The sequence below is a fragment of the Mesorhizobium sp. CA5 genome (assembly GCF_020165105.1).
Lineage (GTDB): Bacteria > Pseudomonadota > Alphaproteobacteria > Rhizobiales > Rhizobiaceae > Mesorhizobium.
Window position 1 is genome coordinate 1 of record NZ_JAIUHJ010000017.1, and the last position, 114,187, is coordinate 114,187.

Consider the following 114,187-nt stretch of genomic DNA (forward strand, 5'->3'; position numbering starts at 1 on the left):
AGTAGGCAGTAGGCAGTAGGCAGTAGGCAGTAGGCAGTAGGCAGTAGGCAGTAGGCAGTAGGCAGTAGGCAGTAGGTGTCTCGTCGCTATTGCCTACTGCCTAATCCCTAATGCCTCTTTCCCGGTTTCTGCCAGCCCGTGCCGAGCAGCCCGATCTCACGAAGCTCTCTGTCCATCGTCTTCGCGACGTCCCGACGTCCGGCGCCGATGTCGCGCAACTGGCTGTCGGAGAGGTCTTCGATCGGATCGTGGGACAGCCGGGCGGCGACGCGGGCCTGGCGCAGCCAATCGCGTGCCGAACGCAGCCAAAGGGCGAAGCCGGAAGGGGATTCCAGGGTGGTGCAGGGCTTCAGGGCGATCTCAGACATGGCTCTATCCGTGTTCTCCGGATATCAAATCCGGTTTTATGGTGTTTCGATGAAGCCATGATGCCGGATTGAAAAACAAACTGGAAACGAGTAGTTCTTTTCCGATCATCAAGTTTTATTTGGAGATCGCATGTCCAAGCTGCTGCCGGGAACGCGTGCGCTGCGGACGTTCGAAGCGGCGGCCAGGCACCTCAACTTCACCCGCGCGGCCGACGAGCTCGGCCTGACGCCGGCAGCGGTCAGCCACCAGATCAAGGAAATAGAGGATCAGCTCGACCTGGTGCTGTTCACGCGCACCAGCCGCACCATCCGGCTGACGGAGGCAGGCAATGTGCTGCTGGAGGCCTCGGTCGACGCGCTCGACCTGCTGAACCGCGCCGTCAGCCGCGCCCGCAAGATGACCCGCGGCACGGCGCTGCTGAAGGTGACGCTCGACGCGCAGTTCGCGACGAAATGGCTGATGCGCCGCGTCGACGACTTCCGCAAGCAAAAGCCGGGCATCGAGCTGCGCTTCGACATCACCTACGATGTCCGGGATTTCGACCTCGACGACGTCGATGTCGGCATCCGCTTCGGCGCCGGCAAATATCCGGGGCTCTGCGCGCATCGGCTGTTCGAGAACATCATCATCCCGGTGTGCAGCCCGGCGCTGCTGGCGTCAGGTCCGCCGCTGAAGGAGCCGCGTGACCTGTTCAACCACACGCTCGCGCATATCGAATGGTCGCGGCAGGGCGTGACCTGGCCGAATTGGAGCATGTGGATGCACGCGGCCGGCGTCGACGATTTCGACGACAGCCGCACGCTGGTCTTCGGGTCGTCGACCGATGCCACCCAGGCGGCGCTCGACGGCAACGCGGTGGCGCTCGCCGACTTCGCCATGGTCGCCAACGATCTTTCGCAAGGACGTCTGGTGCGGCCCTTCGAGCTCGGCATCAGGGTCGCGCCGGAATTCGCCTATTTCCTGGTCTATCCGGAGGCGGCGAAGGACGACGCGCGCGTCGTCGCCTTTCGCGAATGGCTTACCGAGGAGGCGGCGAAGACGCCGACGTGACGGCCTAAATACTTGTTTCCGCGCAATTCCGGACGGAAGGCTACGGCGAAGTCGCCGAGCTTAAACGCTCACACTTTTCCCGGTATTGCTTTAGCCGGCCGGGGCGGCCGGCGCGCCGAACCAGCCGATGATGGCGCCGATGATCAGCATCACGCCCAGCCAGTGGCCGGCATCGATCAGCGTCAGGGCCCAGCCGAAGCCTTCATAGCGGTGGTTGACGGTGAGCGTGGTGGCGATGAATCCGAGCCAAAGCACGAAGCCGAACAGCAACCCGGCGATCGGGCTCGGCTCGCCGCCGGTTATCGCGCCCACCACCAGCGTCAGCACGAGCGCCATGATCAGCTCGGCGATGAAGCTGACGACGAAGGGAAGGGCCGAGCGCTGCATGGTGGCCGGATCGAGCTTGGCGGCCTTCAGCCAAGGCTTGCTCAAGCCCATGTACCAGGCGGCGCCGAACAGCCACGCGACGATTGCGGCGGCGATCGCCGCCAGCCAGTTCACAACCGAAAAATCCATGCTTTTCCCCTCCAAGTTGAAGGGCGATGGAACGCTTGTTCGGTCGTTCCGTCAAGCAAGGCGCCAGACGGTCGTGCGCTTGACCTCGGCATCCTCCAGCACGCGCGTCACCGGAACCTGGTAGACGGCAAGCGATCCCAGCCCTGTCTTGGGGAGGTAGGCGCGGCCGGGATCGCCGACGAGGATTTCGGCGCCGCGCTCCCTCAGAGATCCGAACCAGGGCAGCAGCCGGTCGGAGAAAGCCTTGTCGTAGAAGACGTCACCGGCGAGCACGACGTCCCAGCCGTCGTCGGTGCCGACGCAATCCGTGCCGCGGAATTGCGCTTCAACGCCGTTGGCGTCGAGGTTGATGGCGATTGCCGTCTCGCAGAACGGGTCGATGTCGGCGGCGATCACTTGGCTAGCGCCGGCCTTCATCGCTGCGATCGCGACGAGGCCGGAACCGGAGGCGAAATCGAGCACCCGTTTGCCGCGCACGGTGCCCGGATTGTCGAGTACATAGCGGGCGAGGCCCTGGCCGCCGGCCCAGGCGAAGGCCCAGAAGGGCGGCGGCAGGCCGATCTCGGCCAGCTCTTCCTCGGTGCGCAGCCATAGATCATGCGCCTCGTCGGCGAGGTGCAGCAGCACTTCCGGCACATGCGGCGGCGCCATCAGCGCCGTGCTGTCGAGGATGAACTTTCTCGCGGTTCTCGGCGTGAGCTTGGTCACGGGGCCGGATTGAGCTCGGCCATGCGGCAGACCTCTTTCCATTCGGCCGGCGTTACCGGCTGCACGGAAAGCCGGCCGAGCCGGACCAGCGCCATCTCGGCGAGCTTCGGGTTGGCCTTGACCTCTTCAAGCGTCACCGGCTTCGGCACGTCCTTATAGGCGCGGATGTCGACGCATTCCCAGCGCGGATCGTCGGTCGTGGTGTCGGGATGGGCCAGCGCGCAGACCTCGGCGATGCCGACGATGTCGAGGCCCTCATTGGAATGGTAGAAGAAACCGAGATCGCCGATCTGCATCGCCTTCATGTTGTTGCGGGCGGCGTAGTTGCGCACGCCGTCCCATTGCGTGCCGGCCTTGCCTTTGGCCTTCAACGCCTCGAAGGAAAAGACCGAGGGTTCGGACTTGAACAGCCAGTAGTTCATATCGTTTGTCCCATCGCTTTGTCGCACCGCCACGCATGGCGTTCCCGTCTATGCTTACTCTCTCGCCGTCGCTGCGGCGAGAGCAGCCAATCATGCGCCGGCGGGCTTCTGGAAGACCCAGTTCCACGGACGGATCTGGACGCTTTCGAACAGGCCGGCCTTAGCGTAGGGATCGGCCGCGGCCAAAGCTTGGGCAGCAGCCATGTCCGGCGCTTCGATCATCACCAGGCTGCCGTCCGGCTTGCCGTCGGCGTCGAGGAAGGGACCTGCAAAGGCAAGCTTGCCCTCGGCGATCAGGCCTTCCAGGAACGCAGCATGCGCCGGCCGCGTGTCGACGCGCAGCTGCAGGCTGCCGGGCTTGTCCTTGCAAATCAACGCAAACAGCATTTTCAGCTCCGATGGTCAGATGTCGGTTTCGGTTTTGAGCGGCCTCGTCATCAGCGCGGTCACGGCCTGGCCGATGGTCACCTTGCCGTCGAGGATGGCGGCGACGGCCGAAATGATCGGCGCCTCGATGCCGCGCCCGGCGGCGATGCGGGCGGCAATCCCCGCCGTGGGCACGCCTTCGGCCAGCGGCAGGCCGGCAAGCGGCTTGCCCTGGCCGAGCGCCAGGCCATAGGCGAAATTGCGCGACTGGGCGGAAGAGCAGGTGAGCAAGAGGTCGCCGAGGCCGGAAAGCCCCATCAGCGTTTCCGGCCGGGCGTCGAAAGCGGCGCCGATGCGGCGCAATTCGACGAAGCCGCGCGTCACCATGGCGGCCTGGGCGCTGGCGCCGAGGCCTGCGCCGGTGACAGCACCGGCAGCGATGGCAAAGACGTTCTTCAGCGCGCCGCCGATCTCGACGCCAATCAGGTCGTCGCTCGAATAGCAGCGAAGGTTCTCCGCCGAAAAGCGCGCGGCAAGCTCGGCCGCCAATTCCGCATCGCGGGCGGCAACCACCACAGCGGTCGGCAGGCCGCGCGCGACGTCGCTGGCGAAGCTCGGGCCGGAAAGCGCCGCGACCGGATTGCCCGGCAGGCTTTCCTCGACGATCGCCGAGAGCAGCGCGCCGGTATCGCGCTCGATGCCCTTGGCGCAGAGCACCAGCGGCGCTCCCTGGGGCACATCGTTGCGGGCATTGGCCAGGACGGCGCGCAGCGACTGCGCCGGCGTCACGGCGAGCACGCAGTCGGCGCCGTCAAGCGCCGCGGCAATGTCGCTGGTGGCCGTGATGCCGGGCTCGATCCTGATGCCGGGCAGGTAGCGCGGGTTCTCGCCGCGGGCGATGGCGGCGACGGTCTCAGTGTCGCGCGCATAGAGCCGGACATCATGGCCGGCGCGCAACATGGCCAGCGCCAGCGCCGTGCCCCAGGCGCCGCCGCCCAGCACCGCAATACGCCAGCCGCTGGTGCTTTTCTTGGTCATGCCTTGGCACCACGCCGGCCCGAGCCGACCAGAGGCGCGGAAACACTGTCGAGTGGCCAGCGCGAGCGCGGCACGAAATCGGCGGCGTTTTCGTCGGCGATGCCGGCGCGCAGCCGCTCTATGCCGGCCCAGGCGATCATCGCCGCATTGTCGGTGCAAAGCTTCTGCGGCGGCGCGACGAATGCGAAGCCGGCCTCGAAACACAGCGCTTCGAGCGTCGCCTTGATCGTGCGGTTGGCGGCGACGCCGCCGGCAACGACCAGCGCCGGCTTTGCATGGTCCGGCAATTCCTGGCGGAAGCCGGCAAGGGCGCGGCCGACACGATCGCCCAGCGCGTCGGCCACCGCGGCCTGGAAAGAGGCGCAGATGTCGGCGACGTCCTGGTCGCTCAGCGGCGCGATCGCCGTCGCCGCCTGGCGCACCGCCGTCTTCAGGCCGGAGAAGGAGAAATCGGGCTGCGCCGAGCCCTTCATCGGGCGTGGGAAGGCAAAGCGGCCTGCATCGCCGCTGACGGCCGCCTTCTCGACATTCGGGCCGCCGGGATAGGGCAGGCCAAGCATCTTGGCGGTCTTGTCGAAGGCCTCGCCCAGCGCATCGTCTATGGTGGTCGCCCAGCGCTGGTAATCGCCGACGCCGCGCACCGCGACGATCTGGGTGTGGCCGCCGGAAACGAGCAGGAGAAGGTAAGGAAAATCGAGACCGTCGGTCAGCCGTGCCGTCAGTGCGTGGCCCTCGAGGTGGTTGATGGCGATCAGCGGCTTGTTGGCGGCGGCGGCCATTGCCTTGGCCGTCATCAGGCCGACGATCAATCCGCCGACCAGGCCCGGCCCTGCTGTCGCGGCGATCGCGTCGATCTCATCGAGCGACACCGCCGAATCGGCGAGCGCCGCCTCGACGATGCCGTCCAGCGCCTCGACATGGGCGCGCGCGGCGATCTCCGGCACGACGCCGCCGAAGGCCGCGTGCTCCTCGATCTGGCTGAGCACGATGTTGGACAGGATTTCGGGCGCGGCGACGCCGTCCAGCGCCACAACGCTGGCCGCCGTCTCGTCGCAGCTCGTCTCAATGCCCAGAACGCGGATCAATTGGTCGCTGGCCTCTATGATTGTATCACCGGCCAATCCCAATTAGGAAAAGGCCCGGCAGACCTCAAGCTGCCCCGGGGGTTATCACGGACCGCGCGCCATGCAAACTTTGAAAATCGGAACACGCGGCAGCCCGCTGGCATTGGCCCAGGCGCATGAGACGCGGGCGCGGCTGATGCAGGCGCATGGCCTGCCCGAAGAGGCGTTCGAAGTGGTGCCGATCTCGACCAGTGGTGACCGCATCCAGGACCGGCCGCTGTCGGAGGCCGGCGGCAAGGGGCTGTTCACCAAGGAAATCGAGGATGCGCTGCTCGACGGCCGCATCGACATCGCCGTGCATTCGTCGAAGGACATGCCGACGGTACTCCCCAATGGTTTGGAGCTTGTCACTTTCCTGCCGCGCGAGGACGCGCGCGACGCCTTCATCGGCAAGAACGTGAAGCGGATCGCGGACCTGCCGCATGGCGCCGCGGTCGGATCGTCATCGCTGCGCCGTCAAGCGCTGATCCGCCGCATGCGGCCGGATCTCGACGTGGTGATCTTCCGCGGCAATGTGCAGACCAGGCTGCGCAAGCTGGACGAAGGCGTCGCCGAGGGCACCATCCTCGCCTATGCCGGATTGAAGCGCCTCGGACTTGAGCATGTCGTCACCGACCTGATGCCGCTGGAAGCTTTTCCGCCGGCGCCGGGGCAAGGCGCGATCGGCATCGAAACCCGCATCGGCGACCGCGACGTCGAAAAGATGCTGGCGGCGATCCATCACGTGCCGACCGGCCAGGCGCTCATCTGCGAGCGCGCCTTCCTCGCCGCGCTCGACGGCTCCTGCCGCACGCCGATCGCCGGCCATGCGACGGTGTCGGGCGAGAAACTCTCCTTCGCCGGGCTGATCATCTCGCCCGACGGCACGGAATCGCATGAGGTCCGGCTGGAAGGCGAGGCTGCCGACGCGGCGGAGATCGGCCTGGACGCGGCGCGCACGGTTCGCGCCAAGGCTGGTGCGACGTTCTTCGACGGCTGGGCCTGACATGGTCCGCGTCCTGGTGACGAGGCCGGAGCCTGGCGCGTTGCGCACGGCACGGCGCCTCGAAGCCCTGGGATTCCAACCTGTCTTGCTGCCGCTGACCGAGACGAGCGCATTGCCGGTCGAGGCGAGCATCGGCACCGATGGCGCCGCGGTCGTCGTCACCAGCGCCAATGCGGTGCGGCATGCGCCGAAGGCGCTGATCGCGGCACTTGCGCGCCTACCTTGCCACGCAGTTGGCAAACGGACGGCGGAAGCCTGCCGCGCGGCGGGATTCCTCGCCGTCACGGAAGGTCCGGGCAACGCCGAGGCGCTGGCCGATGCCATCGCCGGCGGCCTTGCCGGCAGGGCAATCGTCTATCTGTGCGGCCGCGTCCGCTTGCCTGCGTTCGAGCAGCGGTTGGCGGCGGCGGGCGTGCATGTCCAGGCGATCGAGACCTACGACACGACAAGTTTCGACTATGGCAATGCCGATGTAGTCGCCCGCCTGTCGGGCCGGCCGACCGACGCGGCGCTGCTTTATTCGGCCAAGGCCAGCGCCGCGCTGGCCAGCCTGATTGCGCGGCCGGCCTTGCGGCATCTCTTTGAAAGAACGGAATTCCTGGCGCTCTCGGCCCGTGTCGCCGAGCCGCTGGACGGGGTTGCCGGTGACAGGGTCCGCATCGCGTCCAAGCCCGAGGAAGAGCAGCTGCTGGCGCTTTTGTCGCTGCCCGGCTGAGCCGCGTCATCACACCGCCCCTTTTCACCGCTTGGTGATGTGCTAGAGCATCCCCTGGACCCTTTGAACCATCCTCAAGCCAGTTCGCGGAGCCCAAAGCATGGTCAAGACGCCGAAGATGCGACATTCGAAGACCCGGCGCGAGCCGGTGACCATCGAACTCGAGCCCGGCGCCGTCTCGCGAATCACTGACGAGGATGCCAAGGCCGAGGCCAGTGCCGCGCAGACCGACGAGGCGAAGGCAGAAGAGGCCGCCGCTGCTTCGCAGCCGGAGCCGCCGGAAGAGCCGATCCATGCCGAGCAGGCCGATATCGAGCCGTGGGAGCATAGCGACGCCGCGCAGGCTGCAGCCGATAAATCAGAGGCCGGCAAGGGCGAGCCGGAGGCGCCGTATCCCGGCGCGTCCGATGCGCCGAAGAGCCAGCCCAAGGGCTTCGATTACAATTTCGAGGACGCATCCGCGCCTGGCGCCGGCGCCTCGGCATCGAAGGCCAGCGAGACACGAAGTGAGACATGGGGCGAGGATGGCGTGCCGCAGTCCCCGCGCAGAACCGGCGTCAACGCCATCGCTGCGGGCGTCGTCGGCGGCGTGATCGCGCTTGCCGGCGCCGGCCTGCTGCAAGCGGTCGGCCTGGTCGGCTCGTCAGGACCGGGCGGGGAGTCGCTCGATAGCGTCAACGGCGAGATCGCTTCGCTGAAAAGCGAAATCGCGGTGCTGAAGGAAAGCGGCGGCACCGGGGCGTCGGCCAAGGTCGACGGCCTGTCCTCGGCGCTCGATCAGGTCAAGGCCGATGTGGCGGCGCTGAAATCGTCGGCCGGCCAGGGCGGCGACGGTGCCGCGCTCAAGGCGCTCGGCGACAAGGTCGGCCAGATTGAGACAACCGTCGCCGAGCTGCAGAAGAAGGGCAATGCGGCACCCGCCGATCTCGGTCCGCTCAACGAGAAGATCGCCGGGCTCGACGCGCTGGTGAAATCGGCGGGCGATGCGGCCAAGGCCGAGGACGGCAGGGTGGCGGCACTGGAGCAGTCCGTCTCGCAGCTTTCCGGCAAGGTCGAGGCGCAAGCCTCGCAACCCAAGATCGCGCTGGCGATCGCCGCCTCGGCGCTGAAGTCGGCGCTCGATCGTGGCGCGCCGTTCGCGACCGAGCTCGACACGTTCGCGGCGATCGCGCCGGACGCGCCCGAGCTCGCGGCGCTGCGCTCCTATGCCGAAAAGGGCGTGCCGACCCGCGCCACCATCGCTGCGGAGGCCGATGCCGCCGCCAACGCCATGGTCGATGCGGCAAAGCCGGTCGACCAGAATGCCGGCTTCTTCCAGAGCCTGGTGTCGAGCGCTGAATCGCTGGTCAAGGTGCGGCCGGTCGGCGCGGTCGAAGGCAAGGGCGTGCCGGAAACCGTCGCGCGCATGGAAGTGGCGGTCAACCAGGGCGATTACGCCAAGGCGCTCAGCGAATATGACACGCTGCCGGACGCGGCAAAGGCGGCCGGCGCCGATTTTGCCGGCAAACTGAAGGCACGGCTGGAGGTCGAAAAGCAGCTCGAAGCGCTGATTGCCGGCGCGACGAAGGCTTAAGGAGACAAGATGATCCGCATCCTCGTCTTCCTCGCCGTCGTCTTCGCGCTCGGGCTCGGCTTTGCCTGGCTGGCCGACCGTCCGGGCGAGATGATCGTCACCTTCAACGGCTACCAGTACCAGGTCACGCTGATGGTGGCGGCGGTGGCGATCGTCGCCGTGGTCGCCGCGGTGATGATCGGCTGGTGGCTGATCAAGTCGCTGTGGAACAGCCCCTACACGATCTCGCGCTATTTCCGCGTGCGCCGCCGCGACCGCGGCTATCAGGCGCTGTCGACGGGCATGATCGCCGCCGGCGCCGGCGATGGCGCGCTGGCGCGCAAGAAGACCAAGGAGGCGGCGAAGCTGATCAGCTCCGACCGGGAGCCGCTGATCAACCTGCTCGACGCGCAGGCCTCGCTGCTCGAAGGCGACCATGAGGGCGCGCGCGAGAAATTCGAGCGTATGCTGGACGATCCCGAGATGCGGCTGCTCGGCCTGCGCGGGCTCTATCTGGAGGCCGAGCGCCTCGGCGACCGCAATGCCGCGCGCCACTATGCCGGCCGCGCCGCGGCGGTGGCGCCGCAGCTTGCCTGGGCGGCGGAATCAACGCTGGAGGAACTCACCGAACGCGGTGACTGGGATGGCGCGCTGAAGCTGGTCGAGGCGCAGAAATCGACCAGGCAGATCGAACGCGACGCCGCCAACCGCCGCCGCGCCGTGCTGCTCACCGGCAAGGCGCAGGCACTGGTCGACAGCGATCCGAACGCGGCCCGCACCGCGGCCCTTGAAGCCAACAAGCTGGCGCCGGATTTCGCGCCGGCCGCGGTGATCGCCGCCGATCTGGTTATCCGGCAAAACGACGTGCGCAAGGGCTCCAAGATCCTGGAGGCCGCCTGGAAGGCCGAGCCGCATCCCGACATCGCCGAGCTCTATACCCATGCCAGGCCGGGAGACGCCGTGCTCGATCGTCTGAACCGCGCGAAGAAGCTGCAGGAATTGAAGAGGAATCATCCCGAGTCGTCGATGGCCGTGGCGCGCGCAGCGCTCAATGCTCAGGATTTCGCCACGGCGCGGCGCGAGGCGGAGGCCGCGATCCGCATGGATCGTCGCGAGGGCGCCTATCTTCTGCTCGCCGATATCGAGGAGGCCGAGACCGGCGACCAGGGCAAGGTGCGGCAACTGCTCTCCAAGGCGGTGCGCGCGCCGCGCGATCCGGCCTGGGTGGCGGACGGCGTCATTTCCGAGCGCTGGGCGCCGGTGTCGCCGGTCACCGGCAAGCTCGACGCCTTCACATGGCGCGCGCCGATGGAACGTCTTGGCCAGCTGATCGACAGCGACGCGGATGTCGAGGTGCCGGCGATCACGGCTGCGCCGCCTGTCCAGCCTGTCGCCGAGAAGGCGATCGACATCGTCGCCGATGCTCCGGCCGAGAAGCCGGCGCCGGTGCCGTCGAACGGCGGCGAGAAGGACGCGTCCGTTGCGGAAGCCGTCAGCGAGGCCGAAATCGGCGAGCCCGGTTCGGAGCTGCCGCCTCTGCCGGATGACCCTGGCGTCGCGCCGGAAGAAGAAGCGGAAAAATCGCAGCGCCGCTTTCGTTTGTTCTGAGGCTGTGTTCTGGGACCGAGTTGGTGGGCAGGGAAAAAACATCGATGTTCGAGCGCGTATTGTCCTTTCTGAGGGATCTGCCGGCTGGACGCGAGGCCAAGCCGAGCGCCGACGATCCGCGCGTCGCGGCTTCGGCGCTGCTCTATCATGTGATGAACGCCGACGGCGTGCGCCAGGACGTCGAGTGGGAACGGTTCAAGCAGATCCTGGCCGAGACCTATTCGGTGAGCGGCGAGGAGCTCGATGCGCTGGCGGCGGCCGGCGAGCGCGCCGACAACGAGGCGATCGACCTCTACGCCTTCACCAGCGTCTTGAAGCGCCACCTCGACCCCGAGGCGCGCAAGGCGTTCATCGGCCTGATGTGGGAAATCGTCTATGCCGACGGCGAGCTTGACGAGCTCGAGGACAATACCGTCTGGCGGGTTGCCGAGCTGATTGGCGTCGAGCGTCGCGACCGCATCGAGGCGCGCCGCAAGGCGGCAGCAGAGGTGCCCGGCGCGCGGGGCGAATCGAGCGACGAATAGCAGGATCCTTCGCCTTCCATGCCACCCAGATCGAGGCCGAGACCAAAAATCCTGATCGTGCTGCATCAGGAGACTTCGAGCCCCGGCCGCGTCGGCCACATGCTCCTGGAAGAAGGCTTCGACCTCGACATCCGCCGGCCGCCATTGGGTGACGAATTGCCCTGCACGCTGGACGGTCACGCCGGCGCGGTCATCTTCGGCGGGCCGATGAGCGCCAATGACGAGGACGAGTTCGTCCGCCGCGAAACCGACTGGCTGGAAACCCCGCTCAAGGAGAACCGACCGTTCCTCGGCATCTGCCTCGGGGCGCAGATGCTCGCCAACCATCTCGGCGGCAAGGTCGAGGGCCACGGCGAAGGCCTGGTCGAGATCGGCTGGTATCCGCTGAAGGCGACCGAGGCCGGCAAGAAGCTGCTGCACTGGCCGGAGATGGTCTACCAGTTCCATCGCGAAGGCTTTTCGCTGCCGAAGGGAGCGACGCTGCTGGCAACCGCGGAAACCTATCCCAACCAGGCGTTCCGCTATGGCGAGAATGCCTGGGGCATCCAGTTCCATGGCGAGCTGACAAGGATGATGATGCAGCGCTGGGTGGTGCGCGGCGCGCATCGCTTCGAGTTGCCCGGCGCCCAGCCCGGCCGCGACCATCTCGGCGGCCGGCTGATCTGGGACATGCACCTCAAGCGCTGGCTGGGCGAGTTTTTGAGGCTGATTTTTGGGCGGCCGGCTGTGGGGTAGGGCGAAAGGCCATTGCTCTGAATGGTTGGGTTTGACCGAGAATGGCTTACGCCCGCCGGGGCATGGAAAAGGCCGCTTTGCGCCTCCACTGGCGACATTGGGGCGAGCCGCTCAGCACCCAAAAACCAGACGTCCGATGTTCCGCGACGAGCGAGTATCGAACCGGAGCGTTTCAAGACATGATTATTGGCACGCAAGCATTCGTCTTGATCGTACAGCTCCGAGTTCAGCGGCACGGTGGCGATGATCGACATTCGTGCTTAGGCGGAATGGCTCGCCAAGTAATGACCGGCAGTTTCGTTGCGGAAATGTTCTCGCCTCGCTATATACCAATGACATCGGCGAACTCCGCGCAAGCGACGTGATTCGACCGGGTTTACCGCTCGTGAGGGTCGAATGGAGCATGTGTTTGTAGCCGATACGAATCTCTTCTTCGAGTGCAAGCGCCTGGAAGAGATTCCCTGGTTCGACCTCGCGGTGGACCCGATTGTGATCGCATTAACCAAGCCCGTTTTGGCGGAGATCGACAAGCACAAGAAGGGTGGCGGCAGAACGCGCAAGCGGGCGATCGAGATTTCGGGGCGCATACGTGGAATGCTTGCGACCCTTCCGCCGGAAGTCGTTATCCAGGAAGCTGGGCCGCGTGTCGTGCTGCGGCTCATGCCTATCATCCAGCCCGCCCCAGAGCTCGCCAGCTCACTTGACTACAGCATCAACGACGACCGGATTGTCGGGACTGTCGCCACCCTTTCGAAGGATGAGACATTCGCCTCCGTCTCATTGCTGACAGATGACAGTGTCGCGGCATCCACTGCGCAGGGCATCGGCGTCTCCTTCTTTCTGATCCCGGAGAGTTGGAAGCGACCGCCGGAAGAGACTACCGAAGCGAAGCGGATCAAGGAACTGGAAAAGGACATCTCGATCTACAGGGCGCAGGAGCCCGTCATTAGCATTGTGAACGCCTCAGGCGAGGCAACAGCGGCCAATGTGGTCCGCCGGGTCGCTTTGGCACTTAAGCCGTCCGAAATTGACCAGCTGATCGGCAAGCTGAAAGCGCGTCATCCGGCAAGGGAGAATTTTGATGCTCCGGAAGCCGAGATTCAGGCCGATGGAACCGAAATTTCCTACGAAGCGCCGGACGCTGAAGCGATCGGCAAATACTCGTCCGAAGCCTACCCGAAGTGGATCGACGCGTGTCGCTCAACCTTTGAGTCACTGCACAAGGACCGCACGGAGCCCGAGCCCGAGATAGCGCTAACATTTGGCGTTGCTAACGGCGGCACTCGACCTGCGTCAAAGATGCGCGTGTCGTTTGAGGCTATCGGCAACATCGATTTGAGTCATAACGCACATGATCCGGACGATGACGAGGATCAGAATGACGACGACCGCCAATCCGCGCTCCCCCCGATTCCCAAGCTGCCCGCACCGCCTGTTGCGCCAGCGGTCCGACGCATCGTGAAGCGGCCGCTTACTGCGTCTAAAGGGGTTGATATCGCTACACTGATGGCCGGCAGTGGTCTCAGGATCTCCGAACTGGAGAAGGCGTCGCGCGGAGTGATGAGCGGTCTTGGTCCCCAATTGGCGGCAATGCGCAGCGCGCAATCGATGTTCGACAATCTCCACGGCAAAGGAGCGCTCGCAGATCTCGCACGTGGCATAGGGCCTATGTCGGACATGATGAGAATGGCAGAGGAGCATGACCGCGTGCGCAGGTCGCTTATTCAACCCACTGGTCTTGCTAGCCCAACCTACATCGATATCCCTACTATCCGGATGCCGCCGATGCCAGAGAAGCATAATCCTGAGGGGTTTTACTACGATCGGTGGCCGAAAAGGAAACCGACCAAGCGTGGCGCTCTGACCTGCGATCTCTTCCGTCATCAGCGCGGCGAGGAATTCTTCGAGGTCGACGTGCTGTTTCCCGACGATGGGGACGTCAGCGGCGCAGTGCGGTGTACCGTCGAGGCCGAGAACCTGACCAAGCCGACGGAGCTTCTGATACCCGTCAGCCGCAAGGTCGAAGCCTACAGTCTCATGGCGATCGCAGATGAGATGGTCGAACGCTGTGGCCGTTAGATCGACCCCTTAGATGTGGCGCTCGATTTCATCGAGCGCCACATCTTCTGATCGTGGATCATACAGCTGCGTGGTGCGCGTATCGGCATGGTTTGCCATGTCACGCGCTTTCTCGAAGATCTCGCCATTCTTACTGGGCTTGCGATCCGTCCCTCTATGAACGGCAGCTACCTTACAGCGGCCCCTGAAAGCCGTCGGTCCGTTCACGGCCCCGGAACTGCCGGCACAAATCCTTCACATCTGGAGGTCCATAAGATTCCCGTTGGTATTGGTTTGGGTGGAAGCGAAATGGCGGCTTGCAAGCTGCACCCAGCCCAATTAGGCATTCTGCAACTTCGTTCGAGCAAAAAAGTGGCAGTCATGGACGGTTTGGGGATCACCGATCGCTGGGCTCGCGGGATCTGTGACCAGAACGATTGTTATCGACTCCGGAGAAGAACTTGAACGTCTGCCCTGATTGCTTTTCCGCAAGCGGATTGAAGAGGCGGATCCAGGAGGAGAGGCGATCTTTTCCTAACGGAGTCTCTTGCGATTTCCACTCTACGAAAAAGGGAATTCCGATTGCGGCAGTTGCCGCCATAGTTGACCCAGTATTTAGAGAGAATTTCGTGGGCGGACCGTACGACGCCTATTACGATAGATATATCGAAACTACGGGAACTGACCTTGAAGACACGCTACTCGACTTAACAGGTGCCGACGACACAAGAGTTATTGATGGTTTAATCGCCGAACTCATCGAGGCAGACAGTTATTGGCCGCCCGACGGTGAAGAAGCATTTTACGACAGTGAATATCGGTACTCGAGAGAGCAGACTGGGCTAAGCGAGCACAACCAGCTTTGGTCGGCATTTAAGACCAGTCTGATGCACCAACGCCGGTTCTTCAATACTGAAGCAGAGGACCTGCTACGGCGGATCTTTGAGGATGTGCACCAGCAGCGAGACATGAATAGTTCAGGGCCGGTCTACATGATAGTCCCTGACGGGCAAGGGTCTAGCTTCGTCCGCGCGAGGGTTGCCAACGAGCCTGCCAAGCGCGAGGAGATTAAGGCGGACCTCCCTGGGAAACTGGGGCCGCCGCCAGAGCGAATGCGAAAGCCAGGCCGCCTGAACCCGTCGGGTATTTCGGCGTTCTACGGTGCCTATGATGCCGACACCTGCATAGCAGAGCTTAGACCCAGTGTCGGCGAACTTGTAGCCGTTGCCGAATTCCGCATCACTGAGCCTATCTGCGTGTTGGACACCACGTTGTTTGGTGCCAGGCCGAAAGCATATGACCCATTTGCGGCCAAGGCCCGGAAACGAGCTGCGCAGTGGTTGTTTATGACGGGCTTCATGAACGAGATTGCTCGTCCGATCCTCCCGGACGATGTCCACTTGGACTACGTACCAACGCAAGCAGTAGCGGAGTATCTTTCGAACCGCGAATTCGAGTTCGCTCGTGGCAAGCGCACGATCGATGCGATAATTTATGGATCTGCGCAACATCCCGGTGGGCGGAACATCGCACTTCTTGGCTTGGCGTCTGTGGTAGGTTCGATAGTCGAACCGGCGAATGAGCCGCCACCATCGGGCGATTCTGACCTATGGTCGGATTGGCTTCCGCCGGAGCCTCCGCCAAGGACGCGGATCGTGCCTATTCCCGAGAGCTTTCGCGTGCATCGCGTAGACGGGGTGACTTTCAGCGCTCCGGCTCCCGAGCCTGTTAACGGCCAAGAGGAAGATGCGGACTAACTTTCGCCAATGAGGTTATCATGACTGTCTCGACTGCGATGCGCCACCAGAGGAGATGATGTCGCTCACCTGTCTGCATCGAGGACGTTTTAGGAGTAGATCAGACCGAAATAGGGCGGAAGCTGACGAGGCAAACTTTGCTTTAATGAGACAGGACGCGGAATGGCAGCTTTCCAGCGACGGCTCCCATAACCGGACCGTCCGCAACCGGCCCATCTCGGCCCTTGCCGATCCCCGGGGCCGTTGATCCTGCCGCTTATGACCGCCGCCCGATCGGTGGCGGCTGTTCAGGGGCGACCTGGCCGCAGCGCCGGGACCATAGCCCTGCAATGCCGCCGACCACCGCCGCGCGGTACCGATCAGCGGGCAGTCTCGGCGGTCTCGGCGGAGCCGGGAATCAGTGCTAAGCCGCCGCCCGATCAATTAAAGGAAGACACCTGTGAGCGAACTGACCTTGGCCGAGGCGACCGAAAATATCTATGCCTCACTCCGAGCGGACAATGCCGACCTCGATGCGCATATCGCGGCACTCAAGGCAGCGCTGGCGCGGGAGGGAAAGAAACAGGCGGTGTTCGATCCGGCCAAGCTGGTGCAGAACAACCGCGCGGGCCGCAAGCTGATGCAGGCCTATTTTCGGCAGCGCGGCGTGAGCGTGAGCTTTTCGGAGTAGAAACAGCTTCCGACCCTACCTCGCGGTCGACGGCGCAGCGTGATTGGCCCGAACGTCGGATCCAGCGGCTTGGATTCAGAACCCAGTCAATTCCGGCTGTTGAGATGCCGCACCTGCCGCAGTGCTGGGAACAGATAGGCCCACAAGCCAGCGACGGCGATGGCGCCGATGCCGCCGATCACCACGGCGGGAACCGTGCCGATCAGCGCCGCCATGGTGCCGGCGCGGAATTCGCCAACCTCGTTGGAGGCGCCGACGAAGACCTGGTTGACGGCGTTGACGCGGCCGCGCACCTCGTCCGGCGTCCAGAGCTGGATCAGCGTCTCGCGGATATAGACGCTGAACATGTCGGTGGCGCCGAGCAGGGCAAGTGCCGCGATCGACAGCCAGGTAATGGTCGAGACGCCGAACAGCACGGTGAAGGCGCCGAACAGGGCGACGAAGCCCAGCATGATCTTGCCGGCGTGGTTGCGGATCGGGTGGCCGGCAAGCCAGACGGCGACGCAGATGGCGCCGATGCCAGGCGCCGAGCGCAGCAGGCCAAGGCCCCAGGGGCCGAGCTCGAGGATATCGCGCGCATAGACCGGCAGCAGCGCCGAGGCGCCCGACAGGAGCACGGCGAACAGGTCGAGCGAGATCGCGCCGAGCACGATCTTTTCGCCCCAGATGTAGCCGAAGCCGGCAAACAGCGTCTGCATCGTCGGCTTGTCGGTGGCCGTCTGCTGGGCGGGCTTTGGGATGGTGAAGATCAGCAGCCCGGCGGCGAGCATGAGGACCGCGGCGGTAGCGTAGGCGACTTCCGCCGACACGCCGTAGAGCAGGCCGCCGGCGACCGGGCCGACGATGGTCGCCGTCTGCCAGGCCGACGAATTCCAGGCTATCGCGTTGGCGAAATCTTCCTGCGGCACGAGATTGGCGAACAACGAGGACGAAGCCGGACCGTAGAAAGCGCGGGCAATGCCGAACATGACCAGCACGAGGAAGATCGGCAGCGGGCTGGTCAGGCCGCGCAGCGTCAGAAGCAGCAGGGCCAAGGCGCAGCCGGCCTCGACCAGGGTCGCCAGCGTCATGATCAGCCGGCGGCCGAAGCGGTCGGCGACGACGCCGGTGACCAGGACCAGGAGCAGCGAAGGCAGGAACTGGACGATGCCGACAATGCCGAGGTCGAACGGATTGCGGGTCAGGTCATAGACCTGCCAGCCGACGGCGACCGAGACGATCATGGTGGCGAAGGTGGTGAGGAAGCGCGCCGTCCAGTAGCTGAGGAACGGGCGGTGCCGGAACGCGGCGTAGCGCTGGTCTGGTGACGTTGCTTCGACGGTCATGATTCGAGGGCCCCGTTGCGACAAAGGCCGGCGGGGCACTTCCACGGTGGGCGCTGGTCCGGCCGCAACCCTTTAGCCCAGTTCGTCTTGCCATGCGCGTAAAAAATCCGCGCTGGATCTAAGAAAATCGAAATTCCCTGCTCTGGTGAGGGGCGTTCAGCCTCTCAATGCGGCCGAGATGGCCTCGAGCCCGCCACGCAAATCCGCTTCCGTCGGCCAGCCGAAACCGAGGCGGAAGAAGCGTCTCGGCATCTCGAACCAGTGGCCGGGGCCGACATAGGTGCCATGCTCCTCCAACAGGCTGGTGTAGAAGCGGTCGAGGTCGAAGCCGGCATCGACGTTGAGCCGCGGAAAGCCGACGACGCCGCCTTGCGGCCGCACCCAGTCGACCAGCTTCTCGCCGTCGATCCAGTCCTGCACGATGTCGCGGCGCCTGGCCATTTCGGGGAGCAGCGAGGCGAGGAAGGCATCGCGGCGTTCGAGCGTGGCGCGGGCGATCGCCTCGTCGATGACGCTGCCGCAGATGCCGATCTGCTCCTTGGCGGCGAGGAACGTTTCCTGCAGTTGCGGATCGCGGGTCACCAGCCAGCCGATGCGGATGCCGGGAATGCCGAAGGCCTTGGACAGCGAGCAGACGCTGATGGCGGCGGGGCTGAGCGAGGCCGCCGACGGCAACCGGGCGCGATAGGAGAGGTCGCGATAAGTCTCGTCGACCAGCAGGCGGCATTTGCGGCTCTCGGCAAGCGCGACCAGCGTGTCGAGGTCGGCGCGTGTCATCATCGTGCCGGTCGGGTTGTGCGGGCAGGTGACGCTGATCAGCCTGGTGTTCGGCCGCAGCTCTGCGCCGACGCGCTCGATATCGACAGCAAAGCCCTGGTCGAAATCGAGATCAACATAGGAGATGGCGCAGCCGATCGCCTTCGGCGTCTCGATGTTGGTGGCGTAGTTCGGCCGCACGACCACGAGATGATCGCCGGCCGACAGAAGCGCGGTGGCGATGATGAACAGCGCGCCGGCCGCGCCGGCGGTCACCAGCACATCGCCGGGAGAAAGGCCCTTGTCCTGCGCGGCGATCAGCGCCCGCAATTCCTTGTCGCCGCGATGCTCGCCATAGAACAAGGTGAGGTCCGGCAGCGCGAGGCCGATGTCGGAGAGTTTCTGGTCCGCGATCGAGCTTTCGGAGAGATTGTAGCGGATGCGGCCGTAGCCATATTCCTCCGGCGCTTCCTTCTCGATCACCATCCTGGCGTAGTTCATGGCCATCTCCCCCAGTGGAGCATCTTGCCGTCTCGCGGACACGGCAAACCGCTCCATTTCTCTGTTTTTACGCAATTCCGGACGGAAGGTTACGGCGAAGGCGCCGAGCCTAACCGCTTTGCACTTTTCCTGGAATTGCTCTGGTGGCGATATCCAAGCCATAAAAGCAGGAAGCCTGCCAAGGCTGATTCCTCGGCAGGCTTCCCTAAACCATTGGTGCAGGGGCGTTATTTCAGGCCGGGGCTTTGGCCTTCCTGGCCCTTGCAGGCTTCGCCGGCTCCGGTTCCGCCTTGCGGCCGAGGCCGATCGACTTGGCGAGCTGCGAGCGCGAGGCCGCGTAGTTGGGCGCGACCATCGGGTAATCCACCGGCAGGCCCCATTTGGTGCGGTAGGCTTCCGGCGTCAGGCCGAAATGCACGCCGATATGCCGCTTCAGCGATTTGAACTTCTTCCCGTCCTCGAGGCAGATGATGTAGTCCTGTGTCACCGAGCGCCTGGGATTGACGGCGGGGACCGGCGGCGGCGCCGCGGGCTCCGCCGGCTGGCTGATCCCGCCGATCGAAGAGGCGACGCTGGCGATCAGTCCGCCCAGGTCGGAAGCAGGCAGGCGGTTTTTGGCGACATAGGCCGATACGATATGAGCGGTGAGCTCGAGCAGGTCGATTTCCCTGGCTGTGCTGGTGTCCTCGTCCACGTAGTCCCTCCATTTCTGCCGCAAGGTCGCGAAAACGATCCGGTTTTCGCGGTGTAATGTCGAAGCGCTGCGAGCGTTGTTTGCGAATTCGGGAAGCCGCAGGGGCCGCAGGCCGGCGAATTCCTAGTCGGCAAATCTGCGCGGCGCAACATTTTGTCGCGTCAATACACGCTGTTTTGAACAATTATACTGAAATGTAACTATATCAGACGACCAGCGCCTTGTCGCGCCACAGACGAAATCCACCCTCGAAAGCGCGAGTGTTGTCGCCGCGCCGGGACTTTTCCGGCAATTGATCGAGCTTGTCGACATTGCCGCCGCCGATCACGACATAGTCCGGCTGCAAGGCGGCGCGAAGCCTGTCGACAACGTCGAAAACGTATTTGCGCCACTTCTTCTTCCCGTGCTTCATCAAGCCGCGTTCGCCGACGTAATCTTCGAAAGTCGCTCCCTTCTTGTAGGGCAGGTGGGCGAGCTCCATGGGCTGGCCGACATTCTTGATGATCATGGCGGCGCCCAGGCCCGTGCCGAGGCCGAGGAACAGCATGCGGCCGCCGTCATAGCTGCCGATGGCCTGCATCAGCGCGTCGTTGACGAGTTTCACCGGCTTGCCGAAAGCGGCGGTGAAATCATAGCCGTTCCAGCCCTTGCCGAGATTGAAGGGATCGAGCGAGGGCTTGTTGTCGCGCACGGGGCCGGGATAACCCATCGAGATGACGTCGTAGTCCAGACCCTCGGCCAGTTTCTTGACCGACGAGACGACCTGGTCCGGGGTCAGGCTCGGTCCGGACGCGGCGCGGCGCATCTCGCCGCCTGCGCTGGTGAGGATCTTCACATGCGAGCCGCCGACATCGACCGTGAGCACGATCGGATCACCGGTTGCCGCGGCTTTCTTTGCTGCCTTCGCCATCCCGTCCTCCCCGAAAGTTATTTGCTCGGATTGATCCAGCCATCGGGTGGGCCGAAGCCGTTCATGGCATCGACTGGCCCCCAGGTCCCGGGCGTATAGATCGCCGGCGCCGCGGTGTCGCCGAGCACCGGACCGACGATGCGCCAGGCAAGCTCGGCCGCGTCCTGGCGCGTGAAGAGCTGGCCATTGCCGTTCATGGCGTCGCCGATCAGCCGCTCATAGGGCGGCATGTCGCCCTTGGTGTCGTCGAGCGCGGTCAGCTCCACCTGCTCGCCGATCATGTCGTCGCCGGCGACCTTGCGCTGGGCGCCGATCGAGATCGCCACCTGCGGGTCGATGCGGAAGCGCACATAATTGGCGTCGCCCGGCTTGATCGGATCGAAGACGTCGAGCGGCGGCCGCTTCATACGCACGATCACCTCGGTGGCGTGCACCGGCATGTTCTTGCCGGCGCGGATGAAGAAAGGCACGTCCCGCCAGCGCCAGGTGTCGACGAAGAAGCGCACCGCGGCGAAGGTCTCGACCGGCGAGTTGGGCCTGACGCCCGGCTCGGCCAGATAGCCGTCGAATTGGCCGCGCACGACATCGTCCTTGGTCAGCGTGCGGATCGCGCGCAGCACCTGCACCTTCTCGTCGATCAGGTCGTCGGCCGAGCGGCCGACCGGCGGCTCCATGGCCAAAAGCAACAGGATGTTGAGCAGGTGGTTTTCGATCACGTCGCGGATGCAGCCGACATCGTCATAGAATTTGCCGCGGCCCTCGACGCCGAAATCCTCGGCCATGGTGATCTGCACGCTCTCGACGAAATTGCGGTTCCAGATCGGCTCGAGGAAGGAGTTGGCGAAGCGGAAATAGAGCAGGTTCTGGATCGCTTCCTTGCCGAGATAATGGTCAATGCGGAAGATCGACTGCTCGTCGAACACCAGATGCAGCACCCGATTCAGCCAGCGCGCCGACTGCAGGTCGTGGCCGAACGGCTTTTCCACCATCAGCCGCGCGCCGCGCGCGGTGCCGGACTGCTCCAGCCCTTGCACGACCGTCTCGAACATTGCCGGGGGAACGGCCATGTAATGCAGCGGCCGCTGCGCGGAACCCAGCGCCGTCTTCAGCTTCTCGAAGGTCGCGCCGTCGCGGTAGTCGCCGCTGACATAGCGCAGCAGCGAGGCGAGCTTGGAAAAGACCTTGTCGTCGACACGGCCAAGCGCGGTGACGATGCCGTCGCGCGCACGGTCCACCAATTTGGGGAGCTCCCAAGGCTCGAAGGCGACGCCGATCACCGGCTCGCTCAGCGTGCCTTTGGCGACCATCTGGTAGAGCGCCGGGAAAATCTTTTTGTGCGCAAGATCGCCGGTCGCTCCGAAAAGCACCAGCGTGTCTGACCTCTCCTGGCTCATGCAGTCTCTCCCTTCACGCGCCGGTCTTCGGCTTCTCGACATGGCCGCCGAAGGCATAGCGCATGGCGGACAGAAGCTTGTCGGCGAATTGCGATTCGCCCTGGGAAGAGAAGCGGTCGAACAGCGCCGAGGACAGCACCGGCGCCGGGACGCCGGTGTCGATCGCTGCCTTCAGCGTCCAGCGGCCTTCGCCGGAATCGGAGACGCGGCCGCCGAACTGGGCGAGCGCCGGATCGTTCTTCAGCGCGCCGGCGGTGAGATCGAGCAGCCAGGAGCCGATGACGCTGCCGTGCCGCCAGACCTCGGCGACCTGCGGCAGGTCGATGTCGAACTGGTAGTATTGCGGGTTTTCGAGCGGGCTGGTCTCGGCGTCGGCTGTGCGCTGCCTTTTGCCGGCGTTGGCCGACTTCAGGATGTTCATGCCCTCGGCATAGGCTGCCATCACGCCATATTCGATGCCGTTATGCACCATCTTGACGAAGTGGCCGGCGCCGCTCGGCCCGCAGTGAAGATAACCGAAGGGCGCCGTGCCGGCATCCTTGGACGGGTTGGCGCCCGCATCGGCGCCAGGCGCCAGTGTGGCGAAGACCGAATCGAGATGCTTCACCGCATCATCGGGGCCGCCGATCATGAGGCAGTAGCCGCGCTCCAGCCCCCACACGCCGCCGCTGGTGCCGACATCGACGAAGTTGATGCCCTTAACCGCAAGCTTCGCCGCCTGGTCGACGGCATCGTGATAATAGGAATTGCCGCCGTCGATGATGATGTCGCCCGGCTCCATCAGCGCCGCCACCTGGTCGACGATCCTGCCGGTGATCGCGGCCGGCAGCATCAGCCAGGCGCAGCGCGGCTTGGCGAGCTTGGCGACGAACTCCTCCAGCGAGGCGGCACCGACCGCGCCGTCCTTGACCATGCCGGCGACGCTTGCCGAATTGATGTCGTAGACGACGCATTCATGGCCGTCGCGCATCAGGCGCCGCACCATGTTGGCGCCCATCCTGCCCAGTCCCATCATACCGATCTGCATGGTTTCATCCCGATTGCTTGAGGAAAGGAGAGTCCAACGGCCCTGCCGGATCACGATTGAGCATCAATGCCGACGCTGAAGTCGACATTCTCCCAACGCATCGCCCCGGGCCAGAAAAAAGTGAAGAGGATGGTGGTTCCCGGCTGCAGGCGGTTAACGGGCAAATCCACCAGGTGAACGCCGAACGCATTCTCGGTTGTCTTGCTGTCCTGCACGGTCAGCCATTTGTCGCTGCTCCAATGGACGACGCCAGGCGCCGACAATTCGACGCGCAGCGCCTTGCCGGCCGGAATGGAGCGGATCTTGTGGTTGAAGCGCCAGATCCTAAGCGGCGAGACCGTCTGGCCCTTGATATAACGTTCGACGCCCTGGGGCGGCAGGTCGAAGACGGCGCCGTCGCGCAGCGAGCGCAACAGCTTGATGTGCTCGGCATGTGCCCAGACCAGCGGCATGGCGCTGCCGGACGGTTTGCCCAGCCGCAATTCGCGGTCCGGCATGTCGGGGCGATCCCAGACCTGCTCCGGCAGGAGGCCGCCCACGCCGGCCGAACGTTCGAAAGTCTCAAGCAGTTGCGCCGCCCTATCCCCGCGGCCGGCGGCCAGCTCGTAATGGGCGCGCTCGCCGGCGAGCAGCGGCCACGGCCGCCCCTGGCCGGTGCCGTCGAAAGGCGAGCCGTCCTCGTGCTCGCCATAGCCGTCGCCGGTATAGCGGTACCAGAGCGGCCCCTGCGGCAACTCCCAGCGCAGCTCGGCGTCGATCGCCTTGACGGTGTTGACGATGCGCGGGTCGTCCGCGGCCCTCAGGCCGAAGCGGACCAGCGCCAGCGCATCCGGGCTGATGATCGCCTCGGCGGGCTTGTCGGTGTCGCCCGGCGGCCGGTTCTTAATCGGCACGAAGCCGTCCTTCGGAGACGCGGCGCCGCCATTGTCGGGCGGCGCGATGCGGACATAATATCCGTCGGTTCCCGCCCTGGCGCCTGCCTGCGTACCGGTCACATAGGTCCAGCGCTCGACCTGGTCGTTCCAGCAATCGGCGGTCTCGCGCAGATAGTTTGCCGGCTCATTCTTGCCGCAAGCGTCGAGCATATCGGCCGCTGCAAGCAGGCCCGCTATTTCCACGGCCAGCGTGAACGGGCTGTAGCCGGCGTCCTCTTCCCAGCGGTCCTGGCCGGTGACCGGGCCGTTGCGCGCGACATAGGCGGCGGCGTTCTCGACCATGCCCATGAAGTCGGCGAGCTTCGCCTTCGGCAGATGGCCGGCGCGGCGCAAGGCATCGGCGAGCAGCAGCGGAAAGGCGCATTCATCCATCTGGATGCCGGGCCAGTAGGCGGTGCCGTCGGACCAGCAATTTTGCGGCCAGTGGCCGTCCGGTTGCTGGATCGAGCGCAGATAGGCGAGGATCTGCAGCGCCTGCCTGCCGTCGCCGGCCGCCAGGAAACCGCCCGCGGTCTCGACCAGGTCGCGCGGCCAGACGAGGTGATAGCCGCCGAGATCGTCGTCGCCTTTGTTGAAACCCCAGGGGATCGACAGGCTGGCGACGGCGGCGCCCGGTCTTGCGATCGACAGATGCGTCGCCAGCACCGCGCTGCTGGCGCGGTAGGTGTTCAGGCCGGAGGCGCCGCGGCGGTCGAGTTTTTCCAACCCTGCCTGGAATGTCCGCCAGTTCTCGACATAGATCTTCGCGGCCGGCTCGAAGCCCTGTTGCAGACTTGCAAGCGCAAGGTCGGCGGCTTCCTCCGGCGAAGCGCCGAAGCCGAGCGCCAGCAAGGCAACCGTCCTGCCGGCCGAAAAGCCGATCTCGCCGGTGAGCGCGACATTGCCGTTTTCGGCTGCATGACAGGAGGTATCGAGCGCGCCGTTATCGTGCAGTTGCTGCCAGCCGTCGGAAAAGCCGACATAGCCGGCCGAGCAGGCGCCCCAGGGCAAAGAGGAGGCGAGCGCGAGCGACACGCCGCGCCCTGTGGCGAAGAGAAGACGCTGCCCCTTATGCTCGCCGATCCAGGCCGTATTGCCCATGCCGGCGTTGACGAGGTGCGGCGCAAGCAGCGCGTAGACGCGACAGTCGTTAGCTTTAGGCGCGGTGAAACTTGTCTCCTGCAGCAGGACCGGTCGTTTCGAGTCCGTAACGATGCGTTTTTCGATGCGGTAGGCGCCATCGGAAGCGGTGTTGCTGAACCTGTAGCCGGGCACCCCGTCCTCGAAAGGGTCGACAGTGTGGGCCGCATCGCGCTTCTCTTCGGAAAAATAACCGCCGGGGCCGGTGACGATCAGCCCCAGGTCGCGCGTGCAGGCGCTGTCGAGGTGCGGATAATAGATTTCATTCAGGATGCCGTGGCTGGTGGTGAACCAGAGCGGGCTTTTTGCCGAAAGCGCGGTTCCGACGCCACTCTTGGCACTTGACGTCCAGCGCGCCGGAATTCCGGGCGCGCCTTTAGCAACGGTCGGCGTCACTGCCATGCACTGGCCTCCTGCCGCGTTCCTAGACCAGGAGTCGCCGTCTTTTCAATCGTCGCACCGCAAGTTGATCGAGCAGTGCCAATGCTTTGGAGTTGACAGCTTGCGGTTCCTCTGAATTTGTCTGACAATAGATAAAAAACAGAGATTTCGTGTTAACAGCAGCAACCTCGGGAGGAACCGACATGAAGAAACTGCTCGTATTGAGTGCATTTGCGGCGATGCTCGCCTCGGGCACCGCGTTTGCCGACACCAGCGGCAAGAAGATCGCCTTCTCCAACAATTATGCCGGCAATTCGTGGCGCCAGGCGATGCTCGACAGCTATGCGATCGTCACCAAGAAGGCGGTCGAGGACAAGGTGGTCGCGGCAGCGGATGTCTTCACCACCGCCGACAAGGAAGTGCCGACTCAGGCCGCCCAGGTGCAGAACCTGATCCTGCAGGGCTATGACGCCATCGTCATCAACGCTGCCTCGCCCGATGCGCTGAACGGCGCCATCAAGCAGGCCTGCGATGCCGGTATCGTCGTCGTCTCCTTCGACGGCATCGTGACCGAGCCTTGCGCCTACCGCGTCGTTGTCGACTTCAAGGACATGGGCAAGCAGGAAGTCGAGCAGATGGCCAAATTCCAGCCCAAGGGCGGCAATCTGCTGGAAATCCGCGGTCTCGCCGGAACCTCGATCGACGATGCCATCCATGCCGGCATCCTCGAAGGCGTCGCCGCCCATCCCGAGTTCAAGATCGTCGGTTCGGTAACGGGCGACTGGGACCAGACGACGGCGCAGAAGGCGGTGGCGACCATCCTGCCGTCGTTGCCGGATGTCGTCGGCATCGTCGACCAGGGCGGCGACGGCTATGGCGCCGCGCAGGCCTTCGCCGCGGCCGGCAAGCCACGCCCGACCATCATCATGGGCAACCGGCAGGACGAGCTGAAGTGGTGGAAGGAGCAGAAGGAGAAGGACGGCTACAAGACCTGGTCGGCCTCGATCGCGCCCGGCGTGTCGACGCTGGCCTTCTGGGTGGCGCAGCAGGTCCTCGATGGCCGCAAGGACATCCCGCATGACCTCCTGGTGCCCTATCTCGCCTTCACCCAGGACGATTTCGAGGCCGCGCTGCCGAAGATCAAGGAAGGCGGCGTCGCCACGCACGAATACACGCAGGAAGAAGCTATCGCGGCGATCAAGGCCAACATCAAGCAATAGCGGTGGGCACATTGCGGTCCGCATCGCCAACCGGATAAAGTTGAGGATGCTTCAGGCTATTGCGGATATCGTCAGGCTCAACGGCGCCGAAAAGCATTTCGGCGCCGTTCGGGCGCTTAACGGCGTCGACTTCCATGTCGGCGCCGGCGAATGCGTCGGGCTGGTCGGGCATAACGGTGCCGGCAAGTCGACGCTCATGCACATGGTGGCCGGCACGCTGCGGCCGGATGGCGGGCAGATCGCCGTGCGCGGCAATCAGGAAGCGAGCTATTCGGTGGCGCGCGCGCTGGAGCTCGGCATACGCTGCGTCTTCCAGGAGCTGTCGCTCTGCCCCAATCTCAGCGTCGCCGAGAATACCCGCATCAATCACCCCGCGCTCACCGGTTTCGGCTGGCGGCGCCGGGCCGCCGACCTCATCCGCGCCAAGCTGGACGAGATCTTCCCGGACCACGGCATTTCGGCGGACGACATTGCCGGCGACCTCTCGATCGGGCGGCGCCAGATGGTCGAGGTGGCGCGCGCCTTCACGCTGACCCGCGAGCCGCTGCATCTGGTCATCCTCGACGAGCCGACCTCTTCGCTCGACGCGCATACGGCGGGCCAGCTGCTTTCATTCGTGCGCCGCTTCGTGGCGGCCGGAGGCAGCTGCATCCTGATCTCGCATGTGCTGGGCGAGGTGCTGCAGAACGCCGACCGCATCGTGGTGATGCGCGACGGCAAGGTGGTCGCGGCCGATGCCGCGAGCGCGTTCGACCGCGACAGGCTGGTCGCGGCCATGGGCGGCGCCGAGGGACATCACAAAGCCGCCGCCGAGGTCCGCAAGACCGAGCCAGGAGCGCTCAGGGTGCGGGCACGCCCGGCCAGGCAGCAGGACGGCAAGGAGCTTGTCGCGCGCGCAGGCGAGATCATCGGCCTTGCGGGACTTGCCGGCCACGGCCAGACGGATCTTCTGCTGGCGATCTTCTCGGCCGCCTCGCGCGCCAGGACCGGCATCGAGGTCACCGCACCGGTGGCGCTGGTCGCCGGCGACCGCCAGTCGGACGGCATCTTTTCGCAATGGTCGATCGCGCAGAATATCGGCATCCGCTCGCTGGCGCGGCTGCGCAACGGGCTGCTGATCTCGCCGCAGCGCGAGGCCGAGCTTGCCGAATTCTGGAAAAAGAAGATCGGCATCCGAACGCCGGACATGAACAACAACATCTATTCGCTGTCGGGCGGCAACCAGCAGAAGGCGCTGTTTGCCCGCGCGCTCGGCTCCGACGCAGAGATCGTGCTGATGGACGACCCGATGCGCGGCGTCGACATCGGCACCAAGCTGGAAGTCTACGACCTCGTGCGCGAGGAGGCCGCCAAGGGCCGCACCTTCCTCTGGTACACGACCGAGACCGAGGAGCTCGACAATTGCGACCATGTCTACGTTTTCAAGAACGGCCGGATCGTCGCCAATCTTGGGCGTGACGAGCTGACGGAGGAAAAGATCATCCAGTCCTCATTCGGCGATGCGGCCTGAGATGACGGCGATAGCCCCCGGAACCGTTCCGAAAGCCTCGCCGCGCGGCAGCGCCGCCCGGGCGCGCATGCTGCGCGGCCTTTTGCCGGCTTTGTCGCTGGCGCTGGTGCTGATTGCGATTGCCTGGCTCAACCCGCGCGCCATCAGCTATTTCGGCTTCAACCTGATGCTCAACCTGGCGATCCCGATCGCGCTGGCGACGATCGCACAGATGTTCGTCATCGCCGGCAACGAGCTCGACCTGTCGATAGGGACGTTCGTCGGCTTCGTCGGCTGCGTCACCGCGACATGGCTGCGGGACGCGCCGCTCCTCGGCATTCTCGTGCTCATGGGCTCGATCGGCGTCTATGCATTGCTCGGCGCGCTGATCCACCTGCGCAATTTGCCTTCGATCGTGGTGACGCTCGGCATGAGCTTCGTCTGGCAGGGGCTTGCGATACTGATCCTGCCCAAGCCCGGCGGCAGGGCGCCGGACTGGCTGCTGTCGATCCTGTCGTTCAAGCCGCCCTACATTCCGTTCCCGATCCTTGCCGCGCTGCTGATCGCCGCGGTCGTGCATTTCGGCCTGATGCGCACGTCCTACGGCGTCATCCTGCGCGGCTCAGGCGGCAATGCCGCGGCGCTGAGGCGCGCCGGCTGGTCACTGCTCAAAACCAAGATCGTGCTGTTCGCGCTGACCGGCCTGTTCGGCGTTCTGTCCGGCATGGCGTTGATCGGCATCACCACCTCGGCCGACGCCAATATAGGCAATGGCTATACGCTGCTTTCGATCGCCGGCGTCATTCTCGGCGGCGGCGAGTTCGTCGGCGGCAGGGTGTCGCCGATCGGCGCCGTCCTCGGCGCGCTGACGCTGGCCTTGGCCGCCTCGCCGCTCTTGACCTTCATGCACATCCCGCCCGACTGGCAGGTGGCCGCCAACGGAGCGATCCTGATCATCGTGCTGGCAGCGCGGGTGCTGATCAGCCGCAGGGAGCGGTGAGCGATGACCTCGGTGCGGACGATGCTTGAAAAACCCTGGATCTGGTCGTTCGTCGGCGCTCTGGTCGTCTGGCTGGCGACGATTGCCTTCACCGGCGGCTACGGCGCCGGCGGCATGGTCACGGCGGCGCTGTCGCTTGCCGTCTTCACCGTCATCGTCGGCGTCGGCCAGATGTTCGTCATCACGCTGGGGCCGGGCAATGTCGACCTGTCGCTGCCGGCCAATATCGGGCTGGCCAGCGCGGTCGCCATGAAGGTGATGGGCGGCAGCGACGCCATGATCGTCGTCGGGCTGCTGGCGGCACTTGCCTGCGGTGCTGCGATCGGCGCGATCAACTATCTGCTGATCTGGGCGCTGCGCATCCCGCCGATCATCGCGACGCTGTCGGCGAGCTTCATCATCCAGTCGGTCGACATCAGCTACGGCCGCGGCCTGCAGATCAAGCCGCCGCCGGGCTTTGCCGACTTCACCAACTGGCAGGTGCTGGGCATTCCGGTGCTGGCGATGCTGACGGTCGTCTTCACCATCGGCGCCGCGCTGGCGCTGCAGCGCATGATCTACGGCCGCTCGGTGCTGGCGATCGGCCAGAACATCCGCGCCGCATGGCTCGCCGGCGTCCATGTCGGCCGCATCCGCTTCCTCACCTACACGCTGTGCGGCGCGCTGGGCGGCATCGACGGGGCGCTGCTTGCCGGCTATTTCCGCGGCGCCAATGTCGATATCGGCAACGAATACCTGCTCGCCTCGATCGCGGTCGTGGTCATCGGCGGCACCTCGGTCGCCGGCGGCAAGGCCAATGTGCCGGGCGTCTGGGGCGCCGGCCTGTTCCTGGTGCTCCTGCTCACCATGCTCAACACGTTCGGCGTCAGCGCCGGCGTGCGGCTGGTGCTGACCGGGCTGATCATTGTCGGAGTGATCACGGCAGCCGGCGGCGAGAAGGCCGTTCGGTAGCCTTTATTTGGCTGTCTTGGCGCGCGCGATCGCGTCGACGATCATCTTCTTGGCGTATTTGGAATCGTGCCAGCCCTCGATCTTGACCCATTTGCCGGGCTCGAGATCCTTGTAGTGCTCGAAGAAGTGCTGCACCTGCTGGCGCGTGATCTCGGGCAGATGCGTGTATTCGGTGACGTTCTCGTAGCGCAGTGTCAGCTTGGGCGAGGGAACGGCGATCACCTTCTCGTCCTGGCCGGCATTGTCTTCCATGATCAAGACGCCGATCGGCCGTACATTGATGACGCAGCCCGGCACCAGCGCCCGGGTGTTGCAGACCAGAACGTCGATCGGGTCGCCGTCGCCCGACAGCGTGTGCGGCACGAAGCCGTAATTGCCGGGATAGCGCATCGAGGTGTGCAGGAAGCGGTCGACGAACAGGGTGCCGGCCTCCTTGTCCATCTCGTATTTGATCGGCTCGCCGCCGATCGGCACCTCGATGATGACGTTGACGTCCTCAGGCGGGTTCTTTCCGGTGGGCACGGCTTCGATACGCATGGCTAAATCCCTCTCTCGATTGCAAGACCGATAGCGGGCGAAACGTCATGGTGCAATGCGGCGAATGGCACTGAACGCCAATGGAAGCGCACAGTTTGTGATGGCGTGTAACCTAGGCGACGTCAGTCATTCCAGACGAAAGCCACTTTCTTGAGCGCCTTCTGCTCGAAGACCTCGACGCCTTCGGCGATATCGCGGCCGCCATTGCCGGCGTAGAAGGCCAAGGCGTTGTGATTGTCCTCCAGCGCCCAGACCACCAGGCCGCGCAGGCCGTGGTCGGCGAGCCGGGCCTTGGCCGCCTTGAACAGCCGGCTGCCGAGCCCGATGCCCTGATATTCCGGACGAAGATAGAGCTCGTAGATCTCGCCCTGCTGGCGGAGTTCGCGGGCGCGGTTCTTGCCGATCGTGGCATAGCCGGCGACCGTTCCGCCGATCTCGACGACCAGCACGGTGGCGGCGCGGCGAATCGCGTTGGCCCACCAATCGACGCCGCGACGGTTGATCATCGAGGTCAGCGTGCGATGCGGGATGATGCCCGAATAGGCGCCGCGCCAGGCCTGCTGGTGCACCTCGGCGATGGCGCTCGCGTCGCGCGGTTCTGCCTTCCGGATGTCGATCGTCAGCGTGTTCATGGTTGGTTAACCATAAACCCGCCTCGGGCAATTGCAAAGAGTCCGCCAACACGCCTCCTCGCTTTCGCACAGGCGAAAGGTGGGTGCGCCGACGAGGCGTCAAGAGCCGGATGATTCAGGTCGAATCGACCTGAAATCTGAATCCGTCTCTAAATCCAAGAGATAGAGCATGATGTCGCCCGAAAACCGCTTCACACTTTTCGGCATCATGCTCTAGTCAGATTTCGACGAGATGATCATCGAGCTCGTTGGTGTCGCCTTCGGTGACCGGGAAATGCTCGGCGAGCACCGCGCCGACCGTGCCGATAGCCTTGACGAAGCCGTCGGCCAGCCGGTCGTCACCGGCATGTCTGGTCAGATCGCCCACCACGCCGTCCCAGACATGCTGGCCGACCTTGGCGTCGATACCGGAATCGGCGACGACCTCGGCATAGCGCTCGGCAACGGAGACGAAGATGAGCACGCCGGTGCGCGCGCTCGTGCGGTGGACGTTGCGGGCCAGGAACTGCTTCATCGCATTGGCGTGCGCCGCCTGATAGCGCAGCCTTCTCGGCACGAAATGAATGCGCAAGGTGGGCAGGAACCAGAGCAAAACGAGCGCCGAGGTCAGCGCCAGCGCTTGCGCCAGCACGAAATGCGGCAGCCGTATGGACAGCCACCATGCCTCCAGCCCATAGGCGACGGCAAGGCTGGCGACGAACACGCCGATCGTCGTCGTGAACGCGGCCGGAAAGAAGTAGCCGTCGCTGGCCCGAGCGACGACGCAGTAGATCTCGCCGTCGGTCTTCAACTCGGCGGCGCGGATCGCCTCGGCGATGCGGTCATGGTCCTCGGCGGTGATCGGTCGCGTTGCCATGATGCCTCACCAGCTTCCCGAAGAGCCGCCGCCGCCGGACGAGCCGCCGCCGCCGGAAAACCCGCCACCGCCGCCGCCCGAGGACCAGCCACCGCCGCCCGACGACCAGCCTCCGCCCCCGGACGACCAGCCGCCCGAGGAAGAGCGCCGGTTCTGATCGAAAGTCATCCCCAGCCAGCGATAGCGGCCCGGTCCGATCTTCTGGCCGAAGATCGGCGGCAGCACCGTCATCGCGATGCCGCCAAAGAAGATCAGCGCCCAGATGGTGATGAAGATGGCGAAGAACAGGTCGTCTGAATTGAACGGCGCCTGCTCGTTGCGCTTGCCGCGCGCCTCGAGTTCCTCGGGATTGCCCTCCAGCACCATGATCATGTCGTCGACGGCCTTGGTGATGCCGCCGGAGAAATCTCCGGCGCGGAAGGCCGGCACCATGTCGTTCTCGATGATCAGCTTGGTGTGCAGGTCGGTCAGCGTGCCTTCCAGCCCGTAGCCGACCTCGATGCGCATCTTGCGGTCGTTAGGCGCGACCAAGAGCAGCACGCCGTTGTTTTCCTTGGCCTGGCCGAGTTTCCAGAAACGGAACAGCCGGTTGGCGTAAGGCTCGATCTCCTCGCCGCCGAGGCTGGGTATGGTGGCGACGACGATCTGGTCGGAGCCTTTTGTCTCGAAGTCGGCGAGTTTTTGCGTGAGGGACGCGCGCGTGCCGGCATCGATGATGCCGGCATTGTCGACGACGCGGCCGGTGAGAGCCGGCAGGTCGGCGGCGAGAGCGGCGAGGGGGAGGAGGAGGAAGAAGATGCTGGCAAGAAACCCGACGAGGGAGAGGTAAGCGCGAGGCACCCCCCTCTGGCCTGCCGGCCATCTCCCCCGCAAGGGGGGAGATTGGATGTCACCGCGGCCTTCGCCAATCGCTTGCGTCGCAGAAGATGCGCCGTCGGCGAAACTGCCGATCTCCCCCCTTGCGGGGGAGATGTCCGGCAGGACAGAGGGGGGCGCGAAGGAACGCAAAGCTGACAGGCTCGATTAAATCGCCGGCTCACCCGCCCTGCTTGGTGCTCGTGCCGAAATCGACCTTCGGCACCTGCATCTTGTCTTCCTCGACGGTGAAGTTCGCGAACGGCTCGTTGCCGCGGAACCAGAAGGTCGCCCAAAGCACGGACGGGAAGGTCCTCAGCGTCAGATTATAGTCCCTGACCGCCTGGATGTAATCGCGCCGCGCCACGGCGATGCGGTTCTCGGTGCCTTCGAGCTGCGCCTGCAGCGCGAGAAAATTCTGGTTCGCCTTGAGGTCGGGATAGGCTTCCGACACCGCGATCAGCCGCGACAGTGCGCTGGTCAGCCCGGCCTGGGCATCCTGGAACTTCTTCAGCGCCTCGGGATCCTTCAGCGTGTCGGGCGTCACCGTGATCTGCGTTGCCTTGGCGCGCGCCTGGACGACCGCGTCGAGCGTATCCTTTTCATGCGAGGCATAGCCCTTCACCGTCTCGACCAGATTCGGGATCAGGTCGGAACGACGCTGATACTGGTTGAGCACCTCGCTCCAGGCCGCATGGGCGTTCTCTTCCGCCGTCGGGATGGTGTTGTAGCCGCAGCCGGCAAGCAGCGGCAGCACGAAAGCCATCATCAGGAAGGCGGCAAGGCTGCGGAAGGGGGAGGCTAGTGAGAGGCGCTCGGCAATCATGATTGGTCCCTCGACAGAAGTTGCGCGCGAAGCATTACCACAATCCACGCGTAAGAAAATGTCCGGCCGATGACGCCTGCTCCGGCTCGGGCGAGAGCCACTGTGAATAGTCGAGCGAACAGGATTTCATCTTCTTGTCTGACGCAATTCCGGCCGGAAGGCTGCGGCGAAGTAAGCCGAGCCTAAACGCTTCGCACTTTTCCTGGAATTGCTCTAAGGTCCGGGCAGGAAAGGGCAATTGCCATGGCCGAGCGCCAGGATGACGAGACCGAATCGCGCCGCATCCTCGAACGCGTGGCGCGCGAGACAGCGCCGGGCGGCGCGTCGTTCATCGTCCGCACGGCGAAGGACGCGCGTGACCGCGTGACCGCCGCCGACACCGACCGCACCGATCCCATCGAATATTGGGGAACCCGCATTGGCCGAACGCTCGGCTTCCTCATTGCCATTGGGCTATTGGCCTGGCTGGTGTATGCCGCAACGCGTGGCGGCTAGGAACAGATTTCCATGAGTGCAGAAAAAATCGACGCGCCGCGCGCGGTCATCGTCATCTCCAGCCATGTCGCCCGCGGCTCGGTCGGCAACCGCGCCGCCGTCTTCGCGCTGGAGACGCTGGGCTTCCCGGTCTGGGCGGTGCCGACCGTCATCCTGCCCTGGCATCCGGGCCACAGCCGGGCCACGCGCATCGTTCCGCCGCTCGATCAGTTCAAGGCGCTGATGGCCGATCTCGAGCGCGCGCCCTGGTTGGGCGAGGTGCGGGCCGTGCTGTCGGGCTATCTCGGCGAGGCCGGCCAGGCCGACGCAGTCGCCTCGCTGGTCGCCGCCGTCAAGGAAAAGACGCCGAACGCGCTTTACATCTGCGATCCGGTGATGGGCGATTCGGGCGGGCTCTATGTGCCCGAGCCGACGGCGGCCGCCATGCGCGACAAATTGATGCCGATCGCGGATATCGCCACGCCCAACCGCTATGAGCTGGAATGGATGGCGGGCGCGCCGCTGCCCGACATCAAGGCGGTGACGGCGGCGGCGCTTCACGCCGGCCCTTCGACCATGCTGGTGACCTCGGCGCCCGCGATGATGGCGGGCGGCACCGGCAATTTTCTGCTCGACGGCAGCCAGGCGCTGCTTGCCGAGCACCGCGTGATCGAGAAGCCGCCAAACGGGCTGGGCGACCTGACTGCGGCCGTCTATCTGGCGCGCGTTCTCTCCGGTCAGCCGCCGGTCAAGGCGCTGCAATCGACCACCGCCGCCGTCTACGAGATTCTGGCTCGCACGGCGAAACGCGGTGGCGACGAGCTGCAGCTCGAAACCGACGCGCAGAGCCTGTCGCACCCCATGGCCATGGTGCAGTTGCGCCATCTCCTGCATCCGGGGCGGGACAAGCGGGCGTGAAGCTCGCAGGCGTCGACGGCTGCAAGGCCGGCTGGATCGTCGTCCACTGCGAAGCGGACGCCGCGCCGTCGGTCTCGGTCTTCCCGAGCTTCCAAGCGCTGCTCGACGCGCTGCCGGATGCCACGATCGCCGTCGACATGCCGATCGGCCTGCCGGATTTTTCGCGCAAGGGAGGCCGCGGGCCGGAAGCGCTGGTGCGGCCGCTGCTCGGGGCGCGGCAATCCAGCGTGTTCGCCATCCCTTCGCGGGCGGCACTCTATGCCGATACCAGCGACTTCACCACGATCGAGACCTGGTATGCAGCGCATCGAAGGGCAAGCGCGGTGGCGATGGAGACCTCCGACCCGCCGCGCGGCGTTTCCATCCAGGCTTTCGGTATCTTTTCGAAGATCCGCGAGATCGATCAGCTGTTGATCTCGCGGCCCGATTTGCGTGGCCGCATCTTCGAATCGCATCCGGAAGTGGCGTTCTGCCGGCTGAACGGCGGCACGGCGATGGCCTTGCCGAAGAAGATCAAGGGAGCGGTCAACCCGGCCGGCATGGAGGAGCGCAAGGCACTGCTTTGCCGGCACGGCTACGAAAAAGCCTTTCTCGACCAGGCGCCGCCACGCGGCGCGGCGAGCGATGACTTCCTAGACGCGGCGGCGATGATGCTGATTGCCGGGCGTATCGCCGGCGGCGAGGCGCGGCCTTCGCCTGATCCGCCTTTGACCGATCGTTTCGGGATTTCCGTTGCCATCTGGGTGTGATGAAGCCATGAATGCCGCATCGCGATTGCGACGGGCTCATCCGCAATTCGGCATTGCTCGCGACCGACTTTTGCCGCTAGAGGCTTTCCCAGACTTCAGGCAGACATCGCTCGAACACCGACATTCGTGCCGCATCCAACCCGGAAAGGGCCCAGACGCCGCCCATGCCTCACCTCCCTGAGCACCTCCTCGCCGGCTATCGCAACTTCATGGCCGGCCGCTATCCCTCGGAAAGCGACCGCTATCGCTCTCTGGCGCGCGAAGGCCAGGCGCCGGAAACGATGATCGTCGCCTGCTGCGATTCCCGCTCAGCCCCGGAGGCGATCTTCGACGCCGGGCCGGGCGAGCTCTTCGTGCTGCGCAATGTCGCCAATCTGGTGCCGCCCTATGAGCCGGACGGCGAATATCACTCGACATCGGCCGCGCTCGAATTCGCCGTGCAGAGCCTGAAGGTGAGGAACATCGTGGTGATGGGCCACGGCCGCTGCGGCGGCATCCGTGCCGCGCTCGACACCAATTCCTCGCCCCTGTCGCCCGGCGACTTCATCGGCAAATGGATGAGCCTGATCGCGCCGGCCGCCGAGACCGTGGCCTCCAGTACGATGATGACGGCGACCGAGCGTCAGACGGCGCTGGAGCGTATTTCCATCCGCTATTCGATCGCCAATCTCAGGACTTTTCCCTGCGTCTCGATCCTCGAAGGCAAGGGCAAGCTCTCGCTCTACGGCGCATGGTTCGACATCTCGACCGGGGAGCTGTGGGTGATGAACAAGGAAACCGGCGATTTCGAGCGGCCGGAGCTGTAAGGGAGGGACGATGCACCGGACCTGGCGGAGGTTCCTTCTCGCGGCGACGCTGCTCATGTCCACGGTCGCCCGCGCCAGCGCCGATGACGGCGCCATCACCGATCGCTGGTATTCGGCGCTGCTGGCCGCCGACAGGACCGAATTGTCCGAATTGCTTGCCGACGACGTGCGCATGAAGCTGGACGACATCGGCGTCGTGCAGACCAAGCAGGATTTCATCGCCTCGATCGACGAATGGCAGGGCGCGGTGGCGGGCGCCGCGATCCGTCATCGCATCGAAAAGAGCGAGAATGGCGAGACCACGGTGCTCGCCTGCTACGACTTCCCCAGCAATGACACGCTGATGCGTGAGACTTTTACCATCGCTGGCGGGCGGATCGTCGTCAGCACCCAAACGGCGGTGGCGCAGGACTGCAGCGCCTACTAGTGTTTGCGTTGGTAGGCGGCATTCTTGGAGATTGGCTGACGCGCTTGTCAGGTCGTCATTCTAGGGCGGAGCAAGGAGCGAAGCGACGCGCGCAGACCCTAGAATCCATTCCGTGACTTCCGAGCGTTGCCACGGTGCAGAATTCTGCTCCGCTGTGTTCCTCGGCCAAGGTCACGGAATGGATCCTCGGGTCTGCGCTCCGCTTCGCGTCGCTCCGCCCGTGGATGACGAGGTTCGGTTTGCGATGGACCAGCGCATTTCACCGTTCCACGGAAAACGGCGAACCGCCTTTCCCTTGAATGCTCGTAGGGCGAATCGTGGAGCGACCCTTGTTGCACGCTGCGCGGCATCGCTCTACATCCGGGGCAGCCCGCCTCCAAATCAGCTCACCGGAATGCTCATGTCATCTTCCAAAACCGTCGACCTCGCCGCTCATCCGCTGACCGTCTGGCAAGGGCCGCTAGGCCTGCCGGATTTCTCGCGCATCGGCGACAATGATTTCGGGCCGGTCTTCGACGCGGCGCTGGCGGCGCATCAGGCCGAGATCGACGCGATCGCCGGCAACAGCGAGATGCCGACCGTCGAGAACACGCTTGCCGCGCTCGAGCTTGCCGGCGAGGCGCTCGACCGTGTCTCGTCGATCTTCTGGTGCCGTGCCGGCGCTCATACCAACGACACGATCCAGGCGATGGAGCGCGAGGTTTCGCCAAAGATGTCGCGGCATTTCTCGGCGATCTCGATGAACGAAAAACTATTTGCCCGCATCAACGATCTCTACCAACGGCGCGACAGCCTCAAGCTTGATGCCGAGACGCTGCGTGTCCTGGAAAAGACCTGGAAGGGCTTTGTCCGCTCGGGCGCCAAGCTCGATGCCGACGGCAAGAAGCGGCTCGCGGCAATCAACGAGGAACTCTCCTCGCTCGACACCAAATTCGGCCAGAACGTGCTCGCCGACGAGCGCGACTGGGCGCTGTTCCTCGACGAGGCCGACCTTGCCGGCCTGCCGGACTTTTTGAAGAGCGCGATGGCGGAAGCGGCCGAGATGCGCGGCCAGAAGGGCCGCTATGCGGTGACGCTGTCGCGCTCGATCTACGAGCCGTTCTCGACCTTCTCGGAGCGCCGCGACCTGCGTGAGATCGCGTTCAAAGCCTTCATCATGCGCGGCCAGAATGGCGGCGCCTCCGACAACACCGATGTGGTGCGCGACATGCTGAAGCTGCGCGCCGAGAAAGCGAAGCTGCTGGGCTACGATTCTTTCGCGGCGCTGAAGCTCGACGACACGATGGCGAAGACGCCGAGGGCCGTGCACGAGCTGCTCGATCCGGTGTGGGAGAAAGCGCTGGAAAAAGCGGCCGCCGACCAGAAGGAGCTGGAGCGGCTGGCGGCGGAAGCCGGCAGCAACGAGAAATTCGCGGCCTGGGACTGGCGCTTCTACCAGGAGAAGCTGCGTGCCGAGAAATTCGCCTTTGATGAGGCGGAGCTGAAGCCTTACCTGCAGCTCGAACGTGTCATCGAAGCCTGCTTCGATGTCGCGACACGCCTGTTCAGCATTACCTTCGAAGAGAAGAAGGGCATAACAGCCTGGCATCCCGATGCGCGTGTTTTCGTGGTGAAGAATGCCGACGGCAGCGAACGCGGCCTGTTCCTCGCCGATTATTTCGCGCGGCCCTCAAAACGCTCCGGCGCCTGGATGAGCGCGCTGCGGTCGGGCTATAAGCTTGGCCCGGGCGCCAAGCCGGTGATCTACAACATCATGAATTTCGCCAAGCCGCCGGCCGGCGAGGCGGCGCTTCTGTCGGTCGACGAGGCGAAGACGTTGTTCCACGAGTTCGGCCATGCGCTGCACGGCATGCTGACCGACGTCACTTGGCCGTCGGTCTCGGGCACGTCGGTCAGCCGCGACTTCGTCGAACTGCCCTCGCAGCTCTATGAGCACTGGCTGACCGTGCCGGCGGTGCTGGAAAAGCATGCGCTGCACGTCAAGACCGGCAAGCCGATGCCGAAGGGCCTGCTCGACAAGATGCTCGCTGCCCGCACCTTCGGCGCCGGTTTCGCCACGGTTGAGTTCACCGCTTCCGCGCTGATCGACATGGCCTATCATGCGCGACCTGACGCGCCCGCCGAGCCGCTTCGATACGAGGCTGAAACGCTGGAAAAGCTGCATATGCCCGACACGATCGCGATGCGCCACCGCACCCCGCATTTCGGCCATGTCTTCGCCGGCGACGGATATTCAGCCGGCTATTATTCCTATATGTGGTCGGAAGTGCTCGACGCCGACGCCTTCTCGGCTTTCGAGGAGACGGGCGATGCCTTCAATCCGGAACTCGCCGAGCGGCTGCGGAAGAACATCTATGCCGCGGGTGGGTCGAAGGATCCGGAGGAGCTTTATACGACCTTCCGCGGGAAGATGCCGTCGCCTGAGGCGATGATGGTGAAGCGGGGATTGGTGTGACGCATCTTTCCCTTCTCCCCCTGTGGGAGAAGGTGGATCGGCGCGCAGCGCCTAGACGGATGAGGGGTGCTCCAGGGAACGCCGGCGCCTCACTCCGCTGGAACACCCCTCATCCGGCCGCTTCGCGGCCACCTTCTCCCACAAGGGGAGAAGGGGAAGCGCGCCACGGATCCGCCACTCTCGGCCAGATCGGCCGCGTCAGTTTCTTGTAATCCGTCACCGCCGGATTGCTCGGATAAGAACTCGGCGCAGCCACATAGATGATCTCGGCAGCGATCGGCGCGAAGCCGGCGTAGAAATGGTTCGTCGACTTGATCAGGAGGACATCCTTCGACAGCGGATCGATGCCGATGTTGGAAAAGATATCGGGCTCGAAGGTTTGGGTGCGGTTGGTGTTCAAGATGACGTCGACCTCGGTACCTTCGATGCGAACCACCGCCGACGGCCCCAGCGTCACCCGGCTTGGTCCGAAACTCTGCCAACCTTCGTTGGTTGTCTTCAACACCCTGACGCGCGCGTCGATCGGCTCGCCGGCCTGAGGGCCGGCCTTGCCGCCGAAGCGCAGGTCGATGACCGCGCCTTCGCCGGCCGCATGGCAAAAGGTCACGGCGATCGGGTCCCAGATCGTCGCTACGCCGACCTTGCCCACGCCGCGCGAAAGCAGCTCGCGCAGCACAATGGTACCGTCGCCCGGCACGCCGCCGCCGGGATTGTCCCAGATATCGGCGATCACGACCGGCTTGTCCTTGCGCTCCGCGCGCACGTTCAGCGCCCGATCGATGCCGGCCGAGGCGGAAAGCATGGTCATCGCCGTCTGTTCGCGTAGCGCATAGAGCTCGCGGCCCAACGTCTCGGCGAGCTTGTCGCCTTTGGCCTTGTTGTCGTCGGTGATGACCAGGATGCGCGTGCCCATCTCCGGCACGTCGGCGGCCATGAAGCCGTGGATGATCGAGACCGACAGCACGCCGTCCTTGCCATGCAGCCCCTTGATCCTGTCGACGAATGAACGCATCGGCTCGCGGCTGGTCGGCAGCACCTGGATCATGCGGCAGTCGAAGGTCGAAATCACCGGCTTGATCTCGCCGCGCGCCGCGGCAAGGCCGAGCTCGACCACATGCTCGCCGCGTTCGTAGAAATCGGTGTGCGGGAATTCGAGGAAATAGGCCATGATATCGCAGGCCGCCACGCGCTTCGGCGTCAAATGGCTGTGCGGATCGAACTCCGAGGCAATCACCACTTTCGGCCCGACGATGGCGCGCACGCGCTCCAAGAGATCGCCTTCGCAATCGTCATAGCCTTGCGCCACCATGGCGCCATGCAATCCCAGGATCACCGCATCGACCGGCAAGGCGGCCTTGAGCTGATTGAGGATCTCGTCGCGCAGCGCTTCATAGGTCTGCCGTTGCACCAAGCCGCCGGGCTCCGCCCAGGTGGCAGTGCCTTCGATGACGGTCAGCCCTTCCTTCGCGGCGCGCTTGCGCAGCGCCACGATCGGCGAGGAGCAGAGCGTCGGCGTCTCCGGATGTTTTCCGGGGCCGGCATAGAAGGCCATCTCGAAGGAAGCCCGGTCGGTCGGCACCGGCGAGAAGGTGTTGGTTTCCGTCGCCAGCGAGGCGGTGAAGATGCGCATGAACGCTCCGTGATGACCTTTTGTTTTTCGCAATTCCGGAGGGAAAACCGCTGCGCACTTTTCCTGGAATTGCGGGGATAGCTATTTGACCGCGCCGAGCGCCAATCCGCGGACGAGATAGCGCTGCAGCCAGATGAAGAGGATCGCCACCGGCAGTGTCGCCAGCAACGTGGCGGCCATGACATGGTGCCATTCGATCGTATAGCGGCCGGCGACCAGCGAGAAAACCTGGATCGGCAGCGTGTAGCTTTCCTGGCTGCGCAGCATGGTGAGCGCCACGACGAACTCGTTCCAGGCATTGATGAAGGTGAAGATCGCCGTCACCGCGATCGCCGGCAGGCAAAGCGGCAGGAATACCTTGCGCAGCGTCAACCAACGGCCGGCGCCTTCCATCCAGGCCGCCTCCTCGAGGTCGCGCGGGATGGTGTCGAAATAGCTCTGCAGCATCCAGACCGTGAAGGCGACGTTGAAGGCCATGTAGATGAAGCCGAGCGCGGTGGTGCTCTCCACCAGCCCCCAGGCTGCCATCAGCCGGAACAGGCCGAGCACCAGCACGATCGGCGATATCATCTGCGAGATCAAAAGGAACTGGCGAAAGGCGCCATAGCCGCCGAAGCGGAAGCGCGACATGGCGTAGGCCGCCGGTACCGAGATCAGGATCGCGCCGATGGTCGCCAGCGCCGAGACATAGAGCGAGTTGAGCAGCGCCTGGCCGAATCCGGTCGCCACCCACATGTCGGCGAAATTCGACCAGCGGAATTCGCTCGGCCACCAGGTGGGCGTCAGCACCTCGGTACGCGGCTTGACGGCGGTGAGAAACATCACGGCGAAGGGGAAGATCGTCACCGCGACCAACGGTGCGAGCAGCAGCCAGGCGGTGATGGTGCGTTTCAACTTGCCGTTCATGCGCGCTGCTCCCGCATCGCGAGGCGGACATAGATCATGGTGAAGACGAGCAGGATCGCGAACATCACCAGCGACACGGCGGAAGCCTCGCCCAGCTTGCCGATGCGGAAGGCGAGCTTGTAGAGATGGGTCACCAATATGTCGGTCGAGTTTGCCGGCCCCCCTTGTGTCATCACCCAGATGATCGGGAAGGAGTTGAAGACATAGATGGTGTTGAGCACGATCGCGATGTTGATGAACGGCTTCAGGAGCGGAAAGGTGATCTCGCGGAACTGCTGCAAGGGCGTGGCGCCCTCGAGTGCCGCCGCCTCATAGAGATCGTCGGGTATCGAGGACAGGCCGCCGAGGAAGATCGTAGTGGTGAAGGGCACCGTCACCAATATGCCGATCAGCACCTGCATCGGGAAGGCGGTTTCGGCGCTGGCCAGCCACTGGATGTTCTGGCTGATCAGGCCGAGCTTCATCAGCGCCGAATTCAGCATTCCGCTCTCGCCGTTGAGCGCCCAGCGCCAGACCACCGCGGTCATGGTCAGCGATACCGCCCAGGGCAGCATGATGATGACGCGGGCGAGGCCGCGGCCGTAGAAGTCGGTGTTGAGGATGATCGCCACCGGGATCGACAAAAGCAGCGCGCCGCCGACGACCAGCACCGTCCACAGCGCGGTGCGCCAGAGCGCAGCGACAAAATCGGGATCGGCGGCGAGCGCCGCGAAATTGGCGAGACCGCTGAACTCGCGCAACTGACCGAAGCGGTTGACGTCATGCGTCGAGATCTGGATCAGGTCCCAGACCGGCCAGAAGATCACCACTGCCGCCAGGAACAGGCTGGGCAGCGTCAGGAGATAGGGCAGGAAACGATTTTGCATCGGCTGGTTTGTATCGCGTTGCGAGGCTTCGAGGAGGGTGCCAATTCTCATCTGTCTTGCCAGGCGCTCAGTTTCGAATTCCTTCCAGGCGCCGCCCCTCACCTGTCTGCCTGTCCTCCGCGGCAGTTGCGGAAGAGCCCCTTCCTCTCCCCCGTCGATCGGGGGAGAGGTGTCGAGCGAAGCTCGACGGAGTGGGGGTCGACCCTTGGCGCAAGGCAGGCGATGCTTGCGCGGAGTGCCCTTCGTAAGTCCGTTGGCGGCGGTGGCCAGGTGGTTCCCCCACTCCGTCTCGGCTTCGCCGAGCCACCTCTCCCCCCTCCGGAGGGAGAGGAAATAGATGTGGCGCGCTCCGACGGGTGGAGCGCGCCACGGGCGCAGGGAGATACGCCCTATTTCTTCGTCAGGACGGCGTTGGCCTTGTCGGCGGCCTCCTTCAAGGCCGCTTCCGGCGTGGCGCTGCCGAGATAGATCTTCTGCATGGCGTCCGACGTGATCTGGGCGATCTCTTCCCATCCGGGGATGACCGGCGCGAAGCGGGCGTCGGGCAGAAGCGCGGTGAAGGCGGCGAGGTCGGCATTGTTGACGTAATAGTCCATCTTCGCCTCTTCCTTATTCACCGGCAGGAAGCCTTCGCCTTGCGTGAACTTGGCGCGCTGCTCCTTGGTGAACAGGAAGTCGAGCAGCTTCCAGGCCTCGTCCTTGTTCTTGGAGTTCTTGAACATGATGATGGAGTCGGTGACGCCATAGGTGCCGCGCGCGCCGGTCGGGCCGGCGGGGATCGCCGCGACGCCGTATTTCAGCTTCGGCGCCTCTTCCTTGATCTGGTTGGAGAGGAAAGGCGCGGTGATCATCATGCCGACCTTGCCCTGCTTGAACAGGTTCTGCACGTCCTCGCGGTTGTTGGAGGTCACACCTGGCTCGGTCAGGCCCTCGTCGATCATTGACTTGTAGAGCTTGGCGGCCTCGAGCGCGCCGGGCGTGCTCAAACCGGAGGTGCCGTCCTTGTTGAGGATTTCGGTGCCGAAGGACCACATCGCGTAGTAGTAATAGACGTCGGTCTCGATCTCCTTGCCCTGCAGGCCGTAGCCGAAGGCGCCTTGCGCCTTGATCTTGCGCGCGTCCTCCTGCAGCTCGCTCCAGGTGGCTGGTGGCTTGGCGATGCCTGCCTTCTCGAACAGCTCCTTGTTGTAATACATGGCGCGGGCGGAAGCCGCGATCGGCAGGCCGTAGGTGTGGCCGTCCATGATCGAGGGCTGCAGGAAGGTGTCGATGAAGCGGTCCTTGAACTCGGGCTTGATGTAGCCGTCGAGCGGCTCGGCGACATCCTGCTGCACGAAGTCGATCAGCCAGCGCGTGCCGATGATCGAAAGATCGGCGTTGGTGCCGGCGGTGATGTCGGTGGTGAGTTTCTGCAAAAGCACGTCCCACGGCACCACTTCATACTTGATGGTGATGCCGGGATTGGCCGCCTCGAACTCCTTCTTCACCTCTTCGAAATAGGGGCCGGTCTTGGCGCTGTATTCGGCGACGGTGACGCGCACCTCGCCGGCATCGGCAGGTGCCGCCAAAGCCAGCATGCTCATTCCGGCCAACAGGCCGACAGTCCATTTCGCAAGGCTCATCTGATCTCTCCCATTGATGCGCATTCGCGCCCGGCCTTAGAGGCACAGGATTTATGTTACTTTCCTACATTATCGAGGGTTATGCCCAATGCAAGCAGTTTATCATGTTGCTAAATTACATTTTGTTGGATAGCGTTCCGTCGCTGTCTGGCACGGCGGAGGAGCGCGCATCGTGGTATCAAAGGCCGATTTCGAGGGCAGAACCGTTGTCGTCACCGGCGCGGGCGGCGGCCTCGGTTCGGCGATCGTCGAGCTCATGGCCGAGCGCGGCGCGCGCGTCGTCGGCTGCGACCAGTCGGTGGAAGCGCTGGCCAGCCCGCATATCGCGTCGCGCCATGCCTTCAACCTGCTCGACCGGGCCTCTATCGAAGCGGCGATCCCGGCGCTGCTCGACAAGGACGGCGTTCCCGACATCCTGATCAACAATGCCGGCTGGACGCGCGCCGAAACGTTGAAGGCGCTGACGGCGGACAAGATCGAAGAGGAGCTCGACCTCAATCTGACCGGCGTGATGACCTTCGCCGATCCGCTGATCAAGGCGATGTCCAAGCGCGGCGCGGGCAGTGTCGTCTTCATCTCCTCGGTGAACGCCATCGCGCATTTCGGCAATCCGGCCTATGCGGCGGCCAAGGCCGGCATCAACGCCTACGCCAAGTCGATCGCCGTCGAGCTTGGCCGCAACGGCGTGCGCGCCAATGTCGTCTGTCCGGGCTCGATCCGCACCGCCGCCTGGGACCACCGCCTCGCCAAGGATCCCGAGATCCTCGGCCGGCTCAAGCGGCTCTATCCGCTTGGCCGCATCGTCAACGCTTCCGAAGTAGCGGAAGCCGTGGCTTTCCTTGCCTCGGACCGCGCTTCCGGCATAACAGGTGCCGTAGTGCCCGTGGATGCCGGGCTGACAGCCGGCTACCTGCCTTTCATCGACGACATATTGGGAACGTGACCATGACCGACGTCCAGTTCCGCAACCTGTCGAAATCCTTCGGCCAGCACAAAATCCTCGAAGATATCAATCTCGACATCCGGACCGGTGAGTTCGTCGTGCTGGTTGGCCCCTCCGGCTGCGGCAAGTCGACCTTGCTGCGCATGTTGGCCGGGCTGGAGACGATCACCTCTGGCGATCTCGTCATCGGCGGCATGCGCGCCAACGAGCTGCCGCCGCAGAAACGCAACATCGCCATGGTGTTCCAGTCCTACGCGCTGTTCCCGCATCTGAAGGCCTCGGAGAATATCGGCTTCGGCCCGAAAATCCGCGGCGAGACGCGCGCCGCGATCGAGGACAAGGTCAAGAAGGCGTCGGACGTGCTCAACCTCTTTTCCTATCTCGACCGTTATCCACGGCAATTGTCGGGCGGCCAGCGCCAGCGCGTCGCCATGGGCCGCGCCATCGTGCGCGAGCCTTCGGTGTTCCTGTTCGACGAGCCGCTTTCAAATCTCGACGCGCAGCTGCGCGTGCAGATGCGCACCGAGATCAAGGCGCTGCACCAGCGGCTGAAATCGACCATCGTCTACGTTACCCACGACCAGATCGAGGCCATGACCATGGCCGACCGCATCGTGGTCATGGATCGCGGCCGCATCCAGCAGGTCGGGCAGCCGCTGGAGCTCTATGACCGGCCTGCCAACAAATTCGTCGCCGCCTTCATCGGCTCGCCTTCGATGAGCTTCGTCTCCGGCGCGCTGAAGACCGCCGGAGCCAAGTCCTGGTTCGAGACGACGGGCGGCGGCCGTCTGGCGCTTCCGGGCAAGGCCGCGTCCGGCAGGGACACGGTCGAGGCCGGCATCCGGCCCGAGCACTTCCTCGTCGGCGCCGGCGACAATACGATCGCCATCAAGGTCGATGTCGTCGAGCCGACCGGTTCGGAAACGCATGTCTATGGCTCGGTCGGCGACGACACGGTGCGCGCGGTGTTCCGCGACCGGCTGCAGGTGAAGCCCGGCGACCGGCTGCCGGTGAGCGTCGACCCGCGCAACATCCACCTCTTCGACAAGGCGACCGGCCTGCCGCTCTGAGATGATGACATGAAGACCCCGGCCGACATCATCACCCGCCTGCAATTGATATCGCAGGACGGCACCAAGTCGGACCGCCGGTTGGCGGGCTTGGTGCTTTCCGATCTTGATTTCGCCTCGAAGGCCGCGATCTCGGAGATCGCCGCGCGCGTCGGCGTCAGCGAGCCGACCGTCACCCGCTTCTGCCGCAATCTAGGCTGCGAGGGTCTGCGCGATTTCAAGTTCTACCTGGCGCAAGCGATCGCCATCGGCGGCCAGTATCTGTCGCCGGAGCCGCTCAGCCGCGACGCGCGCGAGCAGCGCATCGCCTCGGCGATCACCGAGGCGGCGATCGCCGCCATCCAGCGCGCCAGCGAGAACCTCGACATGACGACGGTGATGGACGTCGCCGCCCGCGTCGCTGGTTCCGGCAATGTGCTGTGCATCGGCTCAGGCGGCATCTCCTCGATGATGGCGACCGAGATGCAGAACCGGCTGTTCCGGCTGGGCCTCTCGGCGCTCGCCCAGACCGACGGCCAGCTGCAGCGCATGTATGCCGCCGTCGCGACGCCCGAGACGACGCTGCTTGCCTTCTCCGTCTCGGGCTATGCGCGCTCGGTGATCGAGGCGGTCGAGGTCGCACAGCAATATGGCGCGGCGACCGTTGCCATCACCGCGCCGGATTCGGCCCTGGCCAAGGTCGCCGACACGGTCATCCTTCTGCAGTCCGTCGAGGACGGCAACATCTACAAGCCGACCTCGTCGCGCTACGCGCTGCTTGCCATCCTCGACATGATCGCCACCACGGTGGCGGAAGCGCGCGGGCCGAAAGTGCTGGAGAATCTGCGCCGCATAAAGCAGAGCGTGAACACGCTGAAGGTCGACGATCCGAAGCTGCCGCTGGGGGATTGAGCAGTTGCAGCGGCTTGCGCCGTCAACGCTGACGATCCCTCGCGCCCTCCTCTGCCCTGCCGGGCCTCTTCCCGATTGGCAGCTTCCGCGCCCCTCATGTAGCGCTGGTCGACCCCCACTCCGTCTCGGCTTCGCCGAGCCACCTCTCCCCCGATCGACGGGGTAGAGGAAAGGCGCCAAGCTTTTTGCCGTCAATGCTCGTCCAGCAACGCTCCGTTCCTTTCCCTCCGGAGGGGGGGAAAGGTGGCGCTGCGAAGCAGCGACGGATTGGGGGAACCACGTGGCAATCAAGCCTTGGCCTGATCAGTCGCGCCAGTCACAGAAGATGTGTGCATAGCGTAGCCAAGCGAGGGAGATGTCCGGCAGGACAGAGGGGGGCGCCGTCCCGCCTGCGTCTCAGATCTTCGATTGCTTAGAAAGAGCCTCGACGCTTTTCGCCAGCTCGGCCCCTTCCCCCACGACCCGCAGCGTCTTCAGCCGCGATGTGCCGCCCGCGACCACCGAAACGGCCGACACCGGCACACCCAGCGCCTTCGCCATCATCCGTTCCAGCGCTTGATTGGCGGTGCCGTTCTCCGGCACGGCGCGGACGCGGGCCTTAAGATGACTGCGCCCGTCGGCAGCGGTCTCGACGCCGTCGATCCGGTCGAGCGCCGCTTTCGGCGTCAGCCGCACGAAGAGGTCGATGCCGTTCTCGCGCAGCCGGAACGGCGTGCCCATCAGCCGCCGGCCACGACCCAGGACCAGACGGTGGTGACCAGGAACTGCCGGATGAAGAAGATGATCAGAAGCAGGATGATCGGCGAAATGTCGATGCCGCCGAGATCGGGCATGAAGCGGCGGATCGGGCGCAATGCCGGATCGGTCAGCCGGTAGAGCATGTTGCCCACGCTGCCGACGAACTGGTTGCGCGAATTGACGACATTGAAGGCGTAGAGCCAGGAAAAGATCGCCGAGGCGATGATGATCCACCAGTAGATATCAAGCGCCATGACGATGGTCTGAATAAGGGCGATCATGCCGGTCTCCAAAATTGTCGCCGACATGTAGCCATTGCCTGGCGTGCGGGCAAGGCCCGCCCCGCCACGGCGCTTGTGCCGGCCCGGTCTTTCGCCTTGACATCAAACGGCCGCGACCGATACAAGCCCATCCGCTGGAACGGGGCTGTAGCTCAGCTGGGAGAGCGCATCGTTCGCAATGATGAGGTCAGGGGTTCGATCCCCCTCAGCTCCACCAGCCAGCACACGCATGTGCTTCTCATCGGCTTCGGCCTCCTCCCTCAGCATTTTGTGACAGCCGGATTTCGGGCCGCCGCTTGGAACCAATGGCGGGGCAAGACGGTTCAGCTATACTTTTGAAGCTGATATCCCCGGCCGGCTGGGTAAGCGGCGATGTGCGAGGAGGTCACCATCATGCAGATTTCGTCCAGGTTCCGTTCAGTCGCGGTTGCGGCCATCGCTGCCGCCGGCGTCAGCATTGCCAGCGCCGCGCATGCCGACAGCGGCACGATCCGCTTCTCCGTCTACAAGGCGGCCTTCTTCATCGGCGGTTCCGGCGGGGAAGGCACGCTGACCTTCCATGGCAAACGCTATCCGATCTCGATCGGTGGCATCTCGGGCGGCCTGGCCTTCGGCGCATCCAAGACCTATTTTCAGGGCAGGGTGCGCCACATCCGACGCGCCAGCGATGTGACGGGCGTCTACGGCGCGGCCGGCGGCGGCGGCGCGCTCGGCAGAGGCGCCCAGGTGATCGTCATGACCAATGACAAGGGCGCCCAGCTCGAGCTCACCGGCCGGCAGGTGGGCCTGCAGGTCAACGCCGACCTCAGCGGCATGAGCATCGCGCTGAAGAGATAGGAGCCCCAACTCCATCCGTTATTCCCGGATGGGCCGGTTCAGGCGTGCCCGGGCGCGCAATGTCAACGACAAGGTCGCGCCGGGCAGGCCAGACGGCGAGTTTCATCGACCTCTCCGCCGACCTGCCAGACCAATGGCGGGGGTGTCCGCTCTGATGAATAGCGGGCCTGCAGGCATCCCGCTTGCCAATGAAGGGCGGCTCACCTCAATTGTCCCAGTCATCCCAATTGTCTTCGTCCTGCGGATAGTCGGGAACGACCCGGATGATCGGCCGCGGACGCTGATAGAGCCAGTAATCCTCGTCCGGTAGCTGACGCTCATAGGTGCGGTAGGCAGGCCGGTCGTAGTGGTGGCGCTTCCAGTATTTGTGCTTTTTGTGCGGCCGCACGCAGTAGCCGTCCTCGGTCAGGTAGGCGCATGTGACATGCGCCTGCTGCACCAGGCCATTCCTGGCCGGCGTGCCAATCATCGGCGCCGCATGGACTGCTGGCATCACCGCCAGCATGGTGCCGGCAAGGGCAAGAACAGACAATTTCATCGGCCTCTCCAATCTGTGCAGATTAAGGCCGGAAGAACGTCCTGATTGGGGACGATTTGCGGCGGCCGAGATCACTTTGATTTGCGGCCGCACATATGAGCGTTAGATCATGTATTGCGCCGGCGTCAGGCTGACGCAACCATAGCGGCCGCTTTCTTTCACATCATCCCGCGAGCGGAGGCCACCCTGCACTGCTAATTGGCCAACTGATCGAGAAGCGTGTCGATTTCCCCTTTCTTTGGCGCTTCGGGCGAAGCAGGGGCGGCCTGCGGGCCGGCGGAGGCGGGTTCGGCCGCCGGCGCGGTTGTCTCTGCTTCGGCCTCGCCACCGGCGTTCGAACCTGGCGGCGGCGCCGCACTATCCGTATTGCCGGTGTCTGGCGCCACGGCGGGTTCCGGAGCCGCGGGCAGGGCTTTGGGCCGGGGCGCGGCGTTGCGCAGAAGATCGCCGATCAGATCCGCCGCTCCCTTGCCGGAACCGTCGCCGTTCGAGCCCGTTTGGCCCGGGATCAGCTTGTCGAGATTCACCTTCCCGGTTGGTAGCCCAAGGCGGCCCAACATGTCCAGCGCGCCCTGCGGGTCTTTGGCCAATGCGCTCAGGTCCGGATAGGCCCGAGGCGCAAACAGCGGGCCTTGGACCACGATCGGCACCCCGATGCCCTTCACGGCAATGTCGCCTCCCTGCCCGGCAAGCGAGGCAACGACGCGGGGGTTGAGACGGACGTCGAGCGTCTGGTCGGCGAAGTCTATCTTGCCCGAGCCGTCCATTCGCACCAGCGGACCCAGCAGGCTGATGTCCGTCGTCTGCGCGACGCCGTTCTCGATGGCAAAAGAGGCGCCGAGTTCGGTGAACGTCGTCTTCTTGGTCTGATCCTGCTTGAAGCCGCTGGAAAGCAGCCCCACCAGGTTGTTGTAGACCTCGGCTATGTCGATGCCCCGGAAGGCGCCGTCGCCGAATTTTGCCGCCGCCTTGCCGCCAAGGGAGCGGGCAAGCGATTTCGTAGTCTTTCCCGAGCCTGAAACCGCGACGGTCGCATTGAGCGTTCCTTCGATGCGGTCGAAATCCGCCGCGTCATGGAGCAAGGGAGCCGCGGCCGCGCCGGCGATCGCAGTGTTCAGGTTCAGGGAAGCGGCGTCGTTTGAGCCGTCGGCTGTCATCTCCGCGGCAATCGTGCCACCGTAGAAGGGACTTTGCGGCACGTTCAGGCGCGCCTTGCCATCAGCAACCACCAGAGTGGTGGCCACCGGCCCGGCGAAGACCTTTCCATAGCCGAGCTTGTCGGCCTGGATGTCCACCTTGGCGTCAATTCCCTTGAGGAAGGAGAGATCGATCGGCGCGTCGGTGGCGCCGTTCGGCTTCTGCTTTCCGCCCGTGGCAGGCTCGCCGCCGCCGGCGAACGCCGCGAAGTCAAGCTTCGCGAAATTGAGCGACGTCCGGATGTTGAGGGGCGCCCCAAGTTTCATCGAGCCTTGGCCCGACGCCTTGACCCCGTTCAAGGCAACAGAGGTTTTCTGAAAGGAAAGCTGTCCTGGCCCGGCGTCCACGTCACCTTTGAAGGCAAAGTCTCGCAGACCGTGGGAAGCACTCTGCCCCAGCCATTGCATGAGCTTGTCGACCGAGGCCGATGTGACCGAAACCTGACCCTTGAACGTGCCGCCACCCCCGGCAGCGCCGCTTATGCTGCCTTCGAGGTATTTGGAGGAAACCGAAAGGCTGATCGGCCCGGACGCATCGGCAACGGAGCCGCTGGCCAGAAAGGATGCAGGTGCGAGCTGGGACTTGAACGTCACGGCCTGTCCCCGCCAGACGAGCTTGCCCGTCAAATCGACCGGCTTGCCGACATCGTGAACCTTCGCGTCAAGATTGAGCCCGGTGATGTCGTCGGCCGTCCGGGCCTCGGCAAGTGCTGCCAGCGGAAGCTTGCCTTCCCGAATTCCGACCGTTCCCTGCAGATTGACGCTGCTGCGTATGCGCTCTGCGGTGAGTCCGCGAAAAGCGAACCCCATATCGGCGGTCAGCTTGCCGGACAACGGCACGGATTGTCCGGCCAGCTTCGCTACAGAGCCGATATCCAGCCCTGAACTCGCAATATTGCCGCGTATGGTCGGAGGCGTTTCACCGACATTCGTCGAGGCTTTCGCGGTAACGCTTCCCGCATCGAGGCCGAAGTGCTCCAGCTTTGCCTCGATATGTCCGTCGCGCAGCGTCGCGGCGAGTTGGACATCGGAAGCCTGTATCTTGCCGCCGACCAATTCATCGATGGCGACGCTGATGTCGGCGTCGAACGCAGAGAGCATCGCGAGGTCGGGCCCGCTGGAACCGCCCGGAGCCTTGCCCGCGCTGGAACCACCCTTTCCAATATCGCTCAAGGCGTCGATATCGACGCGCTTTGCCGCCAGGTCGGCGAAGAAGCGATGCCGCGCCCCGGGCTGAAAGAGCGCGTCCATCTGGAAGCTCTGGTCGCCGACATCGAACTTTCCGCCCTTGATCTGATAACTGCCGTTCCCGTTGAGCTGGATCTCTCCACTCGCATGCAAGGAAGAGAATTTGGCAACCGGCGCCGGATCGAGACGCGCCTCGATGGCGATCTGGGCCGGCAGCCGTTTCAGGATCGGCCTCAAGGCGGAAAGGCTCCCGCTCATTTCAACGCGACGGCCGCCGCTGGTGCCGGCCAATGAAAACGAGACCTCCCGGTCGAGGTCCGGAACCCTCAGATCGGCGTCGATTGCCGTCACCTCAGCGGAATTGCCGGTCGACGCGCCTGAGGTGAGGGTGCCGTTCGTTATCGTCAGTTGGTTGATCGCCAGCCGCTCGAGCGTATCGACAACCGCCGCGAACGGATCGGCCTGTACATCCTTCGGTTCCGGAGCTGACGCCACGTTTGCCGAAGCCTTGAGCGCGATTGTCGGATCCGCCAGCGCGACGGACTGTATCTCAAGCTTTTTCGACCATAGGGACGACAGCGTTATCGAAGTCGAGAACCGCGGAGCGGATATCGCGATATCGCCCGTGCCGGTCGAAAGCGAGATATCGTCCGCGACCACCGCCAGCTTGGGCAGCAGCGATAGTCTGACAGGTCCGTCCAGCCGAATTGTCATTCCGGTTGCGGCTGACAGTTGCCGGCTCAGTTCGGCACGAACCCAGTCGGTTGAAACAAGCGCGGGCAGAAGGAAAAGCAGCCCGACGACAAGAACGACGGCTACGGTGAGTGCAGCGACGATTTTTCTCACATCGACCAGCCAAAACGATCGGAAGAATCAGTATCGTCAAACATACATGCTTCTGGCGCGCGACTGAATCCTGCCGAAACATGGGCCCCGCGCCGGACGAATTTCGGACTGTTCCGCGGAGCCCGTCGGCTCTTTCGTCGAGGTCTATCGCGGTCGCAGCCATTTGCACGCAAGTGTTTCCAGACGAAAGGGTTTGGAAACGGTCAGCCGGTTTCCGAGCCATTCGCGTGAAACAGACCGGGCGCATTTTTCCGGCACCCGCCGCCGACATATCAGCCATTTCAAATGGAGGACGTGCCAATGTCTGCGCTCGGAACCCTGCTTCGTTTGAGCCGCGCCATCATCCACGCGCACAACAACGCCAAGGTCAGAAACCTGATGGATGTCCCGCCGCCCGAAACCGGCAGAGACATGGGCCGGCATGTTTCGCCCGACGCCTCCAAAAAGGAGCCTGGCGCCATACACCCCGGAGGACGCTGACACAAGCGGAGTCTCGGACCGGCCTCGCCCCCCTCACCTGGAGACTGGTGTTGCTTTGCGTTGGCGCGCATAGGCCACGCAGGCGTCCACGGTGCTGACGCATAGCGCGTCACGGCTGTTCGGCAAGTTATTGTCGCCGGCATAGGCCACCTCTGCGACGTGGCCGTTGAGCATGCGTATTTGCGTATTGCAATAGCCGCCGGGGGCGACGTTGACCGACCCTCCGACCGCGGGAATCGCGCCCACGGCCATCGTCGGCACCGCGATGCTGAGATTGCCGCGTTGCACGGTGCGCTGGTAGGTCCAAATCTGACCGGAAGGCCCCGTGTCGGCCGTCGCGGTCGGAAAGCCGGCGCACATGCGGACATCGGCCTCGCTGAGACCGACCATCTCCTTGCGGGCAGCGGCCGTGGTGGCGTCGACCTTGGCGATGCTCGACGTATCGTCGGGGATGACGCAGGACGACAGGGTGGAGATGCCTGCCGCAACAAAGGCAAGTTTTCGAATATGCAAGGATGTCATGCCTTCGGTCGGAGTTGTGTGCCGCCCCAGCGCCCTCCTGCCTACCTAGGCAATCGGCCAAACGCGTCAACCCGCGGAATGCCGACGCCTTCCGCGCCGATGCGCTCATACCACCCGGAAGTAGCTCGTCATGCCGGTCTTCTGGTGCTCGATGATGTGGCAATGCAGCAGCCAGTCGCCGGGATTGTCGGCGACGAAGCCGAGCTGCACCTTCTCGTCGGGCTGGATGAGATAGGTGTCGGAGACCAGCGGCTGCACTGCCCTGGTCGAGGACGACAGCACCTTGAAGCTCATTCCGTGCAAATGGATCGGGTGCGCGTGCGGGGTGAGGTTCTCCATGTCGATGATGTAGCTCTGGCCGAGCTTCAGTTCGGCGAGCGGCGCGGTCGGGTCCGGCGTGTCGCCCGGCCACGGCACCTTGTTGATCGCCCAGAAACTGTAGCCGAGCGAGCCGCAAATGCCGTCGGCCGCGACGTTTTCAGCCGTAGCGCTCAGCGCCAGCGGAATACGCTTGGCGCTTGTCAGGTCTACCTCCGCCACCGGGTTCGCTTCGAGCCGGCCGAGATCGCGCAGATCGTGCTTCAGCGATCTGCCGACCGAACGCAGCGTCGCTAGGATTTTCGGCTTGGTGCCCCTGACGTCGCGCAGGCTGACGATCGCGCCCTCCTCGTCGGGCATGCGGATGGCAAGCTCCAGCCGCTGGCCAGGCCCCAGCTGCAAGGCATCCGGCGTAAAACGCTGCGGCACCGGATTGCCGTCGAGCGCGATGACCGTCGCCTCGGCGCCGTCGACGCGGAAGGCATAGATGTGGGTGACGTCGGTGATGGCCGCGCGCAGCCGCACCAGCCCGCCGGCCGGCGCATCGAATTGCGGCTGGCCCTGCCAATTGGCGGTGCGCACCGTGCCGAAGGTGCCGGCCTTGGCCGCGTCGCGCGGCCGGAACGGCTCGATGAACTGGCCGTCGTCGCCAAGCCGCCAGTCGCGCAGGTTGACGACCATCTCGACGTCGAAGACCGGGTCCTTCGGATTCTCGACCACGATCACCCCGGTCAGGCCGTGGCCCATCTGGATCAGCGTGTTGCAATGCGGGTGGTACCAGAAGGTGCCGGCGTCGGGCGGCGTGAATTCATAGTCGAAATGATCGCCCTGATAAACATAGGGCTGCACAAGGAACGGCACGCCGTCCATCTTGTTGGGAACGCGGATGCCATGCCAGTGGATGGTCGTCGGCTCGTCGATGCCGTTGATCAAGCGCGCGGCAAACGGCTCGCCCTTTCTCATCCTGACGACCGGCGGCATGCCGGCCTCGCCGTAGGTCAGCACATTCTTCGTCGGCGCGCCGTCCATCAGCTGCGCCTCGATGGTGGCGGTTTTCAGGATCAGCGGGGCCGACTTGGCGGCTGCAAAGCCGGCCAATCTGCCGATAGTCGCGGCGCCGATGCCGGCCAGGCCTGCGGCAGCTGTGGTTTTGAGAAAGGCGCGGCGCGTGAATATCGTCATATGGTTTCCGTCGGCAGGATGCCTCGGCCGTTGGAATTGAGCTGAACCAGTGAGCCGCCTACCACCATCCGGCGCGCCGGCCTAGTCGCGCAGGCTGAAGACGAAGGGCGCGGTGCGGGTGACGCGGGCGCCGAGCTCCGCCGGCGGCGCCGGCACCGAGGCGCCCTGCAATGCGCCGAGCGCCGCGCGGTCGAGATCGCCATCGCCCGAGGATTGCGCCAGCCGGGCCGAGACCACCCTGCCGGAGGTGTCGACCGTGAAGGTGACGCTCGGCGTCCCCTCGGCCCGCCTGGAGCGCGCCGCGCTCGGATAGCGGGTGTGCCGCCTGATCCACGCCGCCAGGCTCGAATTCCAGCGCGACAGGCCGACGATGGAGCGCGGCGCCGCATTCGAGGACTGCGGTGCTGCCGCCTTCGCCGCCGCCTTGGCGTCGATGCTGGCGGTGGTCGTCGCCTTTGGCGGTGGCGCCTTTTCCTTTTTCACCCGTTCTTTCGGCTTCTCGACCGGTTTTTTCTCGGCCTTCTTCCTGGCTTCGACCGGTCTCTGCGCCTTCATCTCCGCTTCCGCAGGTTTCGGTACCGGCAGCGGAATGACGACGTCCGGCGCGATCGCCTCGACAAGGTCGGGCACGACCTCGTCCAGCGGCGGCTGCTCGTTCAGCGCAGCAACGGCCTGTTCCGCGGGAGCGGCCTGTTTGGCCTCCTGCGTGTCGTCGGTACCGAGGGGCTGTTCAGCGACGGGCTCGGTCCGCTCGGCCACCGGCGCCGGGTCGATCACCGATTTCGCGTCGATGGGCTTTTCCGTCTCCTCCGCCGCATCGGGCGGCTCCGGTGTCACCGTGTCCGGCATTGCCGTCTCTTCCGGCACGGCGGGGGCGATCGCCAGCGGCGCCATCTCGACCGCCAGCGCCGGCGGCGGACCGCCATCCTGCATCTCGGCGAAGCTCAGATTCTGCACCGCATAGGCAACCGCCACATGCGCGGCCAGAATGATTGCGGCGGCGCTCGTCCACAGGCCGGCCTCACGCGCGCCGAAACGCGGCTGCGAAATGCGGGAAAGCGCGGTGACCGTCATGGCGCTGAACCGTCACCCGGAGCCGACGCCGAGTTTACACCAGTTGCCGGAGCTCCAGACTCGGCCGGTCCGCCAGCACTGCCCGACGTAGTTTCGAGCCCCACCAGCGCGACCTTGAGATAGCCGGCGCTACGCAGCAGGTTCATCACCTCCATCAGGTCGCCATAGCCGACCGTCCTGTCGGCGCGCAGGAAGATGCGGGTCTGCTTGTCCCCCTTGGTGCGGCTGTCGAGCACAGCGGCAAAGGCCGGGCGGGGCAGGCTGTCATTGCCGACCGCGAGCGTCAGATCGCTTTTCAGCGTAAGGAACAGCGGTGTCTCGGGCCGCGGCGCCGGCGTAGCCGTCGATCCGGGCAGGTCGACATTGACGTCGACCGTGGCGAGAGGTGCAGCGACCATGAAGATGATCAGGAGCACCAGGATGACGTCGATGAACGGCGTGACATTGATGTCGTGGCTTTCCTCGAGATCGTCGCCGGACGTCTCGCGAATGCGTGCCGCCATCGCCGTTACTCCGCCGCGATCGCCGTTGCCGGCGGCACGGTGCGGAAATCGAGGTCGCGGCTGACCAGCCGCTCGACGCCGGCGGAAGCGTCGGCGAGGATCTGCCTGTAGCCGGCTATCGAGCGCGCGAAGACGTTGTAGATGACGACTGCCGGAATGGCCGCGACGAGGCCCATGGCGGTGGCAAGCAACGCCTCGGCGATGCCGGGCGCTACGACGGCGAGGTTGGTGGTCTGCGCCTGCGAGATGCCGATAAAGGCGTTCATAATGCCCCAGACGGTGCCGAACAGGCCGACGAAGGGCGCCGTCGAGCCGATGGTGGCGAGCAGGCCGGTACCGCGCGACATGCGCCGCGCCGCCGCCGCCTCGATGCGCGCAAGCCTGGAGGCGACGCGTTCCTTCAGGCCGTCGCCGGAGGCATGATCGAGCGCGCCGGCCGACAGCGCCCGTTCCTCTTCCGCCGCCCGCACCAGCAGCGCACCCGGGCCGCCGCTGCGGCCAAGCTCCCGGCCGGCCTGCATCAGCGTCGCGGCGTTGCCGATCGCATCGGCGGCGCGACGGGCCCTCAGCTTGCCGGCGAAGACCTCCAGCGACTTGGCGAGCCAGATCGTCCAGGTGACGAGAGAAGCGAAGGCCAGCCCGACCATGACCGCCTTCACGACGATGTCGGCATTCATGAACATGCCCCAGGGCGACAGGTCATGCGGCAGCGTCAGCGAGATGGAAGGCTCTTCGCTCGTGGTGCCGTTCGCAGCCGGCCGAATGCCTGGAGCGACCGACGTGGCGGCGGGCGCCTGCGCCGGGGGCGTCTGCAGGGTTGGAGCGGCCGGCGCCTGCTCGACCGGCGCAGGCGATCGTCCCTGCGCCGCGGCGACACCAGCCGAAAGAATGAGCGACGCGGCCAGCGCCGCCAAGAGGCTGTTTCGGGACAAGGCTCGTCCTCGCTTCATCATTGCAATGCGGCGGCCGCCATACAGACAGGCGCAGGGCGAGCCGTGCCGGTTGACTATGAAACATGAGTTTGCGAGTCAACTATAAAGATGACTATGCTGCTCCACAATTCATAATGTGCCTATGCCCGCCTGAGCACGCTGCGGGCCTGGACCGCAAGACGGTTGCCGGGCACGATGCGCATGGAGCAAGAAGAGCAGGCGCCGATGATCAAGGCGATATCCTTCGACTTTCCCTATGACGGCAGGCTGGAGCCGCAGCATACGGCGCTGCTGGCGATAGACCTGCAGGAGGATTTCCTGTCGCCGACCGGCTACTTCGCCAGGAAGGGCTACGATCCGTCGCCGCTGCGAGCCATCCTGCCGGCGGTCAACCGGCTGATTGCCGCGGCCCGAGCCGCCGGCCTCACCATCATCCACACCAGGCAAGGCTACCGCGCCGACATGGCCGACATGACGCCTTACGAAAGATGGCGACGCAAGCGGTCAGGGCTCGACGGCACCGATGTCCTGCTGCGCTCCGGCCCGGGTTTCCAGATCGTTCCCGACATCGAGGTGGCGCCTGGAGACATCATCATCGACAAGACCTGCAACAGCGCCTTCACCCACACGGATCTCGAGCTCATTCTGCGGGCGCGCGGCATCACGCATCTGATGTTCGCCGGCTGCACGACGGATGTGTGCGTGCACACCACGTTGCGCGAGGCCTGCGACCGCAACTTCCAGTGCCTGACGATTTCGGACGCTTGCGCCAGCGGCGACCAATATGCGCATGAAGCCGCGCTGCATATGGTGACCGTTGAGGACGGCGTCTTCGGCGCGCTGGCGGACTCGGCGGCCGTCATCAGCGCGCTATCACGGCTCGCGAGCGTGGCGAGCTGAGGATTTCGGGATCGCGCGGATCGCCGGGTTCCGGCCAGCCGATATCCTTGCGGATGTCGAGTGGCAGCAGATAAAGCGTCCGCGCTGCCCGATAGCGTGCACGGGTCGCGGTGTATTCGGCCGCGATGCGAGCGATGGATGACAGGATCGACATTTGCTTCTCCCTTGGTTGATGCCGGGATGGCAACCCGGCACTCACCAAGACGAAACGGGGATGGCTTTTGGAACGGCGAGGATAAATTTTTCTGAACTCACGGGCGCGGCGGCCGCTCGACAGGTCAATGGCAGCGTCCGAATCGCGAACTTGATTGATTGCCGAAAAACTTTTGCATGTACCGTTCCGTTTTCGGTTCGGAGTTCGTCTTGAGGGTCGTAACGGGTGCGAGAGCCAAGCCGGCCTCCGCCGTCAGGACAAACGGAGCCAAGCCATGTCGACCACAGTGACCTTGATCAACGTCTTCACCGCCAAGCCGGGCAAGCAGCAGGAACTCGCCAACATGCTTGCCGAGGGCACGAGGAGTTTCTTCAGCAAGCAGCCTGGCTCGCTGTCGTCATCCGTGGTCGTCGGCGGCGACGGCAGCAAGGTGGCCAACATCTCGCAATGGCGTTCGGCGGACGACATCGCGGCCTTCCGCGGCGATCCCCGCTTCGGCGAGTACATGAAGAGCATCGTCGAGCTCGCCTCCGGCGAGACCATGATGGGCCACACGACTTATTCCCATACGGGCGGGGTGGAGAACTGAAGCAATTCCAGGAAAAGTGTGAAACGGTTGGGTTCGGCGCCTTCGCCGACCTTCTGTCCGGAATTGCGTCAAACAAAGAGGTAGAGCACGCGTGACCGGTTCGCACGATCAGTCCGTTGCGGCGACCGAAACCAGGCTTCGCGCCTTCGAGCGCGATGCCGCCTTGCTGAGAGCCAAGCTGCACCGCTACGCGTCGCGCATGGTTGGATCGGTCATCGATGGCGAAGACATTGTCCAGGAGGCTTTTGCAAAAAGCTTCGTGGCGATCAGGAATGGCGACATGCCCGACAAGACCGAGCCTTGGTTGTTTCGCATCGCGCATAACGCCGCCCTCGATTTCCTGCGCAAGCGGGCCCGCTTGCGGGGGCGCGAAAGCGAAGTCGAGCTCGACACGATCGCCGACCAGAACTCGGCGCTGGATGCCCGAATTGCCGCCGAGGCGAGCCTGGCCGAACTGATGCAACTGCCGCCGGCGCAACGATGCACGGTCGTGCTGAAGGATGTGCTTGGACACAGCTTGGAAGAGATCGGCGAAATCCTCGAAACTTCCGAGACCGCGATCAAGGGCGCGCTGCAGCGGGGTCGCGAGAGCCTGCGCAAGCTGGCGGCCGCGCCGCGCATCGCGCCGCCCCGCCCGGCGCTCGACCAACACGACATGCGGCGCCTCGGCGATTATGTGGCCGCCTTCAACGCCAGGGACTTCGATACCTTGCGCGGCCTGCTGGCCGAGGACGTCAAGCTGGAGCTGGTCAACCGCCTGCGAGCCGACGGCAAGGAATATGTCGGCAATTATTTCGGCCGCTATGCCGACGAGACGCATTGGCATTTCACGGCCGGCCTCGTCGAAGGCCGGCCCGCTATCCTGGTCACCAGCCCGGAGCGTCCGGACGGACCGCCGCGCTATTTCATCCTCATCGATTGGGAGAACGGCCGGATCGCCGGCATCCGCGACTTCCTGTTCGCGGATTATGTGATGGACGGCCTGGACTATTCCGACGCGGAGCGACCTTAGTCTAGGACGCGCAGTGTTGCGCAAAAGGGTGCGAGGCTAACGCACCCGGCTGCGGACCTTCGGCCTCGCGGCGCGCCAGTGAATTCGCGACCAGCGCGATCGTCTCGCGCCCGATGCGGGCGATCTCGCCCAGGCGGTCGATGCCGCCGATCATGAATTCCTCGACGCCCAGCGCCGCATAGGGCAACAGCGCCAAGGCGAGCCGCGCCGGCGGCCCGGCAATCTCGACCGCCTTGTGATCCGAGGCGCCCGTCCAGCCGTCCGGGCGGATGCGCACCGGAAGCGCGAAGCGCAGCCTGCCGCCGCGGCCGTGCTCGGCGGCGGCGCTGCGCGCGCGCTCCATCAATTGCCTCACCTCGTCGGGCGAACCGGCGGCCAGCTCGAAGACATCGGCATGCTTGCCGGCGACCTTCAGCGCGGTGCCCGACTGACCGCCGAGCCGGATGACGAGATCGGCGCCGTGCGGACCCTTGCGCGGCACGAAGCCGCCGCGCACGCTGTAGAAGGCGCCCTCATGGTCGAAGGGCCTGTCGTTCGACCACAGGCGCTTCAGCAGCACCAGATATTCGTCGATGCGCTGCCACACGACGCTGTGGCCGACCGGCCGCGCCTCGGCATCGCTGTCTTCAAGCGGCTCGCTCAGCATGCGAAGCGACAGACGCCCGCCGCCTCTGCGGTCGAGCGCCGCGAGCTGCTTGGCCGCTACCGTCGGCTCGATAACGCCGGCCCAATGCGTCAGCACCACCTCCAGCGAGCCGGTGCGGTCGAGCGTCTGCGCGGCGATATCCATGTTGGCAAGCAGTCCGGCCGGATCGTCCACCACCAGCTTGCGAAAGCCGGAATCCTCGATCAGCGACAATTTGGTCGCCGTCTCGGCGAAATCGTAAAAGAAGCTGCCATTGGCAGGCTTGCCTGGAACATGCGTGAACTCGATCGGCATTGCCATCTCCTCCATCACGTTGGTCGCCCCGCCCCGAACCCCCGAGTCAAATCCATCTCGTCGGCGCGCGACAGCGCGCCGGCCTTCTTCAGCTCCGATTACTCAACTCAGATTTTTTGGACGGCGGGGCCTTTGGTTTTACGCAATTCCGGACGGAAAACAGATCGCACTTTCCTGGAATTGCTCTGGCCCCGGCTCAGTCATGGGATGATCCCGAAAACGACGGCGCCGGTGAACACGAAGGCAAGCGCAAAGACGAGATAGGCGAACGTGCCGCCATAGGCGGGCCTCCAGCTCTGGTCGGCGGCAAGCCTCTGGCCTTTGCGTTGGGCGTTCTGAATGTAGGACATGGTCGATCCTCCGTCGCGACCGTTAATCTATAAAACTAGTAGACTTTGTCGATTGTTATTTTTGGGCGGTTTCTGGAACAAATTTTTGGGGAGGATGCAATCTGTGGTTTTTCATTCTCGCACGGTAGCGGCATACCCGGTTCCAGGTTCTTCGTTCCAGAACGGCCAGGCGCTCGACGGAGTGGGGGTCGACCCTTGGCGCGTGCAAGGAGATTCGTGCGCCGAGTGGCCCTTTCGCTTGTGGCGGTTGCGATGTGGTTCCCCCACTCCGTCGCTGCTTCGCAGCGCCACCTCTCCTCCCTCCGGAGGGACAGGAAAGGGCGCCGCCCCCTAACGCTCCTCCCGTCGGAACGGCTTCAGCAGCGCCGAAGGCGCGACCGCGTTGCGCGACATGAAGGCCATGGCGACGATGGTGAAGATGAAGGGCAGCATCAGGAAGGCTTCATAGGGGATGTGGCCGAGGCCGCTCGCCTGCATCCTGAGCTGCAGCGCGTCGACGAAGGCAAAAAGCAGCGCCGCGCCCGCCGAGCGCCAGGGATCCCAGCGGCCGAACACGACCAGCGCGATCGCCACCCAGCCGCGCCCGGATACGACGCCAAAGGTAAAGGCGTTGAACTGCGCCATGGTGAGGAAGGCGCCGGCAAGGCCCATCAGCGCGCCGCCGAGGATCACCGCCTGGAAGCGCGTGGCAATCACGCTGACGCCGGCCGAGTCCGCCGCGCGCGGATTCTCGCCGATCATGCGCACCGACAGCCCCCATGGCGTGCGGTAGAGCACGAAGGCGGCGAGCGGGATGGCGATGATCGCCAGATAAACCAGCGTGAACTGGCTGAACACCGCCGGGCCGAGGATCGGGATGTCCGAAAGCAGCGGGATCGGCACCGGCTTGAAGCCGTCGATGCTCGGCGGCACCGATTGCTGGCCGAAGATCAGCCGGTAGAGGAAATAGGCAAGGCCGGATGAGAACAGCGTCACGCCGATGCCGCAGACATGCTGGCTGAGGCCCAGTGCCACGGTGAACAGCGCATGCAGCGCGCCCATCAGCGCCCCGACCAGCACGGCCACCAGTACGCCCAGCCACAGATTGCCGCTAAGGCTCGCCGCGGTGAATCCGGCCATCGCCGACAGCAGCATGATGCCTTCTATGCCGAGATTGAGCACGCCGGCGCGCTCGGAAAACATTTCGCCAAGCGTGGCGAAAGCAAGCGGCGTGGCGATGCGGATGATGGCGGCGAGGAAGCCGACCTGGAAGATCTGCTCGAACACCACGCTCATGCTGGCGCTCCCACGCGGCGGATGCGGTAGGCGGTGAAAAGCAGCGCCACCAGCATGGCCAGCAGCGCCGTGCCCTGGATGACATCGCTTAAGAAAGCCGGCACGCCGGTCGCCCGCGACATCGCCTCGGCGCCGGTCATGACGGCGGCCAGGAAGATCGCCGCCGGTACCACGCCGAGCGGGTTGAGCCTGGCGAGCATGGCGACGACGATGCCGGAATAGCCGTAGCCCGGCGAGATGTCGCTCATCACCTGGAAGTGGACGCCGCCTACCTCGCCGACGCCGGCGAGACCGGCCAGCGCGCCGGAGAGCAGCGCGGTGGAAAGCAGCACGCGCTGCACGTTGATGCCGCCATAGCGGGCGGCTTCCGGGTTCTCGCCGGTGACGCGGATCCTAAAGCCGAGCGTGGTGCGCGCGATCAGGAACCAGCAAAGGGGTGCTGCGATCAGCGCCACGACGACGCCGAGATGCAGCCTTGTGCCTTCGATCAGCACCGGGAAATTGGCCGAGTCCTCGATCGGCGGCGAGATCGGGTAGCCGGAGAAGGTGTCCTTCCACGGCCCTTCGATCAGCGCCATCAGCGCGTAATAGATGACCGAGTTGAGCAGCAGCGAGCTGACCACATCGTCGACCTTGAATTTGACGCGCAATGTCGCCGGCACCAACGCGACGAGAGCGCCCGCAGCCGCGCCGACAAGGGCCATCAGCAGCATAGCGAGATAGCCCGGCATCGGGATGGCGCCGACAAAGCAGCTTGCCACCGCGCCAGCGAGCAGCTGGCCCTCGGCGCCGATGTTCCAGAATTTGGCGCGGAAGGCGATTGCCACCGCAAGGCCGGTGAAGATCATCGGGGCGGCCCGCACCAGCGTCTCGGTGATGGCGTAGCTGTCGCCGAGGGATGCAGACAGCATCACGCCATAGGCCTCGACGACGCCGGCGCCTGCAATCGCGATCAGGCCGCTGCACAGGATCAGTGTGGCGGCGATGGCGACCAGCGGCAGCGCGAGGTTGAACCAGGCGGGCGTCGACGTGCGGGCTTCGAGGCGGAACATCAGGCGTGCCCCTCCGCGCCGGTCATCATCAGGCCGAGCCTTGCGACGGTGGCATCCGCGCTGGGAAGCGTGCCCGCGATGCGGCCCTCATACATCACGGCTATGCGGTCCGAGAGCATCAGCAATTCCTCGAGGTCCTCGCCGATGACGATGATGCCGCAGCCCTTGGCGCGCATGGCGAGGAATTTCTCGTGGATGAAGCGGGCAGCGCCGATGTCGAGGCCGCGCGTCGGCTGCGAGACGATCAGCACCTTGGGGTCGAAGGCGAGCTCGCGCGCAAGAAGCGCCTTCTGCAGATTGCCGCCGGACAACGCTCCGGCGCGCACCATCGGTCCGGGGCAGCGTATGTCATAGGCCTTGATCTGTTGCTCGGCGAAGGCGCGGATGGCGGCCGGGTTGAGCAGGCCCTTGCGGCTGAAGACCTCGGTGCCGATACGCGGCAGCACCATGGAATCGGCTAAAGGCAGGTTTGTGACGAGGCCGGTGGTCATCCGGTCTTCCGGGATGCGGCCGAGGCCGAGCGTCTGCAATTCACGCGGCGAAAATTGCGCAACCGCTTTGCCGGCTATCGTCATCGCTCCGGCCTTGGGCGGCAGCATGCCGGAAATGACATCGGCCAGCGCGCGCTGGCCGTTGCCGGAAACGCCGGCGATGCCGAGGATCTCGCCCGCACGGACGAAAAGCGAGACCTCGCGCAGAGGCGTGCCGGCATGAGCGGAAGTGGATATGCCGTCGAGCGTCAGCACGGAAGCGCCGGGCGTCGAAGCCTGCTTGACCGGCGGGACGATTTCGTGGCCGCACATCAGCTTGGCCATTTCCGCCGACGTGGTGCTTGCCGGATGGTCGACGCGGCCGGCGACCTTGCCGTGGCGCAGGACGACGCAGCGATGGGTGAGGGCCCGCACTTCGTTGAGCTTGTGCGAGATGAAGATGATGCCGAGCCCTTGCGCCGCCATCGAGCGCAGGGCGGCGAACAGGCCGTCCACTTCGCTCGGCGCCAGCACCGCCGTCGGCTCATCGAGGATCAAAAGCCTGGCGCCGCGAAACAGCGCCTTGATGATTTCCAGCCGCTGCTGCTCGCCGACCGACAACGCCGAGACCGGCAGGTTCGGGTCGAGGCTCAAGCCATATTGCCGGCTGATTTCGTCCAGGCGGGCAAGCCCGCGAGCACGGTCGATGCGGCCGGACTTGCCGGCAATGCCGATCAAAAGGTTCTCCAGCACCGTGAGGCGCGGCGCGAGGTGAAAATGTTGGTGCACCATCCCGATGCCGGCGGCCAGGGCGTCGGCGGAGTTGTGGATGGCAACGGGCCTGCCCTCGACCAGGATCTCGCCGGCGTCCGGCGCATAGGCGCCGAACAGCACGTTCATCAGCGTCGTCTTGCCGGCGCCGTTCTCACCGAGCAGGCCGAGAATCTCGCCGGGCGCGACGCTAAGGTCGACGGCCTCGTTCGCCTTGACGGCGCCGAAGCTCTTGGTGATGCCGCGCATTTCGATGAGTGGGGCGGACAAGGGTGCTCCTGACTTGCGATCCGGCCAATCGCGGAGGGCAGCGCTGCACCCCCCTCTGGCCTGCCGGCCATCTCCCCCCCCCCAAGGGGGGAGATCAGATGTCACGGCGGCCTTGCCAACTTTCAACGTTGAAAGCATCGAACACCGTCGACGGAACTGCCAATCTCCCCCCTTGAGGGGGAGATGTCCGGCAGGACAGAGAGGGGGGCCTCGCGCCGCCCCTGGCGTCAATCCGAAACCGGCGTGTTCTCGTCGACGTCGACGCGGAAATTGCCTTCGAGGATCTCGGCCTTCTTCTTCTCGACCAGGTCCTTGACGTCCGCCGGCAGCGTCTTGTCGAACTTGTGGTAGGGCGCCAGATAGGAGCCGCCCTTGGCCATGCGCGAGAAATCGCCATAGTCCTGCGCGGTGAAGACGCCGGCCTTGACCAGCTTGATCGCCTGCTCGACCGTTGGGTACATGTCCCACACCGGGCCGGTGATGACCGTATCCGGCCCGAGGCTGGACTGGTCGGACATGTTGGAGATGGCAAAAATCTTCTTCTCGACCGCAGCCTCGATGACACCGAACCGCTCGGCATAGATGACATCGACGCCGGCATCGATCTGCGCCACGGCCGCTTCCTTGGCCTTGGGCGGATCGAAGAAAGAGCCGATGAAGGCAACCTTCTTCTTGATGTTCGGGTTGACCTCCTTGGCGCCGGCGAAGAAAGCGTTGACCAGCCGATTCACTTCCGGGATGCCCATCGCCGCGACGGCGCCCACCGTGCCCGATTTCGACATCTTTCCGGCGATCATGCCGGAGAGATAGGCGGGCTCGTGAATCCAGTTGTCGAAGACACCGAAATTGGGCTCGGCCGGACCGGCGCCGGAGCCGAACAGCCACGCGGTCTTTGGGAATTGTTTGGCCGTGCGGCGCGACTCGCGCTCGGCGGCGAAGGCGTCGCCCAGCACCAGCTGGTACCCCCCTTGAGCATATTCGCGCATCACGCGGCTGAAGTCGGCGGTCTGCACCTTTTCCGACCATTTGTATTCGATGCCCAGCTCCTTCTCGGCCTTCTGCAGGGCGACATGGATCTGGTTGTCCCACGGCTCCTCGATCGGCGTGGCGAAGATCGCCGCCACCTTCAGCTTCTTGTCCTTGGCGAAGGCCGCGCCGGGCAGTGCAGCCGCCGCTAGGCCGAGCGCGCCGAGTTCCAGCACGTTGCGCCGCGACAGGCCGGCGCGTTGCGTTTTGCTACGTTCGTTTTCCATTGAAGTGCCCCTCTGTTCGACAGCCGTGTCGAGCCGGCCGTTCCAAGAATGTCAGACGCCCAGGACTATGGAACGGCGCCTGAGATTTGTCCACATGGTCAAATTTGGGTGTTGTCGCCTCCGCGTTCGTCATCCACGGGCGGAGCAAGGAGCGTAGCGACGCAGCGCAGACCCGAGGATCCATGCCGCGACGTCTGAGCGCGGCGACGGTGCAGAATAATCGACGGCTGTGCCATCGCTCGTTCTGCACCGTTGCATTCTTTGTCTGATGGAACGGCATGGATTCCAGGGTCTACGCTTCGCTTCACCCTGGAATGACGAAGTTATGGGGCGCCGCCCGCACCTTCCCACGATCCCGTCTCGGCAAACCGCCTCAACGCCGGCGCCGGCTCGAATATCGGCCGGCCGGTCTGCCGGTGCCAGTGCTCCAGCCGCTTGACGATCTTCGCCGCACCTTCAAGCCCGGCCCAGAACATCGGCCCGCCCTTGCCGATCGGGAAGCCGTAGCCATTGACCCAGACGACGTCGATATCGGACGCGCGCGCGGCGATGCATTCCTCGAGTATCTTCGCACCCTCGTTGACCAAGGGATAAAGCGTGCGTTCGAGAATCTCCTCGGCGCCGATCTCGCGCCGCGCAATTCCAAGCTCCGCCGCCTTCGCCCGGATCAGCGCCTCGACTTCCGGATCGGCAATCGTCTCACGCGAGCCGGTCTCGTAACGATACCAGCCGCGCCCGGTCTTCTGGCCGAAATGTCCCTCTTCGCACAGCGCATCGGCGATCACAGCCTTCTGGCCGCGGGCCTTGCGGTTGCGCCAGCCGATATCGAGGCCGGCGAGGTCGCCCATCTGGAACGGCCCCATCGGCCAGCCGTAATCTGTGAAGGCCCCATCGACCTGGCTTGGCGTCGCGCCTTCCAGCAACAGCGCCTCGTTTTCGGCGCCCCGCGCCGACAGCATGCGGTTGCCGACGAAACCGTGGCAGACGCCGACGACGACCGCGATCTTTCCGATGCGCCGGGCGAGATCGGCGACCGTCGCCAGCACTTCTGGCGCGGTCTTCTCGGCGCGCACGATCTCCAGGAGCTTCATGACGTTTGCCGGCGAAAAGAAATGCATGCCGAGCACGTCTTGCGGCCGCGACGTAGAGGCGGCGATTTCGTTCACGTCGAGATAGGAGGTGTTGGTGGCGAGGATGGCGCCGGGCCTGGCGACCGCATCGAGCCTGCCGAACACGTCCTTCTTCACCGCCATGTCCTCGAACACGGCCTCGATGATCAAGTCGCAATCGACGAGATCGGCGTAGTCGGTGCTGCCCTTGAATAGGCCGAGCCGCTGCTGCTTGGCCTCTTCCGTCAACGAGCCGCGGCTGACGGAGACGGCATAGTTCTTCTCGATCGTCGCCAGGCCGCGCCGCAGCGCTTCCTCGCTGGTCTCGAGCAAAGTCACCGGGAGACCGCCGTTGGCAAAGGCCATGGCGATGCCGCCGCCCATCGTGCCGGCGCCGATGATGCCGACGCGTTCGATCCGGCGCTTCTGCAGATCCTTACCCGGCATCTTCGCCGCCTCGCGCTCGGCAAAGAACAAATGCCGCTGCGCGCGCGACTGGTCGCCGGAAACGAGTTTTTGGAAAAGCTCCCGCTCGGCCGCGAGCGCTGCGTCGAACGGCAAGGTGATCGCGTTACGCACGGCTTCGGCGCAGGCAAGCGGCGCGTCCAGTCCGCGGGCTTTCTTGGCCAGATCGGCGGCTTGGCGGTCGAAGGCACCGAGGTCGGTTCCGGCAAGGCGGTCGTTGCGGTCACGCACCGGCACGAACGGTCCGCCTCGATAAACCATTTCGCGGGCGAAACGAACCGCCTCTGCCAACAGATCGGTCTCGACAACCGCATCGGCAAGACCGACGGCCTTCGCCTCGCCGGCCGAGATCGGGCTGCCCGAGACGATCATGCCGAGCGCTTTTGCGGCGCCGACCAGGCGTGGCAAACGTACGGTCCCGCCGCCACCCGGCAACAGGCCGAGCTTTACCTCCGGCAGGCCGAGCTTGGCGCCGGCGTCCGCGACGCGAAAATGGCAACCCAACGCCAGTTCCAGCCCACCGCCGAGCGCCGTGCCATGGATGGCGGCCACCGTCGGCTTGGCGATGGTTTCCAGCAAGGCAACGATGGCGCGCAGTTCCGGTTGCTGGACCGGCTTGCCGAATTCAGTGATGTCGGCACCGGCGACAAAGGTGCGGCCGGCGCAGGCGATGACGATCGCGCTCGCGGCGGGATCGTCGCGCAAAGCGGTGAGCACCTCGTAAAGCGGCTTGCGGACATGAAAGCTCAGCGCATTGACCGGCGGGTTGTCGATGGTGACCACCGCCACGCCGTTCTCGTTCGTGACGCTGACAGAGCTGGACAAGCGGAACCTCCCGAGACCGGCTGCAACCGCGCAAGGGTTTACTAGGCAGCGAGGTGAATGGGAACCCGATCCGGCCCTGGCCCAATTGTTGGCGAGGCCCGGTCAGTTGTCCACGCGGCCGAAGGGCGGCACGTCGCCGATCACCTCGCGCTTGTCCTTGCCGCAGGCGAAGGTCTTTGCCTTGTCGTCGGCGAGCTTGCGCGCCTGGTCGTTGGCCTGCGGGTTGCCAGTGGCTAATACCAGGCCGATCGTGCAGCCTTGCTGCTCTTCCGGTTGCGCGACCTTGGCGACGACCAGCACCTCGGTCGATTTCTTTTCGTCCTCAGGGTTGCTGACGGAGCGGCGGTGGATGGCGGCGAAGGGGATTGCGACGTCGCCATTGGTCTCGATGCGCCATTCCACCTTCGGTCCGGAGCCGTTGAAGGCGGTGAAGCTCTCCCAGACCGCGGTCATGTCGTCGGACGGAAAGCCGTAATAGACGGATTCCCGCGCGTCGTCGTAGCTGATCAGCACCGGGTAGCCGCGGTAGCCGGAGCAGACGAGGCTCGCCCAGTCGCCGTCGCCTTCCGCGGCCTGCGCATAGGTCACGCAGTCCTTCTTCGAGTCGAGCTCGGTATAGGCGCTGGAGATGTCGCCGGCCTGGGCCGCCTGGCAGAAACCGGCGAGGGCAAGCGGGACCAGAAGAGCGCGCATCGCTGGCAACTCCGTTCGAGCTGCCCGAGCGTAACGTCAATCGCTATTTCTTCAAGCTGGCTTCGATCAAGAGATCGGCGTTGCGGGCAACCGCCGCCGCCGGTCCGCCAACGCCAAACAGCTGGCCGCTGATATAAGCGCCCTCGATGAGCAGCAGCAGTCCGTCGCCCAGCGTGTCGGGATCGGCGGCGCCCATTGCGGCGGCCATAGCGCGCAGGCGGCGGCGCAATTCGACCTTGTTATTCTCGCTCACCACCCGCGCGGGATGGCCGCGCTCGGGATATTCCACCGCAGCGTTGGTCATGCCGCAGCCGCGATAGTCCGGCTTTTGCGTGCGTTTGCCTACGCGGGTCAGGAAGGCGATGATCTGGGCGCGCGGATCGCCCGGATGCGCGTCGACCGCTTCGTCGAAGCGTTCCCAGAATTCGAGGTCGTATTTGCGCAGATAGGAGGCGGCAAGCTCGTCCTTGGATGGGAAGCTGCGGTACAGGCTCGGCTTTGTGACGCCGGCGCGCTTGACGATCTCGTCGACGCCGATCGCCCTGATGCCTTCGCGATAAAAGAGGTCGCGCGCCACGTCCAGGATCTTGTCCGCCGCCCTCGGAGCAGGGGGCTCGCTGATCGACGCTTCAATTTTATTGTCGGATGGCATTCAAACAACTCGCTTGACAATGTTACTGACCGGTACGTATGTATGGCTTCACTCCATTGCAACGTACCGGTCAGTAACATGATAATCCAGTCCCGTCCGTTTGGCCAGCGCTACGCATTCGTCGTTGTTGCCGTCATTTTCCTGTGCCTGCTGATCGCGGCCGGGCTCCGTTCGGCGCCCTCGGTGATGATGGTGCCACTGGAGAAAAGCTTCGGCTGGCATCGCGACGTAACGTCCTGGGCCGCCAGCGTCGGCATCCTGCTCTACGGCCTGACCGGTCCGTTCGCCGCCGCGCTGATGGAGCGCATCGGGTTGCGCCGCACGCTGCTCGGCTCGCTGCTAGTGATGTCGGGATCGACCGCGCTCAGCCTGTTCATGACTGAGCCATGGCATCTTTTCATCACCTGGGGCGTGTTTTCTGGCATCGGTTCGGGCGCAGTGGCGAGCGTGCTCGGCGCCACCATCGTCAACCGCTGGTTCAAGACCAATCGCGGCCTGATGATGGGGCTGATGTCGGCCTCCAGCGCCACCGGCATGCTGGTTTTCCTGCCGCTCATCGCCTCGCTGGCGCAGAGCGGCGGCTGGAAGCCGGTGGCGATTGCCGTGGCGCTGGCCACCGCCGCGCTGATACCCTTCGTCTTGCTGCTGGTGCCGGAGCGCCCCGCTTCGATCGGCCAGGTTCGTTACGGCGCCGATGCCGACGACGTGCCGCCGGTGTCGCCGGCATCGCAGGGCAATTTCCTGGCGCACACGCTGAACACGCTGCGCCGCGCGGCGGGCACGCGGGTGTTCTGGTATCTGTTCGCCACCTTCTTCGTCTGCGGCTTCACGACCAATGGACTCGTCGGCACGCATCTCATCGCCTTCTGCGGCGATATGGGCATCGGCGAGGTGCAGGCAGCCGGGCTGTTGTCGATGATGGGCATTTTCGACCTGATCGGTACGACGTTGTCCGGCTGGCTCACCGACCGTTTCGATCCGCGCAAGCTGCTCGGCGTCTATTACGCGGTGCGCGGTCTGTCGCTGATCTACCTGCCCTATTCCGGCTTCTCGGCTACCAGCCTGGTCATCTTCGCCGTGCTCTACGGGCTCGACTGGATCGCCACCGTGCCGCCGACGCTCAGGCTCGCCAACGAAGCCTTCGGCGATCGCAGCGGACCGATCGTGTTCGGCTGGATCGTCGCCGGCCACCAGGTGGGCGCCGCCGCGGCCGCGGCCTTCGGCGGCACGATGCGCGAGCTGCAGGGCAATTACGAGCTGGCCTTCCTGATCGCGGGGATGACCGGCATCGCGGCGGCTTGTATCTCGCTGTTGATCAACACGAGCAGGCCGGCCTTCGGGCCGGAGCCGCAGGCGGCTTAGGCGCGACTTTCCCTTCTCCCCTTGTGGGAGAAGGTGGCCGCGAAGCGGCCGGATGAGGGGTGCTCCAGGGAACACCGACGCCTCACTCCGCTGGAACACCCCTCATCCGTCTCGGCGCTTGCGCGCCGATCCACCTTCTCCCACAAGAAGGGGAGAAGGAAGATGTCGACTGTTATCAAAACTTCATGGTTCCGATATGCGCCTGAAACATTGAAGCGAGAGCTTGGCGGTCCCGCTCAATGCCATCCCGGAGACAGCCATGAACAAGCTTTCGCTCACCCGCCGCGCTTTCGTCACTTCGGCCAGCGCCTTCGGCCTTGTCGGCGCCTCCGGTCTGGCGCTGCCCTATTATTCCCGCGCCAGCCAGCGTCCGGCCTTCACGCATGGCGTCCAGTCCGGCGATGTCGATGCCACCTCGGGCATGGTTTGGACCCGCACCGACCGACCGGCGCGCGTGATGTATGAAGTGTCGACGACCGAAAGCTTCGCCAATGCGACGCGGCTGGCTGCGCTCGATACCTCGCCGGCCAGCGACTACACGGTGAAGCGGCTGCTCACCGATCTCGCCTCGGACCAGGACATCTTCTACCGCATGGTTGCTGCCGATCTTTCCGACATCAATGCCGTGTCCGAGCCGATCGTCGGCCGTTTCCGTACCGCGCCGTCGTCGAAGCGCGACGTGCGCTTCGCCTGGTCGGGCGACACCGCCGGCCAGGGCTGGGGCATCGACGAGACCGGCATGAAGACCTATTCGACAATCGCCCAGCACACGCCGGACTTTTTCCTGCATTCCGGCGACACCATCTATGCCGACGGCGCCATGAAGGACGAGGTCGACCTGCCCGGCGGCGGCAAGTGGAAGAACGTTGTCATGATCGACGGCAAGCGCAAGGTCGCCGAGACGCTGGACGAATACCGCGACCAGTGGAAATACAACATGATGGACAAGCATGTGCTTGGCCTGTCGGCCATCTGCCCGACCTTCTACCAGTGGGACGACCACGAGGTGCTCAACAACTGGTCGGATTCGAAGGACCTGACCGCCGACGACCGCTACAAGGAAAAGTCGATCCATGTGCTGGCGGCCAGGGCGGCTCGCGCCTTCCATGAAATGACGACCATCCGCTACGAGCCGTCGGAGCCAGGCCGCGTCTACCGCAAGGTCTCGCATGGGCCGTTGCTCGACGTGTTCTTCCTCGACATGCGTTCCTATCGCGGCCCGAACGGCCCCGACATGGAAGAGACGCTGACTCCGAAGTCGCGCATGATCGGCGAGGAGCAGTCCAAGTGGCTGAAGCGCGAGCTGGCGAATTCCAAGGCAACGTGGAAGGTCATCGCCGCCGACATGCCGCTTGGCCTTGTCGTCTGGAACGACGCGGCGAAGAAGGCCGGTGCCGAGGCGGTCGCCAACGGCGACAATGGCGCGCCGAAAGGCCGCGAGCTCGAATTCGCCGATGTGCTGCGCTTCATCAAGAATGCCGGCATCACCAACACGGTGTGGCTCACCGCCGACGTCCACTACACCGCGGCGCATTACTACAATCCCGACAAGGCGCAGTTCCAGGATTTCAATCCGTTCTGGGAATTCGTCTCCGGCCCGATCCACGCCGGCACCTTCGGCCCCAACGACCTCGACATGACCTTCGGGCCGGAGCTGAAGTTCATAAAGGCGCCAACCGCCGAACAGGGCCAGAACCTGCCGCCGTCGGCCGGGCTGCAGTTCTTCGGTCTGGTCGACATTTCCGGCGCGACCGAACAGCTCACCGTGCGGCTGATGGATCGCGACGACAACGAGCTTTACAAGGTTACGCTCGATCCGGTGCGGTCGGCTTAGGCTGCGTTGATATTCAGGTGATGCCGGCCTGCGAACAATGGTTTCCTGCGCTTCCGGTGCTCACGTACTTTAAGTACGCTCCGCTCCGGTTCTCGGAAACCACCGTTCTCGGCCCGGCCTAACCTCAACACACCCTGGGCCCAGCAGCCGCTCGGCCTAATGCCGCGATGTCAAAGCGCCGTGACAGTCCAGAACTGAACTCGGAAATGCCGTGAAGAGCGTCAATCCGGATAGCAAGCCGTGGGAATCTTCGGCCAGACCGCGGTGTCGCAGTTGGCATCCTTCTGGCGCTGCTTGAAGGCGGCGCTGACCGGGCCGGTGACGATCGGGTCGACGCCGTCGGGGGCGTCGGCGAACATCTGCTGCGCGGTCCTGGCGTCGGGCGGTACGATCGGGTCGGCTTGCCGAAGCGCAGCCGCCGACTGCGCGGCACCGGCCGCGACGAGCACGCCAAGCGCCGCCCACGCGAAAACCGGACGCAATCTGGACATCTGATCGGTCATGAACATGGAACTGTCCGGCCCCTCAAAGGTTCCGCCTTGGTTAACGGAATCATTTCACACCAAGACGTTTAAGAATCAGTGACCATGTATTTGGGGTCGGGCCTCCCCTTTCGCAATTGCGAAAAACCTTGTATGAGCCGCGCAACCGAAAAAGGCGGCGCCTCTGGGCCTGCTGCCTGCAACGCTCCCGAGACCAGACAATGAACCTCCGCAATATCGCGATCATCGCGCATGTCGACCATGGCAAGACCACCCTCGTCGACCAACTCCTGAAACAGTCCGGCGCCTTCCGCGACAACCAGCGCGTCGCCGAGCGCGCCATGGATTCCAACGACCTCGAAAAGGAACGCGGCATCACCATCCTGGCCAAGGCGACCTCGGTCGACTGGCATGGCACCCGCATCAACATCGTCGACACGCCCGGACACGCCGATTTCGGCGGCGAGGTCGAGCGCATCCTGTCGATGGTGGATTCGGCGATCGTGCTCGTCGACGCCGCCGAAGGGCCGATGCCGCAGACCAAATTCGTCGTCGGCAAGGCGCTCAAGGTCGGCTTGCGCCCGATCGTCGTCATCAACAAGATCGACCGTCCGGATGCCCGCCATATCGAAGTGGTCAACGAGGTGTTCGACCTGTTCGCCGCGCTCGACGCCACCGACGAGCAGCTCGACTTCCCGATCCTCTACGGTTCGGGCCGCGATGGCTGGGTTTCGGAAAACCCCGAGGGTCCGAAGGACCAGGGTCTCGCCCCGCTGTTCGATCTCGTCGTCAAACACGTGCCGGCGCCGACGGTGCATCCCGGCCCGTTCCGCATGATCGGCACTATCCTCGAGGCCAACCCGTTCCTCGGCCGCATCATCACGGGCCGCATCGAGTCCGGCACGCTGAAGGCCAACCAGGCGGTCAAGGTGCTGCACCATGACGGCACGCAGATCGAGACCGGCCGTATTTCGAAGATCCTCGCCTTCCGCGGCCTCGAGCGCCAGCCGATCGACGAGGCCCAGGCGGGCGACATCGTGGCCATCGCCGGCCTGTCGAAAGGCACCGTCGCCGACACCTTCTGCGATCCGACGGTGAGCGAGCCGCTGCATGCGCAGCCGATCGATCCGCCGACCGTGACCATGTCCTTCCTCGTCAATGACTCGCCGCTTGCCGGCACCGAGGGCGACAAGGTGACCAGCCGCGTCATTCGCGACCGGCTGCTGCGCGAGGCCGAGGGCAATGTCGCGCTGAAGATCGAGGAATCGGCGGAGAAGGATTCCTTCTTCGTGTCCGGCCGCGGCGAATTGCAGCTCGCCGTGCTGATCGAGACGATGCGCCGCGAAGGTTTCGAGCTTGCCGTGTCGCGTCCGCGCGTCGTCATGCAGAAGGGCGAGGACGGCCAGCTGCTGGAGCCGGTCGAGGAAGTCGTCATCGACGTCGACGAGGAGCATGCCGGCGTCGTCGTGCAGAAGATGTCGGAACGCAAGGCCGAGATGGTCGAGCTGCGCCCGTCCGGCGGCAACCGCCAGCGCCTAGTCTTCCACGCGCCGACGCGCGGCCTGATCGGCTATCAGTCCGAATTGTTGACCGACACGCGCGGCACCGCCGTGATGAACCGGCTGTTCTTTGCCTATGAGCCGTATAAGGGCGAGCTGCCCGGCCGCACCAATGGCGTGCTGATCTCCAACGAGCAGGGCGAATCGGTCGCCTATGCGATGTGGAACCTGGAAGACCGCGGCCCGATGATCATCGATCCGGGCGTCAAGGTCTACCAGGGCATGATCATCGGCGTCCATTCGCGCGACAACGACCTCGAAGTGAACGTGCTCAAAGGCAAGAAGCTCACCAACATCCGCGCCGCCGGCAAGGACGAAGCGGTGAAGCTGACGCCGCCGATCCGCATGACCCTGGAGCGCGCGCTGGCCTGGATCCAGGACGACGAACTGGTCGAGGTGACGCCGAAGACCATTCGCCTGCGCAAGCTCCATCTCGACCCGAACGAGCGCAAGCGTTTCGAAAAGGCTGCCAAGGTGATGGGCGCGGCGTAAGGTTTTCAGCCAAGCGTTCAAAAGAGGGAGCGGTCGCTCCCTCTTTTCGTTTCAGCGGCAGACGGCTGCTTTCGTTTCAATTTAGGGTCGGCGCGGCCCCTCATCCGCTTGCCGGCACCTTCTCCCCGTGAACGGGGAGAAGGGAATCTCGCGCGAACTCCGGCGCTCTTTCTGCAACGTTGGTGATTGGCGAATCGGCGACGACAGCCCCTTCGCCCCGTTCAACGGGGAGAAGATGGCGGCAGCCAGATGAGGGGCGGCGCCGGCGCTGGCAGTTGTTGTCGCCTTGATCAACGTTCGCGCCTTGTTGGGCGTGCCAAATCTAGTACGATCGGCTATCGTTCTTTATCTCTTATAGGGAGCGACCCCATGCATCTCGCCTCGTTGCTGATCTTCGCCGCCGCGCTCTTTGTCGCCGCCGGTTCGCCCGGCCCGTCGATCGCAGCCTTGGTGGCGCGGGTGATCTCGAAAGGATTCCGCGACGTCTTCCCGTTCCTGCTGGCGATGTGGATCGGCGAGGGCGTCTGGCTTTCGCTGGCGGTGTTCGGGCTCGCCGTCGTGGCGCAAACCTTCCACTATGCCTTCGTCGTCGTGAAATGGGTTGGCGTCGCCTACCTTGCTTATCTCGCGTTCAAGATGTGGACGGCGCCGGTCGAGGCGAAGGAGGGTGAGATGCCGCGCGAGGACTCGCCCCTGAAACTTTTCCTTGCCGGCATGGCGGTGACACTCGGCAATCCGAAAATCATGATGTTCTATCTGGCGCTGCTGCCGACCATCATCGATCTGGCTTCGGTCAGCGTGATCGGCTGGGTCGAGCTGACGCTGACCATGGCGCTCGTGCTGATCGTCATCGATCTCGCCTGGGTGCTGGCCGCCTCCCAGGCGCGCCGGCTGCTGAAGAGCAAGCGCGCCATGAAGATCGCCAACCGTGTCAGCGCTACGACGATGGCGGGCGCCGCCGCCGCTATCGCCGCGCGATAGAGCGCCGGCCTCACATCATTTCAATGATCGGCGCGACCTCGACAGTGAAAGCCGGGTCCATCAGGATCGGGCAGTCCTTGGCTTTGGCGACGGCATCGTCGATATCCTTGGCTTCGACGATGGTGTAGCCGGCGGTCGGATTGCTGCCGCCATTGTTCTCGATCTTGCCGCCGGGCAGCACCGTCTTCGACATGCCGACCGGATTGCCGCCGTCGACCACGGCCGAGCCGAGCTTGTCGTACCAGCCCGTCCAGGCATCCATCGCCGCTTTGCGTTCGGCTTCGTCGGTCGGCATCTTGCCGGAACCATGATAGACATAGAGAAATTTCGCCATGTTCTCCTCCCTTGTCGGCGGCGTCGAACCGGCATGCGGCCACGCCGCTTGCGATATGCAGTGATGCTGCAATCCGATATGCGGCCTGGCCGCAATCCTGATCATCGGACCAAAACGAAACAGGCAATCGATGTTAAGTTGAGTCTAATGTAACGAGCTCACCTTGCCATGGCGTGATATTCGGGATTGGGCCGCATGTCGACCGCGGCCGCCACCCGGTTCGACATGTTGAAGAAGGCGGCGGTCGAGGCGATGTCCCAGATGTCGCGGTCGGTGAAGCCGGCCTGGCACAAGGCGGCGCGATCGGCCTCGACGATTTTAGCCGGCTCCTCGGTCAGCTTCACAGCGAATTCGAGCATGGCGCGCTGCCGGTCCGACAGATCGGCGGCGCGAAAATTCATCACCATCATCTCGCCGAAGGCCGGTTCGCCCGACAGCTGGCGCACCGCCGCGCCATGCGCGGTCAGGCAATAGAAGCAGTGGTTGATCGAGGAGACGACCACGGCGATCATCTCGCGCTCCAGCTTCGACAAGTCGGACTCGCCCAGCATCAGGTCGTTATACATGTCAGTGAAGGCGCGCAGCTTCTTCTCGTCGAAGGCGTAGGCGAGAAGCACGTTTGGCACGAGGCCGAGCTTCTCCCGGCATTTGTCGAAATAGGCTTTCGTCGCCTCGCCGAGCTCCGCCTGGACAAGGTCGAGCGCGGTTACTTTGCCGGTCATGACTGTTCTCCTCGCGCTGTGATGGCGTCGGTTGGAATTTTTTTAAGCGCCGTCAAACCTTTGTCGCCAAACGGCGGTCATCTGGCTACCATAGTCGCAAAAGCATATAACGGGAGGGACTAAGCGTCATGGCCAGCGTGAAATCCAAGCCGAAGAGGAAAGCCGCCGCCGCGAAAGCGGAGGAGAAACCCGCAAGGCTTGCCGACTATCTGCTGGCGCGGGCGCCCGCCGAGGACATCGCGGCCTATGACGTGGCCGACCTCGAGCGCGCCGGCGAGCTCGCCGCCCAAGCAGTCGCCAGCCACAGGAAGGGCGAGAGCGTCGTTGCCGTCGAAGCCGATTCGGGCGTTGCCTGCGACGGCCGGCCGGTCACGGTCATCACCGTCGTCAACGACAACATGCCGTTCCTGTTCGATTCCATCCTCGGCGAAATCACCGAGACAAGCGGTGAGCCGACCTTGGTCACCCATCCGATCGTCACCGTCCGCCACGGCAAGACCGGTGTGGTCGAGGTGCTTGGCGACGGCGGCAAGGAGGATGACGACCGGCTGAGCGTCGTCCATGTTCATATCCCGCGGCTGACCGCCGAGCAGGCCAAGAGCCTCACCGGGCGGCTGCACAAGGTGCTTTCGCAGGTCCGGGCGGCCGTCGTCGACTGGAAGCGGATGCTCGCCCGCCTCGACCAGGCGATTTCCGAATTCCGCTATTCGGCGGTGCCGCTCGACAAGAAGAGCGTCGCCGAGGCGATCGCCTTCCTCGAATGGCTGCGCGACGACAATTTCACCTTCCTCGGCATGCGCGAGTTCAAATATACCGGCGGCGAGGAAAGCGGCTCGCTGGAGCGCGCCGACAAACCCGGCCTGGGCATCCTGTCGGATCCGGATGTGCTGGTGTTGAGGCGCGGCACCGAGGCGGTGACGACGACGCCGGAAATCCGCGCCTTCCTGCACGGGCCGGAGCCGCTGATCGTCACCAAGGCCAATGCCAAGTCGTCGGTGCATCGCCGCATCTATCTCGATTACATCGGCATCAAGACCTACACGTCGAAGGGGACGCTCGCGGGCGAGCTGCGCATCGTCGGCCTGTTCACCTCGACCGCCTACACGCGCTCGGTGATGAAGATCCCCTATCTGCGCTCAAAGGCCGAGACCGTGATCTCGAAATCCGGTTTCGATCCGCACGATCATTCCGGCAAGGCGCTGATCAACATCCTGGAAAGCTATCCGCGCGACGAGCTGTTCCAGGTTCCCATTCCCATCCTGCGCAAGCACGCCAGCGCCATACTCGGGCTGATCGAGCGGCCGCGCGTGCGGGCGCTGGTGCGCGTCGACCAGTTCGACCGCTTCGTCTCGATCATCGTCTTCGTGCCGCGCGACCGCTACGACAGCGTCGTGCGCGAGAAGGTCGGCACCTATCTCAAGACGGTGTTCGAGGGCCGGCTGTCGGCCTATTACCCGGCCTTCCCGGAAGGCGGGCTGGCGCGCGTGCATTTCATCATCGGCCGTTCCGGCGGCAAGACCCCGAAGGTCGAGCAGTCGGCGATCGAGGCGGCGATTCGCGACATCGTGCGCACTTGGGAGGACGCGCTCGCCGAAGCCGCGGAAGCCGCCGGCAGCGATCCGGCGCTGAAGGCGATCGCGGCGCGTTTCCCCGAAAGCTATCGCGACAGCTTCTCGGCCGCCGTGGCGCTGGCCGATGCCGGCCGCATCGCGAAGATCGGGGCCGACAATCCGATCGCCATCGACTATTACCGCCATGCCGACCAGAAGCCGCACCAGGCGGCTTTGAAGATCTATCATTTTGGCAGCCCTGTCGCGCTGTCGCGGCGCGTGCCGGTGCTGGAAAACATCGGCTTCCGCGTCATCAGCGAGCGCACCTTCGAGGTCGCCGACACCGGCTCCGGCAAAGTCTTCATCCACGACATGGAACTGGAGAACAGCTATGGCGCGCGAATAGACATCTCCGACGGCGGCGCGCTCTTCGAGGACGCCTTCCTGTCGGTCTGGCGCGGCGATGTCGACAATGACAGCTATAACGGCCTGGCCCAGACCGCCGGCCTGTGGTCTGGCGAGATCGCCATCCTGCGCGCCTATGGCCGCTATCTGCAGCAGGCCGGCATTCCGCAGAGCCAGGATTTCATCGCCGCCGCGCTCAATCGCTATCCCGAGATCGCGCGCGGCCTGCACGCGCTGTTCGTCGCCCGGCTCGGTCCGGCGGCCGAAGGCGAAGGCGCGGTCGCGGCCAAGCACCTCAAGGCCAAGATCAAGGATGCGCTGGAGGAGGTGCCCAATATCGACGACGACACCATCATCCGCCGCTATCTCAACCTCATCGAAGCCTCGCTTCGCACCAATCATTTCGTAACCGATACGAAACAAAAAGGGCAGTCGCTGGCGATCAAGCTCGATTCGCAGGCGGTCGAGGGACTGCCGGCGCCGAGGCCATGGCGCGAGATCTTCGTCTACGGATCCGAGGTGGAAGGCGTGCATCTGCGCTTCGGCCCGGTGGCGCGCGGCGGCCTGCGCTGGTCGGACCGCGCCCAGGATTACCGCACCGAGGTGCTGGGGCTGGTCAAGGCGCAGCAGGTCAAGAACGCCGTCATCGTGCCGGTCGGCGCCAAGGGCGGCTTCTATCCCAAGAAGCTGCCGATGAGCGCCGGGCGCGATGCCATCTTCGAAGCAGGCACCTCGGCCTACAAGAACTTCGTCTCCAGCCTGCTTTCGATCACCGACAATATCGGCGTCGACGGCGTCATTCCGCCAGCAGGCGTGGTGCGGCGCGACCAGGACGATCCCTATTTCGTCGTCGCCGCCGACAAGGGCACGGCGACCTTCTCCGACACCGCCAACGCGATCTCCGAGAAGCATCACTTCTGGCTGGACGACGCCTTCGCCAGCGGCGGCTCGGCCGGCTACGACCATAAGAAGATGGGCATCACCGCCAAGGGCGCCTGGGAAGCGGTGAAGCGGCATTTCCGCGAGATGAACCGCGACATCCAGACCTCGCCCTTCACCGTGGTTGGCGTCGGCGACATGTCGGGCGACGTGTTCGGCAACGGCATGCTGCTCTCGCCGGCCACCAGGCTGATCGCCGCCTTCGACCATCGCGACATCTTCATCGATCCCGATCCGGACCTGGCCGCCTCGATGGCCGAGCGGCAGCGCATGTTCGCGCTGCCGCGCTCGTCCTGGCAGGACTACGACAAGTCGAAGCTGTCGGAAGGCGGTGTCATCGTCTCGCGCAACCAGAAATCGATCACGCTGCCGCAGGCCGCGGCCGCCGCGATCGGCCTCGCCAAGACCACGGCTACGCCGGTCGAGATCATGAACGCCATCCTCAAAGCGCCGGTCGACCTTTTGTGGTTCGGCGGCATCGGCACCTATGTGCGGGCTTCAGGCGAAAGCAACGCCGATGTTGGCGACCGCGCCAACGACGCCGTCCGCGTCACGGCGCTCGATGTCCGGGCGAAAGTCATCGGCGAGGGCGCCAATCTCGGCGTCACGCAACGGGCGCGCATCGAGTTCGGCATGAATGGCGGCCGCTGCAACTCGGACGCCATCGACAATTCGGGTGGCGTCAACTGTTCCGACGTCGAGGTCAACATCAAGATCGCGCTGGCGTCGGCGATGCGCAAAGGCTCGCTGGCGAGGCCGGCGCGCAACAAGCTGCTCGCCGAGATGACCGACGAGGTGGGCGCACTGGTGCTCGCCAACAACTACCAGCAGACGCTGGCGCTTTCGCTGGCGCGCAAGCGCGGGCTCGCCGACATCGCGCACCAGGCGCGCTTCATGTCGGCGCTGGAAGCGCGCGGCCTGCTCGACCGGGCGGTCGAGACGCTGCCTTCGCCGGCGGCGCTTGCCGAACGCGAGGCGCGCGGCGAGCCGCTGACCCGGGCCGAGCTCGGGGTGCTGCTCGCCTATGCCAAGATCGTGCTGTTTTCCGATATCGTCGCCAGCGACGTGCCGGACGATCAGCATTTCGATCGCGATCTGATGGGCTATTTCCCGGAACGCATGGCGAGGAAATTCGCCGGCGAGATCCGCGGTCACCGGCTGCGGCGCGAGATCATCGCGCGCGTGCTCGCCAACGATCTGGTCAATCGCGGCGGACCGTCCTTCGTCAACCGGCTGCAGGAAGCCACGGGCCGCACGGCGGCCGATGTGGTGCGCATCTTCGCCATGGTCCGCGACGGCTTCGCGCTGCCCGCGCTCTATCGCGAGATCGACGCGCTCGACAACCATATTGACGGGCAGGTCCAGCTCGATCTCTATCAAGCGATCAGCCGGCTTATCTTTGTGACCAGCGGCTGGTACCTGAAGCACGAAGCCGGCTCCGCGCCGCTTGGCCAGCGCATCGCCGAATTGCAGGAGGCGCGCAAGGCGCTCGAGCCGAAGCTTCTCTCGCTGCTGCCGGCCTTCTCACGCGAGCGCGTCGAGGAGCGGCGGCACAGCCTGTCCAAGAGCGGCGCGCCGGAGAAGCTCGCCGGGCAGCTCGCTCTGGCCGAAGTGGCTGAGCTGATCCCCGATGTCGCGCTCACCGCGCGCACGGCCAATGCCGACATCGTCAGTGCGGCCAAGGCCTTCTTCGCCGTCAGCGATGCCTTCCGCATCCCGCGCGTCGAGGAAGCCGCGCGCTCGATCATGCCGCCGGACTATTACGACCAGCTGGCGCTGTCGCGCGCGGCCGACACGATCGGCGTGGCGCGGCGCGGCATCGCGGTGGCGGCGCTCACCGCGTACGGCACGGCGGCGGATCCGGTCGCGGCTTGGCTGGAAGCCGGCGGCGACCGCGTCGCGCGCATCCGCGAGCGGCTGCAGGCGCTGACCGAAGGCGGCGACATCACCGTGTCGCGGCTGTCGGTGGCATCGGGCCTGATGAGCGACCTGACGGGGATGTGAAGTTCCTCGCCCCACGAAGTGGGGAGAGGTGCCGAGCGCAGCGAGGCGGAGAGGGGCCTTCGCAGGGCGGAGATCTTCTTTGAATGATCAACCTGCCGGAGGTCGCCGCATTCCCCTCTCCGTCTCGGCTTCGCCGAGCCACCTCTCCCCACTTCGTGGGGCGAGGAACCCGAACGGCGCCGCTTGTCCATTTGCATCGCTGGCTGAAAACATGCAGACATGGCGCCCGACGCGAGCGGTGCCAGAGGAATCAGCATGGTGGCGGTAGAAACAGTGCAGCGGGCATCGGGGCGCGGCATCTGGGGGTGGATGTTCTTCGACTGGGCGGCGCAGCCTTTCTTCACCGTCGTCACGACATTCATCTTCGGACCCTATTTTGTCTCGCGCATGGCGAGCGATCCGACTGCCGGGCAGGCCGCGTGGGGTTACGGCATCGCCGCCGCGGGCCTGGTCATCGCGGTGCTGTCGCCGGTGCTCGGCTCGATCGCCGACCAGACCGGGCCGCGCAAGCCGTGGATCGCCTTCTTCGCGGCCATCAAGATCGCCAGCCTCACGCTTTTGTGGTTCGCGGCGCCGGGCTCCAACCTTTTCCTGGTCGTGCTCTTGTTCTCGCTGGCTTCGGTGGCGGCCGAATTCTCGACCGTGTTCAACGATTCCATGATGCCGCGGCTGGTGCCGAAGGAAGAGATCGGCCGGATCTCCAACATGGCCTGGGGGCTCGGCTATCTCGGCGGCATGATCGCGCTGATCTTCGTGGTGCTGTTCCTGGCCGGCAATCTCGAGACCGGCAAGACGCTCATCGGCCTCGATCCGTTGTTCGGACTTGATCCGAAACTCGGCGAGGACGCGCGCTTCACCGGGCCGATGTCGGCCGGCTGGTATTTCCTGTTCATCCTGCCGATGTTTTTATTCACGCCGGACGCCACCAAGGGGATCCCGATCGGCCCGGCGGTGCGCGAGGGCCTGTCCGAGCTGAGGTCCACCCTGGTGGAAGTGCGCCAGCGCAGCGGCATCCTGCGCTTTCTCCTGGCCCGCATGATCTATCAGGATGGCGTCAATGCGCTGCTGGCGCTCGGCGGCACGTTCGCGGCCGGCATGTTTCGCTGGTCGATCACCGAGATCGGCCTGTTCGGCATCATCCTCAATGTCGTCGCCATCTTCGGCTGCTGGATCGCGGCGCGGCTCGATACAGCGCTGGGCTCGAAGGCCGTGGTGATGATTGCGCTGGTCATGCTGTCGGTCGCCACGATCGGCGTCGTCTCCACGGGACCGGGCTTCACGCTGCTCGGCCTGATCCCCCTGCCGACCGCCGATTCCGGCGGCCTGTTCGGCACAGCGGCCGAGAAAGCCTATATCCTCTACGGCCTGCTGATCGGGCTGGCCTTCGGTCCGGTGCAGGCGTCATCGCGATCCTACATGGCGCGCAGCGTGACCGCCGCCGAGTCCGGCCGCTATTTCGGCATCTATGCGCTGGCCGGCCGGGCGACGAGCTTCCTGGCGCCGTTTATGGTGGCGAGCATCACCACCATCAGCGATTCGCCGCGGCTCGGCATGGCGGCGATCATCCTGTTCCTCGGCATCGGCATGGCGATCCTGGCGGGGACACCCTATCCGGCGGATAAGCCGAAGGCGTAGCGCGACTTTTCCTTCTCCCCTTGTGGGAGAAGGTGGATCGGCGCGGAGCGCCGAGACGGATGAGGGGTGCTCCAGCTTGGCGAACATGCCCGTCGAAAGCTGCAATCGCCCACGCCTCATCCCCTGGAGCACCCCTCATCCGTCGCCTTCGGCGACACCTTCTCCCACAAGGGGAGAAGGAAGAGGCGCTAATGCCTGAAATGCCTCACTCCGGTGAACACCATGGCGATGCCGTGCTCGTCGGCGGCGGCGATGACGTCCTCGTCGCGCATCGAGCCACCGGGCTGGATGACTGCCGTGGCGCCGGCTTCGATTGCCGACAAGAGGCCGTCGGCGAAGGGGAAGAAGGCGTCCGAGGCGACGACCGAGCCTTTGGTCAGCGGCTCGGCGAGGCCGGCCGCTTCGGCAGCGTCGAGCGCCTTACGGGCGGCGATGCGCGAGGAATCGACGCGGCTCATCTGGCCGGCGCCGATGCCGACGGTCGCGCCGTCCCTGGCATAGACGATGGCGTTGGACTTAACGTGCTTGGCGACGCGGAAGGCGAATTTGAGGTCGGCCATCTCAGCCGGCGTCGGCGCGCGCTTCGTCACCACCTTGAGCTCGAGATCGTCGACGACCGCATTGTCGCGGCCTTGCACCAGCAGTCCGCCGGCGACGGATTTCACCGTCGTGCCGGCGGCGCGGGGATCGGGCAGGCCGCCGGTGACCAGCAGGCGCAAATTCTTCTTCGCCGCGACGATGGCGGCGGCCTCGTCGGTGGCGTCGGGCGCGATGATGACCTCGGTGAAGGTCTTGACGATCTCTTCCGCCGCCTCGGCGTCAAGGATGCGGTTGATGGCGACGATGCCGCCGAAGGCCGAGACCGGATCGCAGGCCAACGCCTTGGCGTAGGCCGCCTTCAGCGATGAGCCTTCGGCAACGCCGCAGGGGTTGGCATGCTTGATGATAGCGACCGCCGCCGAGCGCGCCGGATCGAACTCGCCGGCCAACTCGAAAGCGGCGTCGGTGTCGTTGATGTTGTTGTAGGAGAGCTGTTTGCCCTGCAACTGCTTTGCCGTTGCCACGCCCGGCCGCTTGTCTCCCGACAGGTAGAAGCCTGCGCCCTGATGCGGGTTCTCGCCATAGCGCATCACCTGGTCGAGCCGGCCGCCGAACGCGCGCCATGTCGGGTGCTCGATCTCCAGCGCCTCGGCGAACCATCCGGAGATCGCAGCGTCATAGGTGGCGGTGCGCGCAAAGGCCTTGGCCGCCAGCATCTTGCGGAAATCGAGCGACAGCGAGCCCAGATTCACCTCCAGCGCGTTGACGACGGAAGCATAGTCGGCCGGGTCGGTGACGATGGCGACGTAGGCGTGGTTCTTGGCCGAGGCGCGGATCATCGCCGGCCCGCCGATGTCGATGTTCTCGACGATCGAGGCATAGCCGGCGCCGGAGCGGCGGACGTCCTCGAACGGATAGAGATTGCAGACGACGAGGTCGATCGGCTCGATGTTGTGGTCGTGCATGGCCTTGGCATGCTCGGCGTCGTCGCGGATGCCGAGCAGCGCGCCATGCACCGACGGATGCAAGGTCTTCACCCGCCCATCCATGATCTCGGGAAAGCCGGTGAGCTCGGAAACGTCGCGGACCGCCAGGCCCGCCCCGGCGAGGGCCTTTGCCGTGCCGCCGGTCGAAACCAGCTCGACGCCGGCGGCGGCGAGCGCCTTGGCGAAATCGACCAAGCCTGTCTTGTCGAAGACGGAAAGTAGCGCGCGGCGCACCGGAACGAGGTCGGGCGCCGGAATGTTTTTTGTGGGCACGGCCATGGCGGGCGGCCTTTCAGAGCTGGTGGCAGGGACGTTGGCCGGCCCTAGCATATGAGCCCCGGAAATCAAGTGAGTCCGGGATCAGGCGCGCAGCCGTTTGCCAGCCAGCCTCAGTTGTTTTCGGAATAGCCGGAGATAACGGTGCGGGTCAGCTGCCAGTGGACCTCGGCAATTTCCGAGGCCTTGAAGGCGAGCACGATCTGCCGGCTGCGGCGCGGCCCGCTCAGGCCGGCAAAGTAGATCGATTCCTCGACCTCCGGCACCACTTCGGCGCAGGTGAAGACCCAGCTGTCGCCCTGCGCGCCGGCGAGCGTCAGGCGGTCGTGGTCGTCCTGCAGCAGGCTGATGTCCGGGTGGACGTGGAAGCGCACCGTGACGAAGTCGCGGCCGTTGTTGCGGATCGCGGCATTGCCCGGGCGCAGGAACCGATCGCGGCCGGCAAGCACGTTGCCGTTGCTGGTCAGCTTCAACTCGCGCTCATGCAGGAAGCCGAACTGCTGGACATAGCCGTCATGGCGGGCGACGAAGCCTTGCATGCCCTTCTGGTCGAGGCGCTTGCAGGGCACATGCTGCGGGCCGCCGATCAGCGGCGATCCCAAAAGGTCGCTGACGCGCAGCGAGTGGCTGAAGCGCGCCGACGAGGTGTCGTTGAGCGTGGCGGTCGAATGCGCGGCGGTGGCGCGGGCCAGCGGCCGGAATTCCGGGGCGCCATAAGTGTCGATGCCGGCATTGACGATGAAGTGCTGGCGCCCGGAGGAGAGCTCGAAGGCGAGGCAGCCGGCATGTGCTGCGTTGGAGACGTCGACCGGCGGCGGCAGGCCGGTGTCGGCGATCACCGTCACGCCGCCCATCGACAGGCGCTCGTAGCCGGAATGCGGCGCGTGCAGCAGCGGCGCGCCCACCGTGTCGTCATGGCGCATGATGGTGGCGATGCGGTCGTGGATGGTGGCGCCCATGCCGTTGAAGCGGGCAAGGCTGCCGTCCTGATGGCGAAAGAAACGCAGCGCCGGCAACATCCGGTCGATGGCGCCGATCAAGGCCGACGGCGGCGCCTCGGCCTGGTTGGCATAGGTCTGGCGCAACGGCAGAAGATCGGCCAGCAGCTCGAGCACCGCCATCGGCTTGCGCGAGATATGGCCGCCATCGGGCAGGATCTGATGCTCGAGCTCCTCGGCCAGGTTGCGTGTCGCGGCACGCAGCGCCGAGGCCGGCGCCGGCAGGGACAGCGCGGCGAAGGCGAGCGCGATGCGGGCGCGCAGCCTGGCCTCGCCATCGGGCATCTCGCGCACCATCGAGCGGAGATAGCGGATCTGCACGGCGAGCGATTTCAGGAACGCGCGATAGAAAGGGAATTCGGCGCCCTGCAGCACCACCGAGGAGTGCTGCAGCCAGGCGATGACGCGCTTGGCCGTCGTTCCCGGCTCCCAGGCGATGCCGGAGATCTGGTTGCCGTGCATGGCGATCCAGTCGGTCACGAGCGCCCTGGCATTGGCCGCGGCAAGCTCGGTGCCGGTGGCGCGCATGTGGCGCAGCCAGCGAAAGCCGTGCAGCGATTTCTGCCAGCCGCGATTGGGCACGTCGATCTGGAAGGGCGACCTGCCGCCGGTCTCGACCAGATGGCCGGACAGCGGATAGCGGCCGTAATAGATCTCCAGCGCGATCTGCGGATCGGCAAGCCGCAGGTCAGGCGGGGCGATCAGGACGCGTTCGGGCGTGCGGCCGGAATAGCGCCAGCGATAGATCGGCCCGGCGCGGAGGCGCTGGCGCGTTTTGCGCCAGAACTCCCTCGCGACAAGCGTCCAAAGACGCGTCGTGCTGCCGGCAACAAGTGCCAATAGCCCTCCTGATGTCCCCATAACCCAAGCACAAGCTTATGCGATTCAAGAACTTATGCGAAGGCGGATTTCGCCGAAGTGAACCACTTCACGCCGCCTTGCCCGTGCCGTCGCTAAAAAAGCCAGCAAATTTTACGAGATAACGTTTCAATCGGTCCGTCTCATCCGCGCGGCAAAGAAGCCGTCCAAGCCTGAAATCCCGGGCGATTCCAGCGCGAGGTCGGCCGGCGTGGTGCGCAGCATACCCTCCGGGGTCAGGAACGGATCGACGCCGGCAAATTCGCCGGGCCGGATCGGATCGGCGGCGACGCCAGACTTGCCGGCAAGGAAGCCGCCATAAAGCTCCTCCCCCTCGATGGGGTCGAGCGAGCAGTTGGAGAACACGATCCGTCCTCCGGGTCTGACCAGACCAACGGCATGCGCAAGCAGCCGGCGCTGGAGATCGGCGAGCTTTTCGACATCCGCCATGGTCTTGGTCCAGGGCACGTCGGGATGGCGGCGCACCGTGCCGGTCGAGGAGCAGGGCGCATCGAGCAGCACGGCGTCGAACAATGGCGCAGGCCGGTAATCCAGGAGGTCGGTCTGTACGAGCTCGGCGGTCAGACCAAGGCGCTCGAGATTCTGACTGAGCCGCGCCAGCCGGTTCTTCGAGGTGTCGACCGCGGTCACCTCGGCGCCGGCCAGGATAAGCTGCGCCGTCTTGCCGCCGGGCGCGGCGCACAGGTCGGCGACGCGCTGGCCTCTGATGTCGCCGAACAGGCGTGCCGGCAGGCTTGCCGCCGCATCCTGCACCCACCAGGCGCCGTCGGCGAAACCGGGGAGGTCGATGACATTGGCGGCGAGCTTCTCGACGCGTACGGTTCCGGTCGGCAGCACGATGCCGCCCAAACGCTCGGCCCAGAGCGCCGGATCGGCCTTGACGGTGAAATCGACAGGCGCCTCGTGGCGATGGGCGGCAAGGATGGCGCGCGCCTTGTCGGCTCCGTAGGCGGCGGTCAGCCGCTCGGAGAACCATCGCGGCGCCTCGCTGGTGGCGGCAAGCGCCGGGACAAGCTCAGCCTCCTTGGCGCGCGCCAGCGAACGCAGCACGCCGTTGACGAGGCCGGAGAAACGCAGCGTTCGCGGATCGGATTTGGCGTGGGTGACGGCAAGGTCGACGGCGGCGCTGTCGGGAACATCGAGGAACAGGATCTGCGCGGCGGCGACATGGAGGATATGCGAGAGCGCCGTGGCGTTGGGCGGCAGCGGCTTTTCCAGGCGCTTGGACAAAAGCCCGGCAATGGTCATGCGGTGGCGCAGCGCCGTGACCAGGATGGCGCGCACCAGCGCCCGGTCGCGGCCGTCCAGCGCCTTGTATTGCGGATGGCCGTGCTCGTTGTCGGTCAACCCGTCGAGCGGCGTGCGGGCATCGATGACGGCGGCAAGCAGCCGCGCCGCCGCCTTGCGTGCGGCAAGGCCGGCGACGTTCTCGTCACCAGCCTTGTGTTGCGGATTGCCTGAATGTCCGCGCCTCGGCGGCGTCACGACCAGGGACCCTTCGACCGGACATTGCGCGGTCCGGTCGGGTTGCGGCCCCACGGATTGGGCTTTGGCGGCGCCGGCTCAGCCTCCGCTGGCGGCGGGTCCGCCGGCTTGCCCCATGGCCCCGCCGACGGCTCTTCGGGCTGGATGGATGGCGGAGAAGCCTGGCGCCGGGCGGCCGGCGGTGCGCCGCCCATCGCGCGCGCCATCTCCTGCAGCGCGGCTATGCGGTTCTCGGTGCTCGGGTGGGTCGAGAACAGATTGTCCATGCGCTCGCCATGCAGAGGATTGATGATGAAAAGATGCGCCATCGCCGGATTGCGCTCGGCATCCTCATTGGGGATCCGTTCGGCGCCGCGCGCGATCTTGTTGAGCGCCGAAGCCAGCCACAACGGGTTGCCGCAGATCTCGGCGCCGCGCCGGTCGGCTTCGTATTCGCGGGTGCGGCTCACCGCCATCTGCACGATCATCGCGGCGAGTGGCGCAACGATCATCGCTACAAGCACGCCGACAAAGCCGAACGGATTGTTGTTCTCGCGGCTGCCGCCGAAGAAGAAGGCGAAATTGCCGAGCATCGAGATGGCGCCGGCGAGCGTCGCCACGATCGTCATGGTCAGCGTATCGCGATGCTGCACATGGGCAAGCTCATGCGCCATCACCGCCGCGACCTCTTCATGGGAGAGCCGCTCGAGCAGGCCGGTGGACGCCGCAACGGCAGCATTTTCCGGATTGCGGCCGGTGGCGAAGGCGTTGGGCTGCGGGTTGTCGATCAGATAGGTCTTCGGCATCGGCAGGCCGGCCTGCTTGGCCAGCGCCTGCACGATCGCGTAATATTCGGGCGCGTTCTTCGCGTCGACCTCGACGGCGCGGTTCATCGACAGCACCATCTTGTCGGCGTTCCAATAGCTGAACAGATTGGTGCCGGCGGCGATCAGAAGCGCGATGACCATGCCGCCCGAGCCGCCGATCAGATAGCCGACGCCCATGAAGAGCGCCGTCATGGCGGCAAGGAGCATGGCGGTGCGAAGCGTGTTCATCGTTTCATCCGTCTGGTCTGATGGCGGAGGAGGTGGCGAATAGGGGTCGATCCTTCTGTCGTCATGGCTATATGATGGGAGGCGCCGGTCGTCGTTTCAATCGGCGGGAGTATCGCATGACTGAAGAACCCAGCAAAACCGAAGCAGTTGCAACGACCAAAGAGCCGCAAAAAACGCTAACCCCAGCGGCGCAGCGCGCGTTGACCGAAGCCGAAGCGCGTCGCCGGAACTACCGAGCGGCCGAAGCGCAATTGCCGAAGGAAATCGGCGGTCGCGGCGGCAAGGAGCCCGGCCGCTACGGCGACTGGGAGGTGAAGGGGCTCGCCACCGACTTCTAAGCAACCGCACGCTCGGGCGCGAGCGCGATCCAGCCACTGACGTCCGTAGCGATGCCGATTTCGTCATAGGAACGGATTGTCGGGTGCGGCGTGACCAGCGGGTGGACATGCGTGGCGCTGATCACCACCACCGACGCGCCGGAGGCCTCGCCTGCCGCGATGCCCGCCGGCGCATCCTCGAAGACCAGGCAGTCGCGCGCCTCAACGCCGAGACGCTTTGCCGCCAAAAGGAAGCAGTCAGGCGCCGGCTTGCCATGGGTGACATCTTCCGCCGTGACCATCATGGCGGGAACCGGAATACCGGCCGCCTCGATGCGCAGCAGCGCCAGCTCGCGCGGCGCCGAGGTGACGATCGCCCAGCGCTCCGGCGGCAGCGATTGCAGAAACGCGATGGCACCGGGAATCGGGACGATGCCTTCGAGGTCCTCCGCCTCGGCCTTGAGCAGCGCATCGGCTTCGGCGACGGCGTCGACGCCCGGCAGCTTCAGTCCCGCGATCGTCTCGATCGCGCGCTTGCCATGGATCGTGGGCAGGAAGCTCGCCACGTCGAGGCCGTGACGCTCCGCCCATTTTGCCCACACCCGTTCCGCCGCGGCGATCGAATTGAGCACCGTGCCGTCCATGTCGAACAGGAAGGCGGCGAATTTTGAGCCTGCAAACATCGGATGTCCTGGAGAATCGTTTTCGGGAGGGGCGAAACGCAAAGCCCAGCTTAGACCGGCCGGCACCGCCTGAGAAGGCGAAAGCCCGCCATTTCATCCCGGCACGGGAACAAGCTCCGGCTCGCGGCGTTGAGCGGGCAGTCTTTCCAGAATCATCAAGGGGGGCATGCGATGCTGATCCGGCTCGGCTATGAAATCGCCATCGAATGCGCGGCCGTGACGCCGATCATCTCGCTTCTCGACATCCATCCGGACCGCCATGCCGACATCAAGCGGCAGACGCGGGTCCTCACCTCGCCCTCGGTGCCGACCCATACCTATCGCGACCGCCACGGCAATATCTGCCGTCGTTTCACGGCGCCCGCAGGAAGCTTCCGCATCCTTTACGACGCGGCGGTCGAGGACAGCGGCGAGACCGACACGGTCAATGTGCTGGCAGTTGAAACGCCGGTCGCGGAATTGCCGGACGATGTGCTGGTCTATCTGCTCGGCAGCCGCTACTGCGAGACCGACCACCTCAGCGATGTCGCCTGGCAGCTTTTCGGCCATTTGCCGCCCGGCTGGGCGCGCGTCCAGGCGATCGTTGATTACGTCAACAGCAGGCTTTCCTTCGGCTACGGCTATGCGCGGGCCACGCGCACGGCGGCCCAGGCGCATGAGGAGCGTGTTGGGGTGTGCCGCGATTTCGCGCATCTGGCGATCGCGCTTTGCCGATGCATGAACATTCCGGCGCGCTATGTGAACGGCTATCTCGGCGATATCGGCGTGCCGGCCGACCCGGCGCCGATGGATTTCTCGGCCTGGATGGAAGTCTTCCTTGACGGCAAGTGGTACACGTTCGATCCGCGCCACAACCAGCCGCGCATCGGCCGGGTCGTCATCGCCCGCGGCCGCGACGCCACCGACGTGCCGCTCCTGCACAGTTTCGGCCCGCATCGGCTCACCCTGTTCAAGGTCTGGACCTACGAGCAGGAAGGCAACCGCTTCAATCCTCCGCATCACGGCGTCGATCGGACGGCCAGCGCGCAGATGCTGGGGTAGGTTCTGTCGATATTCAGGTGAGGCCGGCCTGCGAAGGACGGCCTCCTGCGCTTCCGGTGCTCACGTACTTTAAGCACGCTCCGCTCCGGTTCTCGGAAGCCGCCCTTCTCGACTCGGCTGACCCGAATCTCAACAGACCCTGCGCTGCGCCATGTTTCACCGGAGCCGCTGACCCGCTTCGGCACAGTTCGATTGTGCCGAAGAGAGAACGACCGCGACAGTCTTCAAGACTATGGTAAGCGCTTCATGAAGGTCGCGTTTCCAAGGCATTTTCGTTTACTTCCGGTTCACCTTCAGATTTGCCGAAAGTCAGCAAAAACAACGGATTAACCTCTTGTTAATCGCCTTACGGCGGCTTCTGGCCGAAATCCTGCAACGCCTCTGCCGAGCGGCACGGTGCCGCGGACAGTGGAGGCGGAAGGGATGCGGCAGTTCAGAGGTGTCGTTCGTGGGGTGGACGGCTTTGCCCGCAACCGCGAAGGCAATTTCGCGGTACTGTTCGGAGCTGCCGCATCGGTCCTCGCGCTGGGGGTGGGATTCGCGGTCAACATCTCGCAACTCTACAATGCGAGATCGAGCCTGCAGGGCGTCGTCGACGCCGCCGTGACCTCGACGGCCCGCGATCTCACCCTCGGCGTCATCACGGAAACCGATGCCAACAAAACGGTGCAGGCGTTTCTCGACGCCAACAGCACGGCCGGCATCCTGCAGGCCAACCAGATCGTGCTCGACAGGCTCACGGTCAACAGGACGGCCAACACCGTACAGGCGGATGCGCATGTCGATGTCGGCCTCTATTTTCCGCTGTTCAGCACCAGCACCATGCGCCGCGTGACCGCCTCGACCTCGGCGCTCTATTCAGACAAGACCGTCGAGGTGGCGATGATGCTCGACGTCACCGGTTCGATGAGGCCCGACTGGCGCACCAAGACCAACAAGATCGGCGACCTGCAGGCAGCCGCATCACAGACGGTAAAGGATCTCCTGGATCAAAACCGGGATCCCAACGATCCCCGGATTCGGGTATCGATCATACCCTACGCCGAAGCCGTCAACACCGGCGGCCTGGCCGATACCGTCTTCGTCGAGACCGAGACGGGGCCGAAAGTGCCGCCGCCGATCGATGCCCCGGTAGCGGTTTCCGCTACGGTCTCCGATCATTGCGCAACCGAGCGCAAGGACAAGGACGGCTACGCCGATTATTCATCGGACGGGCCCTACACGCAACGGCGGGACAACCAGGGCAAGATCTATCTGGCCAAAGTCAACCGCGACTACCGCATGACGCTATGCCCTACGGCTGCGCTGGTTCCGCTGACCGCTGATGAGGACAAGCTGCTGACGGCGATCGATCATTTTCAGGCTGGAGGCGTGACCGCAGGCGGCATTGCCGCGCAATGGGGCTACTACATGCTCTCGCCATCCTGGCGCACGGCAATTTCGAGCGCCCGCCTGGGTGCCGGCCCCGCCAACTTCGATCGGAACAGGGTGGCCAAGATCGCCATTCTGATGACGGACGGCCAGTTCAACACAGCCTTTGTCGGCGGACGCGGCGCGTCGCGGTCGCAGGATCAAGGTCAAAAGTCGCGCGCCAATGCCGAAAACATCTGCGATAACATGAAACGCGACGGCATCGAGATATTCACCATCGGCTTCGATCTCAACGACCCGGCTATGTCCGCGACCGAACGCGATCAGGCCAAGTCGCTGTTGAAGGACTGCGCGACTGACGACACCTCGTCGCTCAAGCATTATTACGAGGCCGCCAACGGCGCCGAATTGAAACAGGCCTTCGGCGAAATCAGCCGCAATATCGAAAAGCTTACAATCAGCCGCTGAACTGCAGCGCCGACCCCAAAAAGGAAAAGGCCGCCGCTTCTTGACGAAGCCGGCGGCCTTCCGTGTTTCCGTCCATGACGCGGCTTCCGGCGGCAACCCCATCGGGCTACCTGCCGCGCGTCTCGCGCCTTAACGGGAAGACTGCTTCCCGAAAGTGCAATCCGCTGAGCTCACGTTATGGAAAACGAAATCACTCGACATCGGATCACCTCCTTTCAGTTCGTTGAACACACACAGATGATGGGGTGCGTCGCGGCAAATGGCAAGGTGCCGCGACGGAATGGCAAGCGGGAAATCCCTGCCCGCGGTGTTTTTGGGCAACAGATCGGGATTGCGCTACGCAGGCCAGTTGGATGACAGTGGCGCCCGGGAGGGCCCGCATTCGACGCATCGGGAGGTGAGAATGGACGCCGCCGACAAAGCCGCGCGGATCGCACGAACGGTCGTCGAGACGCTGAAACCGGGTTTCGCGGTCAAGCTCTGGACCGGCGAGCGCATCGGTCCCGCCGGCGGTCCGGTGCTCACCATCAACGACCAGGATATCGTCTGGCAATTGCTTCGCCGGCCGCGCTTCTCGACGCTGGTCGAGATGTGGATTTCCAAGACCATCGACATCGAAGAAGGCACGCTGTTCGATTTCTACGCGCTGCCTTCGCAAGGCAAGCTCAAGACGAAGCTCAGATCGTTGCCGAAGCTGGCGATTTTGCGCGACCTGCCGGCGGTGCTTTTCTCGCGCAAACAAATGACGGCGCGCAGCGATCTTTCCGGCCGCAACCCTTATGTCAGCGGGTCGAACAAGGAGGCGATCCAGCACCATTACGACATTTCGAACGCCTTCTATCGGCTCTTCCTCGACGAGCGCATGGTCTACAGCTGCGGTTATTTCAGGGATTTCGCCAACGGCATCGATCAGGCGCAGATCGACAAGCTCGACCATATCTGCCGCAAGCTCAGGCTCAAGCCGGGCGAAACGTTGCTCGACATCGGCTGCGGCTGGGGCGCGATGCTGATCCATGCGGCGAAGCATTACGGCGTCGTCGGTCACGGCGTCTCGCTGTCGCAAGCCCAGACGGAGCTTGCCCGCGAGCGCATTCGCGCCGAGGGGCTGCAGGACCGCATCACCATCGAGATAAAGTCCTATGCCGAGCTCTCCGGCAGCTTCGACAAGATCTCGTCGATCGGTATGTTTGAGCATTTAGGGATCGCCAACCACGCTGCCTATTTCTCGACTGTCCATCGCCTGCTGAAACCCGGCGGCATCTATCTGCACCACGCCATCACCCGGCGCAGCAAGGGCGACCTGAAGAAGACCCTGCGCAAGGGGCCGGAATACAAGGCCCTGATCAAATACATCTTTCCCGGCGGCGAGCTCGACACGATCGGCATGACGCTCGGCAATCTCGAGGCGCACGGCTTCCTGGTCTATGACGTGGAAAACCTGCGCGAGCATTATGCGCAAACCTGCCGCCTGTGGGCGGAGCGCCTCAGTGCACGCTTCGACGAGGCGGTCGCCGAGGTCGGCGAGCCCAAGGCGCGGCTGTGGCTGCTCTATCTGACGGGTTGCTCGATCACCTTCGAGCGCGCCTCGGCGCAGATTTTCCAGACCGTCGCCACCAGGCGCGCCCGCGGCCCGAGCGGCCTGCCGCCGACACGGGCGGATTTGTACCGGTAGACCCGACCCGCTTCAGTCCATCAAGCGCATCGGCGCGCCGAGCTCGATCCGTGCCGGCCGGTCGACCGTGCAGTAGACGCCGAGATTATGGGCATTGTGGCGTACCAAATTGCGCAGGATGCCGGGATCGGTGTCGAAACCGTCCTGGGCGATGATGGTGAAGCCGCAGCGGCGGCACGGTTCGGAGACGGTGAGCAGCAGATCGCCGACCGCGAGCTTCCTGCCGATCCATTGCGTCTCCGGAAAGGCGCCTTCGACCGGGTCCATCTCGACGACGATGTTGGGCCGGAAGCGGCGCGGATCGGGCACCCCTTCGGGATGCAGCGCCTTCAGTCTGGCCAGCGAGGCGGTGGTGAGCAGATGGATCGGCGCCTTGGCATAGCGGGGCTCGGTCAACGGGCCGGTGTAGCCAGGCGCTGCGTTCTGCGCGCCGAACGGCCGGATCGAGGCCTCGAAGCCGAGAAAGGCCGATACCGTGCGGTCGCTTTCAGGATCCGGCGCCGGCAGCCATTCGCCGCCGGGCACCGCCACTTCGAGCCGCCATTCCTTGTTCCTCCGGGCCTCGCTCAGCCGGGTGCGAATCAGCGGCACCTTGTGCCACTTGGCCTCGCGGTCGGGCCTGGCGATCTCGCCGTCGGAAGCATCAACCAGTCCGAACAGCCGGTCGCCGTCGACGGTCTTCAGCCCGACGGAGATGGCGTCACGCCGCTCGCCGGCGAGCGAGCTCGCCGGATAGCGCCAGAGCTGGCTGACCGTGCCGAGGATTGCCTTGCCGGTCATCAGCCCTTCTTGTTCTGCCGGTTGGCGACGAGATCGTCGACCACGGCCGGATCGGCCAGCGTCGAGGTGTCGCCGAGCGCGCCGAAATCGTCCTCGGCGATCTTGCGCAGGATGCGCCGCATGATCTTGCCCGAACGGGTCTTCGGCAGGCCCGGCGCGAACTGGATCTTGTCGGGCGTGGCAATGGCGCCGATCTCCTTGCGGACATGCGCGACCAGCTCCTTGCGCAATTCCTCGCTCGATTGGGTGCCGGCCATCAGCGTGACATAGCAGTAGATGCCCTGGCCCTTGATGTCGTGCGGGTAGCCGACTACGGCGGCTTCCGACACCTTTTCATGGCTGACCAGGGCCGATTCCACCTCGGCCGTGCCCATGCGGTGGCCGGAAACGTTGATGACGTCGTCGACCCGGCCGGTGATCCAGTAATAGCCGTCGGCGTCGCGCCGGCAGCCGTCGCCGGTGAAATATTTGCCCTTGTAGGTCGAGAAATAGGTCTGCACGAAGCGGTCGTGGTCGCCATAGACGGTGCGCATCTGGCCCGGCCAGGAATCGGCGATGCAGAGATTGCCGTCGGTGGCGCCGTCCAGCACCTTGCCTTCGCCGTCGACCAGCTGCGGCTGGACGCCGAAGAAGGGCCGCGTGGCGGAACCCGCCTTGAGGTCGGTGGCGCCGGGCAGCGGCGTGATCATGATGCCGCCGGTCTCGGTCTGCCACCAGGTGTCAACGATCGGCACCTTGGCGTTGCCGACGACGTTGTAATACCACTCCCAGGCTTCCGGATTGATCGGTTCGCCGACCGAACCCAGCACGCGCAGCGACTTGCGCGAGGTCTTCTTCACATGGCTGTCGCCGGCGCCCATCAGCGCACGCAGCGCCGTCGGCGCGGTGTAAAAGATGTTGACCTGGTGCTTGTCGATCACCTCCCAAAAGCGCGACTGCGAGGGATAGTTCGGCACGCCCTCGAACATCAGCGTCGTGGCGCCATTGGCCAAAGGCCCGTAGACGATGTAGCTGTGGCCGGTGACCCAGCCGACATCGGCCGTGCACCAGTAGATGTCTCCGTCATGGTAGTCGAAGACATATTGGTGCGTCATCGAGACATAGACGAGATAACCGGCGGTGGTGTGCAGCACGCCCTTCGGCTTGCCGGTCGAGCCGGAGGTGTAGAGGATGAAAAGCGGGTCTTCCGCCTTCATCTTTTCCGGCTTGCAGTCGGCCTTAACGGTCTGCGCCTCTTCATGGTACCAGACGTCGCGTCCCGGCACCCAGCCGGTCTTGCCGCCGGTGCGGCGCACCACCACGACCTTCTCGACCTTGGTGCCGGCCTTGGCGGCGATGTCGATCGCCTTGTCGGTGTTGTCCTTGAGCGGGATCGGCTTGCCGCCGCGCAGGCCCTCGTCAGCGGTGATCACGATGGTCGATTTACAGTCGTCGATACGGCCGGCCAGCGCATCGGGCGAGAAGCCGCCGAACACGACCGAATGGATCGCGCCGATACGCGTGCAGGCGAGCATGGCATAGGCCGCTTCCGGAATCATCGGCATGTAGATGGTGACGCGGTCGCCCTTCTTGACGCCATGCTTCTTCAGCACGTTGGCGAAGCGGCAGACATGCGCGTAGAGCTCGTTATAGGTGACCTTGCGGTCGTCATAGGGGTTGTCGCCTTCCCAGATGATGGCGGTCTGGTCGCCGCGCTTCTTCAAATGCCGGTCGATGCAATTGTAGGAAACGTTGGTCTGGCCGTCCTCGAACCACTTGATCGAGACCTTGCCGTCGAAGGAGGTGTTCTTGACCTTGGTGAAAGGCTTGAACCAATCGATGCGCTTGCCGTGCTTGCCCCAGAACTTATCCGGATTTTTCACGCTGTCGGCATACCATTTGAGATAGGTGTCGTTGTCGATCAACGCGTTCTTCTTCCACGCCGGCTGGACGCGGTGGACATGCACATCGGACATTTCTTTGCTTTCCTCCCAAACCATCCACCGGCTTGCGCCGCCGGCGCCATCGCGGCGAAGCGGCCGCGAATTCGCGGGCATTATTAACAGTTCCGCGGTGACGGCAACATTAGACGTTGGATTCGCGTGGCGGGATGACGCAGGGGCAATTGGACCAGCCATTAGCACTCTCGCTTCGCGGCTGCTAACCGCCTGTTTTAACGACAAAAATTTTGCAGAGTCTCGAAGAAATCCATAGACAGTTAAGCAACCGTGGGCACAATTCAGCGTTGGGAGGAAGGAGAATCAACCAAGGAAACGCAATGCGCGACAATTCCGAAATGGATCTGATGCTCAGGGGATACGGGCTGACTACGGCTAAGATCCTTTATCATTACCCCGATCACCCGCACCTGCTGCAAAGCTATGTCTGGCAGGACTATGACCTAGCTCCGGAATTCCCGGTGCTGATCCGCTTCATCGAGTTCTGGAAGACCAAGCTCGACGGCCCGCTGCATTCGGTCACCTACACGCATCAGAAGCTGATCGCGCCGAACGAGTGGCGGAAGGTGGATGGGGAGTTTCGGGTGCACTGAGGCGGCGGTACAGCTGATCTCCCCCGCAAGGGGGGAGATTGGCAGTTTCAGCGCTGGCTTCACACCGCCGGCGGGTTCAACCGGGCGAAGCCTTCCTGGCGGCGATAGGGGAAGTACGGATAAGGCGCCGTCACCGCGCTTGCTTCATCGAGCGCCCCGATCTGCGTCGGCGTCAACGCCCAACCGACGGCGCCGAGATTCTGGCGCAGCTGCTCCTCGTTGCGCGCGCCGATGATCACCGATGCCACGGTCGGCCGCTGCAGGAGCCAGTTGAGGGCGACCTGCGGCACGGTCTTGCCGGCCTCGGCGGCGACCGCTTCCAGCGCATCGATCACCTTGAAAAGCTGCTCGTCCTCGACCGGCGGGCCGAAATCGGCGGTGCCGTGCAGCCGGCTCTTCTCCGGCAAGGGTTTTCCGCGGCGGATCTTGCCGGTGAGCCGGCCCCAGCCGAGCGGGCTCCATACCAAGGCGCCGACGCCCTGGTCGAGGCCGAGCGGCATCAGCTCCCATTCATAGTCGCGCCCGACCAGCGAATAATAAACCTGATGCCCGACATAGCGCGGATAGCCGTGCTTTTCCGCCAGGCCGAGCGATTTCATCACCTGCCAGCCGGAGAAATTGGAGACGCCGACATAGCGCAGCTTGCCGGAGCGCACGAGGTGATCCAGCGTCGACAGCACCTCCTCGATCGGCGTCGAGGCGTCGAAGGCGTGGAGCTGAAGCAAGTCGATATAATCGGTGCCGAGGCGCTTCAGCGCCGCGTCGACGGAGCGAATCAGGCGCGAGCGGGACGAGCCCCAGTCGGCCGGGCCATCGCCCATCGGCAGGGATGTCTTGGTCGAGATCAGCACCGCGTCGCGGCGGCCCTTGATGGCCTCGCCCAGCACCTCCTCCGAAGCGCCGTTCGAATAGACATCAGCCGTGTCGAAGAGGTTGACGCCCGCTTCCAGGCAGATGTCGACCAGGCGGCGCGCTTCCTTCGCGTCGCTGTTGCCCCAATGACCGAACAGCGGGCCGGAGCCACCAAAAGTTCCGGCGCCGAAGGAAAGGGCGGGCACTTTCAGGCCGGAGGCCCCGAGAGGTCGATAATCCATGTTTTTTCTCTCCTGATTGGATGTCGAAGGGAGTCAGCGCTCAGCACTGCGCCGTGACCGGCTTGCCGATCGCCCGGCCGCGCTCGAGGCGCAGCGCGATCAGCACGACGCCGAGCGCCGCGAGCGGCACCAGGCCCGCGACCAGGGGTACGGCGCCGAGGCCGGGGCCGTGGTCGATGACGAAGCCGCCGAGCCAGGCGCCGATGGCGTTGCCGAGATTGAAGGCGGCGATGTTGAAGGAGGAGGCCAGGCCCTGGCCGGCGCCCTTGGCCTTCTCCAGCACCCACATCTGCAGCGGCGCGACAGTGGCGAAAGCGGCAGCGCCCAGCAGGCCAACGGCGACGATCGCCGCGACCGGCTGGTGGATCGCCGCGGCCATGATGAACAGCACCGCCGACAGGCCTATCAGCGTGCCGACGACCGTCGGCACCAGGTGCCGGTCGGCGAGGCGTCCGCCAAGCAGATTGCCCGCTACCAGCCCTGCGCCGAAGACGAGCAGGATCGGCGATACGGCTCCCTCGGAAAAGCCGGTGACTCGGGTCAGGATCGGCGCCAGATAGGTGAAGGCGGCAAAGACGCCGACCCAGCTCAGCACCGTGGTCAGAAGGCCGAGCAGCACTGCCCGGCGGCCGAGCACGGCGAGCGTGCCTTCGGCGCTTTCCTCCTCGTCCCGCGTCGCCGGCTCGTCGCGCGGCACAAGCAATGCAATCACCGCAAAGGCGACGACGCCGACCAGCGTGACCGCCAGGAAGCTCGAACGCCAGCCATAGGCCTGGCCGAGCCACGTGCCGAAGGGCACGCCGAGGATGTTGGCGCCGGTGAGACCGGTGAACATCAGCGCGATGGCCGAGGCCTTCCGGTTGGGCGCGACAAGGCCGGTCGCCACGACGGAGCCGACACCGAAGAAGGAGGCATGGGCGAAGGCGGTCAGCACACGCGCCGCCATCAGCGTCCAGTAGTCGGGCGCCAGCGCACAGGCGAGGTTGCCGACGGTGAAGACCACCATCAGGGCAAGCAGCAAGGTCTTGCGCGGCAGGCGTCCGGTCAAGGCGCCAAGCAGCGGCGCGCCGACGACGACGCCCAGCGCATAGCCGGTAATGAGCAGGCCCGCGGCCGAGATCGAGACGCCGAGATCGGCGCTGACATCGAGCAGCAGGCCCATGATGACGAATTCGGTGACGCCGATGCCGAAGGCGCCGGCGGTGAGGGCATAAAGAGCAAGGGGCATGGCTGCGGTCCGGTTGATCAGGAAGGGACGCTCAGTCCCGCGCCCCGACCGGAAGATCGTGATCCGCCAGGTTGTGAACCAGCTTGCATCGGGCACATTTTCTGTGAAATAGATTCACGAATGGCAAGGCCCGACATCAACCGCTCCGGCGAGATCGAAGTGTTCGTCCGCGTCGTCGAGGCGGGCAGCTTCTCGGCCGCGGCGCGGGCGCTGCGCATGACGCCGTCGGCGGTGAGCAAGCTGATCGCGCGGCTGGAGGCGCGGCTTGGCGCGCGGCTGATCAGCCGATCGACGCGCAAGCTGCAGCTGACGCCGGAAGGGGCTGCCTTCCATGACAGCGGCCAGCGCATCCTCGCCGATCTCGACGCGGCCGAGCGCGAAGCGGCGGCAGGCGCGGCGCCGCGCGGCAGGCTGAGGGTCAACTCCTATGTGCCGTTCGGCCAGCACCGGCTGATGCCGCTCTTGCCGCGCTTCCTGGAAAATTATCCCGAGATTTTCGTCGAAGCCGTGCTGACCGACAGTGTCATCGACCTTCTGGAAGAGCGCGCCGATGTCGCCATCCGCGCCGGGCCGCTGCGCGAGTCACGCCTGGTTGCGCGCAAGCTCGGCCAGAGCCGGATGGTCCTGGTCGCGTCGCCTGCGTATCTTGCAGCGCGCGGCAGGCCACGCGCATTGTCCGACCTCGCTCGCCACAACATGCTGGCCTTCGGCTTCGCCAGGCACATAGAGGGCTGGCCGTTTGTCGATGCGACAGGCAAATCGATCATCATGCCGATTGTCGGAAACATGTCGCTGACCGACGGCGAAGCGATGCGGCGAACGACGCTGGCAGGAGCCGGCATAGCGCGGCTGGCGCGCTGGCATGTCGAACCCGACATCGCCGCCGGGCTGCTCGTGCCGTTGCTTGAGGAGTTCAATCCAGGCGACGAGGAGCCGACGCATGCCGTCTATGTCGGCCAGGGCAAGCATCTGCCGGCCCGCGTCCGAGCGTTCCTCGATTTTCTCGCGGAAAGCGTTCGTCTCTGAATGAGGAAAGAGCCGCGCGCCAATGGCACGCGGCTCCGACCTGTCTGCTTGAGCGGAATTACGCCTTCGGCACGAACGGCGCGGGACGCCGGCCGGCGCCTTGCCGCTCCAGCATCCAGCCGGGATACTCGGCAGGCAGCGCGCTTACCTCGTCGAGCCTGGCGAGGTCGTCGGCATCGAGCTTCACGCCGGTCGCGGCGAGGTTCTGCTCGAGCTGGTCCATGCGGCTGGCGCCGATGAGGACGCTCATCACAAAAGGTTTGGCCAGCACATAGCCCAACGCCACCGTGGCGACGCTGACATCGTGCTTTCTGGCGACCTCGCGCATGACCGCAACCGCCGCCCAGGCGCGGTCCTCATTGACCGGCGGAAAGTTGAAGGAAGCGCGGCGGCCTTCGCCATTGCCGGGCGCGCCGGGGCCGTATTTGCCGGAAAGCAGCCCGCCGGCCATCGGCGACCAGACCATCAGGCCAAGCTTTTCCTCGTTGATCAGCGGCACGATCTCACGCTCGAGATCGCGGCCGGCGATCGAGTAGTAGGATTGGATAGTCTCGAAGCGGGCATAACCTTTGCGCTCCGCGATGCCCAGCGCCTTGGCGATGCGCCAGGCCTGCCAGTTGGAGACGCCGACGTAACGGACCTTGCCGCTGGCGACGAGATCGTCGAGCGCGCGCAGCGTCTCGTCGATCGGCGTGACCGTGTCGGTGCCGTGCAATTGGTAGAGGTCGATGTGATCGAGCTGCAGTCGCTCCAGGCTGCGGTCGACCGAATCCATGATGTGACCGCGCGAGGAGCCGCGCTCGTTCGGCCCGTTGCCCATGGCGCCATGCACCTTGGTGGCGATGATAACATCCGAACGTTTCACGCCGAGATCCTTGAGCGACTGTCCCAGCAGCTGCTCGGACTGGCCGAAGGAATAGACATCCGCGGTGTCGAAGAAATTGACGCCGGCGGCGATCGAGCGGCCGACGATCTCGTTGACGCCCTTCTGGTCGAGACTGGCGATCAGGCCCCATTGGGCATTCTCGCCGGCGGCGCCGAATGTCATGGTGCCGAGGCAGAGTTCGGATACGAACAGGCCGGTGTTGCCGAGCTGATTATAACGCATGGTGAGATTCCCCGAGAAAGGAGTGAATGTGCACCAAGCAAAATAGGAACGGTCCGTTTCGTTTCAAGTTCTGGCGCAAGCGCGGTGGTCAACTTGATGTGAAGTTGCCAATCAGCGGATCTTGAAACGTCAGACTTCCCAGGGATTGACGACCGTCACGCCCATGCCTTCGAAGTCGGCCACGTTTCGAGTGACCAGGATCAGGTCGTACACGACGGCGGTTGCCGCAATGAGGGTGTCGGCGTTCCCTCGCGTACGTCCGGCCGTGATGCGGCCCCACGCGAGGGCGACCTCTTCCGTGATCGCCAGGATGCGGTCCGCATTGTCTCGGCGCAGTTCCCGCAGCCAGACGTCAAGCCGCGCTGCCCTGTCGGGGTCGGTCTTGCGCTGCTTGACGATCCCACGTTCGATCTCACCAATGGTGATCACACTGAGACTGATCGAGGTCGGATCAACCGAAGCCAGCCAGGCGGTTGGTTTCGGCAGCCGCCTTTGCACGTCTGAAACAACGTTCGTATCGAGCAGATACATCAGAGGTCGACGTCCCGGATCATCGTATCCGAGCGGCGGGTGATTTCCTTATGAAACTCATCGTCCCAGCCGGGGCCGGTCAGAAGATATTCGGCGAGCGATTTCTTCTTCCCGGCCAAGCGGTCGTAGTCCTCGGCGGACAGCACGACCGCAGCCCGTTCGCCGCGAAGCGTCACTGTCTGCGGCCCCTCGGTTCGCGCGCGCTGGACCACTTTTGAAAAATTGTTCTTCGCGTCCTGAAGATGCCAGTTCATCCGCAGCTCCTAGCTAGCTTGGCTAGATATAGCGTGGCGGCAGCGGATCATCAATCAACCCCACGGAAAGATAGCGGGTGACGGCGTCACCGGTTGCCGAAGATTGCCGACCCGACCCTGACGCTGGTCGCGCCGAAGGCGATGGCGGTCTCGTAATCGCCGGACATGCCCATCGAGAGCTTCGCGACACCGGCCTCGCGGGCGAGCTTTTCCAGCAGCGCGAAATGCGGGCCGGGGTTTTCATCGGCCGGCGGGATGCACATCAGGCCTTCGATGGCGAGACCGTGCATGTCGCGGCAGCGTTTGACGAAAGCGACCGCCTCGCGCGGCTCGATGCCGGCCTTTTGCGGCTCGGAGCCGGTGTTGACCTGGACATAGAGTTTCGGCGCCCGGCCCTGCCGCGCCATTTCTTTTGAAAGCTCGGCGGCGATCTTCTCACGGTCGACCGTCTCGATGATATCGAAAAGCGCCACCGCTTCCTTGGCCTTGTTGGATTGCAGCGGGCCAATCAGGTGCAGCTCGATATCAGCGAATGCCGCCTTCAGCGCCGGCCATTTGCCTTGCGCTTCCTGCACGCGGTTCTCGCCGAAGACGCGCTGGCCTGCCTCGATGACGGGGCGGATGTCCTCGGCCGCGAAGGTCTTCGACACCGCCACAAGCGTGACGGCGCCGGGCGCTCGCTTCGCCTCGCGCTCGGCGTTCGCGATCTTCGCCCTGACCGCGTGAAGCTGCTCTACGGCGTTCGTCATGCCACTATCCTGCCTATAGTTTTCATGGTCGGCCGGCTCGCCGCAGTTGACGGGTCCGGCAATCCATGGTGAACACCGCGACGACATTGTCTCGGCTGCCGGCCCAGGCGTGTCGATATTCAGGTGATGCCGGCCTGCAAATGCCGGTTTCCTGCGCTTCCGGTGCTCACGTACTTAAGTACGCTTCGCTCCGGTTCTCGGAACCCGCCATTTTCGGCTCGGCCTGACCTGAATATCGACACGCCTTAATCCAGCACCGCGCACCTGCTTTTAAGTGAAAAACACCCGATGGCAACCGAACGATACAATCCGCGCACGTCAGAGCCCAAATGGCAGAAGGCCTGGGCCGAAAAGAAGCTGTTCGAGGCCCGCAACGACGATCCGAAGCCGAAATACTACGTGCTCGAGATGTTCCCCTATCCATCGGGCAAGATCCATATCGGCCACACCCGCAACTACACGATGGGCGACGTGGTGGCGCGCTACAAACGCGCCAAGGGTTTCAACGTGCTGCATCCGATGGGCTGGGACGCGTTCGGCATGCCGGCCGAAAACGCCGCCATGCAGAACAAGGTTCATCCCAAGGACTGGACCTATGAAAACATCGCGGTCATGCGCGAGCAGCTCAAGATGATGGGCCTGTCGCTCGACTGGGCGCGCGAGTTCGCGACCTGCGACGTCGACTATTACCACCGCCAGCAGATGCTGTTCCTCGACTTCGTCGAGAAGGGCTTGGTGACGCGCAAATCCTCCAAGGTCAACTGGGACCCGGAGGACATGACGGTGCTCGCCAACGAGCAGGTCATCGACGGCCGCGGCTGGCGCTCGGGCGCGCTGGTCGAGCAGCGCGAACTGACGCAGTGGTTCTTCAAGATCACCGACTTCGCGCAGGACCTGCTGGACTCGCTCAACGGACTCGAAGAGTGGCCGGAAAAGGTCAAGCTGATGCAGCACAACTGGATCGGCCGCTCGGAAGGGCTGCTGATCCGCTGGCCGCTGGCAAAGCCCGTCGGCGATATGCATGAGCTGGAAGTCTACACGACAAGGCCGGACACCATCTTCGGCGCCTCCTTCATGGCGGTCGCCGCCGACCATCCGCTGGCGAGAAAAGCCGCCGAGAGCAATGTCGAGCTGGCGAAGTTCATCGACGAGGTCCGCCACATGGGCACCTCGGTGGCGGCGCTCGAGACGGCCGAAAAGAAGGGCTTCGACACCGGCATCCGCGTCGTCCACCCGTTCGACGAGAATTGGACGCTGCCGGTCTATGTCGCCAATTTCGTGCTGATGGAATACGGCACCGGCGCCATTTTCGGCTGCCCGTCGGGAGATCAGCGCGACCTCGATTTCGCCAACAAATACGGCCTGCCGGTGATTCCGGTGGTGATGCCGGAAGGCGAAAACCAGGGGAGCTTCCAGATCATCGAGGAGGCCTATGACGGCGACGGCGTGATGATCAATTCGCGCTTCCTCGACGGCATGAAGCCCGAAAGGGCTTTCGATGAAGTGGCAAAGCTCCTGGAGCAGAAAAGCATCGGCGGCCGGCCGATGGCGGAGCGCAAGGTGAATTTCCGCCTGCGCGACTGGGGCATTTCGCGCCAGCGCTACTGGGGCTGCCCAATCCCGATGATCCATTGCGAAGCCTGCGGCGTCGTGCCGGTGCCGAAGGCCGACCTGCCGGTCAAGCTGCCCGACGACATCGAGTTCGACCGCCCGGGCAATCCGCTCGACCGTCATCCGACCTGGCGGCATGTGAAATGCCCGCAATGCGGCCGCGATGCGCGGCGCGAGACCGACACGATGGACACCTTCGTCGATTCGTCCTGGTATTTCGCGCGCTTCACCGCGCCGTGGGCAAACGAGCCGACCGAGCCGAAAGCGGCCGACGAATGGCTGGCGGTCGACCAGTATATCGGCGGTATCGAGCACGCGATCCTGCACCTGCTCTATTCGCGCTTCTTCACCCGCGCCATGCGCGAGACCGGTCATCTCAATCTGGCCGAGCCGTTCAAGGGGCTGTTCACGCAGGGCATGGTGGTGCACGAGACCTACCGCGTCGGCGGCCCGTCCAACAATGGGCGCTGGCTGTCGCCGAGCGAGGTGAGGCTCGAGGACGTCGACGGCAAGCGCCGCGCCATCGAGATCGCCACCGGGGAGGAGGCGACGGTCGGCGCGCTGGAGAAAATGTCGAAGTCGAAGAAGAACACGGTGAGCCCGGAAGAGATCACCGACGGTTACGGCGCCGACACGGCACGCTGGTTCATGCTGTCGGACTCGCCGCCGGAGCGCGACGTCGAATGGACCGACGAGGGCGCGGCCGGCGCGCACCGCTTCGTGCAGCGCATCTGGCGCCTGGTGCAGATCGCGGCCGAGCAGCTGCCCGGCGTGAAGCCGACGGCGGCGAAGGAAGGCGATGCGGGAGCCGTTTCCAAGGCCGCCCACAAGATCCTGAAGGCGGTCGGCGAGGACATAGAGAAGCTCGGCTTCAACCGTGCGATCGCCCGCATCTATGAGCTCGCCAATGTGCTGGCCGCGCCGCTGGCCGACGTTGCCGAAGGCAAGGCCGACGACGCGCTGAAGGGCGCTTGCCGCGAGGCGGTGGAAATCCTGGTGCACATCATCGCGCCGGTCATGCCGCATCTGGCGGAGGAATGCTGGCAGGAGCTGGGCGGCGCCGAAATGGTCGCCGAGCGGCCCTGGCCGGTCTATGACCCGGCCCTTGTCGTCGACAACGAGATCGTGCTGCCGGTGCAGGTCAACGGCAAGAAGCGCGGGGATTTGACAATTGCCCGCGACGCGGATCAAGGTGCCGTCGAAAAAGCGGTGCTGGCTCTCGACTTCGTGCAAAAAGCACTGGAAGGTAAGGCTCCGCGCAAGGTGATCATCGTCCCGCAGAGGATCGTCAATGTCGTTGCCTGATCCGGTGAAGTCACAACCGGTCCGCCTGCGCGGCCGCCTGGCGCTCTGCGGCATGGCCGCCGCGCTGGCGCTGGTCTCGGCCTGCACCGTGCGGCCGCTCTATTCCAGCCAGCCGCTGTCGCCCGGATCGCTCAGCGCCTCCGCCGAGCTCGGCTCGATCTCGATCAAGCCGGTCAATACCCGCTACGCGCAGCAGGTACGCAACAATCTGATCTTCGCCTTCGGGCAGGGCTCGGGCGAGCCGGCCTCGCCGGCCTACACGCTCGATCTCGGCGTCACCGAGCTGGTCGAATCGGCGGCCATCGTGCAGGTGCAGACCCAGGAAGACGAGCCGACGGCGGGCACGGTCACGCTGACCGCCAACTACGTGCTCAGGGACACCGCGACCAACACGGTGATTGCCGTCGGCAAGCGCTCGATCCCCTCGTCCTTCGACCGCCCGCGCCAGGAATTCGCGGCCTACCGGGCGCAGATCGACGCCGAGAACCGCGCTGCGCGTGAGTTGGCCGACCTGCTGCGGCTTTCGATCGCCCAGGATTTGGCCAGACACGGCAAAAAGGCCTAGTTCCTCGCCGGAGATTGGCTGAAGCCTTCCGAACTTCGTCATCCCAGGGCGGAGCAGCCGCGAAGCGGCGTCGCGTAGACCCTAGGATCCATTCCGTTACCTCGGCCTGAAGGTGCGGCGGAGCAGAATTCTGCACCGTTGCGACGCTCGTACGTCACGGAGTGGATCCTCGGGTCTGCGTGCGTCGCTTCGCTCCTTGCTCCGCCCGTGGATGACGATCGCGATGGGCGTTCCGGCCAATCGCCAAGGCAGGTGACCTGGCAAGGCATAGGCACTTTGCCGCGAAAAAAGGCCGGTGCCCGGCCTTCTTTCCTACTCAGTTGCTTTTTGCCTTGCGCAATTCCCGGACGGAAAATCGTTACACACTTTTCCTGGAATTGCTCCGGCCTCAGCCGATCTTCTGGCCGGTTTTGGCCCAGTCGGCGAGAAAGGCGGCGAGGCCTTTGTCGGTCAGCGGGTGATTGACCAGCGCCTTCAGCGTCGCCGGCGGCGCGGTGACGATATCGGCGCCGATCAGCGCGGCTTGCTTGACGTGGTTCACCGTGCGCACCGAGGCGGTCAGGATCTCGGTCTTGAAATCGTAATTGTCGTAGATGGTGCGGATTTCCGAGATCAGCTCCATGCCGTCCGAGCCGGTGTCGTCGATGCGGCCGACGAAAGGCGAGATGAAGGAGGCGCCGGCCTTGGCGGCGAGCAACGCCTGGTTGGCGGAGAAGCAGAGCGTCACGTTGACCATGCGGTTCATTTCGGTGCGGATGGTCTTGCAGGCCTTGAGGCCGTCCAGCGTCAGCGGCACCTTGATGGCCACGTTCGGCGCGATCTTGGCCAACACCTCGGCCTCGGCCATCATGTCCTTGTATTCGGTCGCCACGACCTCGGCCGAGACCGGGCCTTCGACGATGTCGCAGATCTGCTTGGTGACTTCGGAAATCTTACCACCCGATTTCAGGATCAGCGAGGGGTTGGTGGTGACTCCGTCGAGCAGCCCCAGATCGTTGAGCTCCTTGATTTCCTTGATGTCAGCGGTGTCGACAAAAAATTTCATGGCGGTCTCCTTGGGGATTGCCGGGCGCCAGCCAGGCAGATGCGAGGGTCCCCTTTGATCTAGACCAAAGTCAGGGCAAGGTCACGCCTGATGATGGAAGATTCGCCCTTTGTCGCAGCCGCGCCCGTGCTGGTGCCGATGCCGGCCGAGCGGCCCTACACCTATGCCGTGCCGCCTGGCATGCGCGTGGTGCCGGGCTCGATCGTGCGCGTGCCGCTCGGGCCGCGCCAGGTCGCGGGCATCGTCTGGGACGGCGCCGTCGAAACCGTCGATACGAAGAAATTGCGGCCGATCGAGGAGGTGTTCGACTGCCCGCCGATCGACAGGGCGATGCGCCGCTTCGTCGACTGGATCGCGCAATACACGCTCTCTGCCCCCGGCATGGTGGCCCGTATGCTGCTGCGCGCGCCCGAGGCTTTCGACCCCGAGCCGTGGATCGAAGGGCTGCAGCGCACGCTGGCCGGGCCCGACCGGATGACCGACGCGCGGCGGCGCGTGCTCGAGACGGCCGAAGGCGGGCTTGCCTGGACGCGCTCGGGGCTGGCACATGCCGCGGGCGTCTCCTCGACCGTCATCGACGGGTTGCGGGCACAGGGCGTGTTCGAGACGGTGATGATCCCGCCGCGTCCGGTGGTGGCGGCGCCCGATCCTTCTTATGCCGTGCCGGAATTGATGCCTGACCAGAAAGCGGCGGCGGACAAGCTGCGCGCCGCGGTCGCCGCCGACGCTTTCAACGTCACGCTGCTCGACGGCGTCACCGGCTCCGGCAAGACGGAAGTCTATTTCGAAGCGGTGGCAGCGGCGCTCGACAAGGGCAGACAGGTGCTGATCCTGTTGCCGGAAATCGCGCTGACGCACGCCTTCCTGGAACGTTTCCAGGACCGGTTCGGCGCCAAGCCGGCGGAATGGCATTCCGACCTGCCGCCGCGGATGCGCGAACGCGTCTGGCGTCAGGTGGCCGAGGGCGGCGTGCGCGTCGTCGCCGGCGCGCGCTCGGCGCTGTTCCTGCCGTTCAAGGAACTCGGCCTGATCGTCGTCGACGAGGAGCACGATCCCGCCTACAAGCAGGAAGACCGCGTCTTCTACAATGCGCGCGACATGGCCGTGGTGCGCGGCCATATCGGCGGCTTCCCGGTCGTGCTCGCCTCGGCGACGCCCTCGGTTGAAAGCCGGGTCAACGCCAGCCAGGGCCGCTATCATCGCGCGGTGCTGTCGGCCCGTTTTGCCGAGGCGGCGCTCCCCGACCTGAAGTCGATCGATATGCGACGCGCGCCGCCGGCGCGGGGCGGCTTCCTGTCGCCTGTCCTCCTGGAGCAGATGCAGCGCACTCTGGAGAGACAAGAGCAGTCGCTGCTTTTCCTCAACCGGCGCGGCTATGCGCCGCTGACGCTCTGCCGCGTCTGCGGCCATCGATTCGGCTGCCCGGTCTGCTCGGCCTGGCTGGTCGAGCATCGCTTTCGCGGCCAGCTCGTCTGCCATCATTGCGGCCACAATGAGCGGCGGCCCGAAGCCTGTCCGGAATGCGGCACGCTCGACCATCTGGTGGCATGCGGCCCAGGCGTCGAGCGCATCGCCGAGGAAGTGGTCGGGCATTTTCCCGATGCCCGCACCATCGTGCTGTCGTCCGATCTTCTGGGCGGCGTGCGCCGGCTCAGGCTCGAGCTCGAGGCCGTCGCCAATGGCGAGGCCGATATCGTCATTGGCACGCAGCTGGTCGCCAAGGGTCATAATTTTCCCGGCATGACGCTGGTCGGCGTGGTCGATGCGGATCTGGGATTGGCCAATGGCGATCCGCGCGCCGCCGAGCGCACCTTCCAACTGCTCAGCCAGGTGACGGGGCGCGCCGGCCGCACCGGCAAGAAGAGCCTCGGCCTCCTGCAGACCTACCAGCCGGACCATCCGGTGATGCGGGCAATCGTCTCCGGCGATTCGGAAGCGTTTTACGAGCGCGAGATCGCCGAGCGCGAACGGGCGGCGCTGCCGCCCTTCGGCCGGCTCGCCGGCATCATCGTCAGCGCCGCGACACGCGGCGAGGCGGAAAGCCATGCGCGGGGGGTAAGGCGCGCGGCGCCGCAGGCTACCGACCTCTTCGTGCTCGGCCCGGCCGAGGCGCCCTTGTCGCTGATCGGCGGCCGCCACCGCTTCCGGCTGTTGGTGCAAGGCGAACGCCGCGCCGACATGCAAGGCTTTATTCGGGCCATGTTGGCGAATGGACCGAAGCTGCGCGGCTCGGTCAGGGTGCAGGTCGACATCGACCCGCAGAGCTTTTTATAACCGGGAGAGACAGCCCCAACGGAGTGGTCGCTTGTGAAAACCCTCGGCCTGATCGGCGGCATGAGTTGGGAATCGACGGCGATCTATTACCGCCTGCTCAACGAGATCGTGCGCGAGCAGCTGGGCGGGCTGCATTCGGCCAAGCTGTTGCTGTGGTCGTTCGATTTCGCCGAGATCGCCGAACGCCAGCATGCCGGCGACTGGGAAGGCGCCGGCGCTCTTCTGGTGGAAGCCGCGCGCAAGCTGGAGGCGGGCGGGGCCGAGGGCTTGGTGATCTGTACCAACACCATGCACAAGCTCGCCGACACGGTGCAGGCGGCCATATCGATCCCGCTCATCCATATCGCCGACGCCACGGCGCAGGCTGTCCTCGATGCCAGAGTGAAGCGGCCGGCGCTGCTGGCGACACGCTTCACCATGGAACAGGATTTCTACAAGGGACGGCTCGCGGAGAAATACGGGCTGCAGCCGATCGTGCCCGACCAGGGCGGCCGCGACATGGTGCATCGGGTGATCTATGACGAGCTCTGCCAGGGCATCGTCCGGTCCGAATCGAAATCCGCCTATCTCGACGAGATCGGCCGGATGCGGCGCACCGACCGGGTGGACGGCGTCATCATGGGATGCACCGAGATCACCATGTTGATCGGCCAGGGCGATTTCGACATTCCGGTCTTCGACACGACGCGCATCCATGCCGCGGCCGCGGTCGATTTCGCGCTCGCCTGATGCGCTGTACCTAATGTGCCCGCCGTCCTCTGGCGCGCCTTCATTCCCTGGCTAGAATGCCGCTGTTTCAGAACAAGAAATAAGAGGGGGATTTTATGGACTTCGCGTTTCCGTGGCCCGCCAGCCAGGGTGAGTGGCTGGCCTGGTCGAGCGCCGTCGTGACCTTGGCGCTCGGCCTATTCCTGTTCCTGGCGCCGGGGCTTGCGTTTCGCGCGCTGCGCCTGCAGCCGAGGCCCGAGAAAGCGGCGGCGATCGCCGAGGGACGCGGCCGCATGTCGGGCTTTTATCTCGGCGTCAGCCTGTGCTGCATTCTTCTGGCGCAGCCGCTGCTTTACATGGCGCTGGGCTTCTCCTGGCTGTTCACCGCCTTCGGCCGGCTTCTGTCGATGATGTCGGACGGCGCCAACACCCCTTTCAACTGGGTGTCGATCGTGGTTGAATTGGCGCTGGCGGCGCTGCCGCTGGCCTTTGCCTTCGGCTTTGTACTGTGAATCCGGCGCTTGGGGTTGGCCCCAGCCGCCTGATGCGACAA

Annotated in this window: 102 protein-coding genes, 1 tRNA gene and 1 pseudogene; 45 read left to right on the forward strand and 59 right to left on the reverse strand. The window is 64.8% G+C overall.

Going from position 1 to position 114,187, the window contains the following annotated elements:
* Positions 1–107: 107 nt before the first annotated feature.
* Positions 108–368 carry a hypothetical protein gene (locus LB529_RS20925; RefSeq protein WP_224601928.1) on the reverse strand — a complete coding sequence of 87 codons (261 nt, stop codon included), beginning with the start codon at positions 366–368 and terminating at the stop codon, positions 108–110.
* A 130-nt stretch (positions 369–498) separates the two neighbouring features.
* On the opposite strand from LB529_RS20925, the gene gcvA reads away from it, so the two are divergent.
* On the forward strand, positions 499–1,419 hold the full coding sequence (gcvA, locus tag LB529_RS20930) for a transcriptional regulator GcvA (RefSeq protein WP_224601930.1): 921 nt from the start codon (positions 499–501) through the stop codon (positions 1,417–1,419).
* 90 nt (positions 1,420–1,509) lie between these two features.
* On the opposite strand, the gene LB529_RS20935 is transcribed toward gcvA, so the two are convergent.
* The 6 genes from LB529_RS20935 to tsaD form a co-directional block, all read right to left on the reverse strand.
* Positions 1,510–1,935 carry a DUF1761 domain-containing protein gene (locus LB529_RS20935; RefSeq protein WP_224601932.1) on the reverse strand — a complete coding sequence of 142 codons (426 nt, stop codon included), beginning with the start codon at positions 1,933–1,935 and terminating at the stop codon, positions 1,510–1,512.
* A gap of 51 nt (positions 1,936–1,986) precedes the next feature.
* Complete coding sequence (locus LB529_RS20940; protein WP_224601934.1) at positions 1,987–2,685, reverse strand: class I SAM-dependent methyltransferase; 699 nt, start codon at positions 2,683–2,685, stop codon at positions 1,987–1,989.
* On the reverse strand, positions 2,640–3,065 hold the full coding sequence (locus LB529_RS20945; RefSeq protein ID WP_095769579.1) for an EVE domain-containing protein: 426 nt from the start codon (positions 3,063–3,065) through the stop codon (positions 2,640–2,642). Before LB529_RS20945 ends, LB529_RS20940 begins: the two co-directional genes overlap by 46 nt.
* A gap of 90 nt (positions 3,066–3,155) precedes the next feature.
* A complete protein-coding gene (locus LB529_RS20950; RefSeq protein WP_040996441.1) occupies positions 3,156–3,452 on the reverse strand; it encodes a YciI-like protein in 297 nt (98 codons plus the stop codon).
* A gap of 15 nt (positions 3,453–3,467) precedes the next feature.
* On the reverse strand, positions 3,468–4,469 hold the full coding sequence (locus tag LB529_RS20955) for an NAD(P)H-dependent glycerol-3-phosphate dehydrogenase (RefSeq protein WP_224601936.1): 1,002 nt from the start codon (positions 4,467–4,469) through the stop codon (positions 3,468–3,470).
* Positions 4,466–5,551 carry a tRNA (adenosine(37)-N6)-threonylcarbamoyltransferase complex transferase subunit TsaD gene (tsaD, locus tag LB529_RS20960; protein ID WP_224602394.1) on the reverse strand — a complete coding sequence of 362 codons (1,086 nt, stop codon included), beginning with the start codon at positions 5,549–5,551 and terminating at the stop codon, positions 4,466–4,468. Before tsaD ends, LB529_RS20955 begins: the two co-directional genes overlap by 4 nt.
* A 103-nt stretch (positions 5,552–5,654) precedes the next feature.
* Between tsaD and hemC the strand changes: the two genes are divergently transcribed.
* The 9 genes from hemC to LB529_RS21005 all read left to right on the forward strand — a co-directional run bounded on the left by hemC (position 5,655) and on the right by LB529_RS21005 (position 16,197).
* Positions 5,655–6,578, forward strand: a complete 924-nt coding sequence (hemC, locus tag LB529_RS20965; protein WP_224601937.1) for a hydroxymethylbilane synthase — start codon at positions 5,655–5,657, stop codon at positions 6,576–6,578.
* Between the two features lies 1 nt (position 6,579).
* A complete protein-coding gene (locus LB529_RS20970) occupies positions 6,580–7,293 on the forward strand; it encodes a uroporphyrinogen-III synthase (protein ID WP_224712201.1) in 714 nt (237 codons plus the stop codon).
* A 100-nt stretch (positions 7,294–7,393) separates the two neighbouring features.
* On the forward strand, positions 7,394–8,866 hold the full coding sequence (locus LB529_RS20975; RefSeq protein ID WP_224712202.1) for a COG4223 family protein: 1,473 nt from the start codon (positions 7,394–7,396) through the stop codon (positions 8,864–8,866).
* A gap of 9 nt (positions 8,867–8,875) precedes the next feature.
* Complete coding sequence (locus LB529_RS20980) at positions 8,876–10,453, forward strand: heme biosynthesis protein HemY (RefSeq protein ID WP_224712203.1); 1,578 nt, start codon at positions 8,876–8,878, stop codon at positions 10,451–10,453.
* Positions 10,454–10,497: 44 nt separating this feature from the next.
* A complete protein-coding gene (locus tag LB529_RS20985; RefSeq protein WP_224712204.1) occupies positions 10,498–10,977 on the forward strand; it encodes a TerB family tellurite resistance protein in 480 nt (159 codons plus the stop codon).
* Between the two features lie 18 nt (positions 10,978–10,995).
* On the forward strand, positions 10,996–11,712 hold the full coding sequence (locus tag LB529_RS20990; protein ID WP_224712205.1) for a glutamine amidotransferase: 717 nt from the start codon (positions 10,996–10,998) through the stop codon (positions 11,710–11,712).
* A gap of 396 nt (positions 11,713–12,108) precedes the next feature.
* The gene (locus tag LB529_RS20995) at positions 12,109–13,791 is read left to right on the forward strand and encodes a PIN domain-containing protein (RefSeq protein ID WP_224712206.1); all 1,683 of its coding nucleotides are present in this window, start codon (positions 12,109–12,111) and stop codon (positions 13,789–13,791) included.
* Positions 13,792–14,231: 440 nt separating this feature from the next.
* On the forward strand, positions 14,232–15,527 hold the full coding sequence (locus tag LB529_RS21000; RefSeq protein WP_224712207.1) for an RES domain-containing protein: 1,296 nt from the start codon (positions 14,232–14,234) through the stop codon (positions 15,525–15,527).
* Positions 15,528–15,966: 439 nt separating this feature from the next.
* Positions 15,967–16,197, forward strand: coding sequence for a hypothetical protein (locus tag LB529_RS21005; protein ID WP_217574228.1), 231 nt, complete (start codon positions 15,967–15,969; stop codon positions 16,195–16,197).
* 86 nt (positions 16,198–16,283) lie between these two features.
* Here the strand turns inward: LB529_RS21005 and LB529_RS21010 are convergent, their stop codons facing one another.
* The 7 genes from LB529_RS21010 to LB529_RS21040 all read right to left on the reverse strand — a co-directional run bounded on the left by LB529_RS21010 (position 16,284) and on the right by LB529_RS21040 (position 25,260).
* Positions 16,284–17,525, reverse strand: coding sequence for an MFS transporter (locus LB529_RS21010; protein ID WP_224712286.1), 1,242 nt, complete (start codon positions 17,523–17,525; stop codon positions 16,284–16,286).
* A 153-nt stretch (positions 17,526–17,678) separates the two neighbouring features.
* The gene (locus tag LB529_RS21015; RefSeq protein WP_224712208.1) at positions 17,679–18,779 is read right to left on the reverse strand and encodes an aminotransferase class I/II-fold pyridoxal phosphate-dependent enzyme; all 1,101 of its coding nucleotides are present in this window, start codon (positions 18,777–18,779) and stop codon (positions 17,679–17,681) included.
* Between the two features lie 232 nt (positions 18,780–19,011).
* The gene (locus LB529_RS21020; protein WP_224712209.1) at positions 19,012–19,473 is read right to left on the reverse strand and encodes a MucR family transcriptional regulator; all 462 of its coding nucleotides are present in this window, start codon (positions 19,471–19,473) and stop codon (positions 19,012–19,014) included.
* A 205-nt stretch (positions 19,474–19,678) separates the two neighbouring features.
* A complete protein-coding gene (locus LB529_RS21025) occupies positions 19,679–20,383 on the reverse strand; it encodes an ROK family protein (RefSeq protein WP_224712210.1) in 705 nt (234 codons plus the stop codon).
* Between the two features lie 17 nt (positions 20,384–20,400).
* A complete protein-coding gene (gene zwf, locus LB529_RS21030) occupies positions 20,401–21,777 on the reverse strand; it encodes a glucose-6-phosphate dehydrogenase (protein ID WP_140846440.1) in 1,377 nt (458 codons plus the stop codon).
* Between the two features lie 13 nt (positions 21,778–21,790).
* Positions 21,791–22,804 (reverse strand): phosphogluconate dehydrogenase (NAD(+)-dependent, decarboxylating), encoded by a 1,014-nt coding sequence (gene gnd / locus LB529_RS21035; protein WP_140846441.1) that lies wholly within the window; start codon positions 22,802–22,804, stop codon positions 21,791–21,793.
* 50 nt (positions 22,805–22,854) lie between these two features.
* Entirely contained in the window at positions 22,855–25,260 is a 2,406-nt protein-coding gene (locus LB529_RS21040; protein WP_224712211.1) for a glucan 1,4-alpha-glucosidase, read from the reverse strand.
* A 182-nt stretch (positions 25,261–25,442) separates the two neighbouring features.
* Between LB529_RS21040 and LB529_RS21045 the strand changes: the two genes are divergently transcribed.
* The 4 genes from LB529_RS21045 to LB529_RS21060 are packed head-to-tail and all read left to right on the forward strand — an operon-like array spanning position 25,443 to position 29,899.
* On the forward strand, positions 25,443–26,459 hold the full coding sequence (locus LB529_RS21045) for an ABC transporter substrate-binding protein (protein ID WP_224712212.1): 1,017 nt from the start codon (positions 25,443–25,445) through the stop codon (positions 26,457–26,459).
* 46 nt (positions 26,460–26,505) lie between these two features.
* Positions 26,506–27,969 (forward strand): sugar ABC transporter ATP-binding protein, encoded by a 1,464-nt coding sequence (locus LB529_RS21050; RefSeq protein WP_224712213.1) that lies wholly within the window; start codon positions 26,506–26,508, stop codon positions 27,967–27,969.
* A 1-nt stretch (position 27,970) separates the two neighbouring features.
* Positions 27,971–28,948: an ABC transporter permease gene (locus tag LB529_RS21055; protein WP_224712214.1), complete on the forward strand. Its 978-nt coding sequence runs from the start codon at positions 27,971–27,973 to the stop codon at positions 28,946–28,948.
* A gap of 3 nt (positions 28,949–28,951) precedes the next feature.
* Positions 28,952–29,899, forward strand: coding sequence for an ABC transporter permease (locus LB529_RS21060; protein ID WP_224712215.1), 948 nt, complete (start codon positions 28,952–28,954; stop codon positions 29,897–29,899).
* Between the two features lie 3 nt (positions 29,900–29,902).
* Here LB529_RS21060 and ppa read toward each other — a convergent pair whose 3' ends face one another.
* The 5 genes from ppa to LB529_RS21085 form a co-directional block, all read right to left on the reverse strand.
* A complete protein-coding gene (ppa, locus tag LB529_RS21065; RefSeq protein WP_095769600.1) occupies positions 29,903–30,436 on the reverse strand; it encodes an inorganic diphosphatase in 534 nt (177 codons plus the stop codon).
* A gap of 122 nt (positions 30,437–30,558) precedes the next feature.
* Positions 30,559–31,068 (reverse strand): GNAT family N-acetyltransferase, encoded by a 510-nt coding sequence (locus tag LB529_RS21070; protein WP_040991512.1) that lies wholly within the window; start codon positions 31,066–31,068, stop codon positions 30,559–30,561.
* A 217-nt stretch (positions 31,069–31,285) separates the two neighbouring features.
* The gene (locus LB529_RS21075) at positions 31,286–31,924 is read right to left on the reverse strand and encodes a TPM domain-containing protein (protein WP_224712216.1); all 639 of its coding nucleotides are present in this window, start codon (positions 31,922–31,924) and stop codon (positions 31,286–31,288) included.
* A 6-nt stretch (positions 31,925–31,930) separates the two neighbouring features.
* Positions 31,931–32,764, reverse strand: coding sequence for a TPM domain-containing protein (locus LB529_RS21080; RefSeq protein ID WP_411962563.1), 834 nt, complete (start codon positions 32,762–32,764; stop codon positions 31,931–31,933).
* 196 nt (positions 32,765–32,960) lie between these two features.
* Positions 32,961–33,605 carry a LemA family protein gene (locus LB529_RS21085; protein WP_224712217.1) on the reverse strand — a complete coding sequence of 215 codons (645 nt, stop codon included), beginning with the start codon at positions 33,603–33,605 and terminating at the stop codon, positions 32,961–32,963.
* A gap of 243 nt (positions 33,606–33,848) precedes the next feature.
* Here LB529_RS21085 and LB529_RS21090 point away from each other — a divergent pair, with 243 nt between their 5' ends.
* From LB529_RS21090 to LB529_RS21115, 6 genes are all read left to right on the forward strand, one after another.
* The gene (locus LB529_RS21090) at positions 33,849–34,100 is read left to right on the forward strand and encodes a hypothetical protein (RefSeq protein ID WP_224712218.1); all 252 of its coding nucleotides are present in this window, start codon (positions 33,849–33,851) and stop codon (positions 34,098–34,100) included.
* A 12-nt stretch (positions 34,101–34,112) separates the two neighbouring features.
* A complete protein-coding gene (gene pdxY / locus LB529_RS21095; RefSeq protein ID WP_224601967.1) occupies positions 34,113–34,997 on the forward strand; it encodes a pyridoxal kinase PdxY in 885 nt (294 codons plus the stop codon).
* Positions 34,994–35,746 (forward strand): DUF429 domain-containing protein, encoded by a 753-nt coding sequence (locus LB529_RS21100; RefSeq protein WP_224712219.1) that lies wholly within the window; start codon positions 34,994–34,996, stop codon positions 35,744–35,746. Before pdxY ends, LB529_RS21100 begins: the two co-directional genes overlap by 4 nt.
* A gap of 164 nt (positions 35,747–35,910) precedes the next feature.
* The gene (locus LB529_RS21105; RefSeq protein ID WP_224712220.1) at positions 35,911–36,552 is read left to right on the forward strand and encodes a carbonic anhydrase; all 642 of its coding nucleotides are present in this window, start codon (positions 35,911–35,913) and stop codon (positions 36,550–36,552) included.
* A gap of 55 nt (positions 36,553–36,607) precedes the next feature.
* Entirely contained in the window at positions 36,608–36,979 is a 372-nt protein-coding gene (locus tag LB529_RS21110; protein WP_224712221.1) for a nuclear transport factor 2 family protein, read from the forward strand.
* A gap of 400 nt (positions 36,980–37,379) precedes the next feature.
* A complete protein-coding gene (locus tag LB529_RS21115; protein ID WP_224712222.1) occupies positions 37,380–39,434 on the forward strand; it encodes a M3 family metallopeptidase in 2,055 nt (684 codons plus the stop codon).
* A gap of 109 nt (positions 39,435–39,543) precedes the next feature.
* Here the strand turns inward: LB529_RS21115 and LB529_RS21120 are convergent, their stop codons facing one another.
* The 4 genes from LB529_RS21120 to LB529_RS21135 form a co-directional block, all read right to left on the reverse strand.
* Positions 39,544–41,064, reverse strand: a complete 1,521-nt coding sequence (locus LB529_RS21120; protein WP_224712223.1) for a M81 family metallopeptidase — start codon at positions 41,062–41,064, stop codon at positions 39,544–39,546.
* A gap of 81 nt (positions 41,065–41,145) precedes the next feature.
* Positions 41,146–41,970, reverse strand: a complete 825-nt coding sequence (locus LB529_RS21125) for a carbohydrate ABC transporter permease (protein ID WP_224712224.1) — start codon at positions 41,968–41,970, stop codon at positions 41,146–41,148.
* Complete coding sequence (locus LB529_RS21130) at positions 41,967–42,836, reverse strand: carbohydrate ABC transporter permease (RefSeq protein WP_095770041.1); 870 nt, start codon at positions 42,834–42,836, stop codon at positions 41,967–41,969. The genes LB529_RS21125 and LB529_RS21130 overlap by 4 nt, the downstream gene beginning before the upstream one ends.
* Before the next feature lie 389 nt (positions 42,837–43,225).
* The gene (locus LB529_RS21135) at positions 43,226–44,458 is read right to left on the reverse strand and encodes an ABC transporter substrate-binding protein (protein WP_224712225.1); all 1,233 of its coding nucleotides are present in this window, start codon (positions 44,456–44,458) and stop codon (positions 43,226–43,228) included.
* A gap of 172 nt (positions 44,459–44,630) precedes the next feature.
* Between LB529_RS21135 and LB529_RS21140 the strand changes: the two genes are divergently transcribed.
* The 3 genes from LB529_RS21140 to LB529_RS21150 are packed head-to-tail and all read left to right on the forward strand — an operon-like array spanning position 44,631 to position 47,362.
* The gene (locus LB529_RS21140) at positions 44,631–45,401 is read left to right on the forward strand and encodes an SDR family NAD(P)-dependent oxidoreductase (RefSeq protein WP_224712226.1); all 771 of its coding nucleotides are present in this window, start codon (positions 44,631–44,633) and stop codon (positions 45,399–45,401) included.
* A gap of 2 nt (positions 45,402–45,403) precedes the next feature.
* Positions 45,404–46,471 carry an ABC transporter ATP-binding protein gene (locus LB529_RS21145; protein WP_224712227.1) on the forward strand — a complete coding sequence of 356 codons (1,068 nt, stop codon included), beginning with the start codon at positions 45,404–45,406 and terminating at the stop codon, positions 46,469–46,471.
* Positions 46,472–46,480: 9 nt separating this feature from the next.
* Positions 46,481–47,362: a MurR/RpiR family transcriptional regulator gene (locus tag LB529_RS21150; protein ID WP_224712228.1), complete on the forward strand. Its 882-nt coding sequence runs from the start codon at positions 46,481–46,483 to the stop codon at positions 47,360–47,362.
* A gap of 396 nt (positions 47,363–47,758) precedes the next feature.
* Here LB529_RS21150 and LB529_RS21155 read toward each other — a convergent pair whose 3' ends face one another.
* Positions 47,759–48,082, reverse strand: a complete 324-nt coding sequence (locus LB529_RS21155; protein WP_224712229.1) for a DUF167 family protein — start codon at positions 48,080–48,082, stop codon at positions 47,759–47,761.
* On the reverse strand, positions 48,082–48,381 hold the full coding sequence (locus LB529_RS21160) for a YggT family protein (RefSeq protein ID WP_095770068.1): 300 nt from the start codon (positions 48,379–48,381) through the stop codon (positions 48,082–48,084). The genes LB529_RS21155 and LB529_RS21160 overlap by 1 nt, the downstream gene beginning before the upstream one ends.
* Before the next feature lie 141 nt (positions 48,382–48,522).
* Here LB529_RS21160 and LB529_RS21165 point away from each other — a divergent pair.
* Both LB529_RS21165 and LB529_RS21170 read left to right on the forward strand, forming a co-directional pair.
* Positions 48,523–48,598: transfer RNA gene (locus LB529_RS21165), tRNA-Ala, on the forward strand.
* Positions 48,599–48,774: 176 nt separating this feature from the next.
* Positions 48,775–49,218 (forward strand): hypothetical protein, encoded by a 444-nt coding sequence (locus LB529_RS21170; protein WP_224601987.1) that lies wholly within the window; start codon positions 48,775–48,777, stop codon positions 49,216–49,218.
* Positions 49,219–49,423: 205 nt separating this feature from the next.
* Here the strand turns inward: LB529_RS21170 and LB529_RS21175 are convergent, their stop codons facing one another.
* From LB529_RS21175 to exbB, 7 genes are all read right to left on the reverse strand, one after another.
* Positions 49,424–49,756: a hypothetical protein gene (locus tag LB529_RS21175; protein WP_224712230.1), complete on the reverse strand. Its 333-nt coding sequence runs from the start codon at positions 49,754–49,756 to the stop codon at positions 49,424–49,426.
* A 194-nt stretch (positions 49,757–49,950) separates the two neighbouring features.
* Positions 49,951–52,986, reverse strand: a complete 3,036-nt coding sequence (locus tag LB529_RS21180; protein ID WP_224712231.1) for an AsmA family protein — start codon at positions 52,984–52,986, stop codon at positions 49,951–49,953.
* A gap of 513 nt (positions 52,987–53,499) precedes the next feature.
* Positions 53,500–53,988: a hypothetical protein gene (locus LB529_RS21185; protein ID WP_140841915.1), complete on the reverse strand. Its 489-nt coding sequence runs from the start codon at positions 53,986–53,988 to the stop codon at positions 53,500–53,502.
* Positions 53,989–54,093: 105 nt separating this feature from the next.
* Positions 54,094–55,488 carry a multicopper oxidase family protein gene (locus tag LB529_RS21190; protein ID WP_224712232.1) on the reverse strand — a complete coding sequence of 465 codons (1,395 nt, stop codon included), beginning with the start codon at positions 55,486–55,488 and terminating at the stop codon, positions 54,094–54,096.
* 81 nt (positions 55,489–55,569) lie between these two features.
* Entirely contained in the window at positions 55,570–56,562 is a 993-nt protein-coding gene (locus LB529_RS21195) for an energy transducer TonB (RefSeq protein ID WP_224712233.1), read from the reverse strand.
* Positions 56,559–57,065, reverse strand: coding sequence for a TonB system transport protein ExbD (gene exbD / locus LB529_RS21200; protein ID WP_224712234.1), 507 nt, complete (start codon positions 57,063–57,065; stop codon positions 56,559–56,561). Before exbD ends, LB529_RS21195 begins: the two co-directional genes overlap by 4 nt.
* A 5-nt stretch (positions 57,066–57,070) precedes the next feature.
* The gene (gene exbB / locus LB529_RS21205; RefSeq protein ID WP_224712235.1) at positions 57,071–57,997 is read right to left on the reverse strand and encodes a tonB-system energizer ExbB; all 927 of its coding nucleotides are present in this window, start codon (positions 57,995–57,997) and stop codon (positions 57,071–57,073) included.
* Between the two features lie 225 nt (positions 57,998–58,222).
* Between exbB and LB529_RS21210 the strand changes: the two genes are divergently transcribed.
* The gene (locus LB529_RS21210) at positions 58,223–58,897 is read left to right on the forward strand and encodes a cysteine hydrolase family protein (protein ID WP_224712236.1); all 675 of its coding nucleotides are present in this window, start codon (positions 58,223–58,225) and stop codon (positions 58,895–58,897) included.
* Here LB529_RS21210 and LB529_RS21215 read toward each other — a convergent pair.
* The gene (locus tag LB529_RS21215; RefSeq protein WP_224611013.1) at positions 58,860–59,051 is read right to left on the reverse strand and encodes a hypothetical protein; all 192 of its coding nucleotides are present in this window, start codon (positions 59,049–59,051) and stop codon (positions 58,860–58,862) included. The two genes, LB529_RS21210 and LB529_RS21215, sit on opposite strands and share 38 nt — an antisense overlap.
* 274 nt (positions 59,052–59,325) lie before the next feature.
* On the opposite strand from LB529_RS21215, the gene LB529_RS21220 reads away from it, so the two are divergent.
* Both LB529_RS21220 and LB529_RS21225 read left to right on the forward strand, forming a co-directional pair.
* A complete protein-coding gene (locus LB529_RS21220) occupies positions 59,326–59,640 on the forward strand; it encodes a putative quinol monooxygenase (protein WP_224712237.1) in 315 nt (104 codons plus the stop codon).
* A gap of 91 nt (positions 59,641–59,731) precedes the next feature.
* Positions 59,732–60,652 carry a sigma-70 family RNA polymerase sigma factor gene (locus LB529_RS21225; RefSeq protein WP_224712238.1) on the forward strand — a complete coding sequence of 307 codons (921 nt, stop codon included), beginning with the start codon at positions 59,732–59,734 and terminating at the stop codon, positions 60,650–60,652.
* A 1-nt stretch (position 60,653) separates the two neighbouring features.
* Here the strand turns inward: LB529_RS21225 and LB529_RS21230 are convergent, their stop codons facing one another.
* From LB529_RS21230 to LB529_RS21270, 9 genes and pseudogenes are all read right to left on the reverse strand, one after another.
* A complete protein-coding gene (locus tag LB529_RS21230) occupies positions 60,654–61,592 on the reverse strand; it encodes an LLM class flavin-dependent oxidoreductase (protein ID WP_224712239.1) in 939 nt (312 codons plus the stop codon).
* A gap of 200 nt (positions 61,593–61,792) precedes the next feature.
* Positions 61,793–61,942, reverse strand: a complete 150-nt coding sequence (locus LB529_RS21235) for a hypothetical protein (RefSeq protein WP_140544253.1) — start codon at positions 61,940–61,942, stop codon at positions 61,793–61,795.
* A 330-nt stretch (positions 61,943–62,272) separates the two neighbouring features.
* Positions 62,273–63,217 carry an ABC transporter permease gene (locus tag LB529_RS21240; protein ID WP_224712240.1) on the reverse strand — a complete coding sequence of 315 codons (945 nt, stop codon included), beginning with the start codon at positions 63,215–63,217 and terminating at the stop codon, positions 62,273–62,275.
* A complete protein-coding gene (locus tag LB529_RS21245) occupies positions 63,214–64,269 on the reverse strand; it encodes an ABC transporter permease (protein WP_224531990.1) in 1,056 nt (351 codons plus the stop codon). The genes LB529_RS21240 and LB529_RS21245 overlap by 4 nt, the downstream gene beginning before the upstream one ends.
* A 239-nt stretch (positions 64,270–64,508) precedes the next feature.
* Positions 64,509–65,918 (reverse strand): annotated as a pseudogene (locus LB529_RS21250) (ABC transporter ATP-binding protein); the annotation flags it as partial.
* Positions 65,919–66,007: 89 nt separating this feature from the next.
* On the reverse strand, positions 66,008–67,033 hold the full coding sequence (locus tag LB529_RS21255) for a BMP family protein (protein ID WP_224712242.1): 1,026 nt from the start codon (positions 67,031–67,033) through the stop codon (positions 66,008–66,010).
* A 323-nt stretch (positions 67,034–67,356) separates the two neighbouring features.
* Positions 67,357–69,432, reverse strand: a complete 2,076-nt coding sequence (locus LB529_RS21260) for a 3-hydroxyacyl-CoA dehydrogenase NAD-binding domain-containing protein (protein ID WP_224712243.1) — start codon at positions 69,430–69,432, stop codon at positions 67,357–67,359.
* Between the two features lie 102 nt (positions 69,433–69,534).
* A complete protein-coding gene (locus LB529_RS21265) occupies positions 69,535–70,125 on the reverse strand; it encodes a hypothetical protein (RefSeq protein WP_224712244.1) in 591 nt (196 codons plus the stop codon).
* 43 nt (positions 70,126–70,168) lie between these two features.
* The gene (locus LB529_RS21270) at positions 70,169–70,777 is read right to left on the reverse strand and encodes a TetR/AcrR family transcriptional regulator (RefSeq protein WP_224712245.1); all 609 of its coding nucleotides are present in this window, start codon (positions 70,775–70,777) and stop codon (positions 70,169–70,171) included.
* Between the two features lie 78 nt (positions 70,778–70,855).
* Between LB529_RS21270 and LB529_RS21275 the strand changes: the two genes are divergently transcribed.
* Together LB529_RS21275 and LB529_RS21280 are read left to right on the forward strand one after the other, a co-directional pair.
* Positions 70,856–72,139: an MFS transporter gene (locus LB529_RS21275; RefSeq protein WP_224602035.1), complete on the forward strand. Its 1,284-nt coding sequence runs from the start codon at positions 70,856–70,858 to the stop codon at positions 72,137–72,139.
* A 259-nt stretch (positions 72,140–72,398) separates the two neighbouring features.
* Complete coding sequence (locus LB529_RS21280; RefSeq protein WP_224712246.1) at positions 72,399–73,973, forward strand: alkaline phosphatase D family protein; 1,575 nt, start codon at positions 72,399–72,401, stop codon at positions 73,971–73,973.
* A gap of 221 nt (positions 73,974–74,194) precedes the next feature.
* Here LB529_RS21280 and LB529_RS21285 read toward each other — a convergent pair whose 3' ends face one another.
* On the reverse strand, positions 74,195–74,482 hold the full coding sequence (locus tag LB529_RS21285) for a hypothetical protein (protein ID WP_224547302.1): 288 nt from the start codon (positions 74,480–74,482) through the stop codon (positions 74,195–74,197).
* Between the two features lie 194 nt (positions 74,483–74,676).
* Between LB529_RS21285 and typA the strand changes: the two genes are divergently transcribed.
* Both typA and LB529_RS21295 read left to right on the forward strand, forming a co-directional pair.
* Entirely contained in the window at positions 74,677–76,506 is a 1,830-nt protein-coding gene (typA, locus tag LB529_RS21290; RefSeq protein ID WP_140841880.1) for a translational GTPase TypA, read from the forward strand.
* 369 nt (positions 76,507–76,875) lie between these two features.
* Entirely contained in the window at positions 76,876–77,487 is a 612-nt protein-coding gene (locus LB529_RS21295) for a LysE family translocator (protein ID WP_224547305.1), read from the forward strand.
* A 10-nt stretch (positions 77,488–77,497) separates the two neighbouring features.
* On the opposite strand, the gene LB529_RS21300 is transcribed toward LB529_RS21295, so the two are convergent.
* Together LB529_RS21300 and LB529_RS21305 are read right to left on the reverse strand one after the other, a co-directional pair.
* Entirely contained in the window at positions 77,498–77,821 is a 324-nt protein-coding gene (locus tag LB529_RS21300) for a hypothetical protein (protein ID WP_224627971.1), read from the reverse strand.
* A 158-nt stretch (positions 77,822–77,979) separates the two neighbouring features.
* On the reverse strand, positions 77,980–78,543 hold the full coding sequence (locus LB529_RS21305) for a peroxidase-related enzyme (RefSeq protein ID WP_224712247.1): 564 nt from the start codon (positions 78,541–78,543) through the stop codon (positions 77,980–77,982).
* A 128-nt stretch (positions 78,544–78,671) separates the two neighbouring features.
* On the opposite strand from LB529_RS21305, the gene LB529_RS21310 reads away from it, so the two are divergent.
* Together LB529_RS21310 and LB529_RS21315 are read left to right on the forward strand one after the other, a co-directional pair.
* The gene (locus LB529_RS21310) at positions 78,672–83,441 is read left to right on the forward strand and encodes an NAD-glutamate dehydrogenase (protein ID WP_224712248.1); all 4,770 of its coding nucleotides are present in this window, start codon (positions 78,672–78,674) and stop codon (positions 83,439–83,441) included.
* A gap of 255 nt (positions 83,442–83,696) precedes the next feature.
* Positions 83,697–85,076, forward strand: a complete 1,380-nt coding sequence (locus tag LB529_RS21315; protein ID WP_224712249.1) for an MFS transporter — start codon at positions 83,697–83,699, stop codon at positions 85,074–85,076.
* A gap of 188 nt (positions 85,077–85,264) precedes the next feature.
* Here the strand turns inward: LB529_RS21315 and purH are convergent, their stop codons facing one another.
* The 4 genes from purH to htpX all read right to left on the reverse strand — a co-directional run bounded on the left by purH (position 85,265) and on the right by htpX (position 91,274).
* Complete coding sequence (gene purH / locus LB529_RS21320; protein WP_224712250.1) at positions 85,265–86,881, reverse strand: bifunctional phosphoribosylaminoimidazolecarboxamide formyltransferase/IMP cyclohydrolase; 1,617 nt, start codon at positions 86,879–86,881, stop codon at positions 85,265–85,267.
* 110 nt (positions 86,882–86,991) lie between these two features.
* Entirely contained in the window at positions 86,992–88,737 is a 1,746-nt protein-coding gene (locus tag LB529_RS21325; protein WP_411962564.1) for a heparinase II/III family protein, read from the reverse strand.
* A 126-nt stretch (positions 88,738–88,863) separates the two neighbouring features.
* The gene (locus LB529_RS21330; protein WP_411962565.1) at positions 88,864–90,240 is read right to left on the reverse strand and encodes an RsmB/NOP family class I SAM-dependent RNA methyltransferase; all 1,377 of its coding nucleotides are present in this window, start codon (positions 90,238–90,240) and stop codon (positions 88,864–88,866) included.
* On the reverse strand, positions 90,237–91,274 hold the full coding sequence (gene htpX / locus LB529_RS21335) for a zinc metalloprotease HtpX (RefSeq protein ID WP_224712252.1): 1,038 nt from the start codon (positions 91,272–91,274) through the stop codon (positions 90,237–90,239). The genes LB529_RS21330 and htpX overlap by 4 nt, the downstream gene beginning before the upstream one ends.
* A gap of 116 nt (positions 91,275–91,390) precedes the next feature.
* On the opposite strand from htpX, the gene LB529_RS21340 reads away from it, so the two are divergent.
* A complete protein-coding gene (locus tag LB529_RS21340) occupies positions 91,391–91,612 on the forward strand; it encodes a DUF1674 domain-containing protein (RefSeq protein WP_140841867.1) in 222 nt (73 codons plus the stop codon).
* Here the strand turns inward: LB529_RS21340 and LB529_RS21345 are convergent.
* The gene (locus LB529_RS21345; protein ID WP_224712253.1) at positions 91,609–92,274 is read right to left on the reverse strand and encodes an HAD-IA family hydrolase; all 666 of its coding nucleotides are present in this window, start codon (positions 92,272–92,274) and stop codon (positions 91,609–91,611) included. The two genes, LB529_RS21340 and LB529_RS21345, sit on opposite strands and share 4 nt — an antisense overlap.
* Before the next feature lie 171 nt (positions 92,275–92,445).
* Between LB529_RS21345 and LB529_RS21350 the strand changes: the two genes are divergently transcribed.
* From LB529_RS21350 to LB529_RS21360, 3 genes are all read left to right on the forward strand, one after another.
* Complete coding sequence (locus LB529_RS21350; protein ID WP_224712254.1) at positions 92,446–93,315, forward strand: transglutaminase-like domain-containing protein; 870 nt, start codon at positions 92,446–92,448, stop codon at positions 93,313–93,315.
* A 423-nt stretch (positions 93,316–93,738) separates the two neighbouring features.
* A complete protein-coding gene (locus LB529_RS21355) occupies positions 93,739–95,154 on the forward strand; it encodes a pilus assembly protein (protein ID WP_224712255.1) in 1,416 nt (471 codons plus the stop codon).
* A gap of 403 nt (positions 95,155–95,557) precedes the next feature.
* Positions 95,558–96,826, forward strand: coding sequence for an SAM-dependent methyltransferase (locus LB529_RS21360; RefSeq protein WP_224712256.1), 1,269 nt, complete (start codon positions 95,558–95,560; stop codon positions 96,824–96,826).
* 12 nt (positions 96,827–96,838) lie between these two features.
* On the opposite strand, the gene LB529_RS21365 is transcribed toward LB529_RS21360, so the two are convergent.
* Together LB529_RS21365 and acs are read right to left on the reverse strand one after the other, a co-directional pair.
* Positions 96,839–97,606 (reverse strand): MOSC domain-containing protein, encoded by a 768-nt coding sequence (locus LB529_RS21365; RefSeq protein ID WP_224712257.1) that lies wholly within the window; start codon positions 97,604–97,606, stop codon positions 96,839–96,841.
* A complete protein-coding gene (gene acs / locus LB529_RS21370; RefSeq protein ID WP_224712258.1) occupies positions 97,606–99,561 on the reverse strand; it encodes an acetate--CoA ligase in 1,956 nt (651 codons plus the stop codon). Before acs ends, LB529_RS21365 begins: the two co-directional genes overlap by 1 nt.
* Before the next feature lie 302 nt (positions 99,562–99,863).
* Between acs and LB529_RS21375 the strand changes: the two genes are divergently transcribed.
* Positions 99,864–100,136 carry an usg protein gene (locus LB529_RS21375; RefSeq protein ID WP_095769745.1) on the forward strand — a complete coding sequence of 91 codons (273 nt, stop codon included), beginning with the start codon at positions 99,864–99,866 and terminating at the stop codon, positions 100,134–100,136.
* A 59-nt stretch (positions 100,137–100,195) separates the two neighbouring features.
* Here LB529_RS21375 and LB529_RS21380 read toward each other — a convergent pair whose 3' ends face one another.
* Both LB529_RS21380 and LB529_RS21385 read right to left on the reverse strand, forming a co-directional pair.
* Complete coding sequence (locus LB529_RS21380) at positions 100,196–101,230, reverse strand: aldo/keto reductase (protein WP_224712259.1); 1,035 nt, start codon at positions 101,228–101,230, stop codon at positions 100,196–100,198.
* Between the two features lie 40 nt (positions 101,231–101,270).
* The gene (locus LB529_RS21385; RefSeq protein WP_224712260.1) at positions 101,271–102,458 is read right to left on the reverse strand and encodes an MFS transporter; all 1,188 of its coding nucleotides are present in this window, start codon (positions 102,456–102,458) and stop codon (positions 101,271–101,273) included.
* A 120-nt stretch (positions 102,459–102,578) separates the two neighbouring features.
* Here LB529_RS21385 and LB529_RS21390 point away from each other — a divergent pair, with 120 nt between their 5' ends.
* Positions 102,579–103,484 carry a LysR family transcriptional regulator gene (locus tag LB529_RS21390; protein WP_224712261.1) on the forward strand — a complete coding sequence of 302 codons (906 nt, stop codon included), beginning with the start codon at positions 102,579–102,581 and terminating at the stop codon, positions 103,482–103,484.
* A 58-nt stretch (positions 103,485–103,542) separates the two neighbouring features.
* Here the strand turns inward: LB529_RS21390 and LB529_RS21395 are convergent, their stop codons facing one another.
* The 4 genes from LB529_RS21395 to LB529_RS21410 all read right to left on the reverse strand — a co-directional run bounded on the left by LB529_RS21395 (position 103,543) and on the right by LB529_RS21410 (position 106,126).
* The gene (locus LB529_RS21395; RefSeq protein WP_224712262.1) at positions 103,543–104,592 is read right to left on the reverse strand and encodes an aldo/keto reductase; all 1,050 of its coding nucleotides are present in this window, start codon (positions 104,590–104,592) and stop codon (positions 103,543–103,545) included.
* 129 nt (positions 104,593–104,721) lie between these two features.
* Positions 104,722–105,123, reverse strand: a complete 402-nt coding sequence (locus LB529_RS21400; protein ID WP_224712263.1) for a type II toxin-antitoxin system VapC family toxin — start codon at positions 105,121–105,123, stop codon at positions 104,722–104,724.
* Positions 105,123–105,377 carry a type II toxin-antitoxin system Phd/YefM family antitoxin gene (locus LB529_RS21405; protein WP_095769739.1) on the reverse strand — a complete coding sequence of 85 codons (255 nt, stop codon included), beginning with the start codon at positions 105,375–105,377 and terminating at the stop codon, positions 105,123–105,125. Before LB529_RS21405 ends, LB529_RS21400 begins: the two co-directional genes overlap by 1 nt.
* 86 nt (positions 105,378–105,463) lie before the next feature.
* Complete coding sequence (locus LB529_RS21410; RefSeq protein WP_095769738.1) at positions 105,464–106,126, reverse strand: YggS family pyridoxal phosphate-dependent enzyme; 663 nt, start codon at positions 106,124–106,126, stop codon at positions 105,464–105,466.
* Positions 106,127–106,414: 288 nt separating this feature from the next.
* On the opposite strand from LB529_RS21410, the gene leuS reads away from it, so the two are divergent.
* Both leuS and lptE read left to right on the forward strand, forming a co-directional pair.
* Positions 106,415–109,042, forward strand: coding sequence for a leucine--tRNA ligase (gene leuS, locus LB529_RS21415; protein WP_224712264.1), 2,628 nt, complete (start codon positions 106,415–106,417; stop codon positions 109,040–109,042).
* Positions 109,029–109,607: an LPS assembly lipoprotein LptE gene (lptE, locus tag LB529_RS21420; RefSeq protein ID WP_224547353.1), complete on the forward strand. Its 579-nt coding sequence runs from the start codon at positions 109,029–109,031 to the stop codon at positions 109,605–109,607. The genes leuS and lptE overlap by 14 nt, the downstream gene beginning before the upstream one ends.
* 388 nt (positions 109,608–109,995) lie before the next feature.
* Here the strand turns inward: lptE and fsa are convergent, their stop codons facing one another.
* Positions 109,996–110,652 (reverse strand): fructose-6-phosphate aldolase, encoded by a 657-nt coding sequence (gene fsa / locus LB529_RS21425; protein WP_224517043.1) that lies wholly within the window; start codon positions 110,650–110,652, stop codon positions 109,996–109,998.
* A 90-nt stretch (positions 110,653–110,742) separates the two neighbouring features.
* On the opposite strand from fsa, the gene LB529_RS21430 reads away from it, so the two are divergent.
* From LB529_RS21430 to LB529_RS21440, 3 genes are all read left to right on the forward strand, one after another.
* Entirely contained in the window at positions 110,743–112,926 is a 2,184-nt protein-coding gene (locus LB529_RS21430; protein ID WP_224712265.1) for a primosomal protein N', read from the forward strand.
* A gap of 33 nt (positions 112,927–112,959) precedes the next feature.
* Positions 112,960–113,655, forward strand: coding sequence for an aspartate/glutamate racemase family protein (locus tag LB529_RS21435; RefSeq protein WP_224528291.1), 696 nt, complete (start codon positions 112,960–112,962; stop codon positions 113,653–113,655).
* A gap of 95 nt (positions 113,656–113,750) precedes the next feature.
* Complete coding sequence (locus LB529_RS21440) at positions 113,751–114,146, forward strand: DUF4345 family protein (RefSeq protein ID WP_095769732.1); 396 nt, start codon at positions 113,751–113,753, stop codon at positions 114,144–114,146.
* Positions 114,147–114,187: the final 41 nt, after the last annotated feature.

Bases quoted from the DNA above. Each gene is read 5' to 3' on its own strand.
- gcvA (WP_224601930.1), top strand. From the start codon at position 499: ATGTCCAAGCTGCTGCCGGGAACGCGTGCGCTGCGGACGTTCGAAGCG.
- LB529_RS21130 (WP_095770041.1), bottom strand. From the start codon at position 42,836: ATGCAAAATCGTTTCCTGCCCTATCTCCTGACGCTGCCCAGCCTGTTC.
- LB529_RS20935 (WP_224601932.1), bottom strand. From the start codon at position 1,935: ATGGATTTTTCGGTTGTGAACTGGCTGGCGGCGATCGCCGCCGCAATC.
- LB529_RS21275 (WP_224602035.1), top strand. From the start codon at position 70,856: ATGATAATCCAGTCCCGTCCGTTTGGCCAGCGCTACGCATTCGTCGTT.
- LB529_RS21060 (WP_224712215.1), top strand. From the start codon at position 28,952: ATGACCTCGGTGCGGACGATGCTTGAAAAACCCTGGATCTGGTCGTTC.
- LB529_RS21150 (WP_224712228.1), top strand. From the start codon at position 46,481: ATGAAGACCCCGGCCGACATCATCACCCGCCTGCAATTGATATCGCAG.
- fsa (WP_224517043.1), bottom strand. From the start codon at position 110,652: ATGAAATTTTTTGTCGACACCGCTGACATCAAGGAAATCAAGGAGCTC.
- LB529_RS21390 (WP_224712261.1), top strand. From the start codon at position 102,579: ATGGCAAGGCCCGACATCAACCGCTCCGGCGAGATCGAAGTGTTCGTC.
- LB529_RS21380 (WP_224712259.1), bottom strand. From the start codon at position 101,230: ATGGATTATCGACCTCTCGGGGCCTCCGGCCTGAAAGTGCCCGCCCTT.
- LB529_RS21300 (WP_224627971.1), bottom strand. From the start codon at position 77,821: ATGGCGAAATTTCTCTATGTCTATCATGGTTCCGGCAAGATGCCGACC.
- LB529_RS21270 (WP_224712245.1), bottom strand. From the start codon at position 70,777: ATGCCATCCGACAATAAAATTGAAGCGTCGATCAGCGAGCCCCCTGCT.
- LB529_RS21440 (WP_095769732.1), top strand. From the start codon at position 113,751: ATGGACTTCGCGTTTCCGTGGCCCGCCAGCCAGGGTGAGTGGCTGGCC.
- LB529_RS21175 (WP_224712230.1), bottom strand. From the start codon at position 49,756: ATGAAATTGTCTGTTCTTGCCCTTGCCGGCACCATGCTGGCGGTGATG.
- hemC (WP_224601937.1), top strand. From the start codon at position 5,655: ATGCAAACTTTGAAAATCGGAACACGCGGCAGCCCGCTGGCATTGGCC.
- LB529_RS21070 (WP_040991512.1), bottom strand. From the start codon at position 31,068: ATGAACACGCTGACGATCGACATCCGGAAGGCAGAACCGCGCGACGCG.
- LB529_RS21015 (WP_224712208.1), bottom strand. From the start codon at position 18,779: ATGAACTACGCCAGGATGGTGATCGAGAAGGAAGCGCCGGAGGAATAT.
- LB529_RS21375 (WP_095769745.1), top strand. From the start codon at position 99,864: ATGCGCGACAATTCCGAAATGGATCTGATGCTCAGGGGATACGGGCTG.
- LB529_RS21120 (WP_224712223.1), bottom strand. From the start codon at position 41,064: ATGCGCATCTTCACCGCCTCGCTGGCGACGGAAACCAACACCTTCTCG.
- LB529_RS21045 (WP_224712212.1), top strand. From the start codon at position 25,443: ATGAAGAAACTGCTCGTATTGAGTGCATTTGCGGCGATGCTCGCCTCG.
- LB529_RS21325 (WP_411962564.1), bottom strand. From the start codon at position 88,737: ATGGGGACATCAGGAGGGCTATTGGCACTTGTTGCCGGCAGCACGACG.
- LB529_RS21400 (WP_224712263.1), bottom strand. From the start codon at position 105,123: ATGTATCTGCTCGATACGAACGTTGTTTCAGACGTGCAAAGGCGGCTG.
- LB529_RS20990 (WP_224712205.1), top strand. From the start codon at position 10,996: ATGCCACCCAGATCGAGGCCGAGACCAAAAATCCTGATCGTGCTGCAT.
- LB529_RS21170 (WP_224601987.1), top strand. From the start codon at position 48,775: ATGCAGATTTCGTCCAGGTTCCGTTCAGTCGCGGTTGCGGCCATCGCT.
- LB529_RS20975 (WP_224712202.1), top strand. From the start codon at position 7,394: ATGGTCAAGACGCCGAAGATGCGACATTCGAAGACCCGGCGCGAGCCG.
- LB529_RS21090 (WP_224712218.1), top strand. From the start codon at position 33,849: ATGGCCGAGCGCCAGGATGACGAGACCGAATCGCGCCGCATCCTCGAA.
- LB529_RS21220 (WP_224712237.1), top strand. From the start codon at position 59,326: ATGTCGACCACAGTGACCTTGATCAACGTCTTCACCGCCAAGCCGGGC.
- LB529_RS21360 (WP_224712256.1), top strand. From the start codon at position 95,558: ATGGACGCCGCCGACAAAGCCGCGCGGATCGCACGAACGGTCGTCGAG.
- LB529_RS21190 (WP_224712232.1), bottom strand. From the start codon at position 55,488: ATGACGATATTCACGCGCCGCGCCTTTCTCAAAACCACAGCTGCCGCA.
- LB529_RS21085 (WP_224712217.1), bottom strand. From the start codon at position 33,605: ATGATTGCCGAGCGCCTCTCACTAGCCTCCCCCTTCCGCAGCCTTGCC.
- LB529_RS21365 (WP_224712257.1), bottom strand. From the start codon at position 97,606: ATGACCGGCAAGGCAATCCTCGGCACGGTCAGCCAGCTCTGGCGCTAT.
- LB529_RS21145 (WP_224712227.1), top strand. From the start codon at position 45,404: ATGACCGACGTCCAGTTCCGCAACCTGTCGAAATCCTTCGGCCAGCAC.
- LB529_RS21410 (WP_095769738.1), bottom strand. From the start codon at position 106,126: ATGACGAACGCCGTAGAGCAGCTTCACGCGGTCAGGGCGAAGATCGCG.
- LB529_RS21040 (WP_224712211.1), bottom strand. From the start codon at position 25,260: ATGGCAGTGACGCCGACCGTTGCTAAAGGCGCGCCCGGAATTCCGGCG.
- LB529_RS20970 (WP_224712201.1), top strand. From the start codon at position 6,580: ATGGTCCGCGTCCTGGTGACGAGGCCGGAGCCTGGCGCGTTGCGCACG.
- LB529_RS21075 (WP_224712216.1), bottom strand. From the start codon at position 31,924: ATGGCAACGCGACCGATCACCGCCGAGGACCATGACCGCATCGCCGAG.
- LB529_RS21395 (WP_224712262.1), bottom strand. From the start codon at position 104,592: ATGCGTTATAATCAGCTCGGCAACACCGGCCTGTTCGTATCCGAACTC.
- exbD (WP_224712234.1), bottom strand. From the start codon at position 57,065: ATGGCGGCACGCATTCGCGAGACGTCCGGCGACGATCTCGAGGAAAGC.
- LB529_RS20980 (WP_224712203.1), top strand. From the start codon at position 8,876: ATGATCCGCATCCTCGTCTTCCTCGCCGTCGTCTTCGCGCTCGGGCTC.
- LB529_RS21055 (WP_224712214.1), top strand. From the start codon at position 27,971: ATGACGGCGATAGCCCCCGGAACCGTTCCGAAAGCCTCGCCGCGCGGC.
- typA (WP_140841880.1), top strand. From the start codon at position 74,677: ATGAACCTCCGCAATATCGCGATCATCGCGCATGTCGACCATGGCAAG.
- LB529_RS21265 (WP_224712244.1), bottom strand. From the start codon at position 70,125: ATGCGCGCTCTTCTGGTCCCGCTTGCCCTCGCCGGTTTCTGCCAGGCG.
- LB529_RS21240 (WP_224712240.1), bottom strand. From the start codon at position 63,217: ATGAGCGTGGTGTTCGAGCAGATCTTCCAGGTCGGCTTCCTCGCCGCC.
- LB529_RS21345 (WP_224712253.1), bottom strand. From the start codon at position 92,274: ATGTTTGCAGGCTCAAAATTCGCCGCCTTCCTGTTCGACATGGACGGC.
- LB529_RS21280 (WP_224712246.1), top strand. From the start codon at position 72,399: ATGAACAAGCTTTCGCTCACCCGCCGCGCTTTCGTCACTTCGGCCAGC.
- LB529_RS21025 (WP_224712210.1), bottom strand. From the start codon at position 20,383: ATGGCGAAGGCAGCAAAGAAAGCCGCGGCAACCGGTGATCCGATCGTG.
- LB529_RS20945 (WP_095769579.1), bottom strand. From the start codon at position 3,065: ATGAACTACTGGCTGTTCAAGTCCGAACCCTCGGTCTTTTCCTTCGAG.
- pdxY (WP_224601967.1), top strand. From the start codon at position 34,113: ATGAGTGCAGAAAAAATCGACGCGCCGCGCGCGGTCATCGTCATCTCC.
- LB529_RS21285 (WP_224547302.1), bottom strand. From the start codon at position 74,482: ATGTTCATGACCGATCAGATGTCCAGATTGCGTCCGGTTTTCGCGTGG.
- LB529_RS20940 (WP_224601934.1), bottom strand. From the start codon at position 2,685: ATGGAAAGAGGTCTGCCGCATGGCCGAGCTCAATCCGGCCCCGTGACC.
- LB529_RS21295 (WP_224547305.1), top strand. From the start codon at position 76,876: ATGCATCTCGCCTCGTTGCTGATCTTCGCCGCCGCGCTCTTTGTCGCC.
- gnd (WP_140846441.1), bottom strand. From the start codon at position 22,804: ATGCAGATCGGTATGATGGGACTGGGCAGGATGGGCGCCAACATGGTG.
- LB529_RS21310 (WP_224712248.1), top strand. From the start codon at position 78,672: ATGGCCAGCGTGAAATCCAAGCCGAAGAGGAAAGCCGCCGCCGCGAAA.
- LB529_RS21160 (WP_095770068.1), bottom strand. From the start codon at position 48,381: ATGATCGCCCTTATTCAGACCATCGTCATGGCGCTTGATATCTACTGG.
- LB529_RS21125 (WP_224712224.1), bottom strand. From the start codon at position 41,970: ATGAACGGCAAGTTGAAACGCACCATCACCGCCTGGCTGCTGCTCGCA.
- LB529_RS21210 (WP_224712236.1), top strand. From the start codon at position 58,223: ATGATCAAGGCGATATCCTTCGACTTTCCCTATGACGGCAGGCTGGAG.
- LB529_RS21245 (WP_224531990.1), bottom strand. From the start codon at position 64,269: ATGTTCCGCCTCGAAGCCCGCACGTCGACGCCCGCCTGGTTCAACCTC.
- LB529_RS21235 (WP_140544253.1), bottom strand. From the start codon at position 61,942: ATGTCCTACATTCAGAACGCCCAACGCAAAGGCCAGAGGCTTGCCGCC.
- LB529_RS20955 (WP_224601936.1), bottom strand. From the start codon at position 4,469: ATGACCAAGAAAAGCACCAGCGGCTGGCGTATTGCGGTGCTGGGCGGC.
- LB529_RS21355 (WP_224712255.1), top strand. From the start codon at position 93,739: ATGCGGCAGTTCAGAGGTGTCGTTCGTGGGGTGGACGGCTTTGCCCGC.
- LB529_RS21430 (WP_224712265.1), top strand. From the start codon at position 110,743: ATGATGGAAGATTCGCCCTTTGTCGCAGCCGCGCCCGTGCTGGTGCCG.
- LB529_RS21135 (WP_224712225.1), bottom strand. From the start codon at position 44,458: ATGAGCCTTGCGAAATGGACTGTCGGCCTGTTGGCCGGAATGAGCATG.
- LB529_RS20985 (WP_224712204.1), top strand. From the start codon at position 10,498: ATGTTCGAGCGCGTATTGTCCTTTCTGAGGGATCTGCCGGCTGGACGC.
- LB529_RS21385 (WP_224712260.1), bottom strand. From the start codon at position 102,458: ATGCCCCTTGCTCTTTATGCCCTCACCGCCGGCGCCTTCGGCATCGGC.
- LB529_RS20950 (WP_040996441.1), bottom strand. From the start codon at position 3,452: ATGCTGTTTGCGTTGATTTGCAAGGACAAGCCCGGCAGCCTGCAGCTG.
- LB529_RS21315 (WP_224712249.1), top strand. From the start codon at position 83,697: ATGGTGGCGGTAGAAACAGTGCAGCGGGCATCGGGGCGCGGCATCTGG.
- LB529_RS21350 (WP_224712254.1), top strand. From the start codon at position 92,446: ATGCTGATCCGGCTCGGCTATGAAATCGCCATCGAATGCGCGGCCGTG.
- LB529_RS21215 (WP_224611013.1), bottom strand. From the start codon at position 59,051: ATGTCGATCCTGTCATCCATCGCTCGCATCGCGGCCGAATACACCGCG.
- zwf (WP_140846440.1), bottom strand. From the start codon at position 21,777: ATGAGCCAGGAGAGGTCAGACACGCTGGTGCTTTTCGGAGCGACCGGC.
- htpX (WP_224712252.1), bottom strand. From the start codon at position 91,274: ATGAACACGCTTCGCACCGCCATGCTCCTTGCCGCCATGACGGCGCTC.
- LB529_RS21340 (WP_140841867.1), top strand. From the start codon at position 91,391: ATGACTGAAGAACCCAGCAAAACCGAAGCAGTTGCAACGACCAAAGAG.
- LB529_RS21110 (WP_224712221.1), top strand. From the start codon at position 36,608: ATGTCCACGGTCGCCCGCGCCAGCGCCGATGACGGCGCCATCACCGAT.
- LB529_RS21105 (WP_224712220.1), top strand. From the start codon at position 35,911: ATGCCTCACCTCCCTGAGCACCTCCTCGCCGGCTATCGCAACTTCATG.
- leuS (WP_224712264.1), top strand. From the start codon at position 106,415: ATGGCAACCGAACGATACAATCCGCGCACGTCAGAGCCCAAATGGCAG.
- LB529_RS20995 (WP_224712206.1), top strand. From the start codon at position 12,109: ATGGAGCATGTGTTTGTAGCCGATACGAATCTCTTCTTCGAGTGCAAG.
- LB529_RS21305 (WP_224712247.1), bottom strand. From the start codon at position 78,543: ATGACCGGCAAAGTAACCGCGCTCGACCTTGTCCAGGCGGAGCTCGGC.
- LB529_RS21050 (WP_224712213.1), top strand. From the start codon at position 26,506: ATGCTTCAGGCTATTGCGGATATCGTCAGGCTCAACGGCGCCGAAAAG.
- ppa (WP_095769600.1), bottom strand. From the start codon at position 30,436: ATGCGTATCGAAGCCGTGCCCACCGGAAAGAACCCGCCTGAGGACGTC.
- LB529_RS21405 (WP_095769739.1), bottom strand. From the start codon at position 105,377: ATGAACTGGCATCTTCAGGACGCGAAGAACAATTTTTCAAAAGTGGTC.
- LB529_RS21115 (WP_224712222.1), top strand. From the start codon at position 37,380: ATGTCATCTTCCAAAACCGTCGACCTCGCCGCTCATCCGCTGACCGTC.
- purH (WP_224712250.1), bottom strand. From the start codon at position 86,881: ATGGCCGTGCCCACAAAAAACATTCCGGCGCCCGACCTCGTTCCGGTG.
- LB529_RS21230 (WP_224712239.1), bottom strand. From the start codon at position 61,592: ATGCCGATCGAGTTCACGCATGTTCCAGGCAAGCCTGCCAATGGCAGC.
- LB529_RS21185 (WP_140841915.1), bottom strand. From the start codon at position 53,988: ATGACATCCTTGCATATTCGAAAACTTGCCTTTGTTGCGGCAGGCATC.
- LB529_RS20925 (WP_224601928.1), bottom strand. From the start codon at position 368: ATGTCTGAGATCGCCCTGAAGCCCTGCACCACCCTGGAATCCCCTTCC.
- LB529_RS21195 (WP_224712233.1), bottom strand. From the start codon at position 56,562: ATGACGGTCACCGCGCTTTCCCGCATTTCGCAGCCGCGTTTCGGCGCG.
- LB529_RS21255 (WP_224712242.1), bottom strand. From the start codon at position 67,033: ATGGAAAACGAACGTAGCAAAACGCAACGCGCCGGCCTGTCGCGGCGC.
- acs (WP_224712258.1), bottom strand. From the start codon at position 99,561: ATGTCCGATGTGCATGTCCACCGCGTCCAGCCGGCGTGGAAGAAGAAC.
- LB529_RS21155 (WP_224712229.1), bottom strand. From the start codon at position 48,082: ATGGGCACGCCGTTCCGGCTGCGCGAGAACGGCATCGACCTCTTCGTG.
- lptE (WP_224547353.1), top strand. From the start codon at position 109,029: ATGTCGTTGCCTGATCCGGTGAAGTCACAACCGGTCCGCCTGCGCGGC.